The 98132-nt window shown below is 53.3% G+C and carries 75 protein-coding genes, 3 pseudogenes and 2 riboswitches; of the genes and pseudogenes, 9 read left to right on the top strand and 69 right to left on the bottom strand.

Features of this window, described 5'->3' with window-relative positions; genetic code table 11:
- The 10 genes and pseudogenes from PAT3040_RS24565 to PAT3040_RS24530 form a co-directional block, all read right to left on the bottom strand.
- The coding region (locus PAT3040_RS24565; RefSeq protein WP_146200533.1) for an InlB B-repeat-containing protein at positions 1 to 1477 on the bottom strand (1477 nt) is incomplete at its 3' end.
- A gap of 145 nt (positions 1478 to 1622) precedes the next feature.
- A complete protein-coding gene (locus tag PAT3040_RS24560; RefSeq protein ID WP_108994746.1) occupies positions 1623 to 3035 on the bottom strand; it encodes a HAMP domain-containing sensor histidine kinase in 1413 nt (470 codons plus the stop codon).
- Complete coding sequence (locus PAT3040_RS40390; RefSeq protein ID WP_444980824.1) at positions 3032 to 3289, bottom strand: winged helix-turn-helix domain-containing protein; 258 nt, start codon at positions 3287 to 3289, stop codon at positions 3032 to 3034. The genes PAT3040_RS24560 and PAT3040_RS40390 overlap by 4 nt, the downstream gene beginning before the upstream one ends.
- 71 nt (positions 3290 to 3360) lie before the next feature.
- Positions 3361 to 3463, bottom strand: a pseudogene (locus tag PAT3040_RS40385) (DNA-binding response regulator); the annotation flags it as partial.
- A pseudogene (locus PAT3040_RS40380) lies at positions 3440 to 3721 on the bottom strand (response regulator transcription factor); the annotation flags it as partial. The pseudogenes PAT3040_RS40385 and PAT3040_RS40380, both read right to left, overlap by 24 nt.
- A gap of 592 nt (positions 3722 to 4313) precedes the next feature.
- Positions 4314 to 4592: a type II toxin-antitoxin system Phd/YefM family antitoxin gene (locus PAT3040_RS24550; protein ID WP_087568932.1), complete on the bottom strand. Its 279-nt coding sequence runs from the start codon at positions 4590 to 4592 to the stop codon at positions 4314 to 4316.
- A 136-nt stretch (positions 4593 to 4728) separates the two neighbouring features.
- Positions 4729 to 6414, bottom strand: a complete 1686-nt coding sequence (gene rlmD / locus PAT3040_RS24545; protein ID WP_258235138.1) for a 23S rRNA (uracil(1939)-C(5))-methyltransferase RlmD — start codon at positions 6412 to 6414, stop codon at positions 4729 to 4731.
- Between the two features lie 172 nt (positions 6415 to 6586).
- Positions 6587 to 7495, bottom strand: coding sequence for a diacylglycerol kinase (locus PAT3040_RS24540; RefSeq protein ID WP_087571447.1), 909 nt, complete (start codon positions 7493 to 7495; stop codon positions 6587 to 6589).
- Between the two features lie 35 nt (positions 7496 to 7530).
- The gene (locus tag PAT3040_RS24535) at positions 7531 to 8310 is read right to left on the bottom strand and encodes a sirohydrochlorin chelatase (protein WP_108994744.1); all 780 of its coding nucleotides are present in this window, start codon (positions 8308 to 8310) and stop codon (positions 7531 to 7533) included.
- Between the two features lie 13 nt (positions 8311 to 8323).
- Positions 8324 to 8614 carry a YerC/YecD family TrpR-related protein gene (locus tag PAT3040_RS24530; protein WP_108994743.1) on the bottom strand — a complete coding sequence of 97 codons (291 nt, stop codon included), beginning with the start codon at positions 8612 to 8614 and terminating at the stop codon, positions 8324 to 8326.
- A 201-nt stretch (positions 8615 to 8815) separates the two neighbouring features.
- On the opposite strand from PAT3040_RS24530, the gene PAT3040_RS24525 reads away from it, so the two are divergent.
- Positions 8816 to 9454: a hypothetical protein gene (locus PAT3040_RS24525; RefSeq protein WP_108994742.1), complete on the top strand. Its 639-nt coding sequence runs from the start codon at positions 8816 to 8818 to the stop codon at positions 9452 to 9454.
- 158 nt (positions 9455 to 9612) lie between these two features.
- Here the strand turns inward: PAT3040_RS24525 and PAT3040_RS24520 are convergent, their stop codons facing one another.
- From PAT3040_RS24520 to PAT3040_RS24505, 4 genes are all read right to left on the bottom strand, one after another.
- Positions 9613 to 10611: an inorganic phosphate transporter gene (locus PAT3040_RS24520; protein WP_108994741.1), complete on the bottom strand. Its 999-nt coding sequence runs from the start codon at positions 10609 to 10611 to the stop codon at positions 9613 to 9615.
- A 24-nt stretch (positions 10612 to 10635) separates the two neighbouring features.
- Entirely contained in the window at positions 10636 to 11247 is a 612-nt protein-coding gene (locus PAT3040_RS24515) for a DUF47 domain-containing protein (RefSeq protein WP_087571442.1), read from the bottom strand.
- A gap of 251 nt (positions 11248 to 11498) precedes the next feature.
- Positions 11499 to 12593, bottom strand: a complete 1095-nt coding sequence (locus PAT3040_RS24510; RefSeq protein ID WP_258235137.1) for a DUF3048 domain-containing protein — start codon at positions 12591 to 12593, stop codon at positions 11499 to 11501.
- Positions 12594 to 12704: 111 nt separating this feature from the next.
- A complete protein-coding gene (locus PAT3040_RS24505) occupies positions 12705 to 13523 on the bottom strand; it encodes an alpha/beta hydrolase (protein WP_108994740.1) in 819 nt (272 codons plus the stop codon).
- A gap of 218 nt (positions 13524 to 13741) precedes the next feature.
- Here PAT3040_RS24505 and PAT3040_RS38965 point away from each other — a divergent pair, with 218 nt between their 5' ends.
- Positions 13742 to 13870 (top strand): hypothetical protein, encoded by a 129-nt coding sequence (locus tag PAT3040_RS38965; RefSeq protein ID WP_258235136.1) that lies wholly within the window; start codon positions 13742 to 13744, stop codon positions 13868 to 13870.
- A gap of 149 nt (positions 13871 to 14019) precedes the next feature.
- Here PAT3040_RS38965 and PAT3040_RS24500 read toward each other — a convergent pair whose 3' ends face one another.
- The 15 genes from PAT3040_RS24500 to PAT3040_RS24430 all read right to left on the bottom strand — a co-directional run bounded on the left by PAT3040_RS24500 (position 14020) and on the right by PAT3040_RS24430 (position 39044).
- Positions 14020 to 15456, bottom strand: coding sequence for a sensor histidine kinase (locus PAT3040_RS24500; RefSeq protein WP_108994739.1), 1437 nt, complete (start codon positions 15454 to 15456; stop codon positions 14020 to 14022).
- A complete protein-coding gene (locus PAT3040_RS24495) occupies positions 15453 to 16298 on the bottom strand; it encodes a response regulator transcription factor (RefSeq protein WP_108994738.1) in 846 nt (281 codons plus the stop codon). The genes PAT3040_RS24500 and PAT3040_RS24495 overlap by 4 nt, the downstream gene beginning before the upstream one ends.
- A 24-nt stretch (positions 16299 to 16322) precedes the next feature.
- Complete coding sequence (locus PAT3040_RS24490; RefSeq protein WP_108994737.1) at positions 16323 to 17852, bottom strand: FG-GAP repeat domain-containing protein; 1530 nt, start codon at positions 17850 to 17852, stop codon at positions 16323 to 16325.
- An 82-nt stretch (positions 17853 to 17934) separates the two neighbouring features.
- Positions 17935 to 19092 (bottom strand): polysaccharide deacetylase family protein, encoded by a 1158-nt coding sequence (locus PAT3040_RS24485; RefSeq protein ID WP_108994736.1) that lies wholly within the window; start codon positions 19090 to 19092, stop codon positions 17935 to 17937.
- 200 nt (positions 19093 to 19292) lie between these two features.
- Positions 19293 to 20282 carry a sugar phosphate isomerase/epimerase family protein gene (locus PAT3040_RS24480; protein ID WP_108994735.1) on the bottom strand — a complete coding sequence of 330 codons (990 nt, stop codon included), beginning with the start codon at positions 20280 to 20282 and terminating at the stop codon, positions 19293 to 19295.
- 38 nt (positions 20283 to 20320) lie between these two features.
- Positions 20321 to 21313 (bottom strand): alcohol dehydrogenase catalytic domain-containing protein, encoded by a 993-nt coding sequence (locus PAT3040_RS24475; protein ID WP_108994734.1) that lies wholly within the window; start codon positions 21311 to 21313, stop codon positions 20321 to 20323.
- Positions 21314 to 21339: 26 nt separating this feature from the next.
- The gene (locus PAT3040_RS24470) at positions 21340 to 26001 is read right to left on the bottom strand and encodes a S9 family peptidase (protein ID WP_108994733.1); all 4662 of its coding nucleotides are present in this window, start codon (positions 25999 to 26001) and stop codon (positions 21340 to 21342) included.
- A 4-nt stretch (positions 26002 to 26005) separates the two neighbouring features.
- Positions 26006 to 30061 carry an S-layer homology domain-containing protein gene (locus PAT3040_RS24465; protein ID WP_108994732.1) on the bottom strand — a complete coding sequence of 1352 codons (4056 nt, stop codon included), beginning with the start codon at positions 30059 to 30061 and terminating at the stop codon, positions 26006 to 26008.
- 17 nt (positions 30062 to 30078) lie between these two features.
- On the bottom strand, positions 30079 to 31059 hold the full coding sequence (locus tag PAT3040_RS24460; protein ID WP_108994731.1) for a hypothetical protein: 981 nt from the start codon (positions 31057 to 31059) through the stop codon (positions 30079 to 30081).
- On the bottom strand, positions 31056 to 33407 hold the full coding sequence (locus PAT3040_RS24455) for an alpha-L-rhamnosidase-related protein (RefSeq protein WP_108994730.1): 2352 nt from the start codon (positions 33405 to 33407) through the stop codon (positions 31056 to 31058). Before PAT3040_RS24455 ends, PAT3040_RS24460 begins: the two co-directional genes overlap by 4 nt.
- 27 nt (positions 33408 to 33434) lie before the next feature.
- Positions 33435 to 34379 carry a hypothetical protein gene (locus tag PAT3040_RS37380; protein ID WP_108994729.1) on the bottom strand — a complete coding sequence of 315 codons (945 nt, stop codon included), beginning with the start codon at positions 34377 to 34379 and terminating at the stop codon, positions 33435 to 33437.
- A gap of 39 nt (positions 34380 to 34418) precedes the next feature.
- Positions 34419 to 35375: a zinc-dependent alcohol dehydrogenase gene (locus PAT3040_RS24445; protein ID WP_108994728.1), complete on the bottom strand. Its 957-nt coding sequence runs from the start codon at positions 35373 to 35375 to the stop codon at positions 34419 to 34421.
- Between the two features lie 86 nt (positions 35376 to 35461).
- Positions 35462 to 37126 (bottom strand): ABC transporter substrate-binding protein, encoded by a 1665-nt coding sequence (locus PAT3040_RS24440; protein WP_258235135.1) that lies wholly within the window; start codon positions 37124 to 37126, stop codon positions 35462 to 35464.
- Between the two features lie 36 nt (positions 37127 to 37162).
- A complete protein-coding gene (locus PAT3040_RS24435; protein WP_108994727.1) occupies positions 37163 to 38068 on the bottom strand; it encodes a carbohydrate ABC transporter permease in 906 nt (301 codons plus the stop codon).
- Between the two features lie 19 nt (positions 38069 to 38087).
- Positions 38088 to 39044, bottom strand: coding sequence for an ABC transporter permease (locus PAT3040_RS24430; protein ID WP_108994726.1), 957 nt, complete (start codon positions 39042 to 39044; stop codon positions 38088 to 38090).
- A 304-nt stretch (positions 39045 to 39348) separates the two neighbouring features.
- On the opposite strand from PAT3040_RS24430, the gene PAT3040_RS24425 reads away from it, so the two are divergent.
- Together PAT3040_RS24425 and PAT3040_RS24420 are read left to right on the top strand one after the other, a co-directional pair.
- Positions 39349 to 40197, top strand: coding sequence for an AraC family transcriptional regulator (locus PAT3040_RS24425; RefSeq protein ID WP_181376807.1), 849 nt, complete (start codon positions 39349 to 39351; stop codon positions 40195 to 40197).
- 110 nt (positions 40198 to 40307) lie between these two features.
- Complete coding sequence (locus tag PAT3040_RS24420; protein ID WP_108994724.1) at positions 40308 to 40982, top strand: stalk domain-containing protein; 675 nt, start codon at positions 40308 to 40310, stop codon at positions 40980 to 40982.
- A gap of 127 nt (positions 40983 to 41109) precedes the next feature.
- On the opposite strand, the gene purD is transcribed toward PAT3040_RS24420, so the two are convergent.
- The 12 genes from purD to purE all read right to left on the bottom strand — a co-directional run bounded on the left by purD (position 41110) and on the right by purE (position 55226).
- Positions 41110 to 42375: a phosphoribosylamine--glycine ligase gene (gene purD / locus PAT3040_RS24415; RefSeq protein ID WP_108994723.1), complete on the bottom strand. Its 1266-nt coding sequence runs from the start codon at positions 42373 to 42375 to the stop codon at positions 41110 to 41112.
- 33 nt (positions 42376 to 42408) lie between these two features.
- Positions 42409 to 43956 carry a bifunctional phosphoribosylaminoimidazolecarboxamide formyltransferase/IMP cyclohydrolase gene (gene purH / locus PAT3040_RS24410; RefSeq protein ID WP_087571432.1) on the bottom strand — a complete coding sequence of 516 codons (1548 nt, stop codon included), beginning with the start codon at positions 43954 to 43956 and terminating at the stop codon, positions 42409 to 42411.
- Between the two features lie 330 nt (positions 43957 to 44286).
- Positions 44287 to 44895, bottom strand: a complete 609-nt coding sequence (gene purN / locus PAT3040_RS24405) for a phosphoribosylglycinamide formyltransferase (protein ID WP_108994722.1) — start codon at positions 44893 to 44895, stop codon at positions 44287 to 44289.
- Positions 44895 to 45938 carry a phosphoribosylformylglycinamidine cyclo-ligase gene (gene purM, locus PAT3040_RS24400; protein ID WP_108994721.1) on the bottom strand — a complete coding sequence of 348 codons (1044 nt, stop codon included), beginning with the start codon at positions 45936 to 45938 and terminating at the stop codon, positions 44895 to 44897. Before purM ends, purN begins: the two co-directional genes overlap by 1 nt.
- Before the next feature lie 585 nt (positions 45939 to 46523).
- Positions 46524 to 48080 (bottom strand): amidophosphoribosyltransferase, encoded by a 1557-nt coding sequence (gene purF, locus PAT3040_RS24395; RefSeq protein WP_087571500.1) that lies wholly within the window; start codon positions 48078 to 48080, stop codon positions 46524 to 46526.
- A complete protein-coding gene (gene purL, locus PAT3040_RS24390) occupies positions 48065 to 50308 on the bottom strand; it encodes a phosphoribosylformylglycinamidine synthase subunit PurL (RefSeq protein WP_087571429.1) in 2244 nt (747 codons plus the stop codon). The genes purF and purL overlap by 16 nt, the downstream gene beginning before the upstream one ends.
- Entirely contained in the window at positions 50286 to 50978 is a 693-nt protein-coding gene (gene purQ, locus PAT3040_RS24385; RefSeq protein WP_087571428.1) for a phosphoribosylformylglycinamidine synthase subunit PurQ, read from the bottom strand. The genes purL and purQ overlap by 23 nt, the downstream gene beginning before the upstream one ends.
- 4 nt (positions 50979 to 50982) lie before the next feature.
- On the bottom strand, positions 50983 to 51228 hold the full coding sequence (gene purS, locus PAT3040_RS24380; protein ID WP_179215887.1) for a phosphoribosylformylglycinamidine synthase subunit PurS: 246 nt from the start codon (positions 51226 to 51228) through the stop codon (positions 50983 to 50985).
- Positions 51229 to 51332: 104 nt separating this feature from the next.
- The gene (locus PAT3040_RS24375) at positions 51333 to 52238 is read right to left on the bottom strand and encodes a phosphoribosylaminoimidazolesuccinocarboxamide synthase (RefSeq protein ID WP_108994720.1); all 906 of its coding nucleotides are present in this window, start codon (positions 52236 to 52238) and stop codon (positions 51333 to 51335) included.
- A gap of 24 nt (positions 52239 to 52262) precedes the next feature.
- Positions 52263 to 53558, bottom strand: a complete 1296-nt coding sequence (gene purB / locus PAT3040_RS24370) for an adenylosuccinate lyase (protein ID WP_108994719.1) — start codon at positions 53556 to 53558, stop codon at positions 52263 to 52265.
- A gap of 7 nt (positions 53559 to 53565) precedes the next feature.
- Complete coding sequence (gene purK, locus PAT3040_RS24365; RefSeq protein ID WP_108994718.1) at positions 53566 to 54744, bottom strand: 5-(carboxyamino)imidazole ribonucleotide synthase; 1179 nt, start codon at positions 54742 to 54744, stop codon at positions 53566 to 53568.
- On the bottom strand, positions 54741 to 55226 hold the full coding sequence (gene purE, locus PAT3040_RS24360; RefSeq protein WP_087571423.1) for a 5-(carboxyamino)imidazole ribonucleotide mutase: 486 nt from the start codon (positions 55224 to 55226) through the stop codon (positions 54741 to 54743). The genes purK and purE overlap by 4 nt, the downstream gene beginning before the upstream one ends.
- A 279-nt stretch (positions 55227 to 55505) precedes the next feature.
- A riboswitch (purine riboswitch) is annotated at positions 55506 to 55604 on the bottom strand.
- A gap of 276 nt (positions 55605 to 55880) precedes the next feature.
- On the opposite strand from purE, the gene PAT3040_RS24355 reads away from it, so the two are divergent.
- Positions 55881 to 57167, top strand: a complete 1287-nt coding sequence (locus PAT3040_RS24355) for a LysM peptidoglycan-binding domain-containing protein (protein WP_108994717.1) — start codon at positions 55881 to 55883, stop codon at positions 57165 to 57167.
- Positions 57168 to 57260: 93 nt separating this feature from the next.
- Here the strand turns inward: PAT3040_RS24355 and PAT3040_RS24350 are convergent, their stop codons facing one another.
- From PAT3040_RS24350 to msrB, 3 genes are all read right to left on the bottom strand, one after another.
- On the bottom strand, positions 57261 to 58499 hold the full coding sequence (locus PAT3040_RS24350) for a TraB/GumN family protein (protein ID WP_108994716.1): 1239 nt from the start codon (positions 58497 to 58499) through the stop codon (positions 57261 to 57263).
- 190 nt (positions 58500 to 58689) lie between these two features.
- Complete coding sequence (locus PAT3040_RS24345; RefSeq protein WP_258235134.1) at positions 58690 to 59313, bottom strand: nitroreductase family protein; 624 nt, start codon at positions 59311 to 59313, stop codon at positions 58690 to 58692.
- Between the two features lie 76 nt (positions 59314 to 59389).
- Complete coding sequence (gene msrB / locus PAT3040_RS24340) at positions 59390 to 60358, bottom strand: peptide-methionine (R)-S-oxide reductase MsrB (RefSeq protein ID WP_108994715.1); 969 nt, start codon at positions 60356 to 60358, stop codon at positions 59390 to 59392.
- A gap of 229 nt (positions 60359 to 60587) precedes the next feature.
- On the opposite strand from msrB, the gene PAT3040_RS24335 reads away from it, so the two are divergent.
- Entirely contained in the window at positions 60588 to 61019 is a 432-nt protein-coding gene (locus tag PAT3040_RS24335) for a hypothetical protein (RefSeq protein ID WP_108994714.1), read from the top strand.
- Complete coding sequence (locus tag PAT3040_RS24330) at positions 61016 to 62095, top strand: phosphodiester glycosidase family protein (RefSeq protein ID WP_108994713.1); 1080 nt, start codon at positions 61016 to 61018, stop codon at positions 62093 to 62095. The genes PAT3040_RS24335 and PAT3040_RS24330 overlap by 4 nt, the downstream gene beginning before the upstream one ends.
- Here PAT3040_RS24330 and PAT3040_RS37375 read toward each other — a convergent pair.
- Positions 62006 to 62338, bottom strand: a complete 333-nt coding sequence (locus PAT3040_RS37375; protein WP_181376806.1) for a hypothetical protein — start codon at positions 62336 to 62338, stop codon at positions 62006 to 62008. The genes PAT3040_RS24330 and PAT3040_RS37375 overlap by 90 nt on opposite strands.
- Before the next feature lie 4 nt (positions 62339 to 62342).
- Here PAT3040_RS37375 and PAT3040_RS36515 point away from each other — a divergent pair.
- Positions 62343 to 62414 (top strand): annotated as a pseudogene (locus PAT3040_RS36515) (helix-turn-helix domain-containing protein); the annotation flags it as partial.
- Between the two features lie 90 nt (positions 62415 to 62504).
- Here PAT3040_RS36515 and PAT3040_RS24320 read toward each other — a convergent pair.
- The 18 genes from PAT3040_RS24320 to PAT3040_RS24235 all read right to left on the bottom strand — a co-directional run bounded on the left by PAT3040_RS24320 (position 62505) and on the right by PAT3040_RS24235 (position 86631).
- Positions 62505 to 63962: an RNA-guided endonuclease InsQ/TnpB family protein gene (locus PAT3040_RS24320; protein WP_108994712.1), complete on the bottom strand. Its 1458-nt coding sequence runs from the start codon at positions 63960 to 63962 to the stop codon at positions 62505 to 62507.
- A gap of 234 nt (positions 63963 to 64196) precedes the next feature.
- A complete protein-coding gene (locus PAT3040_RS24315; protein WP_108994711.1) occupies positions 64197 to 64634 on the bottom strand; it encodes a DUF3221 domain-containing protein in 438 nt (145 codons plus the stop codon).
- A gap of 830 nt (positions 64635 to 65464) precedes the next feature.
- Positions 65465 to 69049: an outer membrane protein assembly factor BamB family protein gene (locus PAT3040_RS24310; RefSeq protein WP_181376805.1), complete on the bottom strand. Its 3585-nt coding sequence runs from the start codon at positions 69047 to 69049 to the stop codon at positions 65465 to 65467.
- A 42-nt stretch (positions 69050 to 69091) separates the two neighbouring features.
- Positions 69092 to 69823: an MBL fold metallo-hydrolase gene (locus PAT3040_RS24305; protein WP_219930313.1), complete on the bottom strand. Its 732-nt coding sequence runs from the start codon at positions 69821 to 69823 to the stop codon at positions 69092 to 69094.
- Positions 69820 to 72012, bottom strand: a complete 2193-nt coding sequence (locus PAT3040_RS24300) for a DUF6259 domain-containing protein (protein WP_108994708.1) — start codon at positions 72010 to 72012, stop codon at positions 69820 to 69822. Before PAT3040_RS24300 ends, PAT3040_RS24305 begins: the two co-directional genes overlap by 4 nt.
- A gap of 4 nt (positions 72013 to 72016) precedes the next feature.
- Complete coding sequence (locus PAT3040_RS24295) at positions 72017 to 72766, bottom strand: sugar isomerase domain-containing protein (RefSeq protein ID WP_108994707.1); 750 nt, start codon at positions 72764 to 72766, stop codon at positions 72017 to 72019.
- 43 nt (positions 72767 to 72809) lie between these two features.
- A complete protein-coding gene (locus PAT3040_RS24290; protein ID WP_108994706.1) occupies positions 72810 to 73778 on the bottom strand; it encodes an N-acetylglucosamine kinase in 969 nt (322 codons plus the stop codon).
- Positions 73779 to 73780: 2 nt separating this feature from the next.
- On the bottom strand, positions 73781 to 75091 hold the full coding sequence (locus PAT3040_RS24285) for an ABC transporter substrate-binding protein (protein WP_108994705.1): 1311 nt from the start codon (positions 75089 to 75091) through the stop codon (positions 73781 to 73783).
- A gap of 168 nt (positions 75092 to 75259) precedes the next feature.
- Positions 75260 to 76102 carry a carbohydrate ABC transporter permease gene (locus PAT3040_RS24280; RefSeq protein WP_087571408.1) on the bottom strand — a complete coding sequence of 281 codons (843 nt, stop codon included), beginning with the start codon at positions 76100 to 76102 and terminating at the stop codon, positions 75260 to 75262.
- Positions 76103 to 76127: 25 nt separating this feature from the next.
- Positions 76128 to 77060 carry a carbohydrate ABC transporter permease gene (locus PAT3040_RS24275; RefSeq protein WP_108994704.1) on the bottom strand — a complete coding sequence of 311 codons (933 nt, stop codon included), beginning with the start codon at positions 77058 to 77060 and terminating at the stop codon, positions 76128 to 76130.
- A gap of 38 nt (positions 77061 to 77098) precedes the next feature.
- The gene (gene murQ, locus PAT3040_RS24270; protein ID WP_087571406.1) at positions 77099 to 78013 is read right to left on the bottom strand and encodes an N-acetylmuramic acid 6-phosphate etherase; all 915 of its coding nucleotides are present in this window, start codon (positions 78011 to 78013) and stop codon (positions 77099 to 77101) included.
- 245 nt (positions 78014 to 78258) lie between these two features.
- A complete protein-coding gene (locus tag PAT3040_RS24265) occupies positions 78259 to 78993 on the bottom strand; it encodes a GntR family transcriptional regulator (RefSeq protein WP_258235139.1) in 735 nt (244 codons plus the stop codon).
- A 952-nt stretch (positions 78994 to 79945) separates the two neighbouring features.
- Positions 79946 to 81292: an NCS2 family permease gene (locus PAT3040_RS24260; RefSeq protein WP_087571404.1), complete on the bottom strand. Its 1347-nt coding sequence runs from the start codon at positions 81290 to 81292 to the stop codon at positions 79946 to 79948.
- 122 nt (positions 81293 to 81414) lie between these two features.
- A riboswitch (purine riboswitch) is annotated at positions 81415 to 81515 on the bottom strand.
- Between the two features lie 137 nt (positions 81516 to 81652).
- A complete protein-coding gene (locus PAT3040_RS24255; protein ID WP_108994702.1) occupies positions 81653 to 82768 on the bottom strand; it encodes a DUF1648 domain-containing protein in 1116 nt (371 codons plus the stop codon).
- Positions 82761 to 83159 carry a GntR family transcriptional regulator gene (locus PAT3040_RS24250; protein WP_087571402.1) on the bottom strand — a complete coding sequence of 133 codons (399 nt, stop codon included), beginning with the start codon at positions 83157 to 83159 and terminating at the stop codon, positions 82761 to 82763. Before PAT3040_RS24250 ends, PAT3040_RS24255 begins: the two co-directional genes overlap by 8 nt.
- A gap of 186 nt (positions 83160 to 83345) precedes the next feature.
- A complete protein-coding gene (locus PAT3040_RS24245) occupies positions 83346 to 84656 on the bottom strand; it encodes a 6-phospho-beta-glucosidase (RefSeq protein WP_108994701.1) in 1311 nt (436 codons plus the stop codon).
- Between the two features lie 12 nt (positions 84657 to 84668).
- Positions 84669 to 85640: an N-acetylglucosamine kinase gene (locus PAT3040_RS24240; RefSeq protein WP_108994700.1), complete on the bottom strand. Its 972-nt coding sequence runs from the start codon at positions 85638 to 85640 to the stop codon at positions 84669 to 84671.
- Between the two features lie 139 nt (positions 85641 to 85779).
- Positions 85780 to 86631: an AraC family transcriptional regulator gene (locus tag PAT3040_RS24235; RefSeq protein WP_108994699.1), complete on the bottom strand. Its 852-nt coding sequence runs from the start codon at positions 86629 to 86631 to the stop codon at positions 85780 to 85782.
- A 175-nt stretch (positions 86632 to 86806) separates the two neighbouring features.
- On the opposite strand from PAT3040_RS24235, the gene trhO reads away from it, so the two are divergent.
- Positions 86807 to 87700 (top strand): oxygen-dependent tRNA uridine(34) hydroxylase TrhO, encoded by an 894-nt coding sequence (trhO, locus tag PAT3040_RS24230; protein ID WP_108994756.1) that lies wholly within the window; start codon positions 86807 to 86809, stop codon positions 87698 to 87700.
- A 65-nt stretch (positions 87701 to 87765) separates the two neighbouring features.
- On the opposite strand, the gene PAT3040_RS24225 is transcribed toward trhO, so the two are convergent.
- The 6 genes from PAT3040_RS24225 to PAT3040_RS24195 form a co-directional block, all read right to left on the bottom strand.
- Complete coding sequence (locus PAT3040_RS24225; protein ID WP_087572690.1) at positions 87766 to 87996, bottom strand: hypothetical protein; 231 nt, start codon at positions 87994 to 87996, stop codon at positions 87766 to 87768.
- A 339-nt stretch (positions 87997 to 88335) separates the two neighbouring features.
- Positions 88336 to 94008 carry an S-layer homology domain-containing protein gene (locus tag PAT3040_RS24215; protein WP_108994698.1) on the bottom strand — a complete coding sequence of 1891 codons (5673 nt, stop codon included), beginning with the start codon at positions 94006 to 94008 and terminating at the stop codon, positions 88336 to 88338.
- A 175-nt stretch (positions 94009 to 94183) separates the two neighbouring features.
- Complete coding sequence (locus PAT3040_RS24210) at positions 94184 to 95041, bottom strand: carbohydrate ABC transporter permease (RefSeq protein WP_108994697.1); 858 nt, start codon at positions 95039 to 95041, stop codon at positions 94184 to 94186.
- Positions 95042 to 95059: 18 nt separating this feature from the next.
- Entirely contained in the window at positions 95060 to 95929 is an 870-nt protein-coding gene (locus PAT3040_RS24205) for a carbohydrate ABC transporter permease (RefSeq protein ID WP_108994755.1), read from the bottom strand.
- Between the two features lie 83 nt (positions 95930 to 96012).
- Positions 96013 to 97371: an ABC transporter substrate-binding protein gene (locus tag PAT3040_RS24200; RefSeq protein WP_108994696.1), complete on the bottom strand. Its 1359-nt coding sequence runs from the start codon at positions 97369 to 97371 to the stop codon at positions 96013 to 96015.
- Positions 97372 to 97473: 102 nt separating this feature from the next.
- Positions 97474 to 98132: helix-turn-helix domain-containing protein (locus PAT3040_RS24195; protein ID WP_181376804.1), on the bottom strand; the 659-nt coding region annotated here is incomplete at its 5' end.

Raw genomic sequence — 98132 nt, 5'->3', positions numbered from 1 at the left:
TAGCCTTAACGATAACTGCCTCGCCTGCTTCATGCCTTTCGCTGTCCACTGGCAACGTACCGCCTGTGCTTCCGTTTCCGCTATACGTCACCGTATACGTCGGAACAGGCGTCCACTTCGCATAAAGCGTAACATCGGCCAGTATTGTGGTTGATGCACCAGCCGAGTAATTCGTACCGTTTCCATTAGTTGCCGTGTTCCAGCCTGCGAATGTGTGACCCGTCTTCACTAAGCTCCCTTTATCCTTCAATACAATCACTGTGCCCGCTTCATAAGCTTCACTGTCGATAGGCGCAGTTCCTCCTGTGTTTCCGTTCCCGTTATATGTTATCGTATACGTCGGATTAGGCGTCCACTGTGCGTATAGGGTTACGTTGTCCATATCCATTGCGATTGCAGAGCCCGCTGAATAGTTCGTTCCGCTGCCATTCGCGGCGGTATTCCAGCCCGTAAAGATGTATCCAGCTCTCACCATACTGCCCTTATTCAACACTAGGGCGCTCGCGCCGATTGCATACGTATTGCTGTCCGAAGGCACAGCCCCCCCTGTATGTCCATTACCGAAATAGAGGACAGAGGAATTTTCGAATCTGAGATTAACATTATTCCCTACAACAACAAACGTATTGTTGCCATACACGATACCATTAAGGTTGTTTGTAACACCAGATTCATTCAGTTTCCACTGTACGCCATCCACAGATGATGCAATCAACCCGCCGCCAAAGCTTGCTGCAACGAACCTTCCATTCCCGTAGGTGATCGATTGAAAATTCCCCGCTACATCCGCCTGCTTCGTCCAAGTTATACCATCAGGCGAGGTAAGAACAACGCTGCCCCCTACCGCCACGTATTGTCCGTTATTATAGGCAACTGCATATAAGCTCGTCGTCGCTGGTGACACGCGTTCCTCCCAGTTCAGCCCATCAAGTGAAGTCCATATTTGCCCATACTGCCCTACGGCTACGAATTTATCTCCGTAAGAAACGCCATATATATATGCGCCTCCTGTATCCGGAAGGATTATACTTCTCCAGTTGAGTCCATCCGTTGAGGTAGTAACCGTCGAGAATTGCCCAGTTGCCACATACCTGCCGTTGCCATACGCAACAGACCCCAATCCGTACGTCGTTGCCCCGACTATGGTCTCCGCAACATTCCCTGAGCTTATGGTTATGATTGTGCCGCCGTCTCCTACAATCACATACTTACCGCCGCCATAAACAATATCATTCAGTGTAACGTTAGTATTGGATGCAATAGTCCCTGAAAACTGACTACCGCTATTATCTGAATACATTATGGTACCGTTTGGACCCACAGCAACAAACCGGTCTGGCCCACGCTCTACCCCTTTCAGCACTGCATTCACCTGATCCGCAGGCTTCGACCATGCTGCGTGAGCTGCAAGGGGATGAATCAGTTCAATCAATAGAAACAATACGAGTAATAAGTACATTGAAACCCGTCGATTCAATACAATCTACCTCCTCAATAGCATTCAGCCCATTCTAGCGCATCTTTACTTCTGTTTATCTGAATGAAATCTGAATAAAAAAATAATCGAAACGCCTCGACGGAAGCGCCCCGATTATTTGACAAAATCAATCCTTTTACGCCACTTATGCTCGCTTGGGAAACCGCAGTTCAAACACCGTCTCTTTATTAGGCTTGCTGCTCACCAGCACCTGCCCGCAATGAAGCTCCATAATGTCTCGCACAAACGACAAACCGATTCCGAGGCCCTCTCCCCGGCGTCCATCATCTACTCGGTAGAAACGCTCGAATATTCGGTTCAGATACTCGGGTTCTATCCCCTTGCCCCGATCCTTAACGTAAATAGATATCCATTCCTCATGCCGTACAATCGCAATGCCGAGGTACTGCCCCCCGCTTCCATAACGAATCGCATTATCGATCAAATTGCGCAGCGCCCGCTCAATCAGCGAAGCATCAACGAGCGCCACTGAGTCAAACTCCTCCGGCACGTCAACGTCTACCTCGATATTTTGCCCGTCCAAAAACAAAAAATAGTCTGCCGCGACCTTCCTTATCAGCTCCGACACAGAAACTGAGACCGGCTTGAATTCATACACATTCGAATCCTGCTTAGTAATGTCTAATAGCTGATCAAGCAAGCTGTCCATATAACGAGAGCGCTGCAGGATGATTCTGGCATGATTCTGCAGCTCATCCCCCTCCTTATATGAATGGGTGCGAATCGTCTCCGCATAGCCGAGTATCATCGTTAGTGGCGTTCGCAGATCATGAGACAGATTGGACAACAGCAGCCTGCGGCGGCTGTCGAACTGCTCAATCTCTGCAGCCTGATCATGAATGCGCTTCGCCATGGCGTTATAATGTCTCGCCAGCTCGCCAATCTCATCCTTCGATTTATCGTGCAGCACAACAACCTCCTGGCGAAGCCCGACCTGAGCCAGCGCATGATTCAGCTTGCCAATCCGTCGATTAATCGAGGAAAAGTACCATAAAGAGGACAAGTAAGGCAGCAACAGCAACCACAGTAATGGCAGAAAAATAAATATCAGACTTTCGTTTGTACGAACATAAAAGAAAAATTGGCCCATTTTCATCGCTTCGCCGTGCAAATTCAGGATAAGGTAAAACGGATTGCCGTTGACACTCTCCGTATATACAAGAGTAATAGGGGCATTCTCTCCCCACATGTTGTTAGGCATATTCGCTACACGATACGCCAACTCCGCGAAATCGTAACGCCTTTCCGGCTCATGCGAGGTATCATAAATAACAGTTCCATCCGCAGCTACCCACTCCAAACGGAGCTCAGGATGCTGCTGATGCACCGTATCAAGGATAGGCTGGATCTGTTCCTTCCCGGGTGCTTGCACTTCGGATATTAGTGCTCTCGTCTCCTGAGAGATCGTATTCAGAATGTTCAAGCTGTAGCCCTTGTCCCACAAGCTCCCGGAAACAAACATGGTCACTAAGAACAGTATGATACTGCTCGCGACACTTATAAGCATAACCAACCATAGCTTCGTTCTGCTTCTCATCGTCCATCCCCCGAGAACCGATACCCGACGCCGCGAACGGTCTGCAGATGGTATGGCGAATCGGCCGTTTCGCTAAGCAGATGCCGCAGTCTTCTAATGAACACACTTAAATTGTTGTCATCATAATTGTCATGCTTCCATACCTGCCGATAAATATCTCGTTTCGTCAGGATGCGGTCGGGGTTCGTCATGAACAGATAGAGCAGCTCGCATTCATATGAGGTTAGATCATGCTGTATCCCTTTGTGATGCAAAATGAGATTATCGACATCGAGTGACAGCTCTTTTAGCTTGATGATCTCAGATTGAGCATCTTTCTTGGGGCGATTTCTTCTGAGCTGTGCTTGTACTCTGGCAAGCAGCTCCATTGGACTAAACGGCTTCGTGACATAATCATCCGCGCCCAAGCCAAGCGTATCGATCTTATCCTGTATTTCTCTTCTCGCACTAAGCGAGATGACGAGAAGCTTGGAGTTGTGATCATGCAAATAATGAAGCACCTCATAGCCATTCCCATCATCCATCATTAGATCCAAGATCATTAAATCGTAATCCTTCTCTTGTATTCGCGCTATCGCCAGCCTTCCTGACTCCGCTTCTGCAACCTGCATTCCCGCCTGCTCCAAATGTATGCGAATCAACGATCTGATCTCAGCATCATCATCCACAATTAAAATTTGATACATCCGCCGCACATCCCCTGCTCAACTTCTTGCAGAAAATATTATCATTAAATTACTAGCATTGAGAAGCGAAATACTAGAAATAGCAAAAGAGACGAAGCCGTTCATAGGTATAACGCCAATAAGCGCTTACTGCTCCTCCAACCAGTGGCTATATTCTAATTTCACTCAGCCAGCGAGGTTTTCTATGCTGCTGAAAAAATCTGTCCAACGATAAGTATCTTGAGATAACCGAAAGAATTCTAAGAATTATTTTTCCATAAATAAAAACCAACAGCGATTGATTACATAATCAATAACTGTTGGTTTTTTATTTCTGCCAATACACCTCAACTATTAGTCTTTCCTGACCAACAGTGAGCAACACTCCACATGTGTGGGGTAGGCAGAGTCAACATAGGTTGATCCAATCAAAACAGTTTTTCGAAATCTCGTTTACTATAAATAATGCGTCGAATTTCTACAAACTTAGGTATTTGCATACCTAATTAATTTATTAAAAAAAATGTATATCTATACCTAAAATGTAGAATGGAACAAATTGGCTGTCAAGGAAATCAAACAAACTGGAGGCAAGGCCTCCAGTTTAATATAGTCATCCCTTTTCTTCCTTACGTAAACGTTGTCTTAATTGCTTAAACACTTCATCGTGGCTAAAACGAACATCTGAGTTATTTGCTTCGATTTCAGCCTCTTTCAGCTTTGCAAAAATCTCGTTGTTGTACTGTATATTTTCATACTGCTCAATACTCATAACAACCATATCCCCATGTCCGTTTTTCGTAAGAAATACCGGTTCAAGAGTTTCGTGAACAATCTTTGATATTTCGGCGAAATTATTTCGCAAGTCGGATACAGGTCTAATATGCGGCAATGCCCTCACCTCCTAAACAATATTTTATCATTATTATGATAATCAATCAACTTCATCTTTAAGTGATCAAAGTCGACCTTATTAGGAGGTCAGACAGCTAATCGATGTTTGTAAAGCAAAAATCTTAGGCGTCCCTTTATTTATTGATTCGATGTATGGACACCACTGCCTCCACATGACTCGTCCAAGGAAACATATCCACTGGAGTCACTTCCACCGTGCGGTACCCGCCGTCCTCCAGCACGCGAAGGTCGCGTGCGAGTGTGGAGGGGTTGCAGCTGACGTAGACGACGCGTTCCGGCTGCATCTTCAGGATCGTCTCCAGCAGCGCGGAGTCGCAGCCCTTGCGAGGCGGGTCGACGACGATGACGTCGGCCGTGGCGCCTTCCTTTCGCCAGCGGGGGATGACGACCTCGGCCGGTCCCGCTTCGAAAGTGGCGTTCTCCACGCCGTTCAGCGCCGCGTTGCGCTTGGCATCCTCGATCGCTTCCGGTACGATCTCCACGCCGTACACGTGGCCGGCTTTGCGCGCCAGGAACAAGCTGATCGTGCCGATGCCGCAATAGGCATCGATGACGTTCTCGTTGCCCGTCAGCGCGGCGTACTCCACGGCTTTGCCGTACAGGGCAATCGTCTGGGACGGGTTGACCTGATAGAAGGAACGCGCCGAGATGGCGAAACGAATGCCGTCCAACTCGTCATAGATCACGTCGCTGCCCCACAGCGTACGGGTTTCGTCGCCGAAGATGACGTTCGTGTTACGCTCGTTAACGTTCTGCACGATGCTCTTGAGGCCCGGCAGCTCAGCTCGAAGCGACTCGATCCACTCCGGCTGGCGTGGCAAACGCTGTCCGTTGGTGACAAGGACGACCATGATCTCGCCCGTGACGAAGCCGGTGCGCACCATGACATGGCGCAGCACGCCTTCTCCCGTCGTCTCGTCGTATGGCTTCACGCGCAGGTAACGCGCGATCCGCTTCACGACGCGCAGCGCTTCGTCGTTCCGATCATGCTGGATGAGGCAGTCGTCCATGTCGATGATGCGGTGCGTGCCGCGTTCGTAGAAACCCCCGACCAGCTCGCCGCTCGCGCTTGCCGTTCCGATGGGCACGGCAGCCTTGTTGCGGTAGCGCCATGGGTTCTCCATACCGATCGTAGGATGGACGACGATGCCGCCATCTTCCCCGTCCCCCGCAACCGTTAGCTTGCCGATTCGCGTCAGGTTGTCGATGACATGTTGTCTCTTCCAGGTCAACTGGGCCTCGTAATCGAAATGCTGAAGCTGGCAGCCGCCGCATTCTTCGTAAATATCGCAAGGTGGGTTCAGCCGATCCGGGCTTGCCGTTAGGAGCTCGTCCAGTTCGGCGTAGCCGTATTGTTTCTTCTGCTTCGTAACGCGCGCGCTGATCCGCTCGCCTGGCAAAGCGCCGGGGACGAACAGCGTATAACCGTCGACGCGGCCGACGCCTTCTCCGTCATGAGTCATGCCGCTGACATCCAGCGTCACTGGCGCATGGTGCGCAAAAGGTCCAGTCGGAGCCTTCGCGGAAGCTTCCCTCCCGCGACGCCCCGTTCCCGAGTTTGCCACGGCAGTCCCTGAAACCGCGGCACTTCTCCCCGGGGCTTCACGCTTGTCTAAGCCCATTCTCTGCTCGGATCCACGCTTGTCCCGTCCGCTTCCGCCACGTTTCCCGCCTGCCTGCGATCTGCCGCCTTGCGACTTCTCACTCTGGGCTCCCGCCTGCACTCTGCCGCCCTGCGGCTTCGCTCCTTGAGCCCCTGCCTGGCCTCTGCCCTTCTGTCCTTGCTTTACTTTCTTCATAACACCGTTCTTCCTTCTCTTCCTGCCCGGCAGACCCGCGCCGCGCCTCTCAGCGAAAAACAGCTAGCCGAACGCGACTAGCTGTACACAGCGACTACCGGATAGGTTTATGTGGTCCGCGGCACGGGCCGCGGCGTTCTTATGTAGTGAGGTCTATCCCTGTTCCGAGGTTTTACTGATACGTCGACACTCCGCTTTCATCCGCGAATATCCGAAGATGGGACGGTAGAACGGAGAAGGTGCACGGCAGCGCCCCGCCGTATTCGCCGTCGAGATTGATCTGCACGTAATCCGGCGTCTTCACCTTAAGCTCGTTCGTGCGGAAGTGGATAACATGCGAATCGTTCAAATGTTCGCCGCGCAGCGCGAGCGTGACCAGCTTGATAAATTCGGCCAGATTCATTCGCTTGATAAGCAGGACGTCCAGCAGCCCGTCGTCCAGCTTGGATTCCGGCGCAAGACGTTCGAAGCCTCCGACAGAGTTGCTGTTGCAGATGAGGAACATCATGAACTCGTCATGGAAATCGCCGACGCCGGCCGCCTCGAACTTCAGCTCCGTGGGACGCAGACGCGTCATTTTCTCCAGACCCTTCATATAATAGGCCAGTTGACCGATCATCGTCTTAAGCTTGCTTGGCACGTCGTAGGTCAGCTCTGTCAAGGAGCCGCCCCCGGCAATGTTAATGAAGTAGCGGTCATTGGCCTTGCCTACGTCGATGGGTCTCGTATATTGCCCGATGATGAGATCGCAGGCGTATTCCCAATGCTTGGGGATGCCGGTCGCTCTCGCGAAATCGTTTGTCGTGCCTACCGGAAGGATGCCAAGAGGCGGTCGATTCGGCTTGTTCGCCAGTCCGTTGATGACCTCGTACAACGTTCCGTCTCCGCCCGCCGCGATGATCATATCGTAATCGCGATCCGCAGCGTCTGCCGCAGCGAGGGTCGCATCTCCTTCGCCGATCGTCGCATGACAGGTCGCCTCGATACCGCCCTGGTCAAGCCGCTGAAGAATGTCGGGAAGCCTGCGCTTCATCTCTTCCCTACCCGAAGTGGGGTTATAGATTAGTCTTGCCCGTTTCATCGAAACCTCGCTCCTCCTCTTTAATTGTCTCCTGCTTATGTCAGGTATCCGCTGTCGCGCAGCCAATCCGTCATCTGTGCCTTTAACCATCGGGGTATAGCCGGATGGGGCAGCATCGCCCTGCCATTGTATCTGTAATTCAACCCTTGCAGTCTGGAAGGGATAACGTGATTGCTAAAATATCCGGGGCTCAAAAACAACGGCACGACGATTACTTCGCGGTCCCGTTGTTCTGCTTGAAGCATCCTCAGCACGTCGGCCGCCATATCCGGCAGCAGCATGGCAGAAGCAGCGCGTCCGAATCCGCCCAGCAGGCGCAGCCGCTCCGCAAGTCCGGACAACCCCGCTTGCCAGCGCTCGTGGAACACGGGCTCCTTGCTTCCATGTCCGATAACCAGCAAAGCCTCTCTGGCAGGGTCGGTAGATAACTCCGCAATATTCGCCAGCAGCAGCTCGGCGATCTCCGGATCGTCGTCGATCGGCTTCCCATAGGTTACGCGCGCATTTACGCGGAACGTCCCCAGATCGCCCTCCAGCTTCGACAGCGGCGGCAGACCGAAAGCTTGACCGATCTCGTCCACATGCGTGCTCCCCGAAGAGACAAACAAAGGGATAACAAAAATATCGTTCACGCCTTGCCGTTCCAGCTCGTCGATGCCATCCTGGATCAACCTTCCCGCTACGATCTCCAGGAACGACGAAACGACGGGGACTTTGGCATCTATTGCAGCCGCATTCACCGCTTCGTCAACAAGCTTGATCCAGTTCTCCTCGCGCGAGCCGTGGCTAACGACCAATATGCCGGGTGTATGCATCCGATGCGCCCCCTTATTTGCCGAGACGCTCCAATGCCATCTTGTAACCGTCGTTGCCGTAATTGAGGCAACGCTTTACGCGAGAGATCGTTGCCGTGCTTGCGCCCGTCTCCGCTTCGATCTGGTTGTATGTACTCCCTTTGCCCAGCATGCGCGCTACTTCCAGGCGTTGAGACAAGGATTGGATTTCGTTTACCGTACAAAGATCGTCGAAGAAGACGTAACATTCCTCTACCGACTTCAACGTAAGGACCGCCTCGAATAGTTGGTCAATTGCTTTATCGTTCAGCTTCTTCAGCTGCATGCGCATTCACTCCCATAGTCACTATAAATTCTATTGTATCCTTTTGTCGGCGTTTGTTCAAACACAACCGTTCCCCTTCGTTGTAATTAGGAAGAATGTACGGGCTAATAACTATAAATTTATTAGGGAATCGGGACATTCGTCCAATCCAAGCGTTTGCCTATCCCATAAGCTAGTAGAAAAGAAGGGTTGTGATCCGTTGTGAATCCTTATCAAAATCCCGGAGCTGGCGGGCGCGGCAACAGCCACGGGAACGATACAAGGAACATGCAAGTCAGCGAACAAGGCTTCTCGCATCGACAAGGCCAAAGCATGCTGAACCGTCCATATAGCGGCTTGCATGGCGGCTTCCAATATGACGACATGCCAACAAGGCAACATCAGCCGCAATCGTACCCGACTTATCCCGTCATTGTCCACCAGGAATCACCGCGAGAGGGCCAGTCGAACCTGCTGCCAACCGTCTTGCCGCCGACGCAGAACAGTTTGCTGCCTGCCCCGCCTGCCTCTGGAGGAGGCGGCAAAGGGTTCTCGCTTGCAAACTTGCTCAAATACGCGAATCCGACCGAGATCAAAGGTTTTGTTGACCGTATGGGCGGACTGGACGGCATCCTCTCCACGGTGACCAAGGTGCAGAAGGTCGTCGGAAGCGTCTCCCAAATGGCTCCGCTCATGAAAGTGTTTATGGGCTCCTTCGGCAAGAAATCCCAGCCTGCACCAAGCGACAACGGAGGTTCCGGACTGTCTCGTCCGCGACCTCGCAAACGCCGCACCACTAACAGTGGAAGCGGACGGAAGTCGTCAGTGAAACGCCAGAACCGCCCAAGACGCAGAAGGTAAAAATTTGTAACGACACAAGGGACATTCCGATCATCGTCTAGTCCGGAGAGGATAACGATGAGGGAGTGTCCCTTGTTAGTTGAGAAAACCTCAATCGGGGCCTTTCGAAGATGGGCGACCGCGTTTAGAGGCAGGTTTGTGTTGAAGTGTTGTACGGCTCACAGAAATAATGCCTTGATGATCCAGAAGAAGAACATCGCGAGCACCGCCGTAATCGGGATCGTAATGAACCAGGCCACCACGATTCTGCCCGCTACGCCCCAGCGCACGGCCGAGAAACGTTTCGCGCTGCCTACGCCGAGAATCGAGGACGTAATGACATGCGTCGTGCTGACGGGAAGGTGGATTAACGTTGCCGTTAGGATAACGACAGCGGATCCGATATCAGCCGCGAAGCCGTTAATCGGCTCGATCTTGAATATCTTGGTACCCATCGTCTTGATGATCTTCCAGCCGCCGACTGAGGTACCGAGCGCCATCGCAGTTGCAGCGGAGAGCTGCACCCAAAACGGAATATGGTCCGTGTTTTCTTGGACCCCGGCAGCGACTAGCGCGAATACGATAATGCCCATCGCCTTCTGCGCGTCGTTTGTACCGTGCGAGAACGATTGGAACATCGCCGTAATGACCTGCCCGCCTCGGAAGCCTTTGTTGATGGTATGCGGGCTGCTTTTCGCGAACACGCGCTTAAGAATCCACATCAGCAGGAAGCCCATTGCGAACGCGATAAGCGGAGACAGAAGAAGTGCTTTTAGAATATCGATGAATCCGCTGGCATTCAGCGAACTCATACCCGCTCCCACGATTACCGCTCCGGCCAATGAACCGATGAGCGCGTGCGAGGACGAGGACGGAATGCCGAACCACCAAGTAATCAAGTTCCATGCAATAGCAGACAGCAAGGCGGCAATGACGATCTCGATGCCGAACTCCAGGTCTGCCGGGTTGGCCACGCCGCTGCCGATCATCTTGGCTACGCCTGTAAACGTAATCGCGCCGAGGAAGTTCATGACTGCCGCCATGAGGACGGCAAGCTTTGGCTTGATGGCGCGCGTCGATACCGAGGTCGCGATCGCATTGGCCGTGTCGTGGAACCCGTTAATAAAGTCGAAGGCTAGCGCCAGGAAAACGACGATCCATAATACATATATCTCCATGTGTACGACTCCTGCTCCTCTGGATTAGCTGTTACGCATAATGATCGATTCCAGTATATTCGCTACATCCTCGCAGTAGTCGGTCGTCTGCTCAAGACGCTCGTAAATTTCCTTGCGCTTGATAAGCTCGATCGGGTCCTTTACGTTAGCGAACAGACTTGTCACACTGACGCGGAGCAGATCGTCGGCTTGATTTTCAAGTTCGTTAATGGCGATTGTATGCTCTCTCATCGCTAGCAGCTTCTTTTGCGTGAGCAATTGAATCGCCTTGCGAATCTGATGAGTAGAACGTACGATAACGTCGGCGAACAACGTAATATATTCGTCCTTCTCACGAACATTGTACATTTCGAACCGGGAAGCGCATGCCTCGATTCCGTCCAGGACATCGTCCAGCGAGGTCGTGAGGGCCATGATGTCCTCGCGTTCGATTGGCGTGATGAAGGTTTTGTTAAGTTCTTTCAAGATGGTGTGCGTAAATTGATCGCACTGGCTTTCCATCTCTTTCATTCGCTTGGCGAATGCCGTCAAGTTCGACAGATCCGAAACGCCTGCAGCGAAATATTCGGTGGCTTCAACCAAAGTATCGCCCATCGCTTCGAGCGTTGTGAAAAAAATGTCCTTTTTCTTAAACATGTCAATCCCCTTATCCACTAGAAAATGGTATGTCGCTGACGGACAGTAACTCGCCCTAACGTAGTTTACACTACAATTGTTAAGGGAATGTAAACATCCATGAAAAATTTAAACATATTTTTTCGCGTACCACAATAGTTCCATCGTAATTTGTGATGAGAAAATCTCAACGTACACGCTTCCTATGCGGTAAATAACAGGAAAAGAGGATTCCGCAGCGGAATCCTCTTTTAACGTTCCGCCTCCTTAGCTTATCCAGCGCTGGCGGATTGTACCCATGCCACATGCTCGGCGAGCGCCGGCTTGTTAGGCACGATATGTATATAAGTTTTGCCCGGCACCAGCGAGATCTCGGCACCTTCCTTCGTTGCGAACCGGATCATGTCGTCCGGAGCGGACACCCAGTCGATATCGATCTTCTTTCCTTTCTGGAACAGGTAGGCTTTGCCTCCCGACACCAGGTCGACGGACAGTCTTCCGACATCATCAAGCGTCCTGTGCGTTGTCTCGAATACAATCAGATTGGCCGCGGCAAGCGTAGCGTTGTTGTTCAAGTCGATATGAGGTTCGCCGTTGATCGACCGGCTGTAAAGACCGGAGGTCTCATCGTAGATATAACCTACCTTATAGCTGTCCATCAGAAATTTGATCGTAATGTCGCGCGCATCCTCGGCGCCAGACGCGTCGGCGACCGTCCCGTTCTCCGAGAACTGATAGACGGGGACTGGCTTGTCATCGCTGTACTTCTTTTTCTCGGCTCCTTCGCGAAGCTTCTCCAGCGAGGAATACAAATTATGCGGAGCCTTGCGGTCCTTGCTTCTCCAGAAGTACGAGCCTGCGTTCGTGATTTCGTCGAGATAAGGTTTGCCTTGCTTCTGCAGAATGCCATAAGCTTCGGGACTACCGCCCGCATGGGCCATTACCGCTCCGTAGCTGTCGGCGATATCGATCAAATATTTGCGGTTGCTGCGAATAGGACCAATCGTGTCGGAGAGCGACTCCGTGCTTTGGAAGATCGCGACAAGCCTGGTAATGCCGCCTTCGGCGAGCACTTCCCAGATGACGTCGGCTCCCGTCAAGCCGGACTGCGGTCTGGCCGCGGAGAAGTTGTTGATCATAACGGCCATCGGTCTAAACTTTGCCTCTTGCGCAAGTCCGATGCCGGATAAAGGCGCTGTGTAGGGAAGCGGCGCAGCAGTCGGAATTGGAGTTGCTTCCATCGTCGGAGAAGCCGTCGGCTCCGGCGGTACGTTAACGGGAGCTGCATTACTGCCGCCGCATGCTGCCGTCATCACGATTGTAGCCGCAAGCATAGCTGCGAGACTTCCCCGCAATCGGTTGTTCATGAATAACCCGCCTCTGCTAGAAAGTTGGTAATCATAGAATCTTTTACCGTCTATCTACTATTTAAGCACAGGTTAGGGCGAGATGTCTCGACAAAAATTATCTTTTTTCCGTCAAATCGACCAGTGAAGCCAATCCTGCTGCTTGCGGTCGAGGCCTGACAGCCACTCCGCGGTCACGCGAATCGCCTCTTCCTGATGCTGCTTGGAGGAATAGGTATGGCCCGCCTGGAAAATAATCTCTTTGTCGCACAGCCCCTCGCTTCTCGTCCAGAAGACCTTCTGATACAGGAAGCTGTAGTCGACGGGAATGAGCTCGTCGCTCGTGCCATGAACAAGCAGCACCTCTCCGCCGAAACGTGTCGCCGATTGGAACGGCTGATGCTCCATCAGGGATTCGAAGAACACAGTCTGGAGAGAGTAACCGGCATAGTCGGTTCTGCCTTTCGTGACCGCCTCGTCATAGCCGGCCTTCCCGACAATTCGAACGATGTCGGTAAACGGATATCCGACGGCTGACCACATGATAAGCCGCTTGACCCGCTTATCCTTCACCGCGGTCAACAAGGCGACGGCGCCTCCCAGGCTGTGTCCCAGCAATACGATACGCGAAGGATCCACGCAATCCATTCCATACACATAATCGATGGCCGTCCTCGTCTGATCGATCATGGCATTGAAGCCGAGCGCTCCGTAGTCCCCGCTGCTCTCTCCGCAGCCGCCATAATCGAAGCGAAGCACGTAGGAGCCTTGCGCCGCAAGCTCCCTTGCCGCCTTTACGAATAGACGGTCAACGCCGACCCGGCTGCCGATAAATCCATGGCATATGACGATGGCCTGACGCTTCTCGTCCAGATGATGTCCTCTCGTTGGATAATGCAGGGTAGCTTGCAGATCCAGATCTCCATGCTTAAGAGTCAATTGCTTCTCCATGACCATTCCTCCAATACCAAAATTCTATATATAATAATTCCTATAAGTTAACTATGAATTAGATGCATTCATCCTAACATTTCCACGGGCAGACTGTCAACGGGTACCCCGCATGGAGTTGGCAATTGCAGCGCACACTAATACAAAAAAGCCGATCCTCCCGCAAGAGATTCGGCTTGGCGTGCAGTAAAACAATATCAACATCGGAGGTGAACGAAATGTCTGAAATGCCATTGTGGATTGCATGGCTTCGCGACAACTGGCTGTCGATTATGTTATGCGCCGGCGTTATTATCGCCGTCATATACGTCATAGCCAATCGGAAGCTGCTTTTCTTTAAGGAGTAGACTGCTCCCGCGTGCAAGAGGTTGTTCAAAAAGTCCGCTTCCCATTACGAAGTAACTCTAGATGCATACTCGACGTCGAATATTGAATTCAGCCGAACCTTCCGGTGCTCACGTAGCTTCCACTACGCTCCGCTCCTCAGGTCCTAGCTTCATTCAATCTTCTCGGCACTGAGAACCGAACTTTTTGAACACGAACTATAAGGTATCGTAATCGTCGCGATCGTTCCCGCTCCCCGTTCGCTGTCGATACGAAGCTCGCCGCCGTGCAGCTCTATGATTTCCTTGCAAATCGCCAGCCCCAGGCCAGATCCGCCTTGACCGGAGCTGGCTTTGTAGAATTTCTCCGTAACATGGGGCAGATCCTCCGCTTCAATCCCGCATCCCGTATCCGAAACCGTCACCCGCGCCACGTGCAACTCTTCCGATACTGTAGTCGCCACACGAATCGTCCCTCCCGGAGGCGTGAACTTGAACGCGTTGTCGATGAGATTAATAACGACCTGCTTGAGACGGTTCGCGTCGCCGCTGACGACAATCGGTCCCGCCGCGTAAGACGCCATCAGCTTCACTCGCGTCCCTTCCTCCCGCACGGCCAACTGTCTGACCGTTTCCTTGACAGGGCCGTTCAAGTCCAGCACCTCGGTGTGCAGCTCCATAGAGCTTGCGGACAGCTTGGAGAAGTCCAGCAGATCCTCGACAAGACCGGTGAGCCGTTCCGTTTCCTTGCTAATGATGGAGAGCCCGAGCTTGACCTCTTCGTCGTCGCGGTCCGGCTCGCTTTCCTTCAACGTTTCGCTCCAACCCTTGATGGAGGTAAGCGGGGTTCGCAGTTCATGCGATATCGACGATATAAAATCATTTTTGAGCTTCTCCCGTTTGTTCAGCTCGCTCACCATCACGTTAAACGTCTCGGACAGCTGTCCAATTTCGTCCCCGCTGCGTTTCATCGCTCGTTTCGTCCAATCTCCCTCCGCCATATACCTCGCCGCCCGCTTCAATTCCTGAATCGGTCCCACGATGCGCTGCGCCAGGAACAGGCTTAAGCCCAGAAACAACAGGATAACGGATATTCCCGTGATGACGGCCATCTGGATCAGCTGCCCCACCATGCTGTCTACCCGCTCCAGCGACGACGTATACCGCAGCAAAGAAACGACGCGCGTATCCCCGCGCAGCGGAACCGTGACGGATGTCACCCGCTCGCCGTAATAAGGATCCACGCCGCTCCAAGTGCCTGTTTGTCCCGCCATTGCGCTTCTAACGTCGGCCGACGAATAGCGAATGCGGGGAGCGAATCCGTCCGAGTCAATACGCAGTTCGCCCTCGCTGCTGAGCAGCTGGATTCGTGTGGGACCGCCGTCGGCCATATTTTGAAGCAAATAATCGGCCTGGTCATGCAGACTAAGCGAAGTCAGCGACCGGCTGTGCTGCGTAAAGGCAGATTCGGCGCGCTGCTTCACGGAGCTCTGCGCGCTGCCGTAATAATAATTCCAGATGAGTATGACGAATGCTGCTCCCAGCACCGCGACTACCAGCGCAATCAGCAGCAGATAGCTCCATACCATCTTCGCCTTAATGCTTCTCATTCCGCAGCTCCCCGTCTCCAGCGATAACCGAACCCCCAGACCGTCTCGATGAACGCCGGTTCCGAAGGACTTTCTTCTAACTTCTGCCGAATGCGCCGGATATTGACGTCCACAACCTTAAGATCGCCAACATAATATCGACCCCATACCTCGGTCAAAATATGATCCCTGCTCACGCTTTTACCCGCGCTCTCCATAAGCAGCCTTACCAGCGCCCACTCGGTAGGGGTGAGCACGATCTCCTGGCCGTTTTTCCATAACCGCCGCTGAGATACCGACAGGCGGAACGGACCGCTGACGACCTCATCGGACGGACTCAGGATATTTTGGATACGGACCGGCAAGCTTTCCTCAGGAATTGTCTTACTGTCGGATTGAGTCAATGCTCCGTCAATGGCGCTTGCTGATTCCGATGCAACAGCCGATTCCGCCTGAGAAACGGCTTCTCGATCTACCGCGGTCACCGGCTGCGGTTCCGCATGCATCCGACGATAGAGCGACTTGATCCGCGCGACTAGCTCGCCAGGGCTAAACGGTTTCTGCACATAATCGTCGGCGCCTAGCTCCAATCCCTTGATCTTGTCCTCTTCCTGCGACTTCGCCGTCAGCATGATGATACCCATCCGGGGATATCGCGCTCTGAGTTGCTCGCATACTTCGAACCCGCTGATTGTAGGCAGCATGACATCAAGCAGCGCGATATCGAACGGTCCGTCGTTTTCAGCGCAAGCAAGCGCTTGTTCGCCGTTTTCCGCCTCGGTTACGATCATATCGTTGCGCCTGAGATTAATGCGGACAAACCCCCGTATCGATTCTTCATCCTCCAGCAACAAGATTCGCATTGGATATTCCCCCCCCTTTCTCTGCTATTCCGAGAAATCGATCCGAAGCCGCTCCAGAAACTGCTCCTTCTCTTTTAGCATCTCCTCGGCCTCCGCCCTGGAATGCGCAGTTAATGAAGTCGCGTCGCCGAGCGTTTCATCGTACAATACTGCCGCATATAGGTTGCCCCCGTACGTGCCAAGCGTTCGGAAGGTCCGCTTCTCTTCCCGCCATACATGCTCCACGCCATCCCATTGGTTTTTCGGTACGACATGGATGGAGACGAGATCGGCCCTCTCCGCCGTGTCCGGATTGTAATATTGCAGCGTGACGACTCCATAGCTTGCTCTTGGCGGTTTCTCCAGCGTGTACTTCCCTTGCCAAGCCTCAGGAATGTCGAGAAGCAGACCGTAGCTCTCGTCTAAATATTGCTCTGCTATCTTCCGGAACTCGTTCCTGCCGTCCCATTGCAGCCACTCCGTTATCCACAACGAATCGGAATAAGGGACGCCCTCTTGTCCCGGGGCCTCCCATGTCCGCTGAAGCTCGATGATACCATCGCCGTTCATATCGCGGCTGACCGTTGGCTTGCCGGCAAAGCCGTAGCCCAACTTTTCCTGCTCGGGCGTCGGGAACACAAGCGACAGATCGCGCCCGTTCCAGGCATACATATAAGTGAGCATGCTGTGCGCGCCAGTGCCGCCCTCCAGCAGTATCCCTTGATGGCGTGGAGAGATGCTCCCCATCTTTATGCGCTCGAACAGATTGACGCCTTCCGGCAGCGTTGTCTTGGCTCTTGATGCTAGCTTTCCGTCTTCCCAAGTGTAGACGGCCAATTGAAAGACGGGCATGATGAGCTCCGCCGTCGTGCCGGAGAAGGAGGTTCCGCTTATAACCGCGAGCACCTGCTTGCCGTCGCGATTAAGATCCGATGTATCGGCGAGACTAAACGGCAATGAGGCTGCCGGCACCATCGTCAGCTTCCCCTTATCGTTGCGCGCCGCCTTGTTCGAGAAGGAATACATCTCCAGCATCGATGGACTGTCGAACGCGCCTGCCCAGCCTACCGCGAGCTCCATGACGCCGTCTCCATCCATATCTATGATGCTCAGCCAAGTCATCTCGCGAGCAAGAGGCTGCTGGACGAGCAGCCATTGCCGCCAGCCATTGTCCGTATGACGCAGCGTCATAATCTCCGGCGAGCTGTATTCATTGTAGTAGGTAACGACCGCTTCGTTTTTGCCGTCTCCATCCAGATCGATTAATCGGACCGCTTCCATGACATCGTTGCTATGCGGCAGCATAAGAATGCTGAACTCCGGCAACGCCTTCGTCACAGCTGCGAGCAGTTGCTCCTTGTCCTCGCCGATTTCCGGCTTCAGCAGCAGATCTGCAGGAGCCGCCGTATATTGGCAGCCGGCAAGCATCAGCAAGCTTAACATCGCTCCCAGAGGCATCAGCCTCATGAATACCTTCAAGCTGCCGCCGCCGGATTTTCGGGAAATGCTTACGGCTCCTTTGCTCGTAGCGCTCTCGCGGTATGCAGTTGGAGAAGTCTGGCTGGCATGCGGCATAGCTGATGATCTCCTTCTTCTCTTTTAGAGGTTGACACGTATTTCTAGAGGTTGACACGTATTTCTAAAGGTTGTTCAAGGGTCAAGGCAGTTCGTCCACCGTAACGAGCGTGTAACCCAACTTATGCAGGTCGTCGATAATCCCCGGCAGCGCCTCGACCGTATTCTTAATATGCTTGCTTCCGAATGAATGCATTAATATTATACCATTAGGCTTCGTGTCTTGAATAATCATCTGACGCATGTCGGCGGGAGAAGTACCCGCCCAATCCCTCGTGTCCACCGTCCAGCCCGTGTGCACCCGGTCTTGCGCTTTAAGAATCTGCTTTACCGTATCCGACATCGACCCGTATGGAGCCCGGAACCATATCGGCTTCTCGCCGAGCACTTCCTTGATCGCCTCATCCGTTTTATTAATCTGCTCCAGGATGACCGATTTCTCTTGTTTCTTGAGATCTTTATGATTTTGCGAATGATTGCCGATCGTATGTCCTTCGTCCGCAATGCGCTGCAGCACCTCGGGATACAACTTCACTTGCTGGCCAACGACAAAGAACGTCGCTTTGACCCCTTTTTCCTTCAAAATATCCAAAATCGCCGTCGTATATTTTTTATCAGGACCGTCGTCGAAAGTGAGTGCCACCAGCTTCTTGCCATTATCGCTATTTCCTTGCTCTGCCGGAACGGACGGTTTATCCGGCTGACCGCCGGCATTGGCGCCTTCGCCAGGTTTGCCTCCGGAATTGCCGGAGCCAGTCCCTCCGTTAACGGAGCCATTACCGTTACCTGCTCCGATTCCCGCACCAGTGCCCGTGCTGCCATTCTTTCCTCCGTCACCATTGCCGTTTTGGCCGTTTGCTCCTTCTGTTCCGTTGCCGCCGGCATTATCGCCACCGTTGCCCGCACTTCCTCCCGAGCTGCCGTTGCCGGAGGAGCCGCTCTGACTTCCGCTTCCCGTTCCATGCCCGTTTTGCGGCTCGCCAGAGCCGCCCTGGTCTCCGGAGCCTCCGACGCCGGTCAACGTACCGTCCTGATCCGCTGCCCCTCCGCCTCCGTTACCCGAGCCTGAAGCCGTTCCGCCTTGGATCGTCTCTCCGCCTTTGACGACGGACGGGATGATTGCCGACATCCCCATCGACATCGATCTCCCTGCCGCGCAGCCGGCAACCCAGAAGAAAACCGCCACAATAACCATTAATAGAACCAATCTCCGACGACGACGTTTTTTTGTCCTGTCCATCCTTCTCACCTTCTAATCTGCTGATAGTTTAATCTTATCGGAAGAATAGATTTAGAGAGTTACAAAAGAGTAACATCATTCGGGAAATAATGACAAGAAATAGTGACAAGAAATAGTGACAGCTAGACAGCAAGAAGACCTCTATTCCTTTGTAAAGGTAGAGGCCTACTTTTTTAATATGATCTCCGAACGAGATAATACTAAGTAATCGGACGGAGCAGCAAGTTTCGCAAATAGACAGTCGACTCTGTAGCCTCGCCCCTTGCTATAATTCCCTCCAGCTCACCAGAAGGTATGGAATCAAGCAGACGGTTAAAAGCCTCCATCGCCAGCACACCCTCGCGTACCGCAGCCAGACCGTCCTCGCGATATGGATACTGGTCGATGGACAACCAGCCTTGGTAGCCCAGGCGCCGCAGCCAATAGAAGAACTCTAGCGTCTCGATCGTATGCACGCTGCCTACAATCATATCATCGTCCCAATGACGATAGTTGTCGTTCATATGGACATGGAACAGCTTGCCGCCGTATTGCTGCAGCAAAGCGGCCGCCTCGGCTGGCGTCTCGTAAGCGTTAAGCGAATGACCAAAGTCAATCGTTACGCCCACATTGTCTCCTCCCGCTTGCTGCGCGATCAGCAGAGCGTTTGCAGCCGTACTGAGCAGGCCGTGCGTACGCGGTTCCTTGATTTTGTACTCCAGGCTATAGCGCACATCGCTGCGATGCTGGCTTGCTTCCCGGATCCCCTCTACGAACCATTGCCGCTCCTGCACATAATCCGACTGAAATAAATAATCGTAACCGTCTTGTCCCGGCCATAACGAAAGCAGATCACACCCGAGTTCCACCGCAACATCGGCCATTTCCTTCGTATGCGAAATCGCTTCGGCGCGTATGGACGCCTCCTTGGATGCAAAACTTCCCTTTTTCCACTTTGGTTGGCCAAAATGATCCGGAATAATGGAGGCCAGCTTGAGCCCGGTTCTGTCCAGACAATCCTTTAGCTGCCTTACGTTCCCTTCGGTCACATGCCAAGTGCCAACCAGCTCGACTGCCCCGACTTGGGGAATTTGAGCCGCTCTTTCAAATAGCTGCTCGATCGTATAACGATCCCCGTAGCCCGTCGGGACGAAACGGTCCGAACTCGAGCCGAGATTGGACAATATTACGGCATATCCTGCAAAGGTCATTTTACTTCCTCCAATGGATTTATTATTTTGTTTATTTTTCACCAGTCCAACACTACTCCAAGATGTGGTTCTGTTCGATCCGCTATGAGGCGCCAAGCGTCGGCCGCTTGATCAACTGGAAAACGATGCGTCACAAGCGACTGCGTATTCAGCCAACCGTCGTGTATCCCGGCAATCGTTTCATTGATCCTTCCGCGCGTCCATCCGGAAGGTGCCTGGAGCGTAATTTCCTGATTTCGCAGCTTCTGTATATCAAAGGATCCGGCTCGGCCGTAAAAACCGGCAGATACAAAATACGAATTACGTTCGAGCAGAGGCAGCAGCTCGTCTACGGCGCCGAGATCGCCTACCGTATCGACGATTATGGCTACCCCCCTGCCCTTTAGAAACTCCGTCGCCGCAGTCCTGAGCGGGCTAACGGTAATATTTTTCCCCTTTAACCCGCTGGCCAGCATCTGCAGCCGATAATCGTGTTTGCCCGCCACCAATACGTCTGCCTGGCGGTGCAGCAGCGTCTGTGCAGTCCAGTGACCAACCATCCCGTCACCAAGTACAATCGCGCAATTGCCGGGTGACACGGCGGGCCGCATCCCGCAATTGTAGCCGACTTGCGCCAGCACCGTGCCGCTAAACGCCGTACCATCCGCACCTTCTGGCAGTTTCCATACCTGATCCGCCGGCGTAATGGCGGGACTCACATGACCAGCCATCGGATCAAACATTCCGTTTACCTTGCTTAACGTTGCAAACACATGGTCTCCGGGAGAAAAATCCGTCACTTCGGCACCGACCGAACGAACCCTCCCCGTCTTTTGATAGCCAGCAACGATCGGGAATGGCCATGCGGCTCCAGTCACATACGGAGTATCTCCGCCGAGCCGCTCCCCCCTTAAAAACGACGACTCCGTTCCGTTGCTGATCCACGACACCTTAACGTCGATGACGACGTCCTGCGGTCCCGGTTCGGGCAGCTCAACCTCTCTCACTTGCACCTTTAGCCGATCATCGAATACTACCGCTTTTCCTTTCATAACCTGTTCCTCTCTCCCTGCATCCGTTAAACTTCCGTGATGGATAAATTTTTAATCTGCATGCCTGCCTTGTAGATGCCAGGAACCTCCCAGCCGATGTAGACAGCGGACAATTCAAGCTCTTCATAGGCGACATCCGTCAAAAACCCATTATTTTTGGCTACCGTTAGCGCGTCCAGTATCGATGCCTTGAGATCCAGATCAACCGACTGCCAATTGCCATTGCCTGTCGGTTCGTTATAAATCGATGACGCTCCGAGTGTATAAATCAACTGATGAGTATCGCCCGAAGGATGAAATCCGCTGTCGATATGCCACGAAGCCGGGACATATGTATAACGGCTGTCAAAGATCGGTATCCCGAAATTAATAAAATCGCCGCTGCCTCCGCTGTCATTTAAAATAAGATACACGACCGCCATTGCCGCATGATAAGCCGGATTGTAATCGACCGGATTCATCAACGACTGCATCTCCGTAATCCTTGTATCGAACCTGACATTGAGATCGTGATTTAACGATAAGGAACGCGGCGAGCCGATGCGCTGCTCCAGATAGAGATGCAGCCACGGGTCAGACACACTGTCTCGCGGCTCGTCATATTCAAGTCCCGCATCTACGGACAGCTCGAGCGTGCCGTCGTCGTCGAGCGCAACCGTCTTGTACGCGTTGCTGTATAGATATCGACTGCCGGCCCGCACGCCGGCAATAGAAGCGAGATCGCTCCTTGAATTCCACTGCGAAAAATTCCATATGGGCGTGTAGCCGTAGATATCCTTGCCGAAATCAACAACCCCCGTCACCTGCACGCCGCCTTGTGCGGGATGATACACTTGTGCTCCTTGGGCAAACTCCGGATCCAGCAGCCAATTTGTCGACTCCGGCAATGAGTCGATGCCGACTCCGATATCGTTGATGGACAGTAATCGATATTGAAACGGATTGCTGGAAGCTGTTGCGGCCCCGATCGAAAAATATGCCTTGCCTCCGCTAAACCAGTTGTCCATAATCTGATCCAGCCCCGTGGAAGCGGCAATCGGCTGGCCGTTAACCGTCAGGAAACGCGTCCCGGCAGCATTACGGCCGTATTCGAAGCGCAGCAGGTCATTCCAATTCGCGCTGATCGAGCCTCCGCCGATCCACTTCCAGCCGGGCACCCAGTCTTGCTCATCTCCCGCTTGCGGCTCCGAAATCCGGTATACCTCGATATCCAGACGATCCTCGCTATACGGACGAATAAATATGTTTAATCCTTTGACGCTGCCTGGATCTCCTAACCGAAAAAAGGAGGGGCTGCTGAGCCAATTCAAGCTCAGCCAGCTGTCTATGCCCTGGCTGCCCCAGCCTGGCACCTCGCTTAACATAACCTCGACGGCGAAACGTTCGGACGGAAGCTTCCTATTTAATACGAGTCCCGCCGCATGACCAGTAAAATCGTAATTGCCCTGCCCTGTGACCACTATGCCTTCACTGGCTTCCTCCGCCTCAAACGGAGCCCACAATCCGTTTTGCATGCCGCCCTTCAAGCGACTCCAGTTATAAAAGGCAGAGCGCAGCAGCGCAGGACGGTCATCGACGCTCAACAGCCTATAACCAAAAGTATTCGCGCCTGACGCAGCTGCTCCAATAGAAAAATAAGCATCGCCATTTACAAACCAGCTGTTGTCGATTTGAGACAGATCCGCGCTTATTGGCGTTCCGTTCGCATACAGCGTACGCTCTCCCAAAGCGTCGGTGCGGACCTCGAAGCGAAGCGGTGTGTTCCAGCTTGCAACAAGACTGCCTCCGCCGATCCCTTTCCAGCCTGGCACCCAATCGTTCTCGTCTCCAGGCTGCGGCTCCGACAGACGATAAACCTCGATATCCAGACGATTGGCACTATAAGGTCTAACAAATACCGTCAAGCCTTTGCTTGCGGATGGCGCGCCCAGCTTAAAATAGGTCGGCTGGTTCAACAAATTGAAGTTAATCCAGCTGTCCGTCCCCTCGCTCCCCCAACCCGCAACCTGATCCAGTCTTAGATCGACCGCGAACTGACCGAGGTCTACAGCCTCCGTTCGAACAATGCCCGCAGCATGGCCTGCAAAATCATAATTTCCCTGGCCTGTAATCGCAATGCCGTCATCTTCATCAGTTACAGAAAACGGCGCTCGCGCGCCGTTCAAAATACCACCTTCTAAAGTCTGCCATTCTACCGATGTCACAGCGCTGCTGATCCGAACGCCGGAAGTCTTAACGTCCTGCAACGGAGTGCTGGAGATAAGACCCTTCTTGTCAATCAAATTGATATAATGAGCTTTTGCTTCCGCAGGCAATTGTGCCGCAAACGTTTTGCCGTCCGCACCGGCATCCATACTCACTTTTGTCCACTGCGGCTTTAGCTCATTAGCCGCTTTCGTTGTGTAGTAAAGCTCCGCATCGGCAATCGAAGAAGATGCAGCCTCGATACTGAGCTGCCTCCCATTAAGCTCAAAGCGAACGATTTTCGGCAATGGCGTGCCTCCAGCTACTATGCTGTCCGCAAAGGCAAATAGTTCTTCCGGACTCATCCCCTGCTCCTGTCCGTGCGTCATGCCATGATGAATGCTTAGCACCGAATCCGATGGAACCGTCTCATACGATTGCGAGAACACGCTCAGCGGAAAATGTTCGTCGGCATCCCCGTTTAGCCACAGCATAGGCATGGAGGCTTTCGCCAAATACGCGGCAGGCTCCCACAGGCTATCGAACTTCTGCTGCGTCTCCTTGTTCCAGCTGCGATAAGTATCGCCAAAATAGCTGGGCGAGTCGGAGACATGGCCGGCTCCGTAGACGGATGCGGCAAAGCTGAAACGATCGTCTACACCTGATGTGATAGAGGTCAATACTCCGCCCCATGAAATGCCGACAAGTCCGATTCGTGATTCGTCCACGGCCGGCATCGAGCGCAACAGCGAATGAGACAGGATAATATCGGCAACTGCGTGATAGGTCCACTGATCTTTTACCGGCTTGTTAAGATCGCGCCATACGGCCTGATTGGCAGGACCGCTGAATTCATGGCGATCATACGATCCTTTTGCCGCGTTCCAAGGTGGAACATTACCCTCAAGGTCCATCGCGATCGCGGCATACCCTCTGTCGTTCCACAGCTTGACCCAATCGGCAAAAGCGGTTCCGAGTCCTCCATGCGCGAGCACGACAGCCGGAACCTTGCCGGACTTCGCTTCTTCCGGCAGCCCTATATAAGCGAACACTTTTGTCTGCCGTCCTTCATAAGGCTGCCCTTCGAACCAGATGGCCTGTACGTTGCCGACATCACGTGCAGGATCCCGCTCATAAGCTGGCGCCTGTTTAAGCGTCGCCATCTCCCACGGCGCTTTTACCGTAGGAGGAGAAGAGGACGGCTCTCCGCCGCCTCCCCTTTTTTCTATGGCATCCAGTACATTTAGCAATGCCTGCACCGCTTCGGAACGAAGCACTTGCCCATCCGGAGCGAACATGCCATTGCTTCTGCCGCGCATAAGCTCCAGTTCAACCGCTCGCTCGACATCCTCCTGCGCCCATGCCGATACCTGATTGGCATCCGCCAAAGCGGACGCGTCCATTGTTCCCTCATTTGGGTCTCCACCCTTGTAGGCGTATGACCGCACCAGGAACGCCGCCATCTGCTGACGGCTAATACCCGCATTCGGCGCAAACCGATTTTCGTCCACGCCTTGCACCAGACCGGCGGCATATGCGTTCGAGATATCCGCTGCATACCAGCTGGCCGCAGCAACATCGCGGAAAGGCTGTCCCGCCGAAGCGGATGGCAATTTCAACGCCCGATTTAACATAACCGCGAATTCGGCGCGTGTAATCGACTGATTTGGCCGGAACGTGTAGTCCGTATTACCGAACACGATACCTTGCAGCGCAGCCCGCTCAATCGACTTTTCCGCCCAATGTCCTGGCGTATCCAGATATTTGCCCGTAGGTGGCGGCGTATCCAGCATCGCCTTGGCTCCTTGCACGCTGCGGAGCGTGTACGCAAACGGTGTATCAGTGCCCGCCGCCGCGCCTATGGAGAAATACGCTTGCCCGTTTTTAAACCATTTGTCCTCAATCTGTTCCATCTCGCTGTCCATCTTGGTGCCGTTGATGTATAAATCTCCAGCTGCCTTCTCGTCGGTCCGAATCTCAAATGTGATATCCTTGTTCCAGATCGCCTTGATCGTACCGCCGCCAATCCCCTTCCAGCCTGGTGCGAAATCCCCTTCGTCGCCGGGCTTTGGTTCGGACAATCGGTAGATTTCGATGTCCAGCGAATCCGTGGAACGAGGCCGGATAAAAACCGTCAAACCTTTGGCGGCCGCCGGATTGCCAAGCGAGAAGTAACGCGGCTCATGCAGCAAATTAAAATTAATCCAGCTATCCACGCCGTCCTTTCCCCAACCTGCCACTTTATCGATGCGCATCGTCATGGAAAATTTTTTTCGGTCAACCGACTTCTTGAGCAGCACGCCTGCCGCTCCTCCTCCAAAATCGTAGTTTCCGCTGCCCGTTATGCTTAGGCCATCTAACGTGCTCACCGCTTCAAACGGCATGATCTGGCCATTAAACGTACCGCCCGACAGCTTCTGCCAGGGCTGACCGGCAGCCATTACCGAGCCGGCTCCCATCAGCAGAAATACAAATGCTATCAAAATTGCCCCTCTATAGGCCATTTGGTTAGCTCCTCTCGATTAACATGCCCAGCACGTATTGCGCGTGCAACCGAATCAAATAATCATTGGGATGATTGATATGATTGCCCGTCGTATCAGCGAACGGTTTATGTTTCAGCAATTCGCGATGGACCCCGGTCATGTCGGCTACGGCCGTCCCGCCCATTTCAGACGCCAATTGATCCAGTACTGCCTTGTAGTTCGGCTGTTGCTTGTAGAACTCGGTGTCCGGATTAGGCAGAGTCGTCGCCACCAGCAGAAACTCCGTCGCAGGGTTGGCTGCGCGAATCGTTTCCATTATGGCACGGATATGTGCCTTAAACGCTTGCGGCGTGACATTAAATGTGCCGTCATTCATGCCAAAGGCAATAATCGCGAGATCGGGCTTGTGCACCGCCGCTCGTGTCTCGGCCTCCGCTTGACCCCAAGCCGCGTCCTTGCCGCCTACCGCTGTGTTGACAAAGGTGATTTTAGAGTCAGTCGCCCGATCCAGTTCGTCGGCCACCAGCTTGCCCCAGATCGGCAGATAAGGCGCAACTCCCGTCAAACCGCTTGCATTTTGTCCTTCGGAAATGCTATCCCCGTACAAGAGTAGCTTGAGATCCTCTCCCTCGCGAAGCTTGGCTATTGTACGAGTGAGAGTCCCGTCTGCATACGTCGGCAATGGTCCCTTCCATTCGCCCTCCTTGTGCGTATAGGTCACTTTGATCTGACGATCGTGGAAGTACGAACCTTCCCGATAAAGCATGTAGCCGCCCGAAACCCGTGTAAACACTTGGCCTTCGATGTATTCCGTCGGATACAAATCGGCTGCTTCGCTTACCGGCATGCGCGAGCCGGCTGGTACGACCAGCCGTCCATTTTCCAGACGCCAGTCTTTTCCTTCCTCGTACCGGACGTCTCCCCTACCGTTCGTTACGGTCATCACTTTTAGCGGCTTAAACAGCAGCTTCGGATCGATGATGCGCCCATTATCTCTAACGAGCAGCAACGTTTCCTCGAAGGCGGTATCGCCTTCCCAGATCGGCTTGAGCGCTTGTTGCAGCCAGCTGGTTGTTCCGTTTGTTTCTCCTGCTGGCTCTTCATCGCCTTCCTGCTTCAGTGCCGCTGTTACACCATTGACAGAGCGGATTGTATAAGCGGCTTCGGCATCCGTCGATACCGCAGCGCCGATCGAAAAGTACGCCTTGCCATCCGAAAACCAATCCTTCTTGATCTGCGACAGATCGCTGTCGATGAGTTGTCCATTGATTCGCAGATAAGCATTACCCTGCTCCACGCCATATTCCACCTTCAACTCGCTGTTCCATGGAATGTCTAGCGTACCTCCGCCGATGCCCTTCCAGCCTGGCACCCAGTCGCCCTCGTCCCCAGGTTGCGGTTCCGACAAGCGGAATACCTCCACGCCCAATCGATCCGGCGCTTGCGGACGAACAAATATCGTCACGCCTTTGGTGCTGGATGGATCGCCAAGACTGAAGTATCGAGGCGTGTTTAACAAATTAAAGTTAAACCAGCTGTCCACGCCGTCTTTGCCCCAGCCCGCCACTTTGTCCAACCGGATGACGGTCTCAAACTTGTCTATGCTGACCGGTGTATGAAGAACGGCACCTGCCGCATTGCCCGCAAAATCATAATTCCCGGTGCCTTTTACCTGAATGCCATCCTTCGAGTTCTGCATCGAGATTGTCCCACGCTGATTTGTGGAGCTCAAAATGCCGCCGGCAAGCTGCGACCAGTCGCTGATTGTCTCTTTCGGTTTTTCTCCGGAATTGCCTCCGCCCGTATCCAGCTTATCGAATAAACGCAGCAGCGCTTGCACAGTTTCCGCTCTAGTAACCGTTCCATTCGGTACAAACCTTCCGTCGCCGCGGCCAACCATCAGCCCAAGCCTTAGCGCCTCGCGCACATCGGCAAGCGCCCACTGCGAGATGTTGGCTTCATCGGCTGCAATATCCGCGCTCGCGATAGTCACGCCCGACTTGCCTTGTCCGTATTGATAAGCTCGGACCAGGAGTGTTGCCAACTGCTCCCGGGTCAAGCTTCCTCCGGGTGCAAATCGTCCGTCGCCAAGACCCTGAATCAACCCCGCTTCCAGTACCGCGCTAAGCAAATCTGCGAACCAGTCGCTTGCCGATACATCGCGGAAGCTCGCCGCCGCCGCTCCTCCTCCGGACAACCCCAGGCCCCGTGCCAGCAATACCGCGAATTGCGCCCGCGTAATCACCGCATCCGGACGGAAGCTGCCATCCTCATAACCTTGCACAATATTGCGTTTCACTGCCTCGGCAATCGCTTGTTCGGCCCAATGTCCTTTTGTATCCGTAAATGAAACCGGGGATGTTCCTCCAGGTTGCGGAGCTCCATTGCCTGGTTTCACCTCCTCTTGTTGCTTGGATTTGGTTCGCTCGATCAGCAGACCATACGACTTCGTCACGCCATTTTCCGCTTTCACCGTAATATCGAAGCTGTTCGATCCGACCTTTAAAGCATCCGATTTTGCGCCATCCTTGCCCGATATCGACACTTTGGCCCCCGCATGCTCTGGCTGCGCCGCAATTTGTACCGCCGCACTCGCCGTGCTGGCTGTATAAGAAAGCTTGTCGGCAGCGAATGCCGGAGATAGACTTACGGCTGCGCCGCTCGATGTTTGTACGGTCAAACCGCGCAGATTCACATTCGAAGACAGCACCGGGGAGCCGCCGCCCGTGCCCGGATTCGAAGAAGGCGGAGCTTCTCTTCTCACGGTAATGACATAGGTCGTGCTTTCATGCCCTGCTTTTGACGCCTCCACTTCGATCCGGTTCGCGCCAGTCTCCAGGGACGCCGTTACGGGCTCTCCTACCGTCGCTGCTTCGCCGTTAATCGCAAGCTGCAAGCCCTCGTTTGATTCCGCTTCAGCGGTTATTGCTATCTCCTCAACCGTGTTTGCTACAGTCGCCGTATAATCCGTAACAAAAGGATAAAATTCGGCAGACAGCGTCCCTTGCGACAGCTCGATGCCATCCATAACCGCTTGCGGCAATAAGGCAACGTTTTTGCCGTTTACTTCCGTAATCGTGTACGCAAAATTCCCATCCGTAGACGATGCCGCGCCGGTTGAGAAATACGCCTTGCCGTCCGCGAACCACGAGTCTTCGATTTTTGCCAAGAAGACATCATAGGCTATCGTCTCATCGTTTAATGTAAGGCTGCCTACGCCGTTGTCGTCTACGGCATATTCGATCAGCATCGGTTCGTTCCAGGCGACATCCAGCGTCGCTCCTCCGATGCCGACCCAGCCGGGAATGTTCGTTCTGTAATCATAGGTATCGTCGCCGGGACGAGGATCCGAGATTCGGTACACCTCGACCTGAATCTGCGTATTGCTTTTCGGATAGATAAATAAATTCAGCCCTTTGGCTTGCTCGGGATGGCCCAAACTAAAATATTTGGGCGCGTGCAGCAAATTCACATTAAACCAGTTGCTGACACCGTTGTCCCGCAGTCCCGCAATCTCATCGATCTGGAGCCCCACGCTAAAGTTCCTGCGCTCTAGCGGCGTTTTCAGCACTAGGCCTGCCGCTTGTCCTTCATGGATATAATTGCCTTGGCCGCTGATTTGGATCCCGTCCTCCGTATTGACCGCTTCGTACGGGGCTCTCTCCTCTACTTCATTTAATAGGCCACCGGCGAGCCGCAGCCAGCCGCTCGTATACTCTTCGTCAACTTGCTCTTCCTCCCCGAGCGAGACGGGGTTGCCGTTAATCGATCTTATCGTGTAGGCCCGAAAACTGGCCTTTTCGAGCTGCAATTCGACGCTGAAATCTCTTACATCCACCGGCTGGTTCCAAATAACCCCTGCGCTGTGGCCGGTGGGATCATAATTGCCTGCGCCAGCGATACGAATCCCGTCCGCCGTGTCCTCCGCCACGAAAGGCAATCTCCCATACGTCTCATTAGAGATGCCGCCATCCAGCTTCGTCCATAGACTTTCGGCCGGTGCTGCAACAGCCGAGGATACCGGAAACAGTGGAACAGTGAGACATAATGCCATTGCACATGCAATCATTCGCTTCATGTTCGTTCCTCCTCGCTTCAATTGGAAATGATCATATTTTTTATATCCATCGAGCTCCGGAATATGCCCGGCGTCTCCCAGCCGATATAAATAGCTGACAGCCCTAAATCCTCATACGTTTCATCCTTCAGGAACCCGTTTTGCTTCGCGATGGCCAACGCCTCTTCCGCATAAGGCTTGATGTCGATATCAACCTCATGCCACTCGCCGTTTGCGGTCGGGCCGTCATAGATCTTGTTGCCGTCAAGCGTATAAATCAACTGATTGGTGTTGCCTGCCGCAGCTCCGCCGCTGTCGATATGCCACTCTCCGTGCGGGATGTCGCTGCGATTGTCCACGATCGGCACACAGAAATTAATAAACTGGCCGCTGCCGTTCATATCGCTCAAAATCAGATAGAAGACGGCGATCGAAGCATGCAGATCGGGATTATATTCGGCGTTAGTCATCAGATTGACATTCTCTGTCACCCGTACGTCGAAGCGAACCTGAAGCTTGTCTCCTTCCAAGCGGCGCGGCTCCTTATACCGCTGCTCCAGGTACAAATGCAGCCAGGGATCGGTCGGACGCACTCTCGGACCGTCATATTCTTTGGTTGCGTCCACTCCGAGCGTAACCGTACCGTCATCGGCGACGGCAATCGTTTTATATTCGTTGGCGTAGATATAGCGGTCACCCTCGCGCTTGCCCTCCATCTTCGCCAGATCGCTGCGCGAGTTCCACTGCGTAACGATCCAGTCCGTCACTTCGCCTTCGATGTTTTTGCCAAAATCTATTTTCCCGTTGACTCTCATCGCTCCCTGAATCGGATTAAAAACCATCGCGCCATTGTCAAAGCCTATATCCTGAATCCAGTTGTCCGCAGCTGTGGTAGAAGACGCTCCAGCCTTGTCATTCGTGTTGTCGCTCTCGCATCCGACGATTACATTACCCAACATTCCGAATAAGAGGATGATTGAAATCACTCCTTTCGCGGATTTTTTGCCTCTACTGTTCATGACACACCCCTCTCCAGACCACACTCCAAACTACTCTTTCGTTTGCCGGTCAACCAGTGAACCGTCCCGTCCGGCAATCTCACTTCCAGCTCCACCCCATCTGCTCCCGACACTTCCAAGCTGAATCTGTCGCCGTTTAGCACCTGCCAGTTGACGCCAACCATCCCCCAACGTGTCGCGACCTCTCCCTCTGCCCACTCAAGACCGCAGAGCTGCGGTTCAATGACGAGACGATTTACGCCAATGGCCGCTGGCTTGACACCAAGCAGCTCGGTCGTAAATTCATACAACGGCACAGCTCCCCATGCGTGGCAATCGCTGCGTTGCGATACGGGATCCTCCAGCCAGGTTGTCAGATTAAGCTTGAGCTGATCGCGCCAGCTGTCCCAGAGCGAATAGCTGCTGTCGTAACATCCCGCTGCCGCGAGTGCTCGGAACAGAAAAAACGACATCGAATAAGAGGCTTTTAGCAACCCCTCCTCCACAAGCAGCTTCTCCGCCAGTCGCACGGCTCGCTCACCGACGGCCGCGCCGCTTAGAATCGCCCAAATCTGTGCATGCTGGCTAAACGGTACAGTTATTTCAGAAGTCGGAATATCGCTGTACAGACCGCTCGTCTCCGACCAACACTGCACGTTCACTGCCGACCGGATCGCTGCTGCCCGGATGCGATATTCCTCCGCCGTCTCGACTCTTCCAGTACGGAAGTTAATGGCCGCCGCTTGCTCTAGTGCACACGCATACATCAAGTTGTATACCGTCAGCGGCTGGCCATCCATGGGCACGCCCCGCGTCGCCTCCCACTCTTTGACCCAATCGACATAAGACCAATAGGCCCGCGGTGCCGGCCCGACAAGTCCCTGCCCATTGACCCTTCTGCCAAACCAGTCGAGCACCGCGTCGATGGTAGGCCTGTAACGGGCGGCCAGCTCGACGTCATCGTAATGGAGCAAATGGTCATAGACCATCATGATCCAGTACAAGGCGAAACCCGGAATGACCTGCGGCTGCGTAGACGGATAACGGCTGAGCAGCATGCCGCTCGGCAAGATCGAGCTGTGAAACTCATGCAGCGCCTTGCGCGCCAACCGATCGTCGCCCGAGACCACATAGGTAAACAGCGCCTGCAGACGTGTATCCATGCTGTATTGCAATTGCTCATAATAAGGACAATCGTAGTAGCCTTCGTGCATACATCGCTGCAGCGAACGGATGCTGACTTCCCACAGCGGAAGAAGCGATTCGTCCGAGCAAGCGAACCTCGCTCTTTCCTTCAGCGGATATCCCGTATCTATATACTCCGCCAATAAAACGGTTAAAGCCGCTGCATCCGTTTCAATCTCAAGTCTCACGAAACGAAACGTCCGGAACAGAAAGGTTTCATACACCTCCGCTTGGCCTGAGCGGCCTATCCCCGCGACTCGGTACTGCTCCCGGTAGCCTCTTAGCACTTGGCCTTCGCATTGATCGCGTATACCCTTGGCGCCCTCTTCGGATTCGTAGCTCTCCGAGCAGAGAAACGTGATGCGCGCGCCCGCTCCGCCCGCTACCTCAAAGCGAAGATAGCCCGTTGACAGCTCACCCGCATCCAACTCCACAATCAACCTCCCGCCTGGCGGGACCTGCGCATGCGCCTCTGCTTTTACACAAAGCTGCCAAGTCCCGCCTTCGGCACGCATCACTCGCACGAAGCTCCGTTTCCGTTCATACATCGGCGGGATGGTGCGCGGCGTCAACTGCCAGGGCTGCAGAAAGCCGTCATACTCCAGATAGGCCGGACCGATTTTTGCCGCGCTGGTCCAGTTTCCATCGTCATAATCCGTTTCTCGCCAACCATGCGGCACTTCCGAACCTTCTACTGTCTCGCCGCCGCCCACGCATGTATGTGTCTCCGCTATGAATTCCACAGCGGAATCCACCTTGTACAACCACGATTCATCCGTATCGATCCGATGCTCCACACCATTGCTGCAAAGAACGGATCCCTCCACTATCAGCGCACCGGTAGGAGCACTGATGATCGCCGATGGATGCGGCGCCCCCTGGACATAATGGAGCACCTGCACCGCCAACACATTGTCACCTTGCCGGAGCAGGGACGAGATGTCTACCGTCTCGTAATAATGAGTCCGCAGATCACCGCGCGCCGGCCCTCGCGACGCGCACACGCCGTTGACATACAGCGCATATCGGCTGTCCGCAGATATCGAGAGCCTCCCCTCCGGTGCAGCATCTGTTTCGTATTGAAACCTTTTGCGCCAATACAGCATTTGATTGCCCGGACGGTCGTCCCATTGGCCAGACTGCGCCCAGATCCAGCTTGCTTTCCACTGTCTGTCTTCCTCCATGTCAGCCTCCCGTTTCCAACGTTACACTCAAGCCTTGCTTCTTTTTTTACGGATCACCCATACGACGATGCCGATCGCTAAGATTCCTAAAAGAGAGTAAAGGACAATGGCGCCAGCTCCGACGCCCGAATCGTTCGTCTCCAACTCGCCAGTTGCTTCTACCGCCGCAACTTCAGTCGGCTCGGGCGTCGGTTCCACAGTCGGCTCTGGAGTTGGCTCCTCGGTTGGTTCCGGCGTTGGCTCAGGAGTTGGCTCAGGCGTCGGTTCCGGCGCAGGAGCCAATCCTTCAAGCGACGCGGCTCTGCCGTTGACGGACAAAATCGTATAGTCGAACCTTGCATCTCCCTTTGTAGACCCGCCTGTGGAGAAATATGCCTGCCCATCCTGGAACCATTCGCCCGCTATTTGTGCGAGATCCGCTTCGATGACCTGATCGTTAACGATTAGACTGCTGCCACCTTCATCCGTCTTGTACTCTAATTTGATTCGTTTCTCCCAATCAACTTGCCCGGAGCCGATCCCTACCCAGCCTGCTTCGCCGGCTACCAGAAACACCTCGACATCCAGCTTGCCCGCCGAATGGGGCCGGAGGAACACATTAAGGCCTTCGGCCGATGCCGGATTGTCCAGATTAAAAAAGGACGGACGGTTGAGCACATTAAATGTGAACCAATGATCGGCGCCTTCGCTTCTCAATCCGCTTACTTGATCCACCTCGAACTCCACTGTTACTTCCTTTTGGTCAAGCGCTTCGTTTAGAACTGCACCCGCCGCATTGCCGGAGAAGTGATAGCCGCCTCCGCCTTCAATTCGCAAGCCCTTCTCCGTGTCGGTTAATGTAAACGGCACCCAGTCCCCATTCCCTATTATTTGTCCGCCCTTTAGCTGTTGCCAGCCATTTTCGGCTGCATGGACCGATGTTGTAGATAGCAGGAACACCGCCACCAGTATAGTCGTCATTATTTTTTTCATCTATTTCATAACCTCCCGTAATTCCAACATTCTTTCCGTTTAAGGTATCAAACAAATCTTGATCGCTTCCTGTGATCGCAGCATCGCAACGGCTTCCCCGTAAGAGGCAAGCGGCATCTCGCAAGTAATGAGCGGCCTCAGATCAAGCTTCCCTCCCTCGATTAGGCCAAGTGCATATTCGGCAGCTGCTCGGTAATGTCCAGGATATCCGATGACACTGAGTCCATCATGCCGCAAAACATAATCGTCTCTTTGTACCGCAAACAGGGCTACCGCTTCCTGCGTATGGTCCATCAAGTAGCGGACCGCCGAAGGATAACCAACACAGTCGATGGATACGTCGATGGCTCCGTCCTCCCCCCTCGGCGTAAGCGCATCGGAGTTTGCTCCATAAACCTCGGAGGCGCCTAGTTCGAGCGCTAATTCACGCCGCGCCTCCAGAGGATCGATACCGATGACGGTATCCGCACCCTCCGCGCGCAGCATCTGAAGCGCCACGATCCCAGCAGGACCCAAACCGTTAACAGCACATCGTTTGCCTACAATGCCAACCGTCTCTCGCAGCCGCAGGATCGAGCTAGCGATACACATCGCAAGCTCCAGCGAAACGACCTGCGTATAGTGAAGCCTCTCAGGCACTGGCAGTAAATCAGCTTCGTTCATCAGAACATATTCGGCGTAGCAACCTGGATTGCCCTGACCCGGATCGCGCCACGCGCATACTGTTTCCCCGATCTTTAGCGAAACGCCCTCTCCCACCTCATCGACCACTCCGGTCATTTCGTGTCCTGGCTGGCCGGGCATATAAGGAAAGGGAACTGGTCCATGATGCTCGAACATCGGCCTGCCGTGATAAATATGCAAATCCCATTGCGGACAAGTTGTAACAGCTCTTACTTTAATGAGCGCTTGCCCCGCTGCCGGCTTCGGTTTCGGTACCTCTGCCATTTCCGCCGCTTCCTTGTTCTTAATAATCAATGTCTTCATCGTTTCCATTCCCGTACAGCTCCCCCATCCATACTCTCGTCTCTTTGTGGCCGCGCAGCCGTTTTATCTAACGGACAAGCGCGGCCCCGTGCAGTTTATTGCTTCTTGGCATCGTAGGCGGTCTGGTACAACTCTAGATAACGTGCCAAATTCATATCGTCCAAACTTTTAACGTAACTGTCCCAATCCTTATCCAGATTAAAATCGCCTGTAATGGCGCGAGCCATCGTCTCGTTAACACGGTTGTGCAAAACGAGCTGCAGATCCGCGAGCTCCGCCGATTGTTCGTCGGTTATATACAGCGGCGGCACAATTTGTTCCAGCGGAACTTGATAAGGCGCGTACTTTTCTTTTGTTTCGGCATACAATATTTTCTCCAGCGGATTATCCGGATTGTCCGCTTGGGCCATTCGATTTGCCGCCGAGTTAAACACCGGGCCAGACAAGTTCCAATGCACGTTCTGTACATTGCCCCATGACTTCAGCGGCTTCCACTTTGCTGCGCCGCCGTCGATGGCAACCTCGCCTTCCGAGGCGTAATCCCATTCGATCCCGGGGCGACCAGTGGCGCTGCGCTTCGAAACCTCGTATTCATACATGTAATCCAATAAGCGGAACGCCGCCTCCGGATTACTGGCATCCTTTGTGATGACGTAACTGCCCAGATTAAGTACGCCATACGGATCGTAAGGCGCCACCTGATAGCCTGCTGGCCCCTTGAGCGGAGGAACCGCGACATAATCCAGCCACCGGCCGCTCTCGCCGAAAAATTGCGTAAATTCCCCCATATGCAACGTTGAAACGGCTCCAAGAATCGGAATTTCCGGATTTTCTCCAAGCTGCTTCAACTGATTACCGTCCTGCATCAACGCCTGCGGGTCCATCAGTTTATCAGCATATAAACGATTTAAGTATTTTAACCCTTCCTTCCATTCGGGCTTGTTGTACGGAACCGATACCTTACCGTTGTCCACCGTAATCCAAGAATGCGGCGCATAAGTAAACGCATTCATCAAAAAGTTGTGTACCTGTGTCAAGTAACCGGTCGGCGAGCCTGAGAACGGGATCTCATCAGCTTTTCCGTTACGGTTTGGATCCTGCGTCTTAAACGCTTGGAGCACGTTGTAAAATTCCTCGGTCGTTGTCGGCATCGCAAGGCCGAGCTCATCCAGCCACGGCTGATAGATCCACATTTTCTGCATATACATCGCATGGAAGCCTTCATTCGGCGATGGCATAGCATAGATATTTCCGTCCGGTGCCTTAATCGTATCTTCCAGGTACGGCAGCTCCTCGAACATTTTTTTGGTCTCTACGCCATATTGCTCAATCAGATCGTTGAGCGGTGTAAACAATCCAAGCCCGCCGTAAATCATCTGCTGTGTAGGCGACATCGCCAGGGACATAATGACATCCGGCAAATCCTCCCCGCTCGCCAGAACCAGCCCCAGCTTCTCCGACGCCGACTTGTCAGGGATAATCTCCCACTCAATGTGAATATTCGTTTGTTCCTCCAGAAACTTTGTGAATTCATTTGTCTCGAAATTTTCGACAAGCGGATTCGAGTGAGTCATAATACGGATTGTCGTTTTCTCTTCTGTAATCGGCAATTCGCCAGGCGCGCTCACCTTGACCCCTGCCTCTCCTCCCGCATTGTTGCCGCTACCCCCGTTACCGTTATTACCGTTACCCGTACAGCCACTGAGCGCAAGCGTAGCAGCTAATGCCAACATCCCTCTCGTATACCATTTTTTGTTCAAATCAGACCCTCCTCCAAAGTTTGTCTACTATTATCATCAGCCCTTTAAGGAGCCGATCATAACCCCTTTAACAAAGTGCTTTTGCACAAACGGATAAATAATCATCAGCGGCAGCGTTGCCACCACGATTAACGAATATTTAAGCAAATTGCTTAGTCCTTCGCGCTCCGCCGCGCTTTGCACATCCACCACCGTTGCCAGCATACCGACATTAACGTTATTCTGAATCAAGATTTCCCTAAGAACGATTTGTAGCGGGTAAAGATTTTCACTTTTCAGAAAAATAAACGCGTTGAAGTATTGATTCCAGTGTCCCACTGCATAAAACAATGTAATGACTGCCAGCACCGGCATCGACAGCGGAATCGCCACGCGCGCTACAAATGAAAAGTCGCTGCATCCATCCAACTGCGCTGCCTCAAGCAATTCATCCGGAAGAGAGGTCTGGAAGTACGTCCTCGTAATAACCATGTTCCATACGCCAAGGGCGCCGGGAAGCAGCATCGCCCAAACCGTATCCAGCATCCCCATGTTGCGAACGAGCAAATAAAATGGAATCAATCCTCCCGAAAACATCGTGGTAAATACGAACAGGAACATAACCGCATTTCGTCCATATAGATCTTTTCGCGACAGCGGGTAAGCCGCCAGCACGGTTAATGCAACGTTTATTGCAGTTCCAACCGCCATATAGAACAAGGAATTGCGGAAACCCGACCAGATTAGCCGATGATTAAATACCGCTTTGTAGCCATCCAGCGTAAAATCAACCGGATAGATCCATACCTTGCCGGAAACAATCGCGTGCGAGCTGCTAAAGGAAGCGCTTAAAACGTACAGCAGCGGATATAGCACTGACAGCAGGAACAAGCTTAATATGATGTAGTTGGTTATGGTGAACCAGCGATCTCCGCCTAATTCCCGGATGGTCCGATTATCCACTTCAATTTCTCCTTCCCCGTTACCACAGACTGCTTTGCTTCAATCTGCGCGCGATCCCATTAACGGCAATCAGCAAGGTCAGATTGATAACTGATTTAAACAGGCCGATCATCGTAGAATACGAATAATTCATGCCCGGCGAATTTAAGGCCACCTTGTAGACGTAAGTGTCGATCACCTCGGAGGTGCTCAAATTTAGCGAGTTTTGCATCAGCAATATTTTCTCATAACCGACATCAAGCATATGCCCCATATTAATGATGAGCAAAATGACGGCGACCGGCATAATGCCTGGCAGATCGACATGCCAGATTCTGCGCATCTTGTTCGCGCCGTCAATGACTGCCGCTTCGTGCAGCGCGGGATCTATACTGGCCAGAGCAGCCAAATAGATGATGCAGCTAAATCCGACCAATTGCCATACGCCCGACCATACATAGATCGACTGGAACCATTCGGCCTTCGCCAAAAACTGTATGGGTTCGAAACCAAGCGCAGTAATGGCGTGGTTGACAATCCCTTTGCGCGGGTCAAGCAGCTCGAACAGGATGCCGACCATTACCACGACCGAGATAAAGTACGGCGCATACGTAATCATCTGTACGCTCTTCTTGAACCAGGTCTTGCCTACATAGTTCAAACTGAGAGCCAGCAGGATCGGGAACGGAAAACCCGCGAGCAAGCTATACATACTAATCGAAATCGTGTTGCGGAGCAGTCTCCAAAAATCGTAGGAGTGTATAAACCGGTTGAAATGCTTAAGTCCAACCCATTCGCTCCCCCATATACTCTTGTTGATTACAAAATCCTTAAAAGCAATCTGCGCTCCATACATGGGTACATAACTAAAAATGACGATAAATAAAACTGGCAAAGCCAGCATGACATACAATTGCCAGCCTTTTCGGATTCTGCTCCATGGAGTCCCTCGTCGGGCAGCCTTTGGTCGATGATGAGCGACCAATTCAGTTTTCATGGATGTCTTACCTCCTCTCCCCTTTGTCTTTCGGCCTTCTTTTAATACTTTTTGTAAGCCTTTACATTCCAGCAAATTAATTATACACTTGGATGCAAATAATGTATTTGCACGAAATTTTGTTGTTTCACCATTATTACCTGCAAAAAAGTGGATGTTGTCACATGTATTTTATATTTGTTTTATACAAAACTGACTTATGGGCAGAACACCCCCTATTCAAGTCCAAATTCGATTGACTGCATTCGCTTGTTGTTTTATCTTCAAAAAGAAAATGAGGAATATCTCAAATGGGAGGTCAGCCATGCTGATACGTAAACACGGTAACATTACGATGTCATCCCCCCAGATGTATTCCAGTGGTGGAATCCATCCCTATCACCATGAAATACTATACATATCATCCGGAGAAGTAGAGCTGTCCTGGCAAAACTATGTCTACAAGGCTTCCGGACCGGTTTTGTTCCTGCTGACGCCAAATACGCCTCATCAGCTCATCAAACTTTCCACTCAATACAGCTTCTTGTTCATGGAGGTGGATATTGAGCATGATCCGTTTCCCAACCTTAACGAGATCATTCACTGGAATGCTATGCAGGGTCAGCTTTCTGTCCCTTCTTATGGACTAACGAGCGTATTCCAGACCATGAATCTGATTCGCAACCACTTCGAATCGGAGCTCTCCGAAAATTCAGGCTTACTCAATCAACTCGTATCAACGGAGATGTTTAAGGTTACCATGCTGGTGCGCCATCTCGTAGCCTATTCGCTGTACACTCCGCAAGCAGGCAAACAAAATTCTGACAGTTCCTCTACCCATTCCGTCGACGAAGCGCTGGAGCTGCTGATGCACTTTATGGAATCGTATTATCGCGAGGATATTACACTGCAGGACCTGGCGGACCAGATTCATCTCAATTCTTCTTATCTGATCCGGATCTTTAAACAAAAAACGGGCATGACTCCCATCCAGTACTTAAACCATCTGCGGATGAACGCGGCGATTAACCACTTGTCCAATCATAATCTATCCATTCAGGATATCGTGAAGCTGACGGGCTATCAGAACATCCATTATTTCAGCCGAGCCTTTAAGAAGACGTTTGGTGTCAGCCCCAGCCAATGGCGGCTACTGCAGGAACCCAAAGATTAGCTCGGCGGAGTGGATCAGAACTATGCCAAAGGACTCTTGTTGATGGAAAATTATTCATTTATAATAATTGTTGATATTTTACATAATTTTCAGCCAGGAGTGTGAGCGTATTGAAGAAAAAAGCATTTGCAGCCATTATCGGTGTATCCATGTTGGCCAGTATGGGAACTGGGGCATTTGCGGCGACGAAGCTGCAGGAGATTAAAGCCTTTTTAAATCCTGAAATAAAGGTACAGGTCGACGGAACTTACGCTGATCTGCGTGACGTAAACGGCAACGCCATTGCACCGATCGTCTATCAAGGCGCCAACTATTTTCCTATCCGCGCTGTGTCCGATGCGCTTGATGTAGCGGTAGATTATGACGAGGCTACCAAAACGATTATTTTGGGCGAGAAGGTTGATGGCACCTCTATTGCCAAGGGATTCGATGATATGTATCACACAAAGGACCCGGTCCAAACGACCTATAAAGGCAAGGATTACAAAGAAGCTTTTTACGACAACGCTTCCGGCAACCGCAATGTTAGTTTTATGCTCTATCCGGATAAAAACTATCAAACGTTATACCTTCAGATTGCAGCTGTCGGCGGCGATCTGACAGACTTTACGATTAAAGACTCGGAAAACGACATTATTCTGAAAGCAGAAAATGTCATCAAATCCGAAAATGGCCTGGTTACCGTCAAGGTTGATATCGGAGGCGTCGAAGAGCTGTACATCTATGGAAGTGCCACTAAGGACACCGCTGTCTTTATCCCTTTGACTACATCCTATTATAAATAAGATTTATCTTCTTAACGGATAACAAAAACCGATTGGCAGTTGTTGTCCCCACAGCAAAAAGACCTCAATCCCTAACTTAGGGTTTGAGGTCTTTTTATTTTGAACCGATCAGTAGGGCAGCTAGCTCCTAACGAAGAGCCTTCGCCGCGATGTCCGTGCGGTTCTGCATCCCCTCGAAGGAGATGACGCTAACCGCCTCGTAGGCGCGCGCGCGAGCTTCCGCGATGTCGCGGCCGCGGCCGACGATGCCGAGCACGCGTCCGCCGTTCGTCACGAACTGGCCGTCCTTGAGCGCAGTGCCCGCGTGGAACACAAGCGCGCCTTGCGCTTCCGCTTCCGCGATGCCCGTAATAACGCGGCCTTTCGGATAGGAAGCCGGATAACCTTCGGATGCCGCCACGACGCATACCGCCGCTTCGTCGCTCCATTCGATGTCGAGATCGCCCAGCCGTCCGTTCATCGCAGCCAGCACGATGTCGACGAGATCCGTCTTCAGCCGCGGAAGCACGACCTGCGTCTCGGGATCGCCCATGCGGGCGTTGAACTCGATCGTCTTGGGACCGTCCTTGGTGATCATCAAGCCCGCAAATAATACGCCGCGGAACGGACGTCCTTCGCTGACCATTGCCTTTGCCGTCGGTAGGATAATGTTCGTGATAGACTCCTCGATGATCGCCGGATCGATATGGGGAAGCGGCGTGTACGTGCCCATGCCTCCCGTGTTCGGTCCTTTGTCGCCGTCAAAAATCGGCTTGTGGTCCTGAGCCGGAACCATTGGTTTTACGGTTTCGCCGTCCACGAACGCCAGGATCGACATCTCTTGCCCTTCGAGGAATTCCTCGATGACGATCTGGTTGCCCGCTTCGCCGAACACCTTGTCGACCATCACTTCGCGAAGGGCCTTCTCGGCCTCTTCCATGGAGTAGGCGACCGTTACGCCTTTGCCGGCAGCGAGACCGTCCGCTTTGATGACGATCGGAGTGGACTGCTCGCGCAAGTACGCGGAGGCCGCCTCGTAGTCGGTAAACGTCTCGTACTTGGCTGTCGGGATGTTGTATTTTTTGAGCAGATTTTTCATAAAAATCTTGCTGCCTTCAATCTCCGCGGCCGCCTTGTTCGGACCGAAAGCAGGGATGCCCGCCGCTTCGAAAGCGTCCACGATACCTTCCGCAAGCGGATCGTCGGGACCGACGAATACGAGATCGATCGACGCTTCCTTGGCGAAACGGGTTAGCTCGTCGAACTGGGATACCGGAATCGGCACGCATTCCGCGATTTGCGAAATGCCTGCATTTCCTGGCGCGCAGAACAGCTCTTTCACCTTATCGCTTTTCTTAAGTGACCAGCAGATCGTATGCTCGCGTCCGCCGCTGCCAATGACTAAAATACGCATAATGAGTGCAAGCCCCTTTTCTTGTAACGTGGATTAATGTTTGAAGTGACGGACGCTCGTAAACACCATTGCTATGCCGTTCGCGTTCGCCGCAGCGATGGATTCTTCGTCCTTGATGGAGCCGCCGGGCTGGATGATCGCCTTGATGCCGGCTTTCGCCGCAAGCTCGACCGTATCGCCCATCGGGAAAAACGCGTCGGAAGCCAGTACCGCGCCGACAGCTTTCTCGCCTGCTTGTTCGATCGCGATGCGCGCCGCGCCGACTCGGTTCATTTGGCCTGCGCCTACGCCTACCGTCATGTCGTCCTTCGCGAGCAAAATCGCGTTCGACTTCACGTGTTTCACGACCTTCCATCCGAACAGAAGCTGTTTGAGTTCTTCCGGAGTCGGCTGGCGCTCCGTGACGACCTTCAGATCCGCTTCCGTAATGCTGTGCACGTCGCTCTCTTGAACGAGCATGCCGCCGTCTACGGACGTGACGACCCACTCGGATTTGCGTTCGGCCGCAGCCGTCAGTTCGCCGAGCTTGAGCAAACGGATGTTTTTCTTCTTCGCGAGAATGTCGAACGCTTCAGGCGTGTAATCCGGCGCGATGATGATCTCCAGGAAGATGCCGCCCAGCAGTTCGGCCGTATCGGCGCCGATCGTGCGGTTAGCCGCGACGATGCCGCCGAAGATCGATGTCGGATCGGCTTCGTACGCTTTTTGGTACGCTTCGTGAATCGTTGCTCCGATGCCCACTCCGCAAGGGTTCATATGTTTGACGGCAACAACTGCCGGCTCGTCGAATTCCTTCAAGATGGAGAGCGCGGCGTTCGCGTCGTTAATGTTGTTGTAGGACAGCTCCTTGCCGTGCAATTGCTCGGCAGTTGTGACGTTGCCCGTCGCCGCCAGCGGCTTGCTGTAGAAAGCTGCTTTCTGGTGCGGGTTCTCGCCGTAACGCAGATCTTGCACCTTCTCGTAAGTAATTGTGTACGTCTCGGGAAGCGGCTCTCCCGTTTGTTTGGAGAGGTAGTCCGAGATCAGCGCGTCGTAAGCCGCCGTGTGGCGGAATACTTTCGCGGCCAGACGTTTGCGCGTCGCGAGCGTCGTGTCGCCGCCCTCTTTCAACTCTTCCGCAACGGCAGCATAGTCGCCGGCGTCGACGACAACCGTAACGAACGCATGGTTTTTGGCCGCGGAACGAAGCATGGTCGGGCCGCCGATGTCGATATTTTCGATCGCGTCCTCGTAGGTCACGTCAGGCTTGGCGATTGTTTCTTTAAACGGATACAAGTTAACGACTACCAGGTCGATATACTCGAGTCCCAGCTCTTTCATCGCTTTCTGATGTTCTTCGTTGTCGCGAACCGCCAGCAGGCCGCTGTGTACGGCCGGGTGCAGCGTCTTGACGCGTCCGTCCATAATCTCGGGGAACCCTGTTACATCGGAGATGCCAATGACGGGAACGCCTTCCTTCTGAAGCAGGTTGAACGTCCCCCCGGTCGAAATAATTTGCACGCCTTGCTCTGCGAGTGCTCTCGAAAACTCAACGATGCCCGTCTTGTCGGACACGCTGATCAACGCTCTGCGAATAGCCACTTTTAACGTCCTCCTTGGATTGGTTGAATTGGATTGAGTCAATAACGTTATGATTTCTAACGGACAACAGCGAAGCTATTTGCGCGTTTTCTTCCGTTTTTTAACTTTAACGGACAGGAGAAACGTTAATTGAACATAATCAAGGTTAATATTGCCCAGATCGTGCAAATAGGGTCGCCTGTGTCCGTTAGATTTTAGAAACCTATCAAAATCGAAAATTAGCGTCTTTCTTGTCCGTTAAGCGGGACATCTCACGCATTTATGACGATAGGCTGTCATTCACCTGCCGGGTGTTTATATCGCTACGTTCTGCTTCTGGTTAAACTACGACTATGATACGGTCACTTGCCGCCCGTCGAGCTTGACTCGACCTGCAGCGATTGCGCCGACCACGTTAGGCAGCAGCTCCCGTTCCACTGCTTGAATTCGTTCTGACAACGTGTCGATGCCCTCGCCATCCGAGATTGGTACGACGACTTGCGCGATAATCGGACCGCTGTCTAGCCCGCCGTCGACATAGTGCACGGTAACGCCGGTCACCTTTACGCCGTAGTCCAGCGCCTGCCCCATTGCATTTACGCCGGGGAATGCCGGCAGCAGCGACGGATGCACGTTGATCATCCGGCCATAATAAGGCTCAACGATTGTAGGAGTGAGAATGCGCATGTAGCCAGCAAGCACGATGAGCTCCACGCCGCGCTTCGTGAGTTCGGCGACGATTTCCGTTTCGTAAGCTTCGCGGTTCGGGTAATCCTTGGGTTTGAATACGAAGGCGTCTACGCCTGCCCGGCTCGCCCGTTCGACGACCGGCGCAGACGGCTTGTCACAAACAAGAAGCTCGATGGTCACATCGAGCTTCCCCTCCCGCACCGCATCCGCAATCGCCTGGAAGTTCGTCCCTTGTCCCGAAGCGAATACCGCAATGCGCAGCGGCGCCATTATACTTCCGCTCCCGTGAACGTTACGACGCGGTTGCCTTCCGTAACCGTGCCGATTCGGTAAGCCTTCTCGCCAAGCTCTTCGGAGATTTTAATCGACTTCTCTGCTTGGTCGGCTGGCACAACGATAACCAGACCGATGCCCATGTTGAACGTCGTGAACATGTCGCGGTTCGAGATCGCGCCCTTGTCTTGCATCAAGCCGAAGATCGGCAGGATCGGCCACGAGCCATAAGCGATGTCTACGTTCACGCCGTCAGGCAGCACGCGCGGGATGTTCTCGATGAAACCGCCGCCTGTAATGTGCGCCATGCCTTTCACTTGCACTTCCTCGATCAGCTTAAGGGCTTGCTTCACGTAAATGCGAGTCGGCTCGAGCAGCACGTCGCCCAGCTTGGCGCCGTCCAGCTCGTCCAGCTGTTGATCCAGCGAGTAGCCTGCTTCTTCGAGCAGCAGACGGCGAACGAGCGAGAAACCGTTGCTGTGGATGCCGCTGGAAGCGAAGCCAAGCACCGCATCGCCGGGAGCGATCGTGGAGCCATCGATCATTTTTTTCTTGTCGACGATGCCGACCGTGAAACCGGCGATGTCGTATTCTTCTTCGGAGTACATGCCAGGCATCTCTGCAGTCTCGCCGCCGATCAGTGCGCAGCCGGATTGGACGCAGCCTTCGGAGATCCCTTTGACAATCGCTTCGATCTTCTCGGGAACAACTTTGCCGCATGCCAGATAGTCGAGGAAGAAGAGCGGCTCTGCGCCTTGCACGATAATATCGTTCACGCACATCGCTACCGCATCGATTCCGATCGTGTCATGCTTGTCCATTGCGAACGCCAGCTTCAGCTTCGTGCCGACGCCGTCCGTTCCGGATACGAGCACGGGCTCCTCGTATTTGTCCTTGTCCAGTCCGAACAGGCCGCCGAAGCCGCCCAGCTCCGCCAGAACCTCCGGACGGTAAGTGCGCTTCACGTGTTTTTTCATCCGTTCGACCGCTTCGTTGCCCGCGGCGATGTCGACTCCAGCCTTTTTATATGCTTCTGACAAAAGGTTCCACTCCTTATTTCGTTCTCAGAAAAGTATCTTATCCCGCAAATGCAACTCAAGTGAGCAAACTCGCAGGTTTGGCAGACTAACTTTCGTCTCGTAAATAGGTCGACTGCGCCGACTAATTTGCCGCGCTCAGCCGCTTGGCGCGGGATTAAGTCGGTCTCGCCGACTTATTTACTCAGCGTAGCGGCTTGGCGTGAGATTAGGTCGGCTACACCGACTTATTCGCTCCACGCAGCAGCTTGGCGCTGGATTAAGTCGGTTACACCGACTTATTTGCTCCGCGAAGCTGCTTGGCGCTGGATTAAATCGGTGTCGCCGACTTATTTGCTTCGCGTAGTGGCTTTGCGCGGGATTAAGTCGGTCTCGCCGACTTATTTGCTCTACGCAGCCGCTTTGCGGGAGATTAAGTCGGTTACACCGACTTATTTGCTCCGTGCAGCCGCTTGGCGCGATATTAAGCCGGCTGCGCCGACTTATTCGCTCCACGCAGCAGCTTGGCGCGGGATTAAGTCGGTCTCGCCGACTTATTCGCTCCGCGCAGCCGCCACTCCGCCGCACGGAGCGCTGGTCGCGGCTGTCCTAGCAGCTGCAGCTTTTGTCCGACTCCTCATTAACCGGAGTCGGGTAATCGTTGTCGAAGCAGGCAAGGCACATGCCGCGGTTGTACGCACCGTCGTTGCCGCCCACGGAGTCGACGAATCCGTCATTGCTCAGGAAGGATAAGGAGTCCGCATTGATTTCTTGACGGATTTCTTCGACTGTGCGGTACGAAGCGATGAGCTCCTTGCGATCCGGCGTGTCGATGCCGTAGTAGCAAGGGTTCTTGAACGGCGGCGACGTAATTCGCACGTGCACCTCCGTAGCTCCCGCTTCGCGCAGCAAGTTGACGATCCGGCGCGACGTTGTGCCGCGCACGATGGAGTCGTCGATCATGACGACGCGTTTACCTTCGACGACCTTGCGAACCGCGGACAGCTTCATTTTGACGCCCTTCTCGCGCAATTCCTGCGAAGGCTGGATGAACGTCCGGCCCGTATACTTGTTTTTGATAAGCCCCAGCTCGTACGGAATGCCCGTCTGCTCCGCGAATCCGATCGCTGCCGAAATACTGGAGTCCGGTACGCCTGTTACGACATCCGCGTCGACGAACGCCTCGGTAGCCAGCTGACGTCCCATCCGTTTGCGCGCGGAGTGGATATTGATGCCGTTAATGTCGCTGTCCGGTCTCGCAAAATAAATATATTCCATCGCGCAGGTCGCGCGGCGTTCGATCTTCGCGTAACGATCCGTGCGTATGCCGTTCGCATCCAACACCAGGAGCTCGCCCGGCTGAACGTCGCGAACGTACTCCGCGCCGATTGTCTCGAACGCGCAAGTCTCGGAAGAGAACACGTACGCATCGCCCAGACGCGCCATCGCCAGCGGACGAAGTCCGTTGGGATCGGAAGCGACGATCATCTTCTCATTGGTCATGATGAGGAAAGCAAAGCCGCCGACGATACGCTGCAACGCTTCCTTGGCCGCCGTCTCGAAGTCCTTCGAGGAACGGGCGATCAAGTGCGCGATCACTTCCGTGTCGCTGGATGTCTGGAAGATGGAGCCGCTCATCTCGAGCTCGTGTCTAATCTCGGGCGCATTCACAATATTGCCGTTTGTCGCAACGCCTAGGTCACCATCACGGTATCTGAAAATAAGCGGCTGCGCGTTGCCGAGTTGGCTCGAGCCCGATGTGGAGTAGCGGACATGGCCGATAGAGCGATCGCCCTTCAGCATGTCCAGCTTGTCCTTGTCGAACACTTCCTTGACTAACCCCATGCCGCGATGGTAGTTAAACGCATTGCCATTGTCTGTATCAACCGTACAAATCCCGGAGCTCTCTTCTCCGCGATGCTGCAGCGCATGGAGGCCGTAATAAGATAGTCCTGCGGCGTCGGGATGACCGAACACGCCAAAGACTCCGCACTCCTCGCGCAACTTGTCAAAAATATCGTCCCGGCCAATACCCTCATTGTAATGATCGCCGGTCCAAAGCACCTGGCCATCTAATGTTGCACCGTCGCGTACCTGGCCGCCGAGAGCCGTGCGATTAGGCACAGCGCTCGCTTGCGCAGAACGGTCGATTACTTCATGAGACATGGAATCGCATCCTTCCAAACCTTCTCCAGTTGTTGTACCGGCGCTGCGATGCCGGATTTGCCATTGACGTTAATGGTGAGGCTGCTACCCGATACTTTACCGATGACCGCAAATTGAACGCCTTGCTCGCTCAAAAGAGCTGTCAATGCGTCCGCCTGCTCCGGCTTCGCCGACAGCAGAATGCGGGATTGCGATTCACTGAACAGCAGGTGGTCCGGACGAAGGTCGCTGGTCAGCGATACTTCCGCGCCAACGCCGCCGCTGATACAGGACTCCGCCAGCGCTACCGCGATGCCGCCTTCCGACAAGTCGTGCGCAGAAGCGACGAGCCCTTGCTGAATAGCGCCAAGGACGGCATCTTGAACTTGCTTCTCCACGTCGAGATCGATGACCGGAGGACGTCCCGCAGGAGCGCCGCTCAGCACGTATTGCAGCTCGCTGCCGCCAAACTCCGCTTTCGTGTCGCCGAGGAGCACGATGACGTCGCCTTCGGACTTGAAGCCTTGCGTCATGATGTGGTCGACGTCATGCACCAGGCCGACCATGCCGATGACCGGCGTCGGGTAGATCGCGCCTTTGGCATTCTCGTTGTACAAGCTGACGTTGCCGCCGATGACCGGCGTATCCAGCTTCACGCAAGCTTCGGACATGCCATCCGCCGATTTTTCAAGCTGCCAGAAGATTTCCGGCTTCTCCGGGTTGCCGAAGTTAAGGTTGTCCGTAATGGCCAGCGGCTCCGCGCCGGAGCATACGATGTTGCGCGCCGCTTCCGCGACCGCGATCCGTCCGCCCATCTCGGGGTCCAGATGCACGTAACGTCCGTTGCAATCCGTCGTCATCGCCAGCGCTTTGCGCGTACCGTCAACGAGAACAACCGCTGCATCGGAGCCCGGGCGCACGGCCGTAGCCGTACGAACCATGTAGTCATATTGGTTATATACCCACTCTTTGCTCGCAACCGTCGGGGAAGCCAGAACTTTCTCGAGGGCGCCGTTCAGATCCGTAATTTCGTCAAAAGCAGCCGTGTCGATCGCTGCGCTCTCGCGGAACGAAGCAGGCTCGCTGGACGGTTTGTTGTACACTGGACACTCGTCGACAAGAGCTTTGACCGGCATGTCGGCTACTTCTTCGCCCTGGTGGAACAACCGGAGACGTCCGTCATCCGTCACTTTGCCCACTTTTGCGCAAATAATGCCCCAACGATCGAAAATTTCCTTCGCTTGCGCCTCATGCTGAGGCTCGACAACAAAGAGCATACGCTCTTGCGACTCGGACAACATCATCTCGTAAGGCGTCATGCCCGTCTCGCGCTGCGGCACCTCGTCGAGGTACAGCTCAAGACCGTTGCCTGCCTTGGAAGCCATCTCCGCGCTGGAGCAAGTGAGGCCGGCCGCGCCCATATCCTGAATGCCCAGAACGATGCCGGAGTTGATCAGCTCGAGCGTTGCTTCCATAACCAGCTTTTCCATAAACGGATCGCCGACTTGGACCGCCGTACGTTTCTCCTCGGACTCCTCGGAGAGCTCGACGGATGCGAATGTCGCGCCATGAATGCCATCGCGCCCCGTTGCCGGGCCAACGTAGAAAACAGGGTTTCCTACGCCTTTGGCGACGCCGCGCTGGATTTTGTCATGGTCGATCAGCCCGACGCACATCGCGTTGACGAGCGGATTGCCTTCGTAGCTTTCGTCGAACATCACTTCGCCGCCAACCGTTGGAACACCGATACAGTTGCCGTAGCCGGCGATGCCGCTGACGACATTTTCGAACAAGTATTTAACGCGTTCATTGTTCAAGTTGCCAAAGCGCAAGCTGTTTAGTATGGCTACAGGACGCGCGCCCATCGAGAAAATATCGCGAAGAATGCCGCCGACACCCGTCGCCGCGCCTTGGTAAGGCTCGACAGCAGACGGATGGTTATGGGATTCGATCTTAAACACGACAGCCTGGTTGTCGCCGATGTCGACGATGCCCGCGCCTTCGCCCGGCCCCATCAGGACGCGAGGTCCGGTGATCGGGAATTTTTTCAGAATAGGCTTGGAGTTCTTGTAGGAGCAATGCTCCGACCACATGACGCTGAATACGCCGATCTCCGTGTAGTTGGGCTTGCGGCCCAGGAATCCGCAAATCAGTTCGTATTCGTAATCCGTAACGCCGAATTGCGTGTAAATGCGCTGATCCGCGATTTGCTCCGCAGTCGGCTCCTTAGCTGTTAATTGCTGCGCCATGTTGTTCCCTCCATGCATTCAAAATCGATGTAAACATTCTCAGTCCGTCTTCCGAGCCCAGAATCTGGCTTACCGCGCGCTCCGGATGCGGCATCATGCCGACGACGTTGCCCGCTTTGTTGCTAATGCCCGCGATGTTGTCGACGGAGCCGTTTGGATTTGTTTCGCCCGCGTAACGGAATACGATTTGATTGTTCGCTTTGAGCTCGGCCAGCGTTTCTTCGTCGCAGAAGTAGTTGCCTTCGCCGTGAGCGATCGGAATATCGATAATCTCGCCTTGCGAATATTGATTCGTGAAAGCCGTATTGCTGTTCACCACTTCAAGAGGCGTACCATGGCAACGGAATTTCAGGCCCGTGTTGCGGATAAGCGCGCCAGGGAGAAGATTTGCTTCCGTAAGGATCTGGAAGCCGTTGCAGATGCCAAGAATATATTTGCCTTCGTCTGCCGCTTTCTTCACTTCGTTCATGACGTTCGCGAATTGCGCGATAGCGCCGCAGCGCAAGTAATCGCCGTAGGAGAAGCCGCCTGGCACGAGGATAGCGTCGTAGCCGGACAGGTCCGTAGCGGTATGCCAGACGTAGTCGACCTGCTCGCCGATCGCTTCAACTGCCTTGTAGCAATCGATGTCGCAGTTGGAGCCGGGAAATACGAGAACCGCAAATTTCATGATCTTAACCCTCCAGCTCGAAGCGGTAGTCTTCGACCACTGTGTTCGCGAGCAGCTTCTCGCACATCACTTTCAGGCGGGCTTCCGCTTCCGCGCGATCGTTTGTGTCAAGCTCCACCTCGAGATATTTGCCGATGCGCACTTTGCCAACTTCCGCGAACCCCATGGAATGGAGCGCGCCTTGCACGGCCGTTCCTTGCGGATCCAAAACGTTTTCCTTAATCGTAACGTAGACGGTTGCCTTCATAATAGCCTCCTGAATGTGTGTTTATAATGGTAATTCGTTGAACATGCTTGTTGGATAGTTGTTGCTGTTACTGTGTGATGCTCGTTTGGTGTTTCTATGTCCGCTTCCTACGACAGCTCCTGCCCCGTCAAGCGACGGTAAATCTCGCGGTAGCGCGCCGTCGTGGCCGCAACGACAACCGCCGGCAGCGGATCCGGCATGCTGTCGCGATCCCAGTCCGAGCCCAGCAGGTAAGTTCGGACCGGCTCCTTGTCCATGCTATCGATCTCCACGTCGTAGGCGTAGCTGCCTTCCGACCAGAAGCGCGACGAGTCCGGCGTGAAAATTTCGTCGATCAGGATGACCTTGCCGTCGATCAGACCGAATTCGAACTTGCAATCCGCGAGAATGATGCCGCGCTCCTGGCAATAGTCATGCGCGAAGCGATACAGAGTCAGGCTGCGGTCGCGCAGCTCCTCGGCCAGAGCTTCGCCTACCAGCTCCGCCATCCGCTCGAACGGGACGTCTTCGTCATGGCCGACGTCATTTTTTGCGGCCGGCGTAAAGATCGGCTCAGCAAAATGTTCGTTCTTCCGCATGCCCTCCGGCAGCTTGATGCCGTTGATCTCGCCCGTGCTCGTATACTGTCTCCAGCCGCCGCCCGTAATGTAGCCGCGCACGACGCATTCGATATCGATGCGTTCGGCTTTGCGGGTCACCATGATGCGGTTCTTAAGCAGCTCCGGCTCCGTCACGATATCGCCCAGCAACGCCACGTCGGTATGCACCACATGATTTTCCTGCAGCTCCTTCGTTACCTCGAACCAGAAAGCCGACAGCCGATTCAGTACATTGCCCTTATCGGGAACAGCCGGGTCCAGCACGTAGTCGAACGCCGAGATCCGGTCGGTCACGACGATCAGGAAGTGCTCCCCGAGATCGTACAGCTCCCGCACCTTGCCCTTGTACACCAGCGGCGCCTTTACGTAATCGACAGCCGTAGATAATGCCTGCGGTCTTGCGCTTGCGCTCATTCCATTCATCCCCTCGTTCCTCGCCTAGTTCAAGCCCAGTCTTGCGAAAATCGTATCTACATGCTTGAGATGCCAAGCAGGGTTGAAGCAGTCGTCGATCTCCTCCGAAGACAGCACCGCCGTAATTTCCGTCGTTTCTTCCACGATGGAGCGGAATTGGCGCTGCTCTTCCCAAGCCTGCATCGCACGCGGCTGCACCGTGTCGTACGCTTGCTCGCGGCTGAAACCTTTGTCGATCAGCTTCGTCATGACGCGGCCGGAGAACGGAACGCCGTAGGTCGCGCTCATGTTGCGTTTCATATTTTCCGGGAACACCGTCAGGTTCTGAATAATGTTGCCCAGTCTGTTAAGCATATAGTTAAGCAGCATCGTCGAATCAGGCAGGATGACGCGCTCCGCCGAAGAGTGGCTGATGTCGCGCTCATGCCAGAGCGGCACGTTCTCGAATGCCGTCAGCATATGGCCGCGAATGACGCGGGACAGGCCGGACATGTTCTCGCAGCCGATCGGATTGCGTTTGTGCGGCATCGCCGACGAGCCCTTCTGGCCTTTGGCAAACGGCTCCTCCACCTCGCGGAATTCGCTCTTCTGAAGCGCGCGGATTTCCGTGGCGAACTTGTCCATCGACGTCGCGATCAGAGCCAGAACGCCTACATACTCGGCGTGACGGTCACGCTGCAGCGTCTGCGTGGAGATCGGAGCGGCCGTGATGCCTAGCTTGTCGCAGACGAATTGCTCAACGAACGGATCAATGTTAGCGTACGTGCCGACGGCGCCGGACATTTTGCCGAATTGAACGTTGTGCGCCGCGTGCTGGAACCGCTCCAGGTTGCGTTTCATCTCTTCGTACCACAGCGCCATCTTGAGACCGAACGTCGTCGGCTCGGCATGCACGCCGTGCGTGCGCCCCATCATCGGAGTGTCCTTGTACTGAATGGCTTTCTCGCGAAGAATGCCGATAAATCTTTCGATATCCTTAAGCAGGATTTCGTTAGCTTGCCGGAGCAAGTAGCCCATCGCCGTATCGACGACGTCCGTGGAAGTCAGGCCGTAATGCACCCACTTGCGCTCCGGTCCTACCGTCTCGGATACGGCCCGGGTGAACGCGATCACGTCGTGGCGAGTCTCCTGCTCGATCTCGTAGATCCGGTCGATGTCGAAGCTGGCCGAAGCTCGCAGCGCTTTAACGTCTTCCTGTGGAATAATGCCAAGCTCGGACCAAGCCTCGCATGCGCACAGTTCAACCTCCAGCCAAGCTTTGAATTTATTCTCTTCCGTCCAGATGGCTCTCATCTCGGGTCTGCTATAACGTTCTAACATGATGGCATCACACCTTCCAAATCGTAGTTTCTTCTATCCATTGCAATGCCGCCTCCACGTTAGGGGCCAGCACGTTCACATGACCCATCTTCCGCTTGAATACGGCGTCCTTTTTCCCGTACAAATGCACCTTCGGAGCAATGCCGGCATGAGTCGCCGCATCGTCGCCTTCCGCCAGCCTTTCCAGCAGCGGCTCCACATGCTGCCCCAGCACGTTGACCATGACGACGGAGCTCATCAGCGACGTATCGCCCAACGGCAAGCCGCAGATGGCGCGGACATGCTGTTCGAACTGCGACGTGCGGCAAGCCTCCATCGTGTAATGCCCGCTGTTATGCGGACGCGGCGCGAGCTCGTTGACGTACAGCCCGCCGTCCTCCGTCACGAACAGTTCCACCGCGATGAGTCCGACGACGTTCAGTCCTTCCGCGATCCGTACAGCTAGCCGCTCTGCTTCCGCAATCACGTCTTCGCCGACGCGAGCCGGCACGATAGAAAGATGCAATATATTATCGACATGAATATTTTCCGCAGGAGGGAACGCTTTTATTTCTCCTTTGGAGCTTCTTGCCGCAATGACCGATATTTCTTGTTTGAACCTGATGAACTGTTCCAGCACAAGCTGAGTGCCCGCACGGGATAACGTCTCGTAGGCTTCCGGAATTTCATCCTCGCCGCGGATGACCCATTGTCCCTTGCCGTCGTAGCCCCCTGTCGCCGTTTTGAGCACGCAAGGCGTTCCGAATGCGGATACCGCATCCCGCAGACTATCCTCGCTAGTGATCTCGCGATACGGTGCCACGCGGACGCCTGCCGCTTCGATCGCCCGTTTCTCGCGGAGACGATGCTGCGTCGTGTACAGCAGCTCGCTGCCTTGCGGCACATAGGACCGCTCCATCAGCTTTGCGGCGACGTCTGCATCAACGTTTTCGAATTCGTACGTAATGACGTCCGACGCTTCCGCAAGCGCCAGAGCCGCGTCCATATCGTCGTACGCCGCCACGATCTGCCGGGATACTTGTCCCATCGGAGAATCCGGCGTGGGATCCAGTGCGACGAACCGGTAGCCCATTGCGCTGCCTGCATTAGCAAGCATTCGCCCGAGCTGTCCGCCTCCTAGAATTCCGATCGTTCCGCCAGGCAGAATCGTCTTGGCGCCATCCGATCCAGTCGTTGCGCGCGTCATAACGTCTCGCTGCTTTCCAGCACTTCCTGCTTCACGCGGTCGCGCCTGGCTTGCACTCGTGCCGCGATGTCGGGCTCGAACGCTCCCAGCATCTGGGCTGCCAGCAAACCGGCGTTCGTGCCTCCGGCGTTGCCGATCGCGACCGTCGCCACCGGGATGCCGCCCGGCATCTGCACGATGGAGAGCAGCGAATCGAGGCCGCTCAAATTCGAGGATTTGACGGGAACGCCAATAACCGGCAAAGTCGTCTTCGCGGCGACCATGCCGGGCAGATGCGCGGCGCCCCCCGCTCCCGCGATAATGACCTTAAGGCCGCGCTCCGCGGCGCTTTCCGCGTATTCGAACATCAAATCCGGCGTGCGGTGCGCTGACACGACCTTCTTCTCGTACGGAATTTCGAGCTCCTCCAGGATGTCGCAAGCCAATTTCATTGTGTCCCAATCCGACTTACTGCCCATGATGACGCCTACCTTAGCAGACATTGGTCCAAACCCACTTTCATCTTTTATAGAATGCATTCGTTCCAGGAAATAGAAAAAAGCCCCAGAGAGATCGGTTGCCGATCTGCCGCAGGACCATAGCCGAGAACGTCCGCCATGGAGGGCGATATCGTTCTTTTTCGATGAATCCGGGCAGGACCGCGCAATCCACCAGCCTAAAGACAGCATAAGGCTGCCCCATGCGGGAGCAACCTGTCATGCAGCCCCTTGGCAAGGGCGTTGCGTCAATGTTCCGTCTATCGTTCCTATGAACTTGCCGAATTTCCGATTCATCTAGCTCGTAGTCCAGAAATTAAGGTTTCCAGGTAGAAACATTCGGGCCAATCCCGAAAATATACGAGTTATTCCTTGAAGAGGTACTTTTTGAACGTGTATTAGGAGGGACAGCCTTTCGTCCCAAGCCTTCTCTAGTTTAAACAATCGTTCTTCCACTGTCAACAAAATACGAACATTATGAAGCTTATATATTTTAAAGTTCGTTTTTTTCTCAATATTGCTCAATAGCCCCGTCAATCGCCTCTTCTTTGGGGCTCGAATCCCCATTTCTTCCATCCTTCGTCTAGGTACATGTTCTTCTGAATACATATAGAGATAAGGTTTAACGGGACGTACCGAATATACAAGGAGGTCATTGTCTTGATCATTCATACCGTCAAGAACGGGGACTCGCTATGGAAGCTGTCTCAAAACTACGGCGTTCCTTTGTCGCATATTCTCGTCGCAAACGGCTTGTCTGAGCAAAGCATATTGGTCATCGGGCAGGCTGTCATCGTGCCGACGGAGCCGTCTCCCGCTTCTCACAAGGTGCTCGCAGGCGAATCGTTATGGCAGATTGGCCAACGATACGGAGTCACGCTCCAGGAGCTCGCATCCGCCAACGGCATTCGGAATCCCGCTCTTATTTACCCCGGCCAGATGCTGAAAATTCCGACCACGGCCAAGCCGGTTATCGAAGTCAATGCCTATACCGAGAAGCTGGAGCAGAACGGCGTGGCCATCGTGAACGAAATCGGAGAATATTTGACCTTTCTGAGCCCGTTCAGCTATCGGGTTCAGCCCGATGGAAGTCTCAGGCCGCTGGACGATACGGCGATCATCGCCGCGGCATACGCAAAGCGGGCCGCTCCCATGATGGTGATCACGAATTTCGTGGACGGCAACTTCAGTCCCGATATCGCCCATGCCGTCGTAGCCGATGAGGCGGTTCAAAATCGCGTCATCGCGGGTATCGTCGCCGTTATGGCGCAGAACGGCTATATGGCGCTGAACGTAGACTTCGAATATGTACCGCCTGCCGACAAAGAGTTGTATAACGCTTTCCTGCAAAAGCTTGTCGACACGCTGCGCCCGCAAGGCTATCTCGTCTCCTCCGCGCTTGCGCCCAAGCTGTCCGCCACGCAAACGGGCACGTTGTACGAGGCGCATGATTACGAAGCACACGGGCGCATTCTCGACTTTGTCATTCTGATGACCTACGAATGGGGCTGGTCCGGCGGACCTCCGAGAGCCGTCGCTCCTCTAAACGAAGTGCTAAAGGTCGTCAATTACGCGCTTAGCGTCATCCCGGCTAACAAGGTCGTCATGGGCATGCCGCTGTACGGCTATGACTGGACGCTTCCATACGTCTCGGGCGGCCGATGGGCGCCGACGGTCAGCCCTTTCGCGGCCGTGGAGCGAGCGGCGAAATACGGCGCAGAAATTGAGTACGACGAAGAGTCTCAGTCGCCGTTCTTCTATTATTATGACGAGCAGGGCGCCCAGCATGTCGTCTGGTTCGAGGATGCGCGCAGCGTCCAGGCGAAGTTCGACGTCGTAAAGCGGCTTGGGCTGCGCGGAGTGAGCTATTGGGTGCTTGGCGTCTCTTTCCCGCAGAACTGGTTCGTCCTAGGCGAGAACTTTACGATCAAAAAATATGTCCGGTAATTAGTAAGCGAAGATAAAGACAAACAAGGCTGTCCCATGAGGTCTTTAACCTAAGGGACAGCCTTGTTTGTTGCCATTTCGAGGTTGAAACAATCAGATGCGGGTAACGGTGTAGCCCATCTCTTCCAGAAGCGCGACTACTCCGTCCTCGCCGGGCAGGTGCAGAGCACCTACGACGACAAAGAACGTTGAAGCTTCCTTGTTGTTCAAGTAGCCGTCGATACCTTCTGCCATTCCCACGTTGCGGTCCCTCAGGACAGCGTTGTAATATTCCTCGTTCGACTTCGAATCTTCCGCGAGCTCGGTCAGCATCTCGATATCCCCGTCCACCCACATGGAAGACAAATCCTGCACGCTGTCGCTTTCGTTATAGAAGCCATAGACGGAACCCATGAGCATCCCTTCCTGCAGCTCGGCCGAGAAATTATCGAACATTCTGTATTGCAGCTCCGCCGACTCCAGCTCCAAAATCGGAATTTCCTTCTTGATAGCTTGATCCATAAAATATTGATCGATGCCAAGCTCCGCTTCGAATTCCGAATCCTCTTGAAGCCAGCTGTCCAGAACAAACGATGCGAACCAAGGTTTGAGCGTATCAAGCGTGTTGGTTTCCAGCTCCAGATCCGTCAAGAGTTGCACGACTGCTTCGTACCCTTCCGTAGACAAATGATTGCGAAGCGTCGTACCGTCCTTATAGTAACCGAGATTACCTAGCAGCTTCTCATAATCAACCTCATCCGATTCTCCGTTCACTTCCACTGACAAGAAGTCCGCTTCCTGGAAGGCATCCGTGATTTCGTCGCGAAGAGGATACATCGCATCGTTGCCGACGTGGATGGAACCAAGCAGGTAAACGACGTTTTCGCCGTTCTCCACCTTGTACATAAAGCCGCGGCTCTCTTGGATCGTGTCAATGAGCACCGCGCGAATGTCCTCCAGCCATTCGATCTCGTAGCCGGATGCGCTAATGATAAATCGCAGCGGCACGTATGTAGTCTTGTTGAGGATCTTGGGCGCAGCGTCCAGCTCTTGCGGCTTGGAATTGACATACGCCGTCTTGCGGTCGATCTCCAGGATGATGGTTGCCTTCTCGCCGGTCGCCGTAACGACTCTCAGCTTTTCGTTCCAATCCAGCTCGAAAGCCAGCTCCTCCAGCAGCATGCGAACCGGGACGAAAGTAACGCCATTCTCGATAAACGGCTTCTGTTCGCCGAACTTGACCGGCTGTCCGTCAATCCAGATGGAGGGAGGCGTTGGCGTGGCCGCCGATGCGCCGGTGGCCAAGCTTAAAGATAGTAATAGTGCTGCGATAAATGCCGTAAAACGTTTCATCTGCCGGCTCTCTCCTCTATCTATTTAATAGGTCTTTGGTCTCATTCGAACCAAGGTACCTCCTATTCTATCAAATCTTTTCCATATTTGATAGAGCGGAAATGGTAAACAGGAGCGTCGCTAAACCGCAAAAAGCCCTACCCCGCCATCAGGCGGGAGTAGGGAATTCCAATGCAAATTCACCAATCGATCAAGCTTCCAGCCACACCGTCTTCTCCGAGATCGGCGCGCGCTTTTGCGCAGGAGGCGCCATATCCGGATAACCTAAGTAGATGAGGCCGGTCAGCTCTTCCTTGCCTTCCGTTAATCCAAGCGCGCTGCGCATCAACGGATTGTACATCGGCTCGCCAGAGCGCCAAATCGCTCCCAAGCCATGGGCGTGTGCTGCAAGCAGCAGGTTCTGAACGGCAGCCTGGGCAGCCGCCAATTCTTCCGAATATACGGCGCGCGAGTCCTCCGACTTGGAGTAAACAGCCGCGATGACAACGGGCGAACGGTACGCTTTGGCCCGCTCCTTCTGCAGCTTCGCCTCTAACTCCTCGGCACTCATCTCGGGCCAGCCCGACTTGGCCACATTGGCGTACCCTTCGCCAAGCGCCGCTCTTCCGTCGCCCGTCATGACGATGAAGCGCCAAGGCTGCGTGTTGAAGTGGCTGGGCGCCCAACTTGCCGCTTCCAGCAGTTCCTCGATGACCGCGCGATCCACCGGATCGCTTTTCACTCTGCCGATGGAACGGCGCGTGCGTATGGCCTCCAAGACGTCCATAGACTTGCGCTCTACAGGCGCATTCGTTGCGGGTGTTTCCATGCTCATTGCTCCAGTCTCCTTCTGTGCCCATGTTTGGTTAACCCTCAAAAAAATACAGCTGTTACTCTGATATTGGTCTGGCTTAGTTGAACAAATAAGCGTATTCGCCATATCCTTCTTCGGCAAGCTTTTCCTTCGGCACGAACCGGAGGGAAGCCGAATTAATGCAGTACCGCAGCCCAGTCGGTTGCGGACCATCTTCGAAGACATGGCCGAGATGGGAGTCGCCTTCCCTGCTCCGCACCTCGACGCGAACCATGAAGTGGCTCGAATCCGTATGCTCCGTCACCGCGGCTTTCTGAAGCGGCTTCGTAAAGCTCGGCCAGCCGCAGCCCGCGTCGTACTTGTCCTTGGAGCTGAACAACGGCTCGCCCGACACGATGTCGACGTAGATGCCGTCCTCCGTATGATCCCAGTATTCGCCAGTGAACGGACGTTCCGTCCCGTTCTCCTGCGTCACGTTGTATTGAATGGGGGTCAGCTTTCGCTTCAGTTCCTGCTGGTCCTTCTTTGCCGACCAATGCTCCGCGATAAAGGCGTCGCGGCCGGAGCCTCTGCGGTACATTTTGTAACGGAACGGATTCTTGTTGTGATAATCCTGATGGTACTCCTCTGCAGGGTAAAAGACTTCCGCCTCCGTAATCTCCGTCACGATCGGCTTGTCGAAGCGTCCGCTGCTTGCAAGCTCGGCCTTGGAAGCCTCTGCCTCCTGCCGCTGCTCCTCCGTGTAATAGAAGATACCCGTGCGATATGATTCGCCGCGGTCGTGGAACTGGCCGCCTGCATCGGTCGGATCGATCTGCTGCCAGAAGATGCCGAGCAACTTCCGGAACGGGAATACCGCCGGATCATAAGTGATCAGCACGGCTTCCGCATGTCCAGTCGTTTCGGAGCAAACCTCCTCGTACGTCGGGTTGACGGTATGACCGCCTATATAACCGGATACGACCGAGACGATGCCCGGCATTTCCTCGAACGGCGTCACCATGCACCAGAAGCATCCGCCCGCGAATGCGACCTTCTCGTACTGGTTCGATTGTTGTTCTGCCATGGTTGCCACCTCACCTTTCTGCTAACATGTCTCTATTATAAACCAACATTTGCACTTTCGAAAACCAAGGACGCCGCGCCCCTCTTTGTTACAATAAGATGACATTCGCAACCTTTCGGCATAAAAAGCGTCCTTACTGGTAGGCAAAAAGGGACAGGGGCAATATTGCACACAACGGTTCGTTCATCCGCGGCGACACATAATTCAGGCTTGAGAGGTGAATGAATAGATGAATGAAGTAAGTTTGGAAAGCAACCTTGCAAGCCGTCAGGAGCATGCGACGCGCAGGCGAAGAAGCGTAGTGTCGCTCGTCGTGTTCGTATCCGTATGGGCGGTGCTCATCGGCGGCGGCTTCTATATGGCGAAGTGGTACACGGATCGGATGCAACAGGATATTACGGCGGATATCGAACGGCAAACCTCCGCTCAACTCCAGGTGATGCAGCAGGCGTACGACGCCAAGCTTGCGGATCTGGATGCCGGCTATGCGGCCGAAATGACGGAGCTTAAAGGCAAGATCGACGCTTTAAATGAACTGCTTACGTTTACCAAGGATAACGCCGATACCAAGACCGATAATAGCAACAAGCTATATACTCAGCTTAACGAGGTCAAGAAGCAACTGGACGAATTGAAAAAAAGCTTGGACGTGCTTAAATGAACATCACGGCCAAAACGTTGAATCGCACGGCGCTTCTCGCCTTGTCGCCCTTCGTCGGCATCTTGATTTGGCTTATCGCCAGTGGAATGGCCGTCCAGCTCTCGGGACTTGACGGAGCGGAGTTTGCCTCCTCCGAACCGCTCGCCAGACCGGAGGCTCTGTTATCGGAAGCTTACGGCGGACTGGATGCCGCTCGCGAAACGGCTATAGGAACCGGAGAGTCCATCAAGAAACAGCTCGATTTGTACAATAGAACCAACGCGGAGATGACCGCAATTTCCAAGCTTGCCGCCACGCAAGCGGCAAGGCCGCTCGCTATCTACGACGCGAAGATTACGTCGAAGCTCGGCAAGCCTTCCGCCACGATCGATACGGACAAGCTTCGCGCTCAGCTGTTCTATCTGAGCAACGATTCGTTTAAGAGTTACGCGGTCAAGATCAAGCTGAAGTCAGGCGATGCCATGAAGATGGTGCTCGGCGGCTCAGAGATCGGACAAGCCCAGACTACGATGCAAGCCGTCCAGTCGCATAAGGCGGCGGTCGGCGTCAATGCGGGCGGCTTCGCCGACGGCGGCGGCAAACGTTACCCGCTGAGCAACACGATCGTGGACGGCAAATATGTGACCGGCTTCGAAGCTTCTTATTCGGATTTGTTTTTTGTCGGGATGAACGATAAAAACAAATTGATCGGCGGCAAATTCGCCAGCAAGGACAAGTTGGACGCCCTGAAGCCAAAATACGGCGCTTCCTTCGTCCCCGTCTTGCTGCGCGGGGGAGCCGCCCAGAGCATTCCGCTCAAGTGGCAGGTCAGTCCTCGCCGTGCGCCGCGTACCGTCATCGCGAACTACAAGGACGATCAACTGCTCATTCTCGTTACGGACGGGTACAATGAAGCAGGGAGCTCCGGCGCGACGCTCGGGGAACTCCAGGACTTGCTAAAGGGTTATGGCGCGATAGACGCTTATAATCTGGACGGAGGCGGGTCCTCATCGCTTGTCTTTAACGGCAAGCTTATTAACAAGCCGTCGGACGGATCGTTGCGCAAGCTGCCTACTCATTTTTTGTTTTTCAAATAAAAAAATAAAACTGCCCCGGAAAAACGGCGGTCGCGCTATCGGAATTTGAGCGCGATCGCCGTTTTTAGCATGCGGTAGTCCTTCTCCGATGCCAACAGCAAACTCTCGGCTTCTGCATGTGTGATGCGCTCGAAACAAACCTCCGTGCCCGGCCGCAGCTGAGCGAACATCCGGGATGTCGACGGTCGCGACATGCGCGATGCGGGGGTAGCCGCCTGTCGTCTGGCGATCCGCGAGCAGCACGTCGACATTGGAGTCGATCTGCAGGGCGTTGGACTGCCAGCCCGGAGATCTGCTGGAATACAGAACGGAGGATTAATCATCGTTTCACAGCAAAAAAGCGGCACCATGAATACTCCCACCACTTACCGTTGCTAACGCTTCGGTTGAAGTGGAGGTTTCTGATGTCTCAACCTGACTTGTTCAGGATGCTTAACACCAGCGGAGTTGACACGTTGATGGTCTGGTTACCATCCAACCCCTCTATCCCATTCGCTCCTTGTGGAGTGACGTTTGGGAATACTTTGCGCATAATGTTCGCCGCGCCGTTGACATCGGCATGAATCCAACCTTTCAGACTCCGGTACAGTCCGCGACAGATTCGTCTGCCGGTGAATGTAACGGTTCTCCCTTCGTCATAACATGGTAGCGAATCCTGGTCCAAGAAGCTCGCCTTTGATGTGTAAGCCTCCTCGATCAGGATGACCGTTATCCCTTGTTCTTCCGCTTTATACTGGATCATGTCTATCAACATCTGATGCGGAATATGACAAAACGATTGATTGTTGCGACGTCCCATGGCAGTTTCTTGTTTCCATCCATCGTTATGACCAATTACGATGGTGCCAATGCGTTGTTCCACAGCCAGTTTGATGATGTGATGGCTCACTTTGTGGAACAGGTCTTTGATCCGGCGATGTCGCTTCAGATGCAAGCGTTCCAGCCGTTTAGACGTATGCATTCCTTCTCGCGGTTCCTTGCCTTGACGAAGGATACCGGTGTAGTGCGCCTTCATTTTGTTGTAATATTGATTGATCGCTTTGACGATCCTGCCCTTCACGATCATCGGCTTCGAGCCGGATGTCGTGACAATGGTTGCAAGATTGTCCACTCCCAAATCAACGGCCATTAGTAATTGCGGAGCATTTGCGTCCATTAGTATATCAGAATGATTTACTTCCTCTTCCTTCTTCACCGGACGAGTGAAGACTAGTTCGACGACGTAACGTCCATTGCTTGGAACTACGCGCACCTGCATCAGCTGTCCCTCGGTACGGCCCAGCTTGCCGATGTTAAGCTGCAGTTTGGTCTTGGGAAGCTTAAGAAATCTCCCGCCTTTAACGATACAATCCTGATTAGAAAACACAACTTCCTTAGCTGTGCCCCGAGCATACCCCGGGATGTTAGGTTTGCCCGTGTACTTCTCTGGATGCTTTCGGTAATCCTTCATGCTGGCGAAGAAAGCCTTCCAATTCTGGAACACCACTTTCATGATTCCTTGACTGCTCTGTGCAGGGAGTGCGCGATAATCCGTTTGCTCCATCACTTTGAATAAGGCGTCCAGGAAGGCATACGATACAAAAGGCTTTTCCGGTGACGGCAGCTCAAATGCGTGTAAACGATTTTTCTCGCTCCGTCGTTCATTCATTGCACCAATCTGCGTGGCCAGCGTGTCCATGACTTGTTGTTGTAGAGGCTGAAGATCCTCCTGACGCCCCCATGCCGTAAACACCTGACGAATATAAAAATTCGTGGTATTGTACAGATTTTTGGCTCTCTGGCATGCTTCATCCAGGTAGCCAAACAGTCGATGGCCCGGCTTAACCCAAACTTGATAAGTTCTGTATGCGGCTTTTGCATCTGCCATAACTTCACCTCCTCCCTCACTTTGTATAGGAACATTTGTTCCCGTATATTGTATCGCTTCAAGAGGAAAAAAGGAAGAACATTTTGTGCGCGAATGCAAGATGTCGCCGATTCACCTCGCCACTTGAAGAAGTGGGAGTCCTCTCGGCGAACGCTGATAGACATGATTTCTTGTCCTTGGCTGCCGCTTTCTCATGGATCCATCCATTGTACGGGTACGAGAATCGTCAACTCATTAAGATACTTCAATGACTTCCCTCACATCCGTCGCGGTTCCTTCTGCAGGATATGTATTGGTAAGTTCTCCCGCAATCTCGACGTTGACCTCATCTCCTACTTCAATACCTTCCAACAGCGACTCGTCCGATACGGTCACCCATACGGCATCCGGCTTCACGACGTCGAGCAGCTCTTCGAGCGCTTCCTTCGTCGGCGCCAGCTCCAGATCGGTAATGTCCGCACTCTGCACGACTAGCAGCTTGGGCACATCAATGGCAACGACTCGCCCTTGCTTGTAATCCCACTCTTCGTTAGATGGAGCCGTTTCCGTTGCCCGTTGTTCTTGGTGCTGCTCCTCCTGCGGCTGATCCTGGACGTTGCCCGCTCCTGTTTCGTCCGAACACCCCGTAAGGAACAGCGCCCCCGCCAATACCGTTACTCCAAGCTTAATCATATGGATCACCCTCCATGTACAAGAAATATGTTGCATTCTCTTACATAGGCTTACCCCAACATGAGCGATGAGAAACAGGCATTAAAGGAAAGCAGCCGCGGACAACAACTTTTTGGAGCCATAAGAGTTACTAACGCCTAAAACTGCTCGCTCGCCCACTTTTTGGATCCATAGGCGTTAATAACGACTATGGACACTAATCAGAGTTACTTTCCGGCCCATAAGCGTTTTTAACGCCTTTGGACGCTAATCAGAGTTACTTTCCAGTCCATCGGCGTTTTTAACGTCTACAGCTGCTCGTTCGCCTTCTTTCTGAAGCCATAAGCGTTAATAACGCCATGGACGCTAATCAAAGTTACTTTCCGATCCATCGGCGTTTTTAACGCCTACAGCTGCTCGATCGCCCACTTTTTGGCCCCATAGGCGTTACTAACGCCTATGGACGCTAATCAGAGTTACTTTCCGGCCCATCGGCGTTTTTAACGCATACAGCTGCTCGCTCGCCTTCTTTCAAGATGCCATAAGCGTTACTAACGACTATGGACACTAATCAGAGTTACTTTCCGGCCCATCGGCGTTTTTAACGTCAACAGCTGCTCGTTCGCCTTCTTTCTGATGCCATAAGCGTTCCTAAAGCCTATGGACGCTAATCAAAGTTACTTTCCGATCCATCGGCGTTTTTAACGCCTACAGCTATTGCTCGCCTACATCAGCACGCTCGCCTACTGTTTAACGCATACAGCCGCTCTTTTCGTCTGCTTTTAGTCGCATATTATCCTAAACTTTTAACGACAAAAAAGGCTGCCCAAAGGCAGCCCCTCGTAAAAACCTTAAATGCCGTTATAACGGATCGCGTAAACCACTCCGTCTATACCGCCCATATAAACCGTCCCGTTGGCGACGGATGGCGTCGACCACAGCACGCGCTCCGGATACCCCACGGCATCGTACTTGAACAGAATATTGCCGTTGGCGGGATCCATCCCGATGACCCGGCCGCGTTCGGCTACCTGGAAGAGGATGCCGTCGGCATAGACGAGTCCGCTGTTGACCGAATATTGCTGCAGGTCCGAATCGGTAGCGCCAGCCCGCAAATCCTTGATCCAATCGACCGTTCCCGTCATTGCATCAAATGCGTATATGATTCGTCCGTGATGCGTCGCATAAAATACATTCGTACCGTCCGTCGCACCGCCGCGCGAAGAGAAGCTCTTCCCTGTGGAATCGGACCAGGAGACCGCTCCTGTGGCGGGATTAAGTCTGCTGATCTTGCCCGGCATAGGATTGATGACCCATAGCTGTCCGCCTGCATACAGCGGCTCCACGTCGGCGATGACGAATAACGAATCGTCAGTGTTGGCGTTGCCTCGCCAGTACAAGCTGCCGTCGCTTGCATTAAGCGCATACCACACATGTTTGTCGCGTACGTTGGCATAAAGCTTGCCGCCTTCCAGAATTGGCGTCTGTCGCAGCAGCCCTTCGGTCAAGTAGCGCCACATCAGGGTTCCGTCATCCGCATCAAGAGCATAAATGTACAAATCGCCGGAGCCGAAATAAACGACGCCGCCCTCAACAAGCGGATTGGAGATCACGCTGCCGCCTGTCGTGTACGTCCACTCGGGCACTCCGGTGTCCGCATTCAACGCGTATAGCTTCTTGTCATGGGAGCCGATCAAAATAAGGTCGGACTGCGGCGCTGCCCGTTCGTAGACCGCCGGCGATGAGAGGATGTCTCCGCCCGTCTGGTACGACCATGCGAGACTGCCGTCGCTGTCGTTGATCGCATATACCTTGCCGTCCTCGGAACCCGCGTATACGCGGCCTTCGTGATACGTCGGCGGCGCTTGAATCATGCCGCCCGTCTTGTACGTCCACTTGGTCGCAACAGCGCCTCCGCCCCACTCGTATTCCTTATACGTTTTCCAAACTTCACCGTTCAAGTCGGTCATTCGTACAGCAACAAAGTGCTTGCCATACGGTATTTCCGGCGAATAGGCGGAGATGTCGATTGTCCCTGTCCACGTTTGGGTGCTTCCCAGCCTGTTCAACGTCGTCCATCCGCCGTAATTGTCTATGTTGGCTTGAACCGATACGATGCCGTCCGGCAAGTCGTTCATTTGAACGGCCACGTTCACGTTTCCGTTCGACAGGGCCGAAGCGGTTGTTATTTCCCACGAAGGCTTGCGCTTATTGCGCATGTCTCCCTGGAGGTACGCTGTTTCATTGCCCGTTGCCGCGTCTCTGCGCGTAATATAAAACTTGTTGGGCGTGATTTTTACCCGAATGTACTCCTGGTACTCCTTCAGTTGACCGATAAACACCCATGGAACGCCGTTCTCCACCGACTCGTCCCAGCGGTGCATATGCCCGCTCAAATAAGCCACGATGTTATAATTCCGGAATCGATCGAGCAATTCTTGTTTGGCCGTCACGTTGCGCAAAATTTCGAATGGATGATGGGCGAAAAAAATGATCGGCGTATCCTGGGACACGTTTGCCAGATCCGACGCCACCCAATTCAGCAGCTTGGGCGACAGCTTGCCGTCGTTCTCCAACGTTACCGTGGAGTCCAGCAAGACGAAATGCACGCCTCCGTAGTCGAAGGATTGATAAAGCGGTCCAACCTTCTGCTCGTAATCTTTTTTGCCGTTGGAATTCCACCAGCGCACATCGTGGTTGCCCGGCACCTCGTACAGAGGAAATTCAATCAACGCTCTGTCGATCGCATATTGGTCGAATTCGGCCGGGACGCCATGATCGGTCACGTCGCCCGTATTTACGATAAATGCCGGCTGGACGACGGTATTTAGATCATCAATGACGGACAGGAAGTTGTTATGTCCAACGAACTCGTGAACGTCGCTGATCATCGCGAATTCGAATGCGGTCACTTCCCCGTACTCCACTGCGAAATGGAGCAAATCGGTTGCCCTCGTATAGGCCGGCGTAGCCGACACCGCAGAATTGTATACCCTCGCCCGAACCTCCGAAGCGTCGGAGATATAGCTCTCCAGGTGCAAAGGATCGGTTATTGTAAAGCGGATCGTCTCCTCTTCTGTCCGCGTCTTCATCGTTTTCTGCACTTGCCAGGAGCCGGTATCGAAGTTCCAGAGGGATAAATACATGGGATTTGTTGCGCTTGTACTGCTGTTCATCGTCATCGACACGGTGAGCGAAGTCACCTTGCGCTTATCAACGCCGGTCAACCCCGCTTCGCTTATCCAGGCGATTCGCTTGCTCGCATCGCTTGCGATTACGAGCTTGTTCAAGTCGCGTTGCGCAAGACTCGCCGCGTTGCCGCCGGTCGCGGTGCCGAATTCGACAGTCGCCGCGTCGGGAGAAAACGTCTTGTAGCCGAGGGTCGGCTCATAATAGACGGTAACGTTTAAGTAGTCGGAATGCCGTACGAACGCGCCGGATCCCGAATTGTAGAGACGCACGCGGATATCGTTGTTAGCGGAAACGTAGCGCCCGATCGCGACCGCGTCCGATACCGCCCATCTTGCCGCGGATCCTTCCGGCCGCGCCGGCGTATCGTACACGACCTCCCAGTTGCCGGTCTCGTAGTTCCAGAGCGACAGCCACTGCGTATTAGCTTCGGAGGAATAGCTTCCGTCGTATTCGACAACTAACGTCCGGATCTGGTTGGCGGCTTGCTCCAAGGTGAATTGCGTTTGCCAGTCAGCCTTGTTGGCCGCAGAGGACACGGAATAAGCAATGCCGTCCCGATCGGCTAGCTTGGATGCGTCATTGGCCGAGACCGTTCCTTCCGCCAGACGAACGGTGTCCGCATCATAAGAAGCTGCCAGCAGGTTCGCTGCATCACTGTATTCATAGAGGATATTCATATAATCCGAAGAAGCGGTGAAGGATGCGACGGATGTCAATGTATGCCGAACCCGCACTTCGGATGACGGGGACACGTAAGGGGCAAATGCGGTCGGGACATTGGACGAATAGAGAAGCTCGCTGTCGGTAATGCCGGTTGTCGAACTAGCGACCACATCCCAATTAGACGTGCCGAAGTTCCATAGCAGCGTTTCCCGGGATACACCGGCTAGCGATGATTTGCCATCGATCGGAATAAAGAGACTTCGAAGCCGGCTTTTCTCCGCTCCAAGCGTCGCCGAGAACGAATAATCGACTTCGTAGCCCGCGCCGGCAGCACCCGCTTGTATGACGTAATAGTTCTGATCGTTGTTCCGCAAAGACTGGTGGCTGCCGCCCGTCACCGTCCCGTCATGCACGGTAATGGCGCCAGGAGCAAGCGATCCCGTCACCAGCGGATTGGCGGCAAGCTCGGCCGCATCCGCAGTCGTCAGCGGCAACACGTACAACATCGCGGCCAATAGGACCGTTGCAAGCGGCGCGGTCCAGCTTTGGCTCCTTCTTCCCAACTTTCGTAGAACGTTCATAGTCATTCATTCCTCCCCGTACCCGTTTCTAATTGGGCTCGATTACCACTCGTATTGCTTCATCTCCTCTGCCGTCTCCGTGTTGTCGAAATAGGCCTGCGCCTCTTGGAGGCACTCCTCTTCCTTCTCATCGCACCAAAAATGCGTCAAAATAAGCTGGCCGACGCCGGCTGTCCGTGCGGCATAACCGGCTTCCCCCGCCGTCATGTGCGGCAGAGCAACGGCGCCTCTCCGCGCCGTTGTCGCCTCGCATAGCAGCACATCCGCTCCCTTGGCAAATTCGATCAAACCTTCGTGCAGCGTCGTATCGGAGGAATAAACCAGCCTGTTGCCGCATCCCCAAGAAACTTCCACTGCATAGGTTTCGACAGAATGCATCATCCGGGCAAATCGGAAGTGCAGATCGCCGATAGCAAGCCGAGTATTCTCGTTGATCGTACCCGTGTCAAATGCTTCGGGATAATGCAGTTGACCCGCTTCCGCTCCCGGCGAAGCCGGCATATAGACGGGAATAATCCGCTCCATTGCGCCCAGCGCCCGCTTCGTCTCCACGGCATACTTCAATATGCGCAGATCCCCGCAATGATCATCGTGAAGATGCGACACGACGATGCCTTCCAGCCGATCGATCGGACACAATGTCTGCAATCTGCTCATCACGCCGTTGCCGCACTCCAGCAGAACGAAACGTCCGCCATGCTCCAGCAAATACCCGGAGCATGCGCCACCCGGCCTCGGAAACGTGCCGTTGTTCCCCAGAACGGTCAGCTTCATCGCGCGTTCACCACGATGCAGCTCAGCTCCGATTCCGGCAACGCCATTCTCAGCCTGCCGTCGAGCCATTGCCAGGAAACCTCTCCTTCATCGCCTCCCAGCTCCGCCGTCCATAGTTGCAGCCCGCCGTCGTCTGCGCTCTCCCCGACAGCTCCGACGCTCGCCGCCTCGACCTCGAAATACCCCGTCGCCTTGCTCAGATTGTCGATCACGTACAGATGTCCGCCGTCCTGCAGGATCCAATGGCTGACCTTAACGGCCCCCGAAGCGCGGATGAACGCGATTCCGTCATCGTCGACATAGACGCCTTGGCGGACGAACGGCTGCAGCTTGCCGCGCAGCTTTACCGCCTGTTCCATAAAGCGGAGCGTGATATCATCCGCGTCCTTGAACTTATCCATCCCGATCCAGAATACCGCCCCTAAGAGCATCGCCCTAGCCGTATCTCTCCGAAGCTGCTCGTACCGCTCGCTGCCGGACAGCCCTCGCCTGGGATTGACCATGTTGATTTGGACATATTCGGGGAAGGTATATTTGTACAAATTAAAAAATTCGTCGTACTTCTCGCCGTTCCAGGTCAAATTCCCCCACACGTGGCTGCCGTAGATGTCGCCGCAATTCTCGATCATGAGAAAGCTGTCCGGGTTCATCTTCCGCATTTCGGGCAGCAGCTTCCTCAATACCCGCAAATAACCGGTATTAAATTCGTCCGGTCGAACGTGGGAATGTCCGGAATCGTAACACGGATACGGGTCGGCGGAGCCCAGTTGATCGAGATAGATGCCGGTTGCGCCGTAGCTGCGCACCATCCATCGCGACATGTCGAGCAAATAATTTTGCCATTCGTCGTGAGAGGGACATAGCGCGACGAAGCGGTTCGGGCCGTACTCTTCGTGCATCATCCCGCCTTCCTGATCCTTGATCGCCCATCGCCGGCCCAGCGTCGGGAAAAAATCCGAATCCACGTCGAAGATTCTGGCATTGATGTAGAACGTGACGAAGCCGTTCTGTTCCTTCACGTAGCTGCAACCTTCGTACAGCTCCCATGGCGTGCCCAGCTCCATGTCGGGCTGAAATTCGGGATAATCCCGGTCGAAGCCCTTGCGGTTCCAGGAAGCGAGCAGCATATGTCTCATATCGAATGCCGACTTGCCTTGATCGTACATCGCGGGAATATCGGCAAACCGCTTGTCGATGTTCTCCTGCCTCTTGAAGTTGTAGCACTGATGAAGAACATATTCATCTTGAAGGAAGGAAGGGTGCTCAGGCATCGCGATATGGCCATCGATCCACTGTCTGTACCGTTTGGCTCCCCAGTGCCAATCGCAATTCGTGAGCGCAAGGCAATATTCGCCGGAATGCCACTTCTCCCCCGTACCGACTTGCGGGAATTTACGGAACGACAGGCCCAGCCATGGCTCCTCGGGTCCTCCTGTCTCGACTCGCAAGCCCGTCAGCGGAAACCGCTCGTCATGCGAAGAGAAATACAGGCCTTGCTTCCGGTCGTGCAAATACATCCATGTCATGGAGGCAAGTCCGCAATAATTGATTTCCCGATAATAGCAGTCATCCGAATGGAAGGACTGCGCCCGCCAGAAATTCATGTATTTGTCCGAAGCGTAATGCAGAACGGGATCGCCAATCTTCTCCCCGGCATGATGCGGGTACACGAGTTGGTTCTCGCTTCTGTTCGAGCCTAGCTGCATACCGCCGAGATACGGGAATAACACCTCCGTCACGTCATAGTCCGCATCTTCGTTGCGGATCTCGAGACTCCAATAACATTCTCCGCTGGCCGGAGCAAGACGAATTCGGACAACCGCGCCGATCGCCGCATTCCTCCCCGGCACGTTAAGTACGTTGCCACCGCCCCCGTCAAGTTCGTTGCTCACCGCTCCTCCAAGCTCGCTGCTCCGGATGCCGCCCGGACCGGCTTCGAACGTCAGCTCCAACATCTTGGAGCCGTCCGCTGTAGCTGCGGATTGGCAGGACAACAGCCTTATGCCCTCCAAAGGACCTGCGGGACGCCCGGTTTCTCCGCGTTTTGACGTCCAGAGCGCCAACAAAGGCCGAACCTGTTCGTGCTTGACGCAGTCATCGCCAGTCTCTTTGTTAAGCAGCGATACAATGCCGAGACTGCTTTCGTCGAAAGTTACGGCGATAAAATCGTTCTCCAGCTTGTGTTGCATGGCGTCAGTACCCTTCCTTTTCGTAAGTGGCCCATGCTTCGCTGTTATGCGTGCCCGCGCCAGGCATATGATTGCTCTTATAGATGCTCGGCTTCTTCCCTGCCGCTACGAGCAGCTCCACCACTCGCGCTTCGATCGCCCAGAACAAATACGAAGCCGCGATGCCGGAGGAAGGACATAAGCCAATATCCAATTCGTCCACATGGAGCACCGTATCTCCGACATTGGAGCAATTGTCCACGACGATGTCGGCGGCTTCGAACAACCGTTTGCCGCTCTTATGCGCCGAAGTCAGGAAGCTCGAATATTCGACGGCGGTAATCGCAATGACGGTCAGTCCGAGTTCTCTGGCATACAGAGCCAACTCCACGGGCAATACATTGATGCCCGACACCGACCCGATCATCAATATATCGCCGGCGAGCATATTGCTTTTGTTTACTATGAATGCGGGCAATCCTTCGATCTCATCCATAAAAGCCTTCTTGCGCGTCCGCGTGACGTCCGCTTCGCGGTAACGCGTCGGATTGGAAACATCGACTGTAACCCGCACCGGACGCACCGCCATCATGCCGCCCGTTCTCCCCACGCCTTCGTACATCAGCATATGGCCGGTGTCCAGCAGATGCCAGATGCCGCCGTTCTCCAGGCTGCCGGCAATCGCGCGCGCGGCTTGATCAATTGCATTTAGTTGCGTGGACTCGATTTTGTCGAGCACGCTCCTCATGTTCTGAAAGTAGGTAAGGGGTAACATCCAATTCCGCCTCTCGATTGAATTCTATATGCCAATTCTCAGGTCAAAGCAAGGTCATCTTTAGACTGCTCAGCAGATCGTCGCTCCAGGGCACGCCGGCAGCGCGATAAGCCAACATCAACGCGCCTGCTGACGGGGGACCGAACGGCGTCCCGATTGTAATGCTTGGACATTCTCTGCGCAATGACGCGGTGAAGGCGGATAATAAAGGATCTCCGAATACCGTCATCCCGCCGGTCAAAACAACCTTGTAACGGGCATCGTCCATATCCAGTCGCTTGATAACGGCCTGTGCCAGCTCGGCCAACTGCTCACCTGCCTCGAAGACCAGCTTCTTCGCAACGCCGTCGCCTTCGCATGCAGCCTCGCGCACGAGATAGGTCAGACTGCCTGTGTTGTCCGCCGATATGACGGACTTAAGCTGCGCGATATCCGTGACGCCATAATGCCGCTTCAGCTTGTCGCTGATCAACGTGTTCGGTCCTCTGCCTTCATGGGCGAGCGCGGCGGCTCGCAAGGCGCTTGCCGACACAGCATAGCCGCTTCCGGGATCGCCGATGATGGGCCCCCATCCCCCGACCACGAAATTATCGCCATGCTCATTAACGCCCATTGCGAACGAACCGGTGCCCGCAAGCACCGCGATCCCTTCCTTGGCGCCAAGCGCGCCAAACAGCGTGCTATCCATGTCGCTATCGTATAAGACCGACGCCAAGCCCAGCTCATCCTCCAGCAGCCGCGACAGCTCTTCCCTATGCTTTTTCATCCCGGGGATGCAGCAGGCTGCCTTCGCTATACGGCCCGGGGAAGCCGAAGCCGCCTCCAGCGCGCTGCGGACGGCTGCCGCAACCGCATGCGCCGCCGCTTCGAAGCTTACAAAATTCGGATTCGAGCCGCCGAAGACGGCTCTGCCGAGGCAGCGGCCGCCCCTGTCCGCGACGACCGCCTCCGTCTTCGTACCTCCGCCATCGATGGCAAGGAACAGCATAGACTCGCCAAAATCGTTAACCATCGTCACTTGCCGCCCGACAGTACAGAAGCCGCGTTTTTCTCGACCGCGTCGACTGCCTCCTGCACCGACTTCTGGCCCAGCCACATCAGATCGAATTGCTTGGCAACTTCCGTGTTAAACGCTGCTCCGTGCACCGGCGTCGGGAACGGAACGCTGTACGACAGCGCTTCGATCAAATAGCGGTTATCGGGATGCTTCTCCAGGAACGACTTCATATCGACGCCTTGCACCGCCGGCAAGCCCATCCCCGTATCCAGGGCGATTTGCTGGGCTTCCTTCCCGCTCAAAAACTCAAGCACGCGCCACGACAAATCCGGGTTATCAGCCCCCTTCGGAATGACCCATGCATTAACGAAGGATGTGCTGAGCTTCTGCTTCCCTTGCGGCAGCGGACGAATCAAATATTCGACCCCTTCTTTCTCGAACGTAGCCGTATAGGACAAGCCTCCCGCGATCATGGCAACCTTGCCCGCCACAAACGTCGATACGTCGTTGGAGCCGAATTGCTGAGCCTGGCTTTCCGTAGGCGCCGACTTATCGACATGCACGAGATCGTGCAGGAACTGAAGCGCTTCCACGCTCTCCGGCTTGCCCAGCATCGACTGGCCGTCCTGCGTCACGAGCCCGCCGTTATTTTGCATGAGCCAAGACGTATAACCGTCCGCGTATTTCGGGAAATAAAAGCCCCATTGGCTGTCGCCCGACAACTGCTTCGAAATCGCTCTGAAGTCCTCCCATGTCCAGTCTTCCTTGGGATAGGCCACGCCGGCGTCATCGAACATCTTTTTGTTTAAAAACATGACTTTGCTCGTAATATCCCTCGCTACGGCAAACGGCTTGCCTTCAAATGACAACGCGTTGGAGACGACTGGATACGCGCTTGAGAGATATTCGTCCGAAACGTAGCTTTCCAGGGAAAGAATCGCTCCTTTCTCCGCGTATACCGGAATTCTGTCCATAGCCAGCATCATCACCTCAGGCATCTCGCCGCCGCCCGCGATCATCGTCAGAACCTTGTCTGCATAACCCGAGCCGATCTGAATATATTCCATCTCCAGATCCGGATTCAACTCTTCGAACTTGGCCTTCAGTTGCTTGAGCGGCTCCGACTGGGTGAAGTCCCACCACGACAGAACCTCGACTTTGGTTCTTTCCTTCGGCGGCTCGGGCTTCTGCGTCGCTGCACTCTCCCCCGGTCCTGCAGAGTTGCTGGGACTCGGCGGGGTATTTCCTCCGTTATTGCCGGAACATGCCGTTACAATCACCATCAATGCCGTTATCAATGCCACTAAGGATAATTTCGTTGCTTTCATGGCCAAAAACCTCCTCGATTGATCAAATGGAATACTTCCGGATCATGCTCAACCCATCTTTTTATATCCTCCAAACCAACAACCCATCCCATAATCCTGTCTGTTCCGTTCGCATCACATCCTCTCAAGCCAGTTCGAGGCCTCTAACGAATAAGTAGCCCAAGCCGATTACTTGCCGCTGAGTCCGGAGGTCAGCATGCTCTTGATGAAGTGGCGCTGGAATACCAAAAAGATGATAATCAGCGGAAGGATCGACATGGAGGCGGCAGCCATCAGCATGCCCCAGTCGTTGTTGGTATTGCTTTGCAAATAGGTGATCCCGACTTGAATCGGCATCTTCCAATAATCGTTCATAACGACTAACGGCCATAAGAAGGAATTCCATTCGCCCACGAACGACAAGATTGCAATGGTTGCCAGTGCCGGCTTCGCATTAGGCAAAATGATTCGACGCCATATGCCGAATCGGCTGCAGCCGTCCATAATCGCGGCTTCGTCCAAATCTCTCGGTATCGCAAGATAATATTGACGCATAAAAAATATATTAAAAACCAGCGATGCGCCAAATATCGACGGAACGATGAGCGCCTGATATTCGTTAATCCATCCGAGCATTCGCATAAGCGAATAATTTGGAATCAGCGTAATGTGACCAGGCATCATCATCACGCCCAATAAGATCAGAAATACAGCATCCCGCCCTTTGAACCGCAGCCGCGCGAACGAATAAGCGGCAAGCGAGCTCAGTGCGATATTACAAAAAGGCACGATAATAGACAGCATCAACGAATTTAGCAAAAATCGGTAGAACGGCAATACCGTCCATACTTGAACATAATTATCGAACGTGAACGGTCTGGGCAGCAGATCGAACGGATTTCCATTAAAGATCTGGGCGTTCGTCTTAAAGGAGGCCGTAATCGCCCAAACGAACGGGTAAATCATGAGTACGGCAATAGCCGTTAATCCCGCGTAGAGAATGATCCGGGATATCGTTCCACGAAGCTTCATCCACTTGTCTCCTTCCTCTGGTGACTTACATACGAGCGCCTTCGCTTTTTCTTCGATGCCAGAACTGGATCAGCGTCAATACGAACAAGATAAAAAACAGCACCCAGGCCAGCGCGGACGCATAACCCATTCGATAAGACTGAAATGCCTCCGTATAAATGTAGTAGAGCAGCGAATTGGTTGTACCGCCGGGACCGCCTTTCGTCATTGCCAGAATGGCTTCGAAAATATTAAACGATTCGATCATGAGCAGAACAGTGACGATAAATGTCGTGTTTGCCAGCAGCGGCACGGTTATGTATCTCGTCTTCTGCCAAGGGCTGGCTCCGTCTATGGAAGCCGCCTCGTACAGCTCGTCCGGAATCGTCTGAAGTCCCGCGAGGTAAAGGATCATGTAATAGCCGCTAATCTGCCAAATGCGCATCAACACAAGCGCGGGCTTCGCCCAAAATGTGCTTTCCAGCCAGCGAGGCGGATTATCGATGCCGATATACGACAATACGGTGTTGATGCTGCCGATATCCGGATTGAAGATCCAGAGCCAAACGACTCCAATCGCAATCGTTGACGTGATGTGAGGCAAGTAATAGGACGCTCTAAAAAATCCCGCCCCTTTTAGCGGCCTGTGGATCAAGATGGCCAGCGTCATGGCGCTTACAATCCCGATCGGCACCATCGTGACTACAAAAAACAACGTATTGCCAAACGTTTGGTAAAACTCTTCGTCGCGCAAAAGCATGCCGTAATTGCTAAATCCCGTCCACTTGGCTGGAGTCAGCAGATCCCAATCCGTCAAGGAAATAAAAAAGGAATACACCAGCGCTCCGTAAGTAAATACCGCAACTCCAGCAAGAACGGGCAGGATGAACAGCCAACCCATTAAAGTTTCATTGTCGCCCCATCGTTGTCTTCGTAACACCCTCGGCCGCTTCGCGCGTTCGGAAGCTGTGTGCTGCATGCAAGCAACCTCTCCTCTCGTAATGAGTCATCATTTTTCTACTTTTGCATATCCGTACGGACGGCAAGACGAACAAATCCATCCGATCGATGCAGAAGCTCTTCCGCCTCCTCCGGCGTTACGTTCGCAAGCAGGCTTACGACGGCCGTCTTAATGCGCCAGTCTGCGCTCTGGAGCGCAAGCTCCGACTCCTCTTGTCCGGCACCGGTTGCTTCCCTGACAATTTGAACGGCGCGTCTCTTCAGCTTCGAGTTGGAGGGCTGCATATCGACCATCATATTGCGATACACGTGGCCCGTACGAATCATGCTGGCCGTACTCAACATGTTCAGAACGATTTTTTGCGCGGTCCCCGCCTTCAAGCGCGTCGAGCCCGCAAGCAGTTCAGGACCCACGATAACCTCGATGGACAGATCGGAAAGCTTTCCCATGACCGTCTCCTGGTTGCAAGAAACCGAGATTGTCGCAGCTCCCAAGCCGGCTGCATATTTCAAAGCGCCTATGCAATAAGGCGTGCTCCCGCTTGCGCTCAAAGCTACGACACAGTCGTTGCTTGTCAATTCGAGGGCGAGCAACTCGCGAGCTGCCGCTTCTTCGTCGTCCTCCGCGCCTTCAATCGGTGCAAGAAATGCCTCCGGACCGCCTGCAAGCAGGAACGATACCTGCTCGGGAGAAGTGCCGAATGTCGGGGGACATTCTAGCGCATCAATAGCAGCCAGCCTGCCGCTTGTACCTGCGCCGACATAAATCAATCTGCCGCCTATGCGGAATCGGTCGACGATAATGTCTACTGCCTGCGCAATGTCTGGAAGCGCCTTCTTAAGCGCCGGCATGATGGCATGATCTTCGTCATTCATTAGTTGCAGAATCTCCAAGCTATTCATGGCATCCATGTCCGAAGAACGGTCATTTATCTGTTCGGACACCTCTGATTTAGAATGTCGCTCTCCCATCTTTTCTTCTCTCCCTCTCTTAATCCGCGATGCGGATTCGAGTCTATTTCATCTTACTCCATATGAATCTATACATCCATATGTATAGACCACTTTAACGATAACTTCATATTGTGCGGAAGCGCCAGGCATAAAGCGCGGGCTTCCGCCGCAAGCCGTCTTTCGATTGTAAATCTTGAACCGCGATTCTCTTAGTCATGCCTCAACTCCTCCCGTAGCGCCTGCGGTTGCAAGTTATCTTTGATCTATCTCGCCAGCTCCGAATGGAATTTGTAACGGTCGCCCGGATAAACGGATTTGACATATTCGAAGGGATGGCCGTCGCCGTCGAATGTAACTCGCTTAATTAACATCATAGGAATGTCCGCTCTCACCTGAAGCAGATTTATTTCACGCGCCGTCGGCATCCCGACCTCGATGGTCTGACTTGCTCTCGCAGGCGCAACGCCGTACCGCTCGGACAACAGACGGTATAACGACACGCCTTCGAATGATTCGTGCGCCAATTCCGGGAAGCGATCCACTGGAAGATGGGTCGTCTCAAGCGCCATCGGTTTCTCGTCTGCAAGCCGGACACGGGTAAGAATGACCGTCTTCGACTTTTCCTCGAGTCCTAGAACTTGCCCAACGCTTGACGGTGGCGTCGTCACATCCACATCGACAACATATGCCCCTGGCTTCAATCCTCGGCTAGCCATGTCTTCGCTAAAGCTCGTTAATTTGTACAAGCCTTGATCGATTTTGGGCTGGGCTACAAAGGTCCCTCTGCCTTGCTCCCTGATCAGCTTCCCTTCGTTAACCAATTCCAGGAGCGCTTGCCTGACCGTCATTCGGCTGATACTGAACATCTCGCTCAGCTCCCGCTCGGACAATATGCTGTCTCCGGGCTTTAACTCCTCTCTTTCGATTTGTTCGATCATATGCTGCTTCAATTGAAAGTAAAGCGGTATGGGAATGTTCTTGTTGAGCTGATACTTCATAATCAATAACCAACTTTCTTTTTTTTGCTAATTTGTAAAGACGTATAGACCACTTAACATTAATACATATTCGCTGTTCATTTACAAATTCCTTTTTAGATTTAAAAATATTTTTTGTAGCTTTTAGCACGGTGAAACGCCTGACGGGATCCCCTTTTCGGACGCTATCGTTTCGGCGAAACGCCTTACTACGTCATCTCATCAGACGATATCGTTTTGGTGAAACGTATATAGAATGTGGGGACAAACATATATACTCTACACATTTAATAAGGGGAAAAGCTCCCTTTAGTTGGCCGCCTTTTCGTTTCTTCGATGTGTTAGAGGGAAATTCGCCCTCTAATCCAAGTAGAATGACTGGAAACGCCAATGTGATGGGGATTAGAGGGAGGATTTCCTCTTAAATCCGAAATATCCCATTAAGTGGCGAGAATAGAGGGAGGTTTTCCCTTAATTCTCTGCATGACTGAAGCGTCCCTCTATAGACACTATCCTTTTCGCCATGGACACTGATCAGAGTTACTTGCCGGTCCATCGGCGTTTTTAACGCCTACAGCTGCTCGTTCGCCTACTTTTTAGAGCCATAGGCGTTAGTAACGCCTATGGGCGCTAATCAGAGTTACTTTCCGGTCCATCGGCGTTTTTAACGCCTACAACGGCTCGCTCGCCTACTTTTCTTAGCCATAAGCGTTACTAACGCCTATGGACGCTAATCAGAGTTACTTTACGATCAATCGGCGTTTTTAACGCCTACAGCCGCTCGATCGCCTACTTTTTGGAGCCATAAGCGTTACTAACGCCTATGAATGCTATTCAGAGTTACTTTCCGGTCCATCCGCGTTTATAACGCCTACATCCGCTCTCATTATTCACAGTCCGGTATGTCGCATAATTTGCTAAACGGCAAAAAAAAAACAACAGCGCCGGTCCAGCGCTGCTGCTTTCCATTTGATTATTCGCCGCCCATAAATACGTAACGGCAGATGATCAGTACCGCGAGTATCCACATGAGCCAATGTACTTTGTATTTGCCTTTGCCAGCTATATTGGCAACGGATGCGAGCAAGACGTAGGATACGATACCGAAGGAGATGCCGTTCGCGATGCTGTAAGTGAAAGGCATCATCGCAAGCGTCAGGAATGCCGGAATCGCATAGACCATATCGGAGAAGTCGATCTCTTTAACGGATTGCATCATCAGCACGCCGACAATAATCAGTGCCGCCGCAGTCGCCGTTCCAGGCACGAGCGCTACGAGCGGCGAGAGGAAGATCGCCAGCAAGAAGCAGATGCCCGTCGTTACCGCCGTCAAGCCGGAACGTCCGCCTTGCGCGATGCCCGCGGAGCTCTCGACGAAAGCCGTTACCGTGCTCGTTCCAAGGACAGCGCCGCCGCCAACGCCGATCGCGTCGACCATCATCGCTTTGCCCACAACTTTTTTCCCTTTTTCGGGGTCCTTCATGACGCCGGCGCGGTTAGCCGTGCCGACAAGCGTACCGAACGTATCGAACAGCTCGACGAACGTGAAGGTCAGAATAACTGTAATCAAGCCCACTTCCATAACGCCCGCGAAGTCGAAATGCCATACGTTCATCGTGGAGAAGTCGGGAATCCAGGTTTTTCCTTCAAGCGCTTCGCTAATATTAACATGACCGGAAATCAGTGCGATAACCGTTGTACCCAGGATGCCGAAAAGAATAGCTCCCGGCACTCGCAAGACCATCAGAATCGCGATCAGAGCGATTGCAATGACGGTAAACACCACATTTTCATTGTGGAAGCTTCCGAGGGAGATAAGCGTACCCCCGTCCTCGAAGGCGATAATCGTCATCAGGCCGCTGTTCTTAAGACCGATTACGGCGATAAACAAGCCAATGCCGACCGTAATTGCGTGCTTCAGGCTGTCCGGCACGGCGGTAATGAGCATCTGGCGGATCTGCGTGACCGTCAGGATAATAAAGATAATACCTGAGATAAATACCGCCGTAAGACCCATGGCCGGGGATATCGGAGTGTCCGTTGCGGCCGAAGCGAGAATAACCGATGCAAAGTATGCGTTAAGCCCCATGCCCGGCGCGAGAGCAACCGGGAAGTTCACGAACAAACCCATCGCGATCGTGAAGATACCTGCTGCCAGTGCCGTAGCCAGGAAGACAGCCGTCCAATCCAGACCCGTCGGCGACAAGATTGCCGGGTTGACGGCCAGTATGTAAGCCATCGTCATGAAAGTCGTCAGTCCCGCCATGACTTCAGTTCTGACATTTGTTCCTAGTTCCTTCAAACGAAAGAAACGTTCCATTTTGAATAACCCTCCCAAAATTGTGTTGGAACAAACAAAGAAGCCTAGTAAAAAATGCATAATGGCATTTCTTCTAGGCTCTGCAAAAAGGGAAGAAAACATTCGCCGGACCGCAGCGAACTTGCTTTCTTCACCCTTTTCGTAGCCTGATCATTTACGGTGACCGAGTAGAGACTCTCAAGCCGATTCTTGAGATTATACGAAAAGTTCCTATGCGGTTGTTGTCTTCCGACTTTAATTCTAATGAGAGAGCAAACGTTTTGTCAACATTTTTCACGAATATTCGACTCGAAATTTATTCCATTATTCGTAAATGGAACGTTTTCATTTAAATTCCAGTTGCCAATTGATCGGAACTGCCTACTCGATGATCAAAGGCAGCCCTACGGCGACCAAAATGATGAGAACAACAATGATCCACACGACCGGTCTTGCCATATTCATCGTCCATCCGATGCCGAACCGCTTTTCCACAAACAGAGCCGGGTCATTCGGGTTAAAATAGATAACTCCCAGCTTCCAATGGCGATCGTGATCTGCGGCCGACGCAACCGTTGTTTGCGGCTTGCCTCCGCTCTCCGACTTGAGCCGGCTTCCGCCTTGTCCCGTTTTGACGGACAGCGCTATGGAGGATACCACCATCAGTCCCACCACCAAGATCGTGGCTAACGCAGAAACATTGCCGGACCAGTCGAGCAACATCCCCACAGGTATCATGCCGATGGCTGCCATAATCATAAAACCGAAGATGATCAAATAAGCGGACCAGATGCGGCGGAACCTCAGGTTGCGATGCAGCGATCCTTCCGGATCGGATGCTTCCGCGACTTGTTTGCTGCGCCCGATGACGACATTCGTAAAGACGAAAACAATCAGAAGGAAGGCTTGCACGAATACGGGCCAAAGGACGGAAGTGTAGCTTTTTGCCACGCTGCGTGTCACTTCTCCGTTAAAATCGTATTTCATCGGCATGAGCTCCGGGAACCGGTCGTAACCGAGCACGCAGACGAGTATCGTCCCCATAATAAGCAGCAAATGCGGGATAAACCAGTAATGAGGCTGGGTAAGCTTTTCCGTGCGGAAGGCCGTGCTGACCATAATGCGCTGAGGCGCGTCTTTAAGCCATTGCTCTTTTTCTTTGATGGCCTTTACGGCTCGATGAATCTTGTAATAGATGCCAAAGGAAACGATTATATACAATACGGTATGGGCGGCGAGCGCGATTCCCCAGGCGTTGTCGCTGGAGATCCGGAACGTAATAATCATCAGCGAAGCCGTCAGCAACGCGCCGAGCCCCCCGTTCCACCACAAGTAGCTTTTGCGCAGCGCTCTGATGTCCGGGTGGTTCTGCCCTTCCTCCGGAATCGTCACGCCGAAGCTTTCGATCCTCCTCGTCAGCAGCGGAATGACGGTTGTCGTCAGCACGACGGGAATCATAATAACAAGTACCAGCAGCAACATCCAATTATTAGCCATTCGTATTCTCCTCTCTCCTCATGTCTTCGAACACTTCGTGGCATAATGCGCCGAACTGCTCCTTCGTCAATCCCCGACAGATCGCATCCGCGATCAGCGGCTTCAGTTGTTCATTCAGTCGTTGATGGTAAGATTCGTCGGCGGGGGGCATCGTGTCCGGATGTACGACGACGCCTTGCTTCCGGTTAATCTGCACGTACCCCTCCTGCTTCAAAATTTGGTACGCCTTGTTCACGGTGTGAAGGTTGATGCCCAAATCCGACGCGAGACTTCGAACCGATGGCAGCGGCTCGCCGGGACGCAGCCGTTTCCTTGCAATGCCCTCCACAATGGCATTAACGAGCTGCGTATACAGCGGCACCTCCGATTGCAGATCGATTTCCAACAGCAATGGCTTCACCTCCGAAAATACATCGATTAGTTGTTATATATCAACTATAACAGATAACATTAAATGTTTGCAATAGACAAACAAGTTCCGAAGATACTTTTGGGCCAATGATGACCAATAAAAAACGCCCGGCTCGTGGAGGTTATGAGGACCTCGGCGAACCGAACGTTAAGCAACGCACGTACGTTATTCGTTTTTGAAAAAATTCGGCAAATAGGCGCGATTCGCTTCCAGCATCTCTTCCAGCAACGCCTTCGCAACCGTCACGCTCGGCACCAGCGGATGATGGACGAGCGCCTGCAGCGCGATGCCGCGATCGCCGGTGATCGCCGCTTGGATCGTCAGCGACTCGTACGTCTTGACCGCATGAAGCAGTCCCGTCACATGTTCCGGAATGATGCGCAGCGGTATCGGGGTCGGACCTTGCGCCGTCACGACGCAGTTGACCTCGATGCTGGCATCCTGCGGCAAAAACGGAATGATGTTGCCGTTCTTCACGTTCAGCGTCTGAATGTCGCGCTTGTCCGTATACAGCGAATGCATCAGGTTTACGGCCGCTTCGGAATAATAAGCGCCGCCGCGCTGCTCCAGCTGCTTTGGCTTCTCCTTTAAATTGACGTCCTTGTACAATTCGAATAATTCCGTCTCGACGCGGCTCACGATGTCGGCGCGCGTGCCGTCCTTTTCCATCGACGCCGTCATGTCCGCCAGCATCTTGTCCGTCATGTAGAAATAACGCAAATAATACGTCGGGATCGCGCCGAGCGAGCTCAGGAAGTCCGCGTCCCAATCTAGCGCGGTCACATTGGAAGCCGTATACTCCCGGCCTTTGCCGATCAGCTCCGGCAGCTTGTCTTCGCCGTTTACGTACGCCGCGGTTACCCAATGCAGATGATTAATGCCTACAAATTCCGGCAGCACCTCGCGTTCGGTCACGCCGTATTCCTTGGCCAGAAACTTATAGAAGTTGATCGGCGAATTGCAGAGCCCCACCGACTTGACCTTCGTATGTTTAAGAACGGCTTCCGTTACGATGCCAGCCGGATTGGTGAAGTTGAGCAGCCAGGCGTTCGGAGCGAGCTCCTCGATATCCTTGCAGATGTCGAGAATGACCGGAACGGTGCGCAGCGCCTTGAACATGCCTCCGGGCCCCGTCGTTTCTTGGCCGATGACGCCGTGGCTGATGGGAATATGCTCGTCGCGGCGGCGCGCCTCGAGCAGGCCGACCCGCATCTGAGTCGTCACGAAATCCGCGCCTTTGATCGCTTCTCGGCGGTCCAGCGTCAGATGAACCTCGATCGGCAAGCCTGATTGCTCCACCATCCTTTTGGCCAGCGCGCCGACGATGTCGAGCTTATGTTTGCCTTGTTCGATGTCGACGAGCCACAGCTCGCGAATCGGCATTTCGTCGTACCGTTTAATAAATCCTTCGACAATCTCCGGCGTATATGAGGAACCTCCGCCGATCACGGCGACTTTGAGCGGTTGTTTGTTCATAGCAATACCCTCCTATAAAGTGATTTTTCGCAATCTTGCGTCCGTCTCTTCGTCTATCGACAATCCCGCGCTGTCCATCGCGCTCATAACCGCGCCGATCACGGGGTCGATCGTAAGCTTGACAACGGAAGCGCCCGGCGCCTCGACGCGGATGGCCTCCCGGATGGCGTCGACCATATGCGGCGAACTGCCCCGCATCATGACGCTGCCCGTCAGCACGACGTCGAACGTATCGTCCTGCATGCCCAGCCTTCGAATAAGCGCCAGCACGGCATTGGCATGCTCGCGGCCCGTTTCCTCCAGAATGCGGATCGCCACATCGTCTCCTCCGACTGCCGCCTCGAATACGAGTCTCGCCAGCCCGGCCGGCGGACGCAAGCCGTTGTAGAGCGCGTCGTCGTACATCGCCTCCACGGACGGATAACCAAGCTTGGCCGGGACGGTCTCCGACAGCACGGACGGTTTCTCGCGCCCTTCCCAGGACCGGATCGCCGTGCGGAACGCATGAATCCCGAGATCGGTGCCGGACCCTTGACCGTCCCCGAACAAATAGCCGAAGCCGCCATATTGCAGCTCGTCTCCCGCAACGTTGCGTGCTGCCGCGTTAAAGCCCGTTCCGCTGATGATCACTGCTCCGTAGGACTGATGCGTGCCCGCGCGCATGCCGATCATCGTGTCGCAGGCGATTGCGTACCGCTCATAACCGAGCGAAGCGATCATCGGCCGAAGAATTTCGTAATCCGGCTCTCTATCGGCTCCGGCCAGCCCGAAGTACGCGAACGTCACTTCCCGCTTCGATACTCCCGCTTCGGCCAGCGCCGCGTCGCAAGCCTCCTCGATATGGGTTTTTGCCTCTTGGAACGCCGTTTGATGGTTGCCGTTGCCGCTATGTCCGCGACCCAGCGCCTCGCCCCGTTCGTTTACCAGCAGGGCATGCGTTTTTGTTCCTCCCGCATCTATGCCTAAGTATAGGATAACCTTCACGCTCCTCGTTCATGGGGTATAGGTAGAGATTACTCATGTCTTAGCTCTACTATAATAAAGAAAAACACCGTCCCTCTACGCTAAAGGAACGATGTTCTGATACGATCTTACTGTTTTTGCGCGAAATCGAGAATTTGAATCAAGCCCTCAGCTCGGAGGGCAGCTTGCCGATATGGCTCTTGAACAAGCGGTTGAAGTTCGACAGATTGCGGAATCCGCATTCCGCCGCAATATCGATCATTTTGAGCTCCGTCGTCTCGATCAGATCGACCGCCCGCGACAGCCTGAGCTGGATCAGGTAGTCCATCGGCGACGTGCCGACGATGCTTGCGAACAAGGCGCTGAACCGCGACGGGCTGAGATGGGCCAGCTTCGCGAGCTCGCCAAGCGTCCAGCCCTGCGCTATATCGCCTTCCATGGCGCGCAGCACCCGTCGGATCGTCTCCGTCCCTCTGGCAAGGGCTGCCTTTTCCCTGGATTTGTTGACAAAATATCGGTTTGCGTAAGCTAGAAACCTTACGAGCTGCGACCTTACAACGGCCTCGAAGTGAGGCTCTTTGCGACCGTATTCGTCCTTCATCTCCTCCAGCAGCGCTCTCAGCCTGGGCAGCTCCGGATTGTCCCGGTCAAGCACGTGATCGAACGTTCTGCCGGTTCCCCGGAACGGCAGCAGCAGCTCCGTATCATACCGCTGTTCCAGCGAGAGATAGGCCGGATCGAACATGATAACGCCAATTACCAGCCCGCCCGTATCGAATGCGCGATGCAGATCGCCCGAGTGGATGAGGACGATGTCGCCTTGCATCAGCTCGTACCGGTTGCCGTTGATGAGGATGTAGCCGACGCCGCTCACAATGTGGTTGATTTCCAGCGCATCGTGCCAGTGAAGCCGCTGGAAGAGCGGGCTTACGCCCTCCGTCTGCGACACAAGCAAAGGAAAGCGCTCCGGCATCTCGATCCGATCCCGGATGATCGACGGATTCGGTTTCATCGTCCCTCTCCTCTCCTTCCTAATGCTTTATAGGAAAGTATAGCAGAGTTAAACGAATCATGTCGCCTGATCCAAAGGCGGCTACACCATGCTGGCAGTCTTTGCTGTTGAGATCGCGCCCCGAGTCCATTACAATGGAAACAATACTTACTTAGTTAAAGAAAGGACTTTCTCCATGACCGAACAATCCAAATATCAAATCTTGTTGTATTATAAATTCGTTCCGGTGCCCGATGCGGAGCAGTTCGCTGCCGAACATCTGGCCTACTGCAAGGAACTGAATGTGAAAGGCCGCATCCTGATCGCGGACGAAGGCATCAACGGGACGGTTTCCGGAACCGTCGAGCAGACCGAGCAGTATATGCGGGATATGCACGCCAATCCGCTGTTCGCCGATATGGTGTTCAAGGTTGACGAAGCAGAAGGACATGCCTTCCGCAAAATATTCGTTCGCTACAAGAAGGAACTTGTAACGCTCCGTTACGAGAAGCCGCTCGATCCCAATACGCTCACAGGCACGCATCTGTCCCCCAAGGAGTTCCACGAATATTTGCAAAGAGAAGATGTTATCGTCTTGGATGGACGCAGCGACTATGAATATGATCTCGGTCATTTCCGCGGAGCGATCCGGCCCGATCTCAAGACCTTCAAGGAATTCCCGGAATGGCTTCGCGAGAATATGGCGGACCTGAAGGACAAGCCGATCCTGACCTACTGCACCGGAGGCATCCGCTGCGAGAAGCTGACCGGCGTCATGCTGAGCGAGGGCTTCACGGACGTCTATCAGCTAGACGGCGGCATCGTCACTTACGGCAAGGACGAAGAGGTTAAGGGCAGACTGTTCGACGGCAAGTGTTATGTGTTCGACGAACGAATCTCCGTTCCCATCAACCGCACGGACGAAAGCGTCGTAGTCGGCAAATGCTACCATTGCGGAACTCCTGCCGAGATGTACATTAACTGCGCCGACGATACTTGCCACCGCCAGCACATCGTTTGCCCAGACTGCGAAACCTCGCACAATGGTTTCTGTTCCGCGGAGTGCGAGGACAATGTTAAGGTCGGATAGTGTATATAGACTTGCAAAAACTCTCTTCCCTAGCCAATGGAAGAGAGTTTTTTTGCAAATGCGCTTCAATTCGCTTCTTTTAAATGACGTTCCGCCTGCGTCACTATTCGAATGACTCCTGCACGTTCATTCCACGTTATGTATTGTTTCTCCTCCAGAGCCCGAATAGCCGTTGCAATTCGCAACTTCGATCGACCGGTCAATCGCGCCAACCGATCCATATCGATATGTGCCGATTCAAACCGGTATAAAGCGTAAAACATCCGGAACAACTTACGCGCTGTCTCGTCCAACATTCCGAATCACCTCCACGTCTACAATACGTTCAAGGTAAAATAAACGGATAGACTGAGCTGAGTAACAGTACGCTTTCATGACATCTTTTACTATTGAAATAACCCTTATGTTGCGAATTGAAACGTTGCCGTTCCGGTCATTATAGATGAGTTGAACGGTCTTGCCGACGTATTCTTCCATAGAGCCCACCTCGTCAAGTACTTGATAGTAAGTCCATTATACACGAACATCTGTTCCTATTTCAAGTCGCATAAAAATGAAATTCGCTAACGTGAGAAAACCTCCTTCGATCAATCGGTTTGAACCGAAAGCGAAGGAGGTTACATGGACTCATTCGTTTATTTTGCTGATTGCTCCTTTAATCTTACAACGATAGCCGCAGCTTCCGCGCGGGTAACGATGCCGGCTGGCTTAAACAGCCCTGCTCCCGTGCCTTCCATCAACCCGCTGGCTGCAACTTGAGCTACATACGATTGCGCCCACAAAGGTATTTGCTCCGCATCGCGAAACTGGCTCAGCCCTGCATCGCCTCCAACATGATCCGTTCCGGCTATGACACGCGCCAGCACTGCGGCCAGCTCAACCCGTGTCAGGCCTTTCTCCGGACGGAAGCTGCCGTCGTCGTACCCCGCAATCCAGCCTGCTTCCACAGCAGACGTTACTGCATCAGCGGCCCATTTACCGATCGTTTCTTTATCAGTGAAACTTGGGGCTTGCCCAGTGCCAGCTTGCGGCGTCAGAGTCCGTGCCAACATCACGATCAGTTCCTGACGGGTCACAGCCTGATCGGGACGGTAAGTTTGATCGGCATAACCCGTAACAATACCCGCTTGCACTGCTTTTTCAATCCAGGATTGCCCCCAGTGGCCGGCGATATCGTTCAGTTCTTTCGTTGGCTGCGGGCCGGCCGCCTCATCCTTCAATACCATGACGGCATAAATCCCCAATTGATCAACTTCGGCAATAAAGCTGTCGCCGTCCACTTTGCCCTCTACTTTAATCCACATTTTTTGTTTAACATCATAACGCATAAGAGTCGGTTTTTGCTCTTCCCCTGATTTGCCTGCATCGAATGCGATGCGAAGGATAACTTTCTTTTTGAATGCGCCTGCCGGATCCTGACTTAACTCGAATACCGGGCTAATCCGATTTTCCGCTTGCAAATCCTGCAGCTTTTGCTCTTCTAGCCTGGCAATTGCAAACTGCCTGCTCGTATCTGTAGCTCCAGCCGGGATTGTCAGCTTCATTTGCCGGTCAAGGCTGACCTCCCCAGCCCCTCCGGCTGGCAAGTATAGCTGTCCCGAAGCAGATTCCGTCGCTCCCGGATAGACAGGCGGATTGACGACTGGCGATGCCGCTATTGTAATGGTCACAGTCGCCGTGTTCGAGTAACGATTGCCATCGTGAACCCGGAATGTGAACGAGTCTTCTCCAGTTGCATAACCATGCGGCGTATACACGAATTCCCCTGTCGCCTCATTACGGAGTTCCACCGTCCCCAGTTTACCGTTTGCAACAATTTCATACCTTAAATTCGACACGCCCTCAGCTTGCAAAGTACCATTTAAATGTTGATCTGTTGTGCCTGCTTCAAGATTAAGGGCAAAACTGCTATTATGGGCAATCGGCTCCACTTCCTCCCCCGTCAATGGTAGTTCCAGCAATACCGGTTCATGAGCGACTAGCAGCAGGGATTCGCCTTCCGAATGTGTCTCGCCGGTGATAAGATTTTTCCAATTGGTCACAGTCTCGCCGTTAACGACAACGCGCACTGTTTTATCGCTCCATGTGTAGTTCGTCGCATTGATCAGCAATTTGCCGTCATGCTGCACGGAACGCCACTCCGTCTCGAATACCAGCTCATTGCTATCGGTATCCATTAATTGCACATTTATCAAACCCTGCTCCTCAAACTCGCTTGTCATGGCATTGCGCAACGCGAGTGATGAAGCAGCGGCAGGGAATATTAGCGTATCTTCGTGCTGTAGCAGAACATCGCGCTCCACAGTCGGCAATGGACGATCATACTCATCGAAAGATAATGATTGATCACCGATAATGACTAGCTTCCCTCCATTGTCCACAAATGGTTTCAATGCATCGAAGGTACTTGCCTGCACATGTTTCGCATTCGGGATAAAGAGCGTTTTGATGTTCGCAAGCGCCCCGCTCGCAATCTGATTTTCAGATACAAATCCGACCTTCAGTCCGCTGTAACTGATCGCCTCATAAGCAATATTGCTTGCAGCCGGATGGTCAACGTCATACATGACAGCCGGTATCGAATAGAGAATAGCCACCTCGGCTTTATCCTGTTGAAAAGCCGTTACCTGATCGGCAAGCCGGTTCAAATCAAGATGCGTCCGGCCTACAGCTGCGATGACATCAGGACGATGCAAAATACTGCCTTTGAAATCGCTGTTCTGATCATAGGTTCTTTCCCAGACCCAGATCGTTGCCGCGCTCAGACCATGAATGCCTCCTTGCCACAACACGGAACGCACATGCGGCGCAAACTCTGGAATATAGCGCTCCTCGCCGTCCACGATCATATGATGCTCTGAATTGAAGATCGGAGCCTGCTTCATCGAAGTCTGCAAATCATAAAACTTCAATTCGCTTGTAAAGTTTCTGGTTGGGCTGCCATAGATATTGTAGTTATCATTGCCGTTAATTTGGGATAGCTGGCTAAATTCCTCCGGATCTACTCCCCATGTCAAATTGCCAATCTCATCTAGCGCACGGTTCATTATTTTTGCATGCAGTGGAAGATCAGGCGCCATTTCATGGATGATATCCCCCATCCACTTATGCCAATCAGAGAAAAATTTATTATTGAATTTCACATAATCATAGAATGCCGGTGTACGGGTTACTCTGTCCGGCAGCGCCACATCGGAAAAACTCGTATAGTTTGTGCGATGCAAGGCATTAAGCGCTGCAATATCACCCTCATATTTCTCCTCCAAATATTCCTGCCATGCTGGTGTATTCGCTTCGTCCATATTGGAATGGTGAACGCTTTCATTAGATAGCGTAATACTATGCAGCGATTTGTAATCCTTGACTAAAGGAATGACCAGCCGCAAATAATCCTCCATTAATTGTCGCGCCCGCGGGTTGTCAATCGCGAATTTGATCCCTAAACTGTTGCTGCGAAGCTCAGGCCACTTCTCTAAAGCCCATGCAGGAAAATAATGCGGCGACAGCAGAAGCGTAACCGCAACATCGTTTTCCTCAGCTGCTTTCAGAGGTTCAATGACGTTTTTTTGAATAGGAACAATATCCCCAACATAATCGTCGTTGCCTAACTCAACGAATTTATTGGCATCAAAACTTCCATTGACCACCAGATTCTCGCCGGATCCATTTTTGACATACATGCGCACATCGTCAATCCATAGATTTTGGGTCACATTTTCAGAAGCAAACATTAATCGAAACTTGCGATCATTTTGCCCGCTCTTATACTCATAAGTGAACTCCTGCCAATCAAAGGTGCCTTGCGGGAACGAGGAACGATGTACCCAGCCCGGGCCTCCCGGAAACCATGCATTGTTTACCCCTTCTCCTTTGGCCCACACTTTGATTTCATAGGTCGTGTCCGGTTCAATATTTACTTCCTGCCAAACATTTATATATTTCCCAGGGCTTTTAGGAGTCTGATTGCTAATGCGAAGCGACCCGCCGCTATCGCCATGACCGATCATCAAATCACGCACTGCTTGAGCGGATACGCTTGATTTATCGATATTCCAATCCGTAAAGTTTTCCTTGGGCTTAATCACCGAATTAGGCCCAATCTCTATTTGGATCGCATTAGCCCCGTATTCCTTAAATAAAGGAATATCTTTTTTCGCCTGTGCGAAATGGCCATATCCCGTGAACAGCACGGGTTTACGCACAATTTCATCACTTTTCGAGGAACGAGTGTCTGCAATAAAAGCCGTTTTGTCGATATCAATAGAACCTGTGACATATCGATCCACCACAAACGGTATCTTCTCTCCGCTTAAATACGCCTGCACATTGCCGGCAGCCTCCTCATACAGCTTCTCAAGCTCTTTAATTACATAGGAAGCCCGATCATAATATTGCCGATCAATATCCTCTAGTCCATAAGCAATAAACTGATCGATAATCGTATAATTTACCCGCTCATAATCAACGGCAAGCCCGGCTGTTTCAGCCGTCGTCAACAATGCTGCGAGCGCCGGCAACTTTAAACGCAATTGCTCAAATTCCACTGCCAGATCCTGCGGATTGGCCAACACATTAATCGCCAACTGATCCTGCTTTACCAGATTACCTGTTAGTGACTGTGCAGATACAGAGAGTGTGTAACTGCCCTGCTCCCTCATAGTAAGCGGAAGCTCCTTTTTCCACACTTTTCCGCCCGGTATCACTGCCTCATAGTTTTGAAGCCCTAATATTTCAGAGGTAACGGCCAGTGTAATGGTTTCCTCGCCAAAGTTAGGAATGGCTAGATCGTATTGTTGATTGAAACCGGCAGCGAACTCAGTAGGTCCATCCAGTACGACTGTCCATGTTTCGTCTTCCTGGAGCAGAAGCAATTCAGCCATATCCTTCGGGTTTTTCCCTCTGCCGATCGCTCCCGTCCATTCAATCCAGCCCCTTCTGGCGTTACCATCATTATCATTGATGAGCAAAGTCATTGATACTTTGCTGTCGGGTTTATCTGCCAAAATGGCCTCCCAGGGCAGCTTGGCTTCATAATTTGTCGTGGTACCGTTTCTGCTGACATGATATTCCACCGCCTCCTTGGGCAGCTTTGCCTCTCCATCACTCCATCTCCAAATTTGCTTTCGCCCGTCGTTAAGTACGTTGAAGCCATACTCGGGCCCATACAACTCTGTATCAGGCGTAAACGCAAGTTGCAAACTGTCCCCTAGCCACATGTCGCCGTCTGCCACTCCGTGATGGATGTTATCTTCAACCTTGATCGCAATGTACAACGCATCATCGTCGTAAGCAAACTTGGCCTCTGCCGACAAATCCTCCGGGCCCTTCCAATCCGACATCAATACTTGCCGTTCTTTATCATCAGGCAATAAAATACCGGTGGACGAATGCCATTTGTCCCAGTTGCCGTCAACCTCCAGCGGCGCCGTTTTTCTAATCGGGACCTTCCGTCCTTTTCCGGCGGCTGCTATGTAAGCTTCAAAATCCAGCAACTCCTCTCCTTCCGCTTCAGCAGCAATCGTATAGTTGAACGCAATCGGCTCTATTTCCCCTCCATCACTTGTTCGCGCGTAAGCTTTAATCTGAACCGCCTTATCAATCATTATGGGCTGTTCATACGCTTTCGCCGTCGCAGAATGATTTGGATCGCTTCCGTCAGTCGTATAATAAATGGTTGCTTCCTGTCCTTCTGCAGCCAAGGAAAGCTTCGTCCCTCTCTTTACTTCTCCTGCGGGAGGATTGGCTGAAAGTACAATCGACTTGCCCTCGAAACTTCCATTTCGAATCAGATTGCCGTCGGTTCCCTGCTTAACCATTCTCACTTCATCTACCCATAAATTCGTGGTCCGCCCCTCCAGCAAAATCATAAAGTCAAAGGAGGTTTGGTTTGATCCGGTTTTATAATTGATGCTGAATTCCTTCCAGTCGTATGTTCCTGTCAAGTTGCTCCGAAGCGCCCAGCCTGGTCCCCCGCCAAACCAGGCTCTCCCTACGGAGTCCCCCTTCGCCCACAGGCTGATGGAGTAGTTTGTATCTGCTTCCACAGGAATGCTTTGTTTGGCAAAATAATATTTATTCGGCACACTATCCGCATTAAACTCGAACTGCAACGCATATTTGCCTTGATGAACGTCAGGCTCGCCGACCAGCTCATAACTGCCGGCGGACACTCCTTCAAACTTCCAGTAATCGACTTTCTCCGGTGCGCTGTCCGCAGCATAAACACTGACATGGAACAGGTTCGTTGCTAGCAACGATACAATCAAACTTACTGCAAGTATCCATCTTCTAAACTTTACTCGAGTCATCTTATCCCTCTTTTCAATTCATTTACGGATCATTCAAAGCTTTCGGTTAAGCGCTTTCACTTTCCGGCATCGAATACATTTCTCCTTCTGTTGCTCCGGCAAGAACATTCGTATTGCCGGAGTAAACCAACAGCAGAACACTTACTATTAGACATTTGGTTTGTTAAAGAGTCGTTCACCCTTTAACAGCCGAGCTTGAAAACCCTTGAATAATATACTTCTGGCCCAGAAAGAAGACGATGAGCAGCGGTACGACACCTGCGGTGGCGGCGGCCATCATCATGTTGTAGTCCACGCCCGCTTCCAGCATAAAGTTCTGCATGCCAAGCGGCACCGTGAACAGCCTTTTGTCCAACAGGAAAATCAGGGCGTTTTCATAATCGTTCCATGTCCATGTGAAATCAATAATGGCGAAGGTCGCCAGGACCGGTTTGGAAAGCGGCAAAAACAGCTGAAAGAAAATCCGGAAATGGCCTGCGCCGTCAATAAAAGCCGCTTCGGATATTTCATGGGGAATGCTCATAAAAAACTGCCGGATCATGAAGACGCCAAATACCGTAAACAAGCCTGGGAGAATGAGAGCCCAATGGGTGTTGTAAATATTCATCCAATCAAACATAATAAATTTCGGGACGAACAGCACTTGCTGCGGAATCATCATCAGACATAGATAGAGGAGAAAAACGGCATCCCTGCCCTTGAACGGAATGCGGCTGAAGCCGTATGCGGCAAATGCGGCCAGCAAAGGCGCCCCAATCATCAGAACCAGGGAGATCTTCAGGGAGTTCAAATAAAACATCGCAAATCCGTCTCCGGTCGTCCAGACCTTGATGTGATTGGTCCAGACCGGATCGGTCGGAATCCACTGAATCGGGTAAGTGAACACGTCGATCGCTTTCTTGAAGGAAGTGCTGATCATCCAGATCATGGGCGACAGCAGCAGCAGGCTGGCTAACGCCATCAAGATCGTGTTAAAAGATTTGGTCAATTGTTCTCTGACTTTTCTGATTTTTCTGTCTTTAATAGCATCCATGTTGCGAATTCCCCTCCGTTAGTAATGGACCCACTTTTTCTGGCCTGCCCACTGAATCAATGTAATAAACAAGATAATCAGGAACATGGTCCATGAGACGGCTGACGCATACCCCATTTCGTAGAAGCTGAACGCTTTCTTATATGCGAAAATGGAGAAAACCGTCGTACTATTGGCAGGGCCTCCCTGAGTGATGGCGTAGATCATGCCAAAACCTTTGATGGAGCCGATAAAGCCGGTAATCGTCAGAAATAACGTCGTCGGACTGACCAAAGGAAAAATGATCTGGCGCAGCAGTTGCCCGAACGTCGCTCCGTCTATCCTCGCGGCCTCCAGCTGCTCCGAAGACAACTCCTGCAGCGCAGCCAAATAAATAATCATGTTGTACCCGATGCCGCCTGCGGTCATCATGACCAGCACCGCATACATCGCCGTATCCGGCGAAGCGAACCACAGCGGCGGCTCGGATATGCCCACGGAACGAAGAAATGCGTTAATCGGGCCGTTGGTGGGCTGGAACAGCACCATCCAGACGAAGGCAATGGCAATGCCGCTCGTAAAATACGGAGCGAAGAAAAAGGCACGCAGCGTCTTCTGGAAGTAAGTCCTGTTGTTAAGCATGACCGCGATCAAAAAACCGAGCATGATCGAAATCGGTACGGGGATCAACACCAACAGGGTATTTTTGACCGATACAGCAAATAAATCGTCTCTCACCATCATCCTGAAATTATCCAATCCGATAAAACGCGGGGGTTGCCCGCTAGCAAATACCCAATCCGTAAACATCAAGTAAAAGGAGAACAGGGCCGGAATGAGCATAAACACCGTCATTCCGATCAGATTGGGACCAATAAATACATAACCAATCAGCCTCTGCCGCTTCATCCAGTTCACGATCGGTCACCGCCTTTCTCTATAAGTTGGAAGAAACGCAGGTTTCTAGTCCGCGCTTCTCCCGAGCATTGCCGTTATTGCGATGACGTTTTCAAATTTGCGTTATGAACCCGCGCCAATTCCTTGGCGCCTTCCTCCGGAGTCAGCTTTCGGGAAAACACATTGTCGTAGATGGCCTGCTGTTCGCTTCCCGTCTTCCGATCCAGACGGCTTAAGCCCAGCGGAAGGTCCCCGAACATAACCCGCTTGATCGAATCCAAATCATAGGTATCCTCTACGCCTTTAAACATGAGAGCAACAGCCTCATCGACAGGGAAATCCTTGGATGCAGGCACTCTTCCGCCAGCCGCCATCGGCAGCATGCCGCTATCCGCGTACCATTTGATAAACTTCTGCGCAGCTTCCGGATGTTTGGTACGGGGGTTGATCGAGATCACGTCGCCCAGACCGCCGGCGTTAATGTAATCGGATTGATCCTTGTTCACTCTGGGAGCCGGCGCTGCCGCCACCTTAAACGTCCGTGGATATTCCGCCATATTGTTCGTCGTGCGGAAAACCTGGTTTGTGGAAAACAGCATGGCCGTTTCGCCTTTCACAAACATCTGGTCCAATGCGGGCTTGGACGTTATCTGCTCGGTATGGGGCATCAAACTTTTGTCCGTAAACATCATGTCCGTATACACCTGCAGCGTTTTGACCGTCAGCGGATTATCGAAAGCCGAGGTGCCGTCCGGGTTGGTTAAGGTCAGGCTCTTTTTCAACATAGAACCGTTGATAGGCACATTGAAGTAGTAATCGCTTTGCGCCAATCCCCAAACGTTGTCATCCTTCAGCTTGGCTGCATATTCCCGAAACTCGTCCAGTCCCCATTCCGTCGGAACCGGCAGTCCTTTGGCATCGAGCATATCCTTGTTAAGCCAGACAAAGGACGGCCCCTTCGAGGTAGGTACGCCGTAATATTTGTCGTCCACCTTCCACAAAGCGGCTCCTTCGCCCATTTTTTCTTCCACGCCGAAATCGGTGAATTCACCTACATCAAGCGCGTTGCCCGCTTTGACCCGCTTCTCGTAGAGGCTGTAATCATAGCTGACATACATGTCCACGGGTTGACTCGAAACGAGCGCCGTATCCAGCTTCAGATTGCCGGCTTCGTCGTTGACGAACCGCACATACTCCACCTGGATATCCGGATTTTCTTTGTTCCAGTTGTCGACGACTGTCTGAGGCCCGTTCTCCACTGGCACAGCTCCCCAAAAGGTGAGCTTGATTGGATCAGCGTTTGCCGTCGCGCCGGGTTTGGCGCTAGGGGATGATGCCGGCCCCTCCGTTCCACCGTTTCCATTCCCGTTTCCGTTTCCGCTGCAGCCGACAAGCATGAGAGACGCCACTACAGACCATGCCACGCCTGCGGCCAACCACTTTCTGTTTTTCATTGTTCTTGCAACCTCCCTAATGAGATGTTTGTTACATCCCAACTATATCAATTGGCTCCCGGGCCAATAAGGGACGAAACTTGCCGATTAACCGTACAAAACTTACTTATTATTGTCTCTCCTGAAAGAGCTGGGCGTTTGTCCGGTCATACGCTTAAATGTTTTGATGAAGTAGGCATCGTCGGCAAAACCCGTCTGGCTTGCGATTTCTTCCACGCTCAATTTGGAGTAAAGCAAAAGGCGTTTGGCTTGCTCGATCCGGATATTTCTCAAATAAGCGATAGGAGTGAGCCCTGTTTTTTTGCCGAATATGGTGCTTAGATAGTCCACGTTGATAGCGACCAGCTTGGCCAAGTCAGTCACCTTCATATTTTCCCTGTAGTGTTCCAGCATATATTGAATAACCCGGTTAACCTCCGGATGGTCCGTATAGCTTACTTTCTCCTCCTGCTTCCGCCTTATGTGCTCCTGTATCGTCTGTTGCACTTGTGCGAGCAGCGATTCGTGGCTCATCGCGGCGTTGACGTACGCCACGTCCTTGTACAAATCCGCGCCTTCCTCCGCATTCCTTCCGGCTAACATTTCCAATACATGCAGCAAGCGGACAGCCAGTTGCTTCACGTCGATATGCGAGAACGACATCCGCTTCATGCTCTCCCAGATCAAGGCAGCCGTCTCGGCGCATTTGGCTGCATTACGTTCCTCGAATGCGCGCACCAGCGCTGCCTCCAGCTCGCCGATTGGCGGCAGCGCCGTCTCCT

Origin of the sequence: Paenibacillus agaridevorans (genome assembly GCF_003112455.1) — a bacterium.
GTDB classification, from domain to species: Bacteria; Bacillota; Bacilli; order Paenibacillales; family Paenibacillaceae; genus Pristimantibacillus; species Pristimantibacillus agaridevorans.
This window is presented reverse-complemented; position numbering and strand designations above follow the sequence as displayed.

Bases quoted from the DNA above. Each gene is read 5' to 3' on its own strand.
- PAT3040_RS24520 (WP_108994741.1), bottom strand. From the start codon at position 10,611: ATGGAGATATATGTATTATGGATCGTCGTTTTCCTGGCGCTAGCCTTC.
- PAT3040_RS24225 (WP_087572690.1), bottom strand. From the start codon at position 87,996: ATGTTGGACGAGACAGCGCGTAAGTTGTTCCGGATGTTTTACGCTTTA.
- PAT3040_RS24495 (WP_108994738.1), bottom strand. From the start codon at position 16,298: ATGCGAATCTTGTTGCTGGAGGATGAAGAATCGATACGGGGGTTTGTC.
- PAT3040_RS24335 (WP_108994714.1), top strand. From the start codon at position 60,588: ATGAATGAAGTAAGTTTGGAAAGCAACCTTGCAAGCCGTCAGGAGCAT.
- murQ (WP_087571406.1), bottom strand. From the start codon at position 78,013: ATGGGAGAGCGACATTCTAAATCAGAGGTGTCCGAACAGATAAATGAC.
- purL (WP_087571429.1), bottom strand. From the start codon at position 50,308: ATGGCGCAGCAATTAACAGCTAAGGAGCCGACTGCGGAGCAAATCGCG.
- rlmD (WP_258235138.1), bottom strand. From the start codon at position 6,414: ATGAAGAAAGTAAAGCAAGGACAGAAGGGCAGAGGCCAGGCAGGGGCT.
- PAT3040_RS24315 (WP_108994711.1), bottom strand. From the start codon at position 64,634: ATGATTAAGCTTGGAGTAACGGTATTGGCGGGGGCGCTGTTCCTTACG.
- purF (WP_087571500.1), bottom strand. From the start codon at position 48,080: ATGTCTCATGAAGTAATCGACCGTTCTGCGCAAGCGAGCGCTGTGCCT.
- purE (WP_087571423.1), bottom strand. From the start codon at position 55,226: ATGTCTGCTAAGGTAGGCGTCATCATGGGCAGTAAGTCGGATTGGGAC.
- PAT3040_RS37380 (WP_108994729.1), bottom strand. From the start codon at position 34,379: ATGAAAAAAATAATGACGACTATACTGGTGGCGGTGTTCCTGCTATCT.
- PAT3040_RS24425 (WP_181376807.1), top strand. From the start codon at position 39,349: ATGCTGATACGTAAACACGGTAACATTACGATGTCATCCCCCCAGATG.
- PAT3040_RS24210 (WP_108994697.1), bottom strand. From the start codon at position 95,041: ATGGATGCTATTAAAGACAGAAAAATCAGAAAAGTCAGAGAACAATTG.
- PAT3040_RS24200 (WP_108994696.1), bottom strand. From the start codon at position 97,371: ATGAAAAACAGAAAGTGGTTGGCCGCAGGCGTGGCATGGTCTGTAGTG.
- PAT3040_RS24345 (WP_258235134.1), bottom strand. From the start codon at position 59,313: ATGAGCATGGAAACACCCGCAACGAATGCGCCTGTAGAGCGCAAGTCT.
- purK (WP_108994718.1), bottom strand. From the start codon at position 54,744: ATGACGCGCGCAACGACTGGATCGGATGGCGCCAAGACGATTCTGCCT.
- PAT3040_RS24485 (WP_108994736.1), bottom strand. From the start codon at position 19,092: ATGGACAGGACAAAAAAACGTCGTCGTCGGAGATTGGTTCTATTAATG.
- PAT3040_RS24465 (WP_108994732.1), bottom strand. From the start codon at position 30,061: ATGAAGCGAATGATTGCATGTGCAATGGCATTATGTCTCACTGTTCCA.
- PAT3040_RS24285 (WP_108994705.1), bottom strand. From the start codon at position 75,091: ATGAAAGCAACGAAATTATCCTTAGTGGCATTGATAACGGCATTGATG.
- PAT3040_RS24300 (WP_108994708.1), bottom strand. From the start codon at position 72,012: ATGCAACACAAGCTGGAGAACGATTTTATCGCCGTAACTTTCGACGAA.
- PAT3040_RS24490 (WP_108994737.1), bottom strand. From the start codon at position 17,852: ATGCCGCATGCCAGCCAGACTTCTCCAACTGCATACCGCGAGAGCGCT.
- PAT3040_RS24460 (WP_108994731.1), bottom strand. From the start codon at position 31,059: ATGAACAGTAGAGGCAAAAAATCCGCGAAAGGAGTGATTTCAATCATC.
- PAT3040_RS24500 (WP_108994739.1), bottom strand. From the start codon at position 15,456: ATGAGAAGCATTAAGGCGAAGATGGTATGGAGCTATCTGCTGCTGATT.
- PAT3040_RS24260 (WP_087571404.1), bottom strand. From the start codon at position 81,292: ATGGAACGTTTCTTTCGTTTGAAGGAACTAGGAACAAATGTCAGAACT.
- purN (WP_108994722.1), bottom strand. From the start codon at position 44,895: ATGGCGCCGCTGCGCATTGCGGTATTCGCTTCGGGACAAGGGACGAAC.
- purQ (WP_087571428.1), bottom strand. From the start codon at position 50,978: ATGAAATTTGCGGTTCTCGTATTTCCCGGCTCCAACTGCGACATCGAT.
- PAT3040_RS38965 (WP_258235136.1), top strand. From the start codon at position 13,742: ATGTCTGAAATGCCATTGTGGATTGCATGGCTTCGCGACAACTGGCTG.
- PAT3040_RS24530 (WP_108994743.1), bottom strand. From the start codon at position 8,614: ATGCAGCTGAAGAAGCTGAACGATAAAGCAATTGACCAACTATTCGAG.
- PAT3040_RS24560 (WP_108994746.1), bottom strand. From the start codon at position 3,035: ATGAGAAGCAGAACGAAGCTATGGTTGGTTATGCTTATAAGTGTCGCG.
- PAT3040_RS24295 (WP_108994707.1), bottom strand. From the start codon at position 72,766: ATGTTACCCCTTACCTACTTTCAGAACATGAGGAGCGTGCTCGACAAA.
- PAT3040_RS24310 (WP_181376805.1), bottom strand. From the start codon at position 69,049: ATGAACGTTCTACGAAAGTTGGGAAGAAGGAGCCAAAGCTGGACCGCG.
- PAT3040_RS24245 (WP_108994701.1), bottom strand. From the start codon at position 84,656: ATGAACAAACAACCGCTCAAAGTCGCCGTGATCGGCGGAGGTTCCTCA.
- PAT3040_RS24515 (WP_087571442.1), bottom strand. From the start codon at position 11,247: ATGTTTAAGAAAAAGGACATTTTTTTCACAACGCTCGAAGCGATGGGC.
- PAT3040_RS24510 (WP_258235137.1), bottom strand. From the start codon at position 12,593: ATGAACAACCGATTGCGGGGAAGTCTCGCAGCTATGCTTGCGGCTACA.
- PAT3040_RS24505 (WP_108994740.1), bottom strand. From the start codon at position 13,523: ATGGAGAAGCAATTGACTCTTAAGCATGGAGATCTGGATCTGCAAGCT.
- PAT3040_RS24320 (WP_108994712.1), bottom strand. From the start codon at position 63,962: ATGGCAGATGCAAAAGCCGCATACAGAACTTATCAAGTTTGGGTTAAG.
- PAT3040_RS24235 (WP_108994699.1), bottom strand. From the start codon at position 86,631: ATGAAACCGAATCCGTCGATCATCCGGGATCGGATCGAGATGCCGGAG.
- PAT3040_RS24305 (WP_219930313.1), bottom strand. From the start codon at position 69,823: ATGAAGCTGACCGTTCTGGGGAACAACGGCACGTTTCCGAGGCCGGGT.
- purB (WP_108994719.1), bottom strand. From the start codon at position 53,558: ATGTTAGAACGTTATAGCAGACCCGAGATGAGAGCCATCTGGACGGAA.
- trhO (WP_108994756.1), top strand. From the start codon at position 86,807: ATGACCGAACAATCCAAATATCAAATCTTGTTGTATTATAAATTCGTT.
- PAT3040_RS24265 (WP_258235139.1), bottom strand. From the start codon at position 78,993: ATGAAGTATCAGCTCAACAAGAACATTCCCATACCGCTTTACTTTCAA.
- PAT3040_RS24215 (WP_108994698.1), bottom strand. From the start codon at position 94,008: ATGACTCGAGTAAAGTTTAGAAGATGGATACTTGCAGTAAGTTTGATT.
- PAT3040_RS24430 (WP_108994726.1), bottom strand. From the start codon at position 39,044: ATGAAAACTGAATTGGTCGCTCATCATCGACCAAAGGCTGCCCGACGA.
- PAT3040_RS24480 (WP_108994735.1), bottom strand. From the start codon at position 20,282: ATGACCTTTGCAGGATATGCCGTAATATTGTCCAATCTCGGCTCGAGT.
- PAT3040_RS24375 (WP_108994720.1), bottom strand. From the start codon at position 52,238: ATGAGCGCAAGCGCAAGACCGCAGGCATTATCTACGGCTGTCGATTAC.
- PAT3040_RS24445 (WP_108994728.1), bottom strand. From the start codon at position 35,375: ATGGAAACGATGAAGACATTGATTATTAAGAACAAGGAAGCGGCGGAA.
- PAT3040_RS24540 (WP_087571447.1), bottom strand. From the start codon at position 7,495: ATGAAACGGGCAAGACTAATCTATAACCCCACTTCGGGTAGGGAAGAG.
- PAT3040_RS24290 (WP_108994706.1), bottom strand. From the start codon at position 73,778: ATGGTTAACGATTTTGGCGAGTCTATGCTGTTCCTTGCCATCGATGGC.
- PAT3040_RS24470 (WP_108994733.1), bottom strand. From the start codon at position 26,001: ATGGCCTATAGAGGGGCAATTTTGATAGCATTTGTATTTCTGCTGATG.
- PAT3040_RS24350 (WP_108994716.1), bottom strand. From the start codon at position 58,499: ATGAAACGTTTTACGGCATTTATCGCAGCACTATTACTATCTTTAAGC.
- msrB (WP_108994715.1), bottom strand. From the start codon at position 60,358: ATGGCAGAACAACAATCGAACCAGTACGAGAAGGTCGCATTCGCGGGC.
- PAT3040_RS24535 (WP_108994744.1), bottom strand. From the start codon at position 8,310: ATGCATACACCCGGCATATTGGTCGTTAGCCACGGCTCGCGCGAGGAG.
- PAT3040_RS24275 (WP_108994704.1), bottom strand. From the start codon at position 77,060: ATGCAGCACACAGCTTCCGAACGCGCGAAGCGGCCGAGGGTGTTACGA.
- PAT3040_RS24255 (WP_108994702.1), bottom strand. From the start codon at position 82,768: ATGGCTAATAATTGGATGTTGCTGCTGGTACTTGTTATTATGATTCCC.
- PAT3040_RS24330 (WP_108994713.1), top strand. From the start codon at position 61,016: ATGAACATCACGGCCAAAACGTTGAATCGCACGGCGCTTCTCGCCTTG.
- PAT3040_RS24475 (WP_108994734.1), bottom strand. From the start codon at position 21,313: ATGAAAGGAAAAGCGGTAGTATTCGATGATCGGCTAAAGGTGCAAGTG.
- PAT3040_RS24280 (WP_087571408.1), bottom strand. From the start codon at position 76,102: ATGAAGCTTCGTGGAACGATATCCCGGATCATTCTCTACGCGGGATTA.
- purD (WP_108994723.1), bottom strand. From the start codon at position 42,375: ATGCGTATTTTAGTCATTGGCAGCGGCGGACGCGAGCATACGATCTGC.
- PAT3040_RS24455 (WP_108994730.1), bottom strand. From the start codon at position 33,407: ATGGAGGAAGACAGACAGTGGAAAGCAAGCTGGATCTGGGCGCAGTCT.
- PAT3040_RS24205 (WP_108994755.1), bottom strand. From the start codon at position 95,929: ATGAAGCGGCAGAGGCTGATTGGTTATGTATTTATTGGTCCCAATCTG.